This is a genomic window from Kribbella sp. NPDC020701, from assembly GCF_055562215.1.
The window spans coordinates 1-111,588 of the sequence record NZ_JBVHFT010000003.1 but is presented as its reverse complement, the minus strand read 5'-3'; the positions used below and the strand labels follow the sequence as shown (position 1 = coordinate 111,588).

Sequence of the window (111,588 nt, the reverse complement as noted above, 5' to 3'; positions counted from 1 at the left end):
ACCACCGGGATCGAGGTCGACGTCGCGTCGCCGTACGTCAGGTGCTCGTAGATCTCGTCGGTGATCACCCAGAGGTCGTGCTCGAGCGCCCAGCGACCGATCTCCGCGACCGTCTCCGGGCTGTCCACCGCACCGGTCGGGTTGGACGGCGAGCAGAACAGCAGAGCCTTGGTCTTGTCGGTCCGGGCCGCCTCGAGTTGCTCGACGGTGACGCAGTAGTTCTGCGACTCGTCGGCGAGCACCTCGACCGGCACACCGCCGGCCAGCCGGATGGTCTCCGGGTACGTCGTCCAGTACGGCGCCGGCAGCAGCACCTCGTCACCGGGGTCGAGGAGGGTCGCGAACGTGTTGTAGACAGCGTGCTTGCCGCCGTTCGTGACCAGGACCTGGGCGGCCTCGATCTCGTAGCCGGAGTCGCGCCTGGTCTTGTCGACGATCGCTTGCTTGAGCTCCGGCAGGCCGCCGGCCGGGCTGTAGCGGTGGTTCTTCGGGTCCCGGGCGGCCGCGACGGCCGCCTCGACGATGTAGTCCGGCGTCGGGAAGTCCGGCTCGCCGGCGCCGAACCCGATCACGGGGCGCCCGGCCGCCTTGAGCGCCTTGGCCTTGCTGTCCACCGCCAGCGTCGCCGATTCACTGATGGCGCCGATCCGCGCCGAGATCCTGGAACCCATGCGCCCATCCTGGCACCAGCCGGCCGCGCCCCGCAGCGCGGTATCACCAGGCGTACGCCGTACCGCGTCCGAAGATCCCGTGATCCCGGGAACACGCTGGGGGTGTGGTCCGTTGGGACCGAGTGAAGGCTGTATGGTTCTGGTCGCGGTACGGCGCCCGGCGAGGGGTCGTTCGGGTGGAGCCTCAGTTCGACCAGGTGGCTCGGACCCCGTACACTCTTCTAGTCCGGGCGTTGATGGCCCTGATCCGGCATGCCCGAGATCAGGTCCTGTGCGGCGTCCGGAGGATTGCAGAGGGCACTAGCTCAACTGGCAGAGCATCGGTCTCCAAAACCGAAGGTTGGGGGTTCAAGTCCCTCGTGCCCTGCAAATCCTGACCGGCGCAGGGCCGGTCAGGCCGCCGCTAGCGAAAGAGGTAGGTCGTGACGGAGACGCGCACCCCGGCACCGTCCGGCGCCGGCAAGCCTGCGGAAGGCAAGCAGGGCAGGGGCCTGCTGCGCTTCTACCGCCAGGTGGTTGCCGAGCTCCGCAAGGTCGTCTGGCCGACTCGCAAGCAGCTGTCCACCTACTTCGTGGTCGTCCTGACCTTCGTGGTGTTCGTCATCGCGATCGTCTCGGTGCTCGACCTCGCCTTCGGCTGGGCGATGTTCAAGATCTTCGGCTGAGGTTCGCAGCCGCCCGCTGAACAGCCTTGCCGCAGGTCCCCGACCCGAAGCCAGACAACACCCGATGCAGAGATGACGGAGTACAACGTGTCCGAGCGCGACGACGAGGTCCTCGAACTGGAGGACGAGTTCGACGTATCCGCTGACTCCGACGACGACGTCGACTTCGACGAGAACGCCACCGACGACGACCTGTTCGGTGACGACGACGATGACGACGACGACCCGTTCGCGGGCCTCGACGACGAGGCCGACGAGGTCGCTGCCGACGACGAGGACGAGGACGACGAGGAGTACTCCGCCGACGACGAGGCCGAAGAGCCTCCGGCCGACGAGGACGACTCCGACGACGAGCCGGTCGTGGTGGTCGCCGCCGCCGACGAGGCCGAGGCCCCCGAGGTGGTGACCGAGGCCGACATCGAGGACGCGGCCGAGGAGCTGGCCGAAGAGACCGCCGAGACCGCGCCGGAGAGCACCGAGGAGGTGCCGGCCGGCGACGACGAACTGGTCTTCTCCAGCGACGACGACGGTACGACGCCGGATGCTGAGGAGGAGGCCGACGACGACGCCGATGTGGACGCGCTCGCCGCGGCCTCCGCGGTGACCGAGGCCGACGACGAGGCTGTCGCCGAGGAGGACGCCGAGCCGGAGGAGCCGGGCGACCCGCTCGAGGAGCTGCGCAGCCGGCTGCGTTCGCAGATCGGTGACTGGTACGTGGTGCACACGTACTCAGGGATGGAGAACCGGGTCAAGGGCAACCTGGAGAACCGGATCAACTCCCTGAACATGGAGGACTACATCTTCGAGATCATCGTGCCGACCGAAGAGGTCGCCGAGATCAAGAACGGACAGCGCCGGATGGTCAAGCGCACCGTTCTCCCCGGCTACGTGCTGGTCCGGATGGATCTGACCGACGAGTCCTGGTCGACCGTGCGGCACACGCCGTCGGTGACCGGCTTCGTCGGGAACAGCCAGAAGCCGGTCCCGCTCAGCCTCGAAGAGGTGGAGAAGATGCTCGCTCCGGCCGTCGTGGCGGCGGCCGAGCAGGCGGCTGCCGAAGCCGGCGCCGCACCCGCCAAGACCGCGGCCAAGAAGAAGGTCGAGGTCGCCGACTTCGGTGTGGGCGACTCGGTCATGGTGGTCGACGGGCCGTTCGCGACCCTGCACGCCACAGTCACGGAGATCAATGCCGAGGCCCAGCGGATCAAGGCCCTGGTGGAGATCTTCGGCCGGGAGACCCCGGTGGAACTCAGCTTCAACCAGATCCAGAAAGTCTAAGGACCCGACAGAATGCCTCCCAAGAAGAAGATCGCTGCCCTGGTCAAGGTGCAGCTCCAGGCCGGTGCCGCGACGCCGGCACCGCCGGTCGGTACCGCGCTCGGTCCGCACGGCGTCAACATCATGGAGTTCTGCAAGGCGTACAACGCCCAGACAGAGTCCATGCGCGGCAACGTGATTCCGGTCGAGATCACCATTTACGAAGACCGTTCCTTCACCTTCGTCACCAAGACGCCGCCGGCGCCGGAGATGATCAAGAAGGCCGCCGGTCTGCAGAAGGGCTCGCCGGTCCCGCACAAGGAGAAGGTCGGCAAGATCACCAAGGACCAGGTCCGGGAGATCGCCACCACCAAGATGCCGGACCTGAACGCTCGCGACATCGACGCCGCGATGAAGATCATCGAGGGCACCGCGCGCTCGATGGGTGTCACCGTCGACGGCTGAGCCCGCTCATCGGTACGACGTGAGTCCGGCGGGCAGACCGCCGTACGAACGAGCAGTAGACGCACGCAGTTGTGGCAGGGCGAAGCGCCGCCCGGAGACCACACCCCAGAGAGGACATGCAATGGCACAGCGCAGTAAGGCTTACCGCGCGATCGCGGACAAGATCGACTTCGACCACTTGTACACGCCGCTCGAGGCGATCCGGTTGGCCAAGGAGGCCGCCGGCAGCAAGAAGTTCAACTCGACGATCGACGTCGCGATGCGCCTCGGGGTCGACCCCCGCAAGGCCGACCAGATGGTGCGCGGCACCGTCAACCTTCCGAACGGCACTGGCAAGACGGCACGGGTCCTCGTCTTCGCCACCGGTGAGAAGGCCGAGGCCGCGAAGGCCGCCGGCGCCGACTTCGTCGGCGACGACGACATGATCAAGAAGGTGACCGACGGCTGGCTCGACTTCGACGCCGTCGTCGCGACCCCTGATCTGATGGGCAAGGTCGGCCGGCTCGGCCGCGTCCTCGGCCCGCGTGGTCTGATGCCGAACCCGAAGACCGGCACGGTGACCCCGGACGTGGTCAAGGCAGTGACCGAGATCAAGGGCGGCAAGATCGAGTTCCGGGTCGACCGGCACGCGAACCTGCACTTCATCATCGGCAAGGCGTCGTTCGACGAGGCCCAGCTGGTGGAGAACTACAGCGCCGCGCTCGAGGAGATCCTCCGGCTGAAGCCGGCCAGCTCCAAGGGCCGCTACATCAAGAAGACGGTCGTCTCGACCACGATGGGACCGGGCGTCCAGGTTGACCCCAACCTGACGCGCAACCTGCTCGAGGAGCAGAGCGCGGACGCCTGAGCCACCTCAGCACCAGAAGGACCCCGGGATCTCCCGGGGTCCTTCTGTTTTGCGAGGGGTTTCAGCGGATCAGTCGGAGGGGCAGGTCGCCGGTCTGCACGGTCCAACCGTCCTCGTGTTCCTCGAGGATCGTGCCCGCGGCCGCGCTGGATGGTGCTGGTACGACGTCCGTCCTGGTGATGACGTGGGTCGTGCCGGCGAGCTGGACCTTGGCTTGGGGTGAGGTCACGTTGAGGGCCGCGGCCTTCCGCCGTACGACGTGAGACGGTTCAGTCAGGTCGAGGAGCGTCTCCTCCTCGGTGAAGAACGGCGTTTCGCTGGCCGCGGCGGGATCTTGCCGCTCGCCCGGATCGCCGGCCACGAGCCGCGGAACCGCCTCGTCCAGACACCGGCCGAGCAGGTCGCCCCAGACCTGCATGATCCCGGTGCCGTTCAGGTCCTCGGGGAGCGGTGCGATGCGCTGGGCGAGGATCGCACCGGTGTCGAACTCGGCGGCGGTCCGGTGCACAGTCGCGCCGATGCGCTCGTCGCCTTCGTAGATCAGCCGCTGTGGCGTCGGACCGCGCCCGGCCGGCAGCGGTGACGGGTGGCAGTTGATCGCGCCGTACTTCGGAATCTCCAGGATCTCCGCCGGAATCAGCCGGGGGAACGCGGCCGAGATGATTACATCCGGCCGCAGTGCGTCGATCACCGGCGCGGCCACGGTCCGCAGCTTGCGCGTGATCAGTACGTTCGTCTGGCCCGGCAGCTCTGTCACCATCGGCCGGCTCTCGCCGTACCGCCCGCTCTCCGGCAGCGTCACCACCAGCACGAGCTCATGCCCGTTCCGCTCCGCGAACTCGCGCACCAACCGGAACCCCGGCAGAAACGCATTCAACCCCACGATCCGCAGACTCACACCCTCTTGTACGTCCATCACACCCCCCACGGTTCCACGCCTCAGGTTCTTCCGCGCGAGCAAAACAAGCCATTGGCTGGCGTCATTTCTCTCTACGGTCGCCTCATGAGTGTTGTTAGGCGCGAACAGGCCGTGTCCTACCGGCTTCGGGTGAACCGGCTGGTCGAGCGGCTTTCGGCCGGGTCATACGAAGAGGCGGCGTACGTCGGTTTGCAGGACACGGCTCCGCGGGACGCGCTCCTGGGTCTGCACGCTCGAGTCACAGACTGCGAGCCTTCGGGGTGGGAGCACCCGAGTCTGATCCAGACCTACAGTCCACGCGATGCGGTGTACGTCCTGCCCCGGAAGGACTTCGGCGTCTTCACTCTCGGCAGACTTCCGCTGGCCGCAGAGGCTGTCCGTCGCATTGACGAGCTTGCGGACAACGTCTGCCGGCTACTGGACGGGCGCGAGTTGCGCGGCGGGCTCCCGGGGGTGCGGGCTGCCTGTCCGAGCGGCCGGATCGCATTGCGATGGACCACCAGGTCGTTGTGGGTGCGCGAAGTCCCGAGACCGGATGTCGATGTCGATGCGGCACGTCAAGAGTTGTGCCGGCGTCATGTTCACCGGTTCGGGCCGACCACTCCGAAAGCGTTTGCTTGGTGGGCGGGTTTGTCTCCTGCGGATGCTCGGCAGATCTGGGACAGGGTGTCGAGTGAACTGCTCGAGGTCGACTTCGACGGCACACCGGCCTGGATCCTGCGGACTGACGAGGCGGGCGTGCTGGAGGCGACGCGGCCGCGCGGAGTCCGGCTGCTCGTCGCTCCGGATCTGCGGCTGCTCGGGCGGGACCGCGATGGCCGCTTCATTGCCCCGGGCCTGCGGGTCCTGACCTCGGCAGCGGACTCGTTTCATCCCAACGGAGTTCTCGTCGACGGCAGGATCGTGGGTGCCTGGGGGCGGAAGGCTGGCAAGGTCGACGTCGTCCTGACCGAGCACCTCGAACCCCACCAGTACGACGAACTCGCCGCAGAGGTCTCGGCGTTCCCGATCCCCGGCGCCCACCTGGCTACGTGGTGATGAGGTCGGGGGTTAGGGCGGCGGGGGTGGTGTGGCCGGAGAGGCGGAGGGAGTGGTCTAGTTCGGTGGCCAGGTCGGTGAGGAGGCGGGTGACGCCGGCGGAGGAGTCGACGGTGAGGGCCCAGAGGGCAGGGCGGCCGACGAAGGCGGCGCGGGCGCCGAGGGCGAAGGCGGCGAGGATGTGTTCACCGCGGCGGATGCCGCCGTCGACGTACACCTCGGTGCCCGTACCGGCCAGGGCTTCGGCCACCTCGGGGAGTGCCTGGGCGGTCGGAATCGATCCGTCGAGCTGGCGGCCGCCATGGTTCGACACGATGACGCCGGCGGCGCCCGCGTCCGCACACCGCTTGGCGTCGTCGCCGCGCAGGACACCCTTCACCACCACTGGCAGACCGGTGCGCTCGGCGAGCCAGCCGATGACATCGGGAGTCAGGTCATCCGCCTTGTCCAGATCGTCGTCGGTCCACTTACCCTCGGGGAGGTTGGCCAGCCACTGACCCGGCTGCACGAGATCCCAGATGGTCGGTCCGTCGTCCTCCTTCCGGCCGACGACCGGCGTATCGACGGTCAGCACGACCGCCCGGGCGCCGCCCTCGACCGCGGCGTCCAGCATCCGCATGGTGATCTCGCGATTCCGTAGGACGTAGAGCTGCAGCCACCACGGCACTCCGGTCGCTCCGAAGTCGGCGAACGTCGTCCCGGCGTTGGTGGAGACGCCAAGCACCGAGTTTGCCGCGCCCACGCCACGCGCCATCGCGATCTCGCCGTCGGGGTCGACCATCCGCTGCAGGGTCGACGGTGCGACCAGGATCGGTGCGTCGACAGGCGTGCCGAGGACCGTCGTACTGAGGTCGATCGTCGAGACGTCGTTCAGCACGTGCGGACGGAAGCGGTACGCCGACCAAGCCGCGACAGCCTCACCGACGCTGATCCCGCCGGCTGAGCCCTGCCGGAAGTACCGATGCGCGGCTTCGGGCAGTTTCTCGGCGGCCGCGGCCTCAAGAGTGTCGATCCATCGCATGCGCTCCATCGTTGCACCGGTTTCGCCAGCATGGGGATAAACCGGGGGCGGTGGTTGAGGGTGGTCGGTAAAGTGGAGGTATGACGCGGTATGGGCGGCGATTTCCACGCCCCGGCCGGCACGACGGTGCCGACGGGGTGAGCTGCTGCTGCGCTCTCTCCTGAGGTGACCGCGGCCGGTCGGGGTGGATCGATCCCCCGTCGAGACCGTCATTTGGAGAGAAAGCCATGTCCGTCCTCACTTCGGCAGAACTGCACGCTGCCCTCGCCTTGCGCGACCTCACTGATCCCGCGCAGGGACTCCACGCCATTCAACTGATCGTCGACTCGTTACGTACGGCGCTCAGCACATCCTGGCCGTACACGGAGGTCTGGATCCGCCGCGACCATCCCGTGGTCCCACTGGCCGACAACTACGACAACCTCGGGTACGCCGGTGACGCGGTGACCAGGGACGCCCGCTACACGCGCTACGCCTCAGAGACCGAGGTACTGCGAAGTCACACCTCGGCGATGATCCCGCCGGCCCTGCGTGAGCTCGCGGCATCCGAGTCGTCCGACGTACTGATGATCTGTGCGGGTATCTGCTACCGCCGCGACTCGGTCGACTGGCAGCACACGGGTACGCCGCATCAGCTCGACCTGTGGCGGATCAGCCGCAACGTGACGCTCGGAGAGCCCGAACTGGAAGACATGATCGCCCGTCTGGTCGACACGATCCTGCCGGGTCAGACGTACCGGACCATTCCGGCGGTGCACCGGTACACGATCCATGGTCGGCAGATCGACGTCCTGCTGGGCGATGAGTGGATCGAGATCGGTGAATGCGGTGTCGCCGCACCCGATGTCCTCCGTCGGGCCGGTCTGGACGACAGCTGGACCGGACTGGCGTTGGGCTCGGGACTCGACCGGCTTCTGATGCTCCGCAAGGGCATTCGCGACATCCGGTTGCTCAGGTCAACGGATCCGCGGGTGGCGGGTCAGCTGCTGGACCTCTCGCCGTACAAGTCCGTGTCGTCGATGCCGCCCGTACGCCGTGACCTCTCGGTCGTGGTCGGCGCGTCAACCGACGTGTCGGCGGAGGTGCTCGGTGACAAGGTCCGCGACGCGCTCGGAGCGGACGCCGATGCCGCGGAGTCACTGGAGGTGCTGGGCGAGACGTCGTACGACGACCTCCCGACGGGTGCCCGTGAGCGCCTCCAACTGACCCCAGGTCAGCGAAACCTCCTGGTCCGACTGGTCCTCAGACCGGTGGATCGCACGCTCACCGACACCGAGGCCAATCTCCTACGGGACAAGGTCTACCAGGCACTGCACGAGGGTCCGGTCCTGGAACTGATCGGAGGCTAGCGTCTTCGCAGCTCCCGGGTGGCGACGACGAACGCGCACAAGGCGAGCGGGAGCTCCAGGAGGAGCGCCTCGGCCAGTGAAAGGCTGCGGTCGACCCCGGCCGCCGCGGTGCTGACGTCGAACCATGCGTCGGCGATCAGCAGCGTCCCGGCCGCCATCGCGGTCAAGGCGGCGTGCCTGTTGCGGGTATGCAGCAGGTACGCCGTCAGCCCGGCGGCGATCGCGGTCCCGCAGTCGAGGCCGATCCACGCGACCTTCCAATGGTCGGCCTGATAGGTGCTAGGCAGGGTGACCGCGAGGATCAGGCACCAGGGCAGCAGCACCGCCGCGACCCCCGCGGCAACCACGGTGGCCAAGCCGCCGGGGGAGCGGCGCGGGCGGATCCTGCCGTCCAGCCGTCCCTCGGCGATGTAGTCGTCCAGCGCGTCGGCCACGCGGTCGTCGATCGCGTCGCCGAACGTGCCGTCTATGGTTGTGGCCGGCCTGCCGTCGAATGTCGTCGTCATACCGTCGAGCATTCCGGCGCCGGCCGTCCGGCACAGTCCGGCCAGCCCACGAACCGGGGTGGGGTTAACCCCCGGTGAGAACCGTGGGATATCCCGATGTCGGGCCTGGCGACGGCGACGTAGGTTGTGTCGTGCGACCGGAGCCGAGACGGGGAGGTGGTCCGGGTGACGGATATCGCGAGTCCGGTTCCCCGGACGCCGTGGCGGCTGTGGCGCTCGCCGTACTTGTGGTTGGCAACGATCCACCTGCTCGGCGACGCGATCGTCGTGCTCACGTCCGGCGTGCTGGTGCTGGGCTCGGTGATCGTCGCCATCCTGGCCTGGCCGCTCGCGTACGTCGGCATCCCGCTGACCGTCGGCGCGAACCGGCTCGTCTACGCGGTGGCCGGGTGGGAGCGGGCGCGGGCGCGGATCACCCGGGGACAAGAGGTTCCGCCACTGATACCACCGCCGCCGGCCGGTTCGCGCGTGGCCGATGCCCGGGCGGCGCTGGCGGACCTGGGTCTGTGGCGGCAGTTCCTCTACTACGTGCTGCTGTTGCCGATGGCAATGGTGTGGATCGGGGCGATCTTCTTCGCCTGGTCGGTGCCACCGGTGCTGATCGGGTTGCCGCTGTACTACACGCGGTTCGCCGCGTCGCAGGCACAGCTCGGGCCGTTCGTGATCGACACGATGACGAAGGCCTCGGCGGCGGCAGTGATCGGTGGGGTCTTCCTACTGGTCGTTTCGCCGATGATGATGCGGACGGCGTCCGCCCTGGACGGCCGGTTGGCGAGGGAGTTGCTCGGCCGGTCCGAGACCGGTGCGCTGGCGGAGCGAGTGACCAAGCTGGTGGAGAGCCGGCAGCAGGTGGTCGACTCGGTCGAGGCCGAGCGGCGCCGGATGGAACGCGACCTGCACGACGGCGCTCAGCAGCGGCTGGTGTCGCTCGCGATGACGCTGGGGCGCGCGAAGAACCGGATGGGGGAAGGCGATCCGATCGTCCGTGGCCTGATCGAGGAGGCACACTCCGAGGCGATGCAGGCGATCGCCGAGATCCGCGATCTGACCCGAGGGCTGCATCCACCGGTGCTGACGGACCGTGGTCTCGATGCGGCGATCTCGGCGGTCGCTGCTCGGTCGCCGGTGCCGGTGCAGGTCCGGGTCGCCGTGGATCCGCGGCCGTCGCTGACCGTCGAGTCGATCGCGTACTTCGTCGTGACGGAAGCACTGACGAACGTCGCCAAGCACGCCGAGGCCGCGCAGGCCTGGGTCACCGTCGAACGCATCGCCAACTACCTCCGCATCGAGGTGCGCGACGACGGGAGGGGTGGTGCGAATGCGGAGACCGGCGGCGGGATCCGTGGATTGGGCGACCGGGTCGGGGGTGTCGATGGACTGATCACCCTCGTCAGCCCACGGGGTCGCGGGACCGTACTGATCGCCGAGGTGCCCTGTGGCTGAGGAGGCTGAAGGAATGCGGGTGGTGATCGCGGAGGACTCGGTGCTCCTGCGGGAGGGCATCGTGCGGTTGCTCGAGGAGGAGAACTGCACGGTGGTCGCGGCCGTCGGTGACGCGGACGCGTTGCTCAAAGCGGTGGACGAGCACCAGCCGGAGGTCTGCGTGGTCGACGTCCGGATGCCGCCGACGTTCACCGACGAGGGCTTGCGTGCGGCGCTCGTGATCCGCGAGCAGTTCCCGCAGATCGGCGTACTGGTGCTCTCGCAGTACGTCGAGGAGCGGTATGCCAGCGAACTGATCGGGGGCAACCCCGGCGGAGTCGGGTACCTGCTCAAGGACCGGGTCGCGGATGTGGATCAGTTCATCGACGGGCTGCGCCGGGTCGCCGGTGGTGGGGCCGCGCTCGACCCCGAGGTGATCTCACAACTGCTGGTGCGATCGCGGCACGTGGATCCGCTGGCCGTGCTGAGCCGGCGGGAACAGGACGTTCTCCGGGCGATGGCGGAGGGCAAGTCGAACGGCGGGATCGCGCAGGCTTTGGTGGTCGGCGAAGGGGCAGTGGAGAAGCACATCAGCAACATCTTCCTGAAGCTCGGACTCGCGCCGACGGACGGTGAGCACCGCCGGGTGCTCGCCGTACTCAAGTTCCTGGAGTCGTGATGACGACCGCGCAGCGGAGGATGCTGATCCTCGGCCTCGTGCCGTTGCTGGTGCTTGTCGTCACCGCGGCGGCGGTGACGGTGTCGTTGATTCGCGGGAAGTTGCCCTACAGCTACTCGGCATCGTTCGCTCCCGGGGCGCAGGGGGTGCGGGTCGTGTCCGAGGTGCCGGCGCAACTGCTGGCCAGTGTGGACGGGCAAGTGCATGTGACCGTCGACGGGTCGTATGCGGTGGCGAAGCCCGCGATCGACGTCTCGACGGTTGGAGGCGTACTGACCATCGACACCAGTTGCCCGGATGCCCATTGCCGGGTGGATCTGACCGTGGAGGTTCCGGCGGCGTCCGCGGTGCGGGCCAAGGTCGAGCAGGTCTCGCTCGATGTCGTCGGGGTCGCTTCACCGCTGACAGTGGATGCCAGCGACGGTTCGGTCGACATGACTCGGCTGCGGAGTACGCGGGTTTCGGTGGATGCGCGACGCGGCTCGATCAGCCTGATGTTCGACGTCCCGCCTGATCAGGTGGCAGCCACCGCGAGTGACGGGTCTCTCACTGTCCAGTTGCCCGGGACAGCGACGTACGCGGTCGATGCTGTCAGTGCCCAGGGCTCCAACCAACTCGATATCCCCAACGACCCGGCCTCGAGCCACCACCTCTATCTCCGGACGAGCTATGGCAGCATCACCGTGCAGTAGTCAGAGGCGGGAGATCTGCGTTGGGCCGAGTCCCTCGTGAAGGCGGACGCCGTGGCCCGGGGTAGTGGGGAGGACGATCTCGTCGGCGGTCAGCGACGGGTAGCCCTCGGCGAGGTCGGCGTACCAGGTGCGGATGAAGGAGCGGGCGGTCTCCTCCATCAGCCCGTTCGGCTGGCTGCAGACGAGGTGGGTGGCGACGGCCAGCGAGACCGGTCCGGTGCAATCGTGCGGCGCGATGGGGACGGAGTAGGCGTCGGCCAGCGAGGCGATCTTGACGGCCTCGGTGAGGCGAACTCGGACAGCGCCCGCGCGATCTTCGCCGCCGCGGTCCGGGTCCACAGGCCGTGCAACTCGATCATCAGATTCATGTCGAGGCCGACCTCCGACCGGATCGCCGCGACGCTCTCGAGACCGGCGGCCAACTCCCGCGGCGTGATGTCCGTGCCGTTGCTCGCCTCGGCCGCCTCGTCGAATGGCCAGATCTTCATCCCGCGAATGCCTTCGTCCCACAGTTCACGGGCGAGCCGTGCCGGGTGATGCAGGAACGCGTAGAGGTCCTCGTACTGGCCATCCTCAGCCAGCCCCCAGTTCGACGAGTTCTGCCGGGTCGTCGTACTGACGTAGCGCACGCCGGCGCACGTGTTGTACGTCCCGATCCGGTCCCGGACGGGCCCGCCGAGCAGCCGCGCCAACGGCAACCCGGTGGCCTGACCCATCAGATCCCACAAGGCGACGTCGACCGCGCCGTTCCCCCGCAACTCGGCCCCGCCGCCCTGATAGCCGACGTACGGCGTGAGCAGTTTGGACACGTGCTGCGGGGAGGGGTCGTCCATCCCGAGCAGCACGGGCGCGACCGTCTCGTGGATGTGGGCCTCGACGGTGCGAGCGCCGAAGAAGGACTCGCCCAGGCCGGTCAGTCCGGTGTCGGTGTGCACCCGGACGAAACACACGTTGGACTGGACCTGTGGGCGGACGGTCTCAACCGCAGTCACCTTCACGGGTCAGTCCAGGGCGGCGCAGAAGGTCTGGGCCTTGGTGGTGATGGCGTCCCAGTTGGCGGCGGCGACGTCAGCGGGGGAGACGACGTCGGTGCCGGCGCTGACGGCGAGGGCGCCGGCGGCGAGGTAGTCGCGGGCGTTGCCGGCGTTGATACCGCCGGAGGGGATGAGGGGTACGCCGGGGAACGGGCCGTTGAGGTCCTTGAAGTACTTCGGGCCTAGTTGGTGGGCGGGGAAGATCTTCACGGCGTCGGAGCCAAGGGCCAGCGCCGTCATCACCTCGGACGGGGTGAAGGCGCCGAGGACGACGGGAATCCCGGCGGTCCGCGCGGTCTCGGCGATGGCGGCGGCCTCCGGGCCTTGGCCGGGAGTGACGAGGAACTGCGCGCCCGCCTCGATCGCCTGCTTCGCCTGCGCGCCGGTCTGGACGGTGCCCGCACCGACGATCGCTCCGGTCTCGGCGGCTGTGGAAGCGGCGCGCTCGAGGTGCCGGGGGAGGTCGGGCGTGGTGTAGGTCAGCTCCACGACATGAATGCCGCCGGCAACCAAGGCCGCGCACAGTTCGCGGGCGTCGGAGATCTCCGGCGCCCGGACCACGGTCAGCACGCGATCCGCGCGCAGCAGATCCAGGGTGGTGCTCATGCAACTTCCTCTCGGACAGGAGTACGGCGTATGGCGCGGCCGGGCAACGCGTCGGTGCGATGGCCGTCGTCGATGACGGGGACGCCGTTGACGAGGACGTACGGGATGCCGGTGGCTTGCCGGCGGGGAGTGTCGAAGGTGGCGGTGTCCTGGACGGTATCCGGGTCGAACAGGACCAAGTCGGCCTGGTAGCCGACCCGGACCAGCCCGCGATCCGTGAGCCGGAGCCGTCGGGCCGGGCGGCCGGTGAGGTGATGGATGCAGTCGGCCAGCTCCAGTACGCCGAGCTCGCGGACGTACCGGGCCAGATAGCGTGGGAACGTCCCCCACGACCGCGGATGCGGTTTCCCGCCGACCAGGATCGCGTCCGACCCGCCGGTGTGGCTCGGGTGCCGCATGATCGTCCGCACGTTCTCCTCGTGGCCGACGTGCTGCAGGATCGAGGTGGCCAGGTCGTCGGCGATCAACAAGTCGAAGAACACATCCGCCGGCGGCCGGCCGGCCGAGGTGGCGAGCGCGGCGATGGTGTGGCCGACGGCGTCGTTCAGCGCCGGGTTCCGGACGCCACCGATCTCGATGGTGTTCCACTCGATCACGCAACCGTGGCAGCCGTCCGAGCCGACCTGCTCCATCTCGAAAGCGATCCGGTCCCGGGCGGCCGGGTCCCGGAGCCGGGCCAGCAAGGCGTCCGGGCCACCCTCGGCGGTCCAGCTGGGCAGCGTCGCCGCCAGAGTGGTTGCCCCAGGCAAATAAGGGTAGGTGTCGGTGGTGACGTCGACGCCCGCGGCGAGGGCCTTGTCGATCATCGCCACCAGCTCGGCGCCGCGGCCCCGGTTCGGTGCGAAGTTCATCACCGCGTGCGTCAGGTGCAGCGGGCACCCGGAACGCCGGGCGATCTCGACCATCTCGCCGTACGCGTCCAGTGCGCCCTCGCCGTACGAGCGTTGGTGCGGGCCGTAGTACCCGCCGTACTGCGCGACGATCTCGCAGAGCTCGACCAGTTCGTCGGTGGTCGCGAACATGCCGGGGGTGTAGGTGAGGCCGCTGCTCATCCCGACCGCGCCCTGCTGCAGCCCTTCGGCGAGCAGTCGCTTCATCTCGTCCAGTTCGGCGCGCGAGGCCGGGCGGTTCGAGGTTCCGACGACCATCATCCGCAGCGTGCCTTGCGGGACCAGGTACGCCGCGTTGCAGGCGATCCCCTGGTCGAGCCGCTCGAGGTATCCGCCGACCGTGGACCAGCTGAAGTCGAAGTCGTCGGGCTCGCCGTTCCAGCCGGCGATCTGGCGGCGTACCGCGGTCCGGGTCGGGTCGTCGATCGGCGCGAACGACAGGCCGTCCTGGCCGAGCACCTCCAGCGTGACGCCCTGGCTGACCTTCGCGGTGTGGTCCGGGTTCGCCAGGATCTGCAGGTCGGAGTGCGCGTGCATGTCGATGAACCCGGGCGCCAGTACCAGCCCGTCCGCGTCGATCGTCCGCCGCGCCGCCGGCAGGTCGTTGCCAATAGCCACAATCCGGCCGTCGTCGATCGCCACGTCGGCCCGTACGCCGGGAGCGCCGGAACCGTCCAGCACCAACGCACCGGTGATCAGCAGCTCGGCCATCTCAGAAGAACGTCCGGACCAGGTCGACGACGACAGGGTCGGCCGCGTCCGGGTCGTCCACGACCGGGATCAGTCCCCACTTGTCGAACGCCGTACAGGGATGGGACAGGCCGACCCGGAGCTCGTCGCCGATCACCACCGGGACGTCGCCGAAGTGCAGGAAGCCGTGCTGGTCGTTGAGGTTGGTGACCGTCATCCCGGTGGCCGCGAGGACCGGCGAACCCTCGTCCCGCGGCCGGATCAGCTGCGGCTCGGGCAGGTCCTGGTCGAACGGCAGGTCGCGTCGGCCCGCGTCGAAGATCGCCAGTCCGGGCTCGGGCTGGGAGGTGATCCGGACCCAGGCGTGCATCGCCGGGACCAGTTGCTCGCCGTCCGTCCGGGGGGTCTCGCCGAGCGGCGACACCCGGCGGTACATCCCGTCGTCGTGGGCGATGTACGCCCCGGACCGCAGCACCACCCGGGCGCCTTCGCCGGCGAGCGACGCGAGCACCTTCGCGACCTGCTCGAAGTACTGGCTTCCGCCCGCACTGACGATCGGTACGACGTCCTCGTCGTACAGGTCCCGCAGTCGATGGTGGACCTCTGCCAGGTCGCGCAGGTACGCGCGGACTTCCTCGAGGTCGGCCTCGTCCACGCCGTGCCCGATCGCGCCCTCGTACCCGGCGACGCCGGCCAGCCGCAGCGTGCTCGCGTCCGCGATCGCCGCGCCGACAGCTACCGCGGTCTCGGCGTCCCGCGCGCCGGTCCGGCCGCCGATGCCGCCGACCTCGACCAGTACGTCGAGCGGTCGCGCATCGGGACCGACGTGCGCCGATCGCGCCGCCTCCATGATCTCGACGGTCCGGACCGAGTCGGCCCAGACCAGCACCTCGAACTCGGGGTCGGCCGCGAGCTCGTCGCCGATCCAGCGCAGCTGGAGCGGGGAGATCACCGCGTTCGCGATCAGCACGCGGCGGACGCCGTACGCGCGGGCGACGCCGAGCTGGAAGACGTTGGCCAGGGTGATCGCCCAGGAACCGGCGTCGAGCTGCATGGCCCACAGCGCCGGCGCCATCGTCGTCTTGCCGTGCGGCGCGAGCTCGACGCCGTGGCGGGTGCACCAGCGCGCGAGAGTGTCCACGTTGTGCCGCAGGCCGGGGGCGGACAGCGTCATCAGCGGAGTGGGCAGCTGGGAGAGCTTGGGCTTGTCGGCCAGCACCTCCGCGACGGTCCGGCCCCAGAGCGCGGGCGGGAGCGCTTTGTCCTGCCAGCTCACCTGCTGGTCGGCGAGAGCGGCGACGGCGTCGGCATCGTAAGCAGGCATCTGTTCCCCTGGTAGCTGGAATTGCAGTATGTGCAACGCGCGTTGCGCACACTGACTTCACGGTTGTAGCATCGCGCCCAAAGTTGCGTCAATGACGGGTGTTTCACACCTATCCCATCACCTCGCACCCGTGGAGTGCCGATGCGCGAACCGCTCCCTGAGACGCCCGCCGCGATCTGCATCGGCGAGGCGATGGTCATGCTCGCCGGGGAGACCGGAGTGCCGCTGGCGGACGTGGAGACGTTCAGGCGGTCGGTCGGTGGCGCCGAGTGCAACGCGGCGGGCGGACTGGCCGCGCTGGGGATCGCGACCGGCTGGATCTCGCGGCTCGGTGACGACGGGTTCGGTGAGCACGTACTGCGTGATCTGCGGACGCGAGGTGTCGAGGTCGGTGGTGTTGAGCTGGACGCCACCCGGCCGACCGCGCTGTACGTGAAGGAGACGCAGGACGGGCGCTCCCGGATGCACTACTACCGGTCTGGTTCGGCTGCCTCGGCTATGGATCCGGAGTTCCTAGATCGGCCGGCGGTGCGCGATCGGCTGGCGAGTGCCGAGCTCGTGCACACCACCGGCATCACTGCGGCGATCTCCAGCACTGCGGCGGAGATGCTGGACCGGTTGGCCCAAGAGCCCCGCAGCTTCATCTTGAGTGTCGACCTGAACTGGCGGCCCGCACTCTGGCGGGACAAGGACTCGGAGCCACTCTGGCGGGTGCTCCGCGCGGCTGACGTCGTACTGATCGGTGCCGACGAGGCTATGGTCTTCGCGGGGACGAGTGACCCCGCTGAGCTGCACGAACGCCTCGGTCGGCGGTGCACGCTGGTGGTGAAGAACGATGCGCACACTGCGCTGGTCCTGGAGCCGGATGGGCGTCGGACCGAGGTTCCGGCACTCACAGTCGCGGTGGTCGAGCCGGTGGGTGCGGGAGACGCGTTCGCGGCCGGTTTCCTGGCTGGGACGTTGCAGGGGTTGCCAATGAAGCAGCGGCTGCGGCTCGGACACCTGAACGCGGCCGCGGTGCTTGTCGCGCCCGAGGATCACGCAGCGCCGTTGGAGCTCGCCGTCCGAGAGCGGTTGTTGACCTGCTCCGACGAGGAGTGGGCCACGACGAAGATCGGCGCGGCATGAGCCAGAGCCTCGGGAGAGCTCTGCAGATCCTCGTGAGCCTGGGGGAGGGCGAGCGATCGCTCGATCAGCTGGCGACCGAGCTGGATGTCCACAAGACCACAGTGCTCCGGCTGCTACGCACCATGGAGGCGGAGCGGTTCGTACGACGTGACGACGCGCATCGCTACCGGCTGGGCTCACGGCTGTTCGCCTTGGCCGATGTGGCTCGGGAGCAACACGTCGTACGGGACGTCGCGGCCCCGCATCTGCGGCAGCTGAACCAGAAGACCGGGCAGACAGTGCATCTGGCTGCCTGGGAGAACGGTGAGGTCGTCTACATCGACAAGCTCGACAGCGTGCGGTCGGTGCGGATGTACTCCCAGGTCGGCGTACCAGCGGCGCTGCACTGCACCGCGGTCGGGAAGGTGCTGCTGGCCGCGCAACCCAAGCGGCAGCGGGAGGCGTTGCTGGCGTCGATGGACTACCACGCGTACACGCCGAACACGATCACCGATGCAGACCACCTGCGGGACGAGCTGGCAATCACAACAGAGCGTGGATGGGCGCAGGACAAGGCCGAGCACGAGTCGTTCATCAACTGCATCGGCGCCCCGGTGAAGGACCACGACGGGCGGATCGTCGGGGCCGTGTCGGTGTCGGTGCCCGACGTACTGCTGAACTATGACCAGGTGCTCGAGCTGCTGCCCGACCTGCTCGCCACCACCAGGGCGATCACCGCCGACTACAACTGAGAGGTGTCAGACCTGATGTCCGACAAGACCGTCATCTCCACCAGCGACGCGCCCGCCCCGATGCCGGTGTTCTCGCAGGGGGTGCGCAAGGGCAACATCCTGCAGGTGTCCGGCCAGGGCTCGGTCGATCCGGCCAGCGGAGAGTTCGTCTTCACCGGCGACGTGAAGAGCCAGACCACCCGCGTCCTGCAGAACATCGAGGCGATCCTCAAGGCCGGCGGCGCGAGCATCGACGACGTGCTGATGCTGCGCGTCTACCTGACCACCCGCGACGACTTCGCCGCCATGAACGAGGCGTACGCCGGGTTCATGTCCACCCGCACCCCGAGCGGCGTCCTCCCGTCCCGCACAACCGTCTTCACCGGCCTCCCCCTTCCGGACATGCTGGTCGAGATCGACGCCCTCGCCGTCCTCGGCTGAGCCCTCGGATACACGAAGCCTGTTCCCGCATTGTGGGATACGATGCCGCAATGCAGGAACAGGCCGAGCGGCGCGGGTCGGTGCAGTCGATCGACCGGGCGGTAGCGATCCTGCGGTGCTTCGACGCCCGTACGTCCGACCTGGGGATCAGTGACCTGGCTCGAGCGACCGGTCTGTCCACAAGCACCGTGCATCGGCTGCTGCTGGCGATGCAGGAGAACGGACTGGTTCGGCAGACCGCCCACCGCAGGTATGCGATCGGGCCGCTGGTCGTTCAGCTGGCCCATAGCGGTGGGATCCCGGCCGGCCTGCGGGACGCCGCGATGCCCGTGCTGCGGGTACTCCGTGACGACACCGGAGAGACCGCGGCCGTGCACGAGCTGCTGCCGTCCGGGCAGCGCGTCGTCCACGACCAAGTCGAGAGCCATCACCAGTTGCGCCGTACGTACACGGAGTTCGGCATCCCGGTCGCCTTGCCGCTCGGAGCGCCCGGGAAGGCGCTGCTCGCCTTCTTGCCGCTGGAGCGGCAGCAAGAGGTCCTCGCCGGTCGCCTGGAGCAGGTGCTGCCGCGGACCATCACCGATCCGGTCGTTTTGGCTGCCCAGTTCGCAGAGATCCGTGCACGGGGCTTCTCCATGTCCATGGAGGAACGCACTCCGGGGATCCGCAGTGTGGCGGCGCCGGTCTTCGGCTACTCCGGTCAGGTGGCCGGCTGTCTGAGTGTTTCCGGTCCCGAGATGCGGATGGCGGTGGAGCGGATGGAGGAGTTCGGGATGAGGATCGTCGGCGCCGCGTGGTCGGTGTCCGAGCTGCTCGGTGCCACACCGGTTGCTCGGGATCGCAGTACGGCGCTGGCCGGCGGCCGGTGATGTCCCAGGCCAAAGATCTGTGGAAGATCGCCCCCGCGGTCTATCTGCCCGCATTGCTTTACGGCATCGGACAGGGCGCGATCGCACCGGTCGTCGCACTGTCGGCCACGCATCTCGGTGCCTCGGTCGCCGTGGCCGGACTGGTGGTCGCGGCCGCAGGACTCGGACAGGTGATCGGCGACATCCCGGCCGGTGCTCTGACCAACCGCATCGGTGAACGACGGGCGATGCTGGGCGCAACCGTCCTGGTCGCACTCGCGTTGGCCGCCTGTCTGGTGGTGCCGACAGCCTGGGGCCTGGCAATCGCGATCGGTTGCACCGGACTGGCCGGTGCGGTCTGGGGCCTGGCCCGCCAGGCCTACCTGAGTGAAGCGGTCCCGATCGAGCTACGGGCGCGCGCACTGTCCACTCTTGGTGGCGTCCAGCGCATCGGCTCGTTCATCGGCCCGTTCCTCGGTGCCGGCGCGATGAAGTTCCTGGGCACCGACGGCGCCTACTGGGTGCACCTCATCGCCGCGCTTCTCGCCTGCGTGGTCCTGCTGAGCCTGCCCGACGTCGAGTCAGTACGTCGTACGCGCGGAAGCCGGCCGGTCGCCGCCCAGTCGACCTGGGTCGTCATCCGCGACCACCTGCCCGTGTTGCGGACACTTGGCGTCGGTGCGCTGCTGGTCGGCGCGGTCCGGGCCTCGCGACAGGTGGTGATCCCGCTGTGGGCGCTGCACATCGGACTGGATGCGCAGACCACCAGCATCATCTTCGGTCTGTCCGGTGCGGTGGACATGCTGCTGTTCTATCCAGCCGGTTCGGTGATGGACCGCCTCGGTCGCAAGTGGGTCGCCGTACCGTCGATGTTCGTGCTGGGGTTCGCGCATCTGTTGCTGCCACTGACGCACTCCACCGTGTCGCTGACCGCGGTCGCGTTGCTGATGGGTGTTGGCAACGGGCTCGGCGCCGGCGTGATCATGACGCTGGGCGCCGACGCATCTCCACCGGTCGGCAGAGCCCAGTTCCTGGGGGCGTTCAGATTGTTCGCCGACACAGGGAACGGCGCCGGCCCACTGTTGCTCGCGGGTGCCACCGCCCTGCTCGGGCTGGGCCCCGCGATCGTGATCATGGCCGGGACCGGCTGGGCCGCCGCCACCGCGATGCATCGGTGGATCCCACCGCATCCGGTGAGCGAGCAACCAGGCTGACCGGAACCGATTTGGTTCCAGACTGTCGGTCAGGCACAATGAATGTTGCCGAAGACCGCTGGTTGTCACTTTCGAGTGACTGAAGGTCCCACTCAGGTGGGCGGCCCGCGTAGGTGACTTGGATAGTGTGACAGCTCGTATGTTCACGCCCTTGCGCCTGCGCAGGGGCGTTTCTCCTTTTCAGGGGTCCGAGGCGTGGAAGCCAAGAGAAGGAGACCCCATGGCGAGGCCGGACAAGGCAGCCGCTGTCGCAGAGCTCACGGACGAGTTCCGTAGCTCGAACGGCGCCGTGCTGACCGAGTACCGCGGACTCACCGTGGCGCAACTGCGGGAACTGCGCACTGCGCTCGGTGACAACGTGAACTACGCCGTGGTGAAGAACACGCTGACCAAGATCGCGGCCAAGGACGCGGGTGTCGAGTCGTTCGACTCGCTGCTCGAGGGTCCGTCGGCCATCGCCTTCATCAAGGGCGACCCGGTGGTTGCGGCCAAGAGCCTGCGTGACTTCGCCAAGGCGCATCCCCTGCTCGTCATCAAGGCTGGAGTGCTGGAAGGCAAGGCACTCGGTACTGACGAGATCAACAAACTCGCTGACCTGGAGTCGCGTGAGGTTCTCCTCGCGAAGCTCGCAGGTGCGATGAAGGCGGCTCCGCAGCAAGCGGTGTCGCTGTTCGCTGCTCCGCTGTCGCAGGCCGCGCGCCTGTTCGCGGCGCTGCAGGACAAGCTGCCGGCCGCGGACGCCACAGCCGTGGCGGACGAGGCACCGGCTGTGCAGGACACAGTCGAGGCACCTGCCGAGGCGAGCACCGAGGAGACCGCGCCGGCCGAGAGCTGACGCTTCCCCCTCACGCAACACCCCATCAGTGATCACCCAGCAACACGTTTACGGAAGGACCGCCACCATGGCGAAGCTCAGCACCGAAGAGCTCCTCGGCCAGTTCAAGGAACTGACCCTGCTGGAGCTGTCGGAGTTCGTTAAGGCGTTCGAGGAGGAGTTCGGCGTCACCGCCGCCGCCCCGGTCGCCGTGGCCGCCGCCCCGGGCGCCCCGGCCGCCGCTGCCGAAGAGGCCGCGGAGCAGGACGAGTTCGACGTCGTTCTCGAGAGCGCCGGCGACAAGAAGATCCAGGTCATCAAGGAGGTGCGCGGTCTCACCAGCCTTGGTCTGAAGGAGGCCAAGGACCTGGTCGAGTCGGCCCCGAAGGCCATCCTGGAGAAGGTCGACAAGGCTGCCGCGGAGAAGGCCAAGGAGGCCCTCGAGGGCGCCGGCGCCACCGTCACCCTGAAGTGACCCGTGCGGCGCGAGCCGCACATCCAGCAGTACGAAGGGCGGTCCTACCCAGGGCCGCCCTTCGTCATGTTGTGCACGAAGCCGATCCAGGCGAAGGCCCACAGCCAACCGGCCACCAGGTCGGACGGATAGTGCAGTCCGAGCACCAACTGGGACAGCCCGACGATCACGAGTATGACGGCGCCGACTGCCAGCCAGATCACCTGCCGGCGCCGGACGCGCAGAAGCAGCACCACGATGGCGACCACGGCCGCGGTGTTGGCGGCATGACCGGCCGGGAAGCCGTACTGCGAGACCGTCTCCGGCAGTGGCCACAGGTCGGGCCGCGACCGGCCGACGATCTCCTTCAGCAGCGGGTTGACCGCCCAGACGACACCGACTCCCACCACGAAGACCGCGGCATCCACCCACCGGCGCAGGGCGAGCACGACAGTAAGCAACACGCCCGTGAGCGCTGCGAGCGGAGCCAGATCGGTGATGTCGTTCGTGAGCTGGGCGAGCCGTTCGACTGTCGTGCCGCCGGCGTCGTGGAACCAGATCAGCACCCGCTGCTCGCCGGGTACCGACCCCACTTCGACAATCCAGACCGCGAGCACCGCGACGATGCCGGCCGACAACGTCGCGAGGCTCAATCCGGACGATCTGCGCACCTCTGCGCCGAGACGGTCAGACGCCGATCTGGTGCCAGGGACCCCAGATCGCGAACGTCATGCCGCGACTCGCCTGGATGTTGACGAACAGCGTGTGCCCGTCCGGGCTGAAGGTCGAGCCGGCGAACTCGTCGCCGAACCGCGGAGCTCCGTTGCTGCCGACGAGCCGGTTCAGAGCGATGTCCCACAGTTGACCGCCGCGGGACAGGCCGCGTAGGTAGTTGTCCTCGGTGTTGTCCTCGCAGAGCACCAAGGTTCCCCGCGGGCTGCTGGTGACGTTGTCCGGGAAGTCGAGCGTCGCCCGGTTCGGCGACTGGTAGATCAGCTGCAGCTTCTGCGCCCGGGTGTGATACGCCCAGATCTGGCCGAAACCGTTGCCGTAGCCACCGACCGGATCCGGACCGGTCTCGGCCACGCCACCACCCTGCGTCGAGCAGAAGTACACGACGTTGTCGTCGTACACCTGTCCTTCCAGCCGGGAGAAGTACGCCGCACCTCGCGCACGACCCTGGTCACCGACGTACACGAGTGCCTGGTCGTTCGTGGTCGGCGCGGTCTGACCCGGTGTGTACGGGAACGTCGGGGCCGGGTCGTCGATGTCGACCCACTGCACGTCGTACGTCGCCCGCCGCGGCTGCTCGGCGGCCAGGTTCAGGTTCGGGCGGCCCTTGACGGCCAGCATCTGCAACCGGCCACCGTCCTCCAGCCGCCCACGGGTCACCGGATTCCGGCGCGGGAGATAGCGGTAGAAGCCGGACGGGAACGCGAAGTTGTCCTCGGTCAGGTAGAGAATCCCCGTCCCGGGGTCGAACGAGACGGCCTCGTGCGCGAACCGGCCGGCGTGGGTGATCGGCTGCCGGTCCGCCTGCCCGCCGGCCGGGACCTCGAAGACGAAGCCGTGCGGCTTGGTCAGCGGCACGTTCGACGCCCCGGTGAAATCCGGTCCGACGTCCGGCCCGTTCACCGCTTCCTCGCAGGTGATCCAGCTGCCCCACGGCATGATCCCGCCGCTGCAGTTCATCATCGTGCCGTTCAGGCTGGTGTAGGCGTCGACCACGGCACCGAAGCGCGTCACCTCGACGGTCGTCGTGCCACCTTGCGCCATGGTGTCGTACGGCGTACCCGGTCCGAACGGTGCGCCCGGATTGTTCAGCTCGTGGTTGCGGACCAGCAGCACGTTGCCGTTGCGGCGCTGGAACGCACCCATGCCGTCGTGCCGTCCGGGCAGGTTCGTGCCGTCACCCAGCACGACCGGGAACTCGGTGTCGTGGAACGACCGGTAGGCGAATCCTTCCGGCAGATGCAGCCGGACAGTGCCGTCGCGCTGGTCCGGAATCGCACGCAGCGTCCGGAACGACGGGTTGCCCGTTTCGTCGGCGACTGCCTCCCGGGCCACGAATCCCTGGAACGGCCCGCCCGCGAGCACACCGCCCGCCAGGGCCGCGCTTCCCCTCAGGAATGTTCGTCGTTCGATGCTCATCCGTGGTTTCCCCTCCTCGGTCGTGCCAAACCCTTGCGTCGAAGCTAGCTTTCGGCCGGAATCCCCGACAGATCTCGGACCCGTGATCGCGGTGTATGTCGACCCGATTGCGCTGCGATACCAGTTTCACCAGTGGTCTCGGTGGGGTCCGGCGTAGCGGGACCTCGGCAGTCGCTAGGATCACCCGCAGCCGCGTGTCACGTGCTATGAGCGCAGCGTGATCGACGTGACCAGAGCGTGACGCTGGTCAATCGCTTGACATGCGGGGGTTACGCAAAACCGTACTCGCGCGTAACCTAGGCGACCGTGCCTCGTTGGACCGGGCAGAAACTCGTCGGTTCGGGGCCAGACAGACTTTCCCGTGAGGAGGACCGGTGGGCGTAGAAGTCCGCGTCGAAGGTCTCACCAAGTCCTTCGGAAGCCAGCTGATCTGGGGCGACGTGTCCCTTACTCTGCCGGCCGGTGAGATCTGCGTGATGCTCGGCCCGTCCGGCACCGGCAAGTCCGTCTTCCTCAAGACGCTGATCGGTCTGCTCAAGCCCGACAAGGGCCATGTGTTCATCGAGGGCACCGATATCGCCACCTGCTCCGAGCGCGAGCTCTACGAGATCCGGCGGCTGTTCGGCGTGCTGTTCCAGGACGGCGCGATGTTCGGCTCGATGAACCTCTACGACAACGTCGCCTTCCCGCTCCGCGAGCACACCAAGAAGTCCGAGTCCGACATCCGCTCCATCGTGATGGAGAAGATGGAGATGGTCGGACTCGTCGGCGCGGAGAAGAAGCTGCCGGGCGAGATCTCCGGCGGGATGCGCAAGCGGGCCGGACTGGCCCGGGCACTCGTGCTCGACCCCGAGATCCTGCTCGTCGACGAACCCGACTCCGGTCTGGACCCCGTGCGTACGTCGTTCCTGAACCAGGTCATGATCGACCTCAACGAGGCGTTCGGCCCGACCTTCCTGATCGTCACCCACGACGTGAACACCGCGCGGACGGTGCCGGACAACATCGGAATGCTGTACCACAAGCACCTGGCGATGTTCGGTCCGCGCGAGATGCTGCTGTCCAGCGAGGAGCCGGTGGTCCGGCAGTTCCTCAACGCCCAGATGATCGGCCCGATCGGCATGTCCGAGGAGAAGGACGCCGACGAGCTCGCCGCCGAGGCCGGCCAGGAACTGCCCCCGCTGCCGCCGATCCCGATCCAGCAGTTGCCCAGCAGCGGCATGCTCCGGCCGACCCAGCGCCCGCCGGGCGAGTGGTGCCGCGAGAACGGCGTCACCCCACCCCCGGGGTCCTTCGCGGACACGACGGTGGGAGTCACGTGACAGTCTCTGCCACCGCCCCGCTGAAGCATGCCGGCAATCTGTTCGCTTTCGCTCTCGACACCGCCCGGGCCTCGGTCCGGCGGCCGTTCCAGCTGCGGGAGTTCCTGCAGCAGGCCTGGTTCGTCGCCAGCGTGACGATCATCCCGACCGCGCTGGTCGCCATCCCGTTCGGCGCGGTGATCGCGCTGCAGGTCGGCGGCCTGATCAAGCAGTTCGGCGCCCAGGCGTTCACCGGCTCGGCCGCGGTCCTGGCCGTTGTCCGGGAGGCGTCGCCGATCGCGACCGCACTGCTGATCGCCGGCGCCGGCGGCTCCGCGATCTGCGCCGACCTGGGCTCGCGCAAGATCCGCGAGGAGCTCGACGCGATGATGGTGCTCGGCATCGACCCGATCCAGCGGCTGGTGGTCCCGCGGGTGCTGGCGACGATGCTGGTCGCCTTCTTCCTGAACGGCTTCGTCAGCGTGGTCGGCGTGATGGGCGGCTACGTCTTCAACGTCGTCCTGCAGGACGGCACGCCCGGCAGCTACATCGCCTCGTTCACCGCGCTCGCGCACCTGCCCGACCTGTGGCAGGGACAGGCGAAGGCCCTGGTGTTCGGGTTCATCGCGGCGGTGGTCGCGTCGTACAAGGGTGTCAACGCGGGCGGCGGCCCGAAGGGTGTCGGCGACGCGGTGAACCAGTCCGTCGTCATCACCTTCATGCTGCTGTTCGTCGCGAACTTCTCGATGACGGCGATCTACTTCCAGCTCGTCCCGCCGAAGGGGGCCTGACATGTCGGCCCTGGTGGACACGCTGGTGAAGAAACCGCTCAACTCGCTCGACCGGCTCGGCGAGCAGCTCGCCTTCTACATCAAGGCTCTGGCCTGGTCCGGCAAGTCGATCACCCGGTACCGCAAGGAGATCTTCCGGCTGCTGGCCGAGGTCACGCTGGGCACCGGAGCGCTCGCGGTGATCGGCGGCACGGTCGGCGTGATCACGTTCCTGGCCTTCTTCACCGGCACCGAGGTCGGCCTGCAGGGCTACTCGGCGCTGAACCAGATCGGTACGTCGGCCTTCGCCGGCTTCGTCAGCGCGTACATCAACACCCGCGAGATCGGTCCGCTGATCGCCGGGATCGCGCTGGCGGCGACGGTCGGCTGCGGGTTCACCGCGCAGCTCGGCGCGATGCGGATCAGCGAGGAGATCGACGCCCTCGAGGTGATGGCGATCCCGTCACTGCCGTTCCTGGTCACCACCCGGATCATCGCCGGCCTGATCGCGGTCATCCCGCTGTACGTCGTCGGCCTGCTGTCGTCGTACTTCGCCACCAGACTCACCGTGACCACGTTCTACGGGCAGAGCACCGGCACGTACGACCACTACTTCCATCTGTTCCTGCCACCCGGTGACGTGCTCTGGTCGTTCGGGAAGGTGCTCGTCTTCTCCGTGCTGGTGATCCTGGTGCACTGCTACCACGGCTACCACGCGACCGGCGGTCCGGCCGGAGTGGGCGTCGCCGTCGGCCGCGCCGTACGGACGTCCATCGTCGTCATCAACGTCGTCGACCTGCTGCTGTCGATGGCGATCTGGGGTACGACGACCACCGTCAGGCTGGCCGGGTGACGCCATGACCAAATTGATCTCCCACAAGATCCTGGGCGTCGCCTTCATCGGCGTGGTCTGCTTCCTGCTCTGGCTGACCTACGCCTTCTACGCCAAGGTGTTCACCCAGACCGTCGACGTCGAACTGAAGACCAGCCACATCGGTCTGCAACTCAACGAGCACGCCGATGTGAAGCTGCGCGGCATCATCGTCGGCGAGGTCCGCGGGGTCTCCACCGACGGCGACGAGGCGACCGTGCAGTTGGCGCTCAAGCCCGATCAGGTGAGCGAGATCTCCAGCGCGGTCAGCGCCCGGATCCTGCCCAAGACGCTGTTCGGCGAGAAGTACGTCGCCCTGGTCCCGCCGAGCGGACCGGAAGGACAGCACATCAAGGCCGGCGACGTGATCTCCCGGGACAAGACCGCGGTCGGCATCGAGATCGAGAAGGTGCTGAACGACGCGCTCCCGCTGCTGCAGGCGGTCGACCCGGCGGACCTGAACGCCACCCTGAACACCCTGGCCACCGCGCTGGAAGGCCGCGGCGCCGAGATCGCGGGCACGCTGACCCAGCTCGATGCGTACCTGAAGAAGCTGAACCCGAACGTCCCGAAGCTGATGGACGCCTTGACCAAGCTCACCCAGGTCGCCCAGTTGTACGGCGACGCCACACCGGACCTCGTCCGCGCGCTGCGCAACCTGACCATCACCGGCAACACCGTGGTGGAGAAGCAGGTGCAGTTGCAGAAGTTCTTCGTCGACGTGCAGACGCTGTCCACGACCGGCAACACGTTCCTGAAGGCGAACGAGGACCGGGTGATCCGGCTCGGCGAGGTCAGCCGGCCGGTGCTGGACCTGCTGGAGAAGTACTCACCCGAGGTGCCGTGCTTCCTCAAGGTGATGACCGACACCGCCCCGATCCTGAACGACACGTTCCGGAACGGCCGGCTGAACATCAACCTCGAGCTGATCACCAACCAGCCGACGCCGTACGAGCCGAACGAGCTTCCGGCGTACAAGGACCACCGTGGACCGACCTGCGTCGGGAAGAACTACAGCCACCCCGGCTCGAAGCCCGGCCCGTACACGCAGGAGAACCCGGCGCCGTACATCACCGGTGACGACGGCGTGATCGGCGACCACAACAAGAACCAGCGCTTCCCGCTGAACCTGCAGCTGAACCGCGCGATGCCGGGCTTCGACCTGGACACCCAAGGCGTCGGTACGCCGGCCGAGCAGAAGGTGATCGACTCGGTCGTCGCCCCGGAGATGGGGATCCCGGCGACCGACGTACCCGATCTGACCACCCTGATGGTCGGGCCCCTCCTCCGCGGAGGGCAGGTGAATCTGAAGTGAAGATCCTCGACAAGAAGACCTCGCTCGACACCGTCAGGCTGGCGATCTTCGTGGTTGTCACCACGGTCGCGACCGCGCTGCTCGCGGTGACGATCGGGAACATCAGCTTCAACCCGACGACGAAGTACCGGGCCGTGTTCACGGATGCGGTCGGCCTGAACAAGGGTGACGACATCCGGATCGCCGGCGTGAAGGTCGGCCAGGTCGACAAGATCGCCCTCTACCAGGACACCCTCGCGATGGTGACGTTCAGCGTCGACTCCGACCAGGTCCTCGACGCCTCCACGCACGCCACGCTGCGGTACCGGAACCTGGTCGGCAACCGGTACGTCGCGCTCACCGACGGCGTCGGCGGTGGCGATCGGCTGAAGAAGAACGCCGTCATCCCGAAGGAACGTACGTCGCCGGCGCTCGACCTCTCGGTGTTGTTCAACGGGTTCAAGCCGCTGTTCACGGCACTCACCCCGGCGGACGTGAACCAGTTCGCCTTCGAGGTGATCAAGGTGCTGCAGGGTGAGGGCGGCACGATCGAGTCGCTGCTGGCCAAGACCGCGTCGCTGACCACCACGCTGGCCGACGCGGACCAGGTGATCGGCGACCTGATCACGAACCTGACCGCCACCTTGCAGATCGTCTCCCAGCGACAGCAGAACTTCTCGCAGTTGCTGGTGAACCTGCAGCAGTTCATCACCGGGCTCAGTCAGGACATCAACCCGATCCTGAACAGCCTCGGTTCGATCAACTCGCTGAACACCAAGACGGCCGGCCTGCTGCAGCAGACCCGGGTGCCGATCAAGGCGGACCTGGACCGGCTCCGCACGGTCGCGACCACGCTGGACGACACCCAGGGGATCTGGGTGAAGACGCTGCAGAACATGCCGGAGAAGCTGAACACGATGACCCGGACCGCGTCGTACGGCTCCTGGTTCAACTTCTACCTGTGCAACTTCGACGGCAACGTCACGCTGCCCATCGGCACCCGCATCCCGGTCGCCTACGACAACAACTCGGCGAGGTGCAAGAAGCCGTGAAGCCCTTCCGCGAACAGAACCAGGTGACGATCGGCGTCGTTGGGCTGACCGTGATCGGACTCATCATGCTGGCCGCGTTCAAGGCGCAGGACCTGCCGTTGATCGGTGGCGGGACGAAGTACTCGGCGCAGTTCTCCGAGGCCGGTGGCCTGAAGCCGAACGACGAGATCCGGGTGGCCGGCGTACGCGTCGGGCAGGTCCGCAAGGTCGAGCTCGAAGGCACGCACGTCCGGGTCGACTTCGTGGTGGACAAGGGCGTGAAGCTCGGCGACCAGACCGGCGCCGAGATGAAGATCAAGACGCTGCTCGGCCAGAAGTACCTGAAGCTGAATCCGGCCGGCGGTGGTTCGCTCAAGCCGGGGTCCGAGATCCCGCTGGCCCGGACGGTCTCGGCGTACGACGTGGTGGACGCGTTCTCGGATCTCGCCAGCACGACCGAGCGGATCGACACCGCGCAGCTGGCCAAGGCGCTGGACACGCTGTCGGCGACGTTCAAGAACACCCCGGAAGAGGTGCAGGCGTCGCTGACCGGCCTGTCCCGGCTGTCCCGGAACGTGGCCAAGCGTGACGAGCAGCTCAAGCTGCTGCTGCAGCACTCGAACGTGGTCACCAAGGTGCTTGCCGACCGCAACCAGCAGCTGATCAAGCTGATGAAGGACGGCAACACCGTCTTCCAGGCCGTGCAGGCGCGCCGGGCGCTGATCCACCAGTTGCTGGTGTCGACGCAGAAGCTGTCCGCGCAGATCACCGCGCTGGTCCGGGAGAACCGCAAGGACCTGGGCCCGACTCTGACGAAGGTGAACGCCGTACTCGCGGTCCTGCTGAAGAACCAGAACGACCTGGACGCGAGCATCCGCGGGCTGGCGCCGTTCGTCCGGCTCTTCACCAACACCCTCGGCACCGGCCCGTGGTTCGACACCTACGTGCAGAACCTGGTCCCGGTCCCGGAGATCCCGGCGCCGAGCATCCCGATTCCCGGCCTGCCTCCGGTCCTGGGAGGTGGTGGCTGATGCGGATCGCTTCCCTGTCCCGGCTGATCGCGATCGCGGTGGTCCTGGTGATCCTCGCGGTCAGCGTGGTGACGCTTTGGCCGCATCCCGATCGCGTCACGGCGACGGCGTACTTCCCGCGCGCGGTCTCGGTCTACCCGGGCTCCGACGTCCGTATCCTCGGGATCAAGGTCGGCGAGGTGGAGAGCGTCACCCCGGCCGGGCGGACCGTCCGGGTGAAGTTCTGGTGGGAGGCCAAGCACAAGGTGCCGGCCACCGCGAAGGCAGTCATCGCGGCGCCGTCCATCGTGGCCGACCGGTACGTGCAGCTGACGCCGGCGTACTCCAAGGGCGACGTGATGGCTGACGGTGCCGAGATCCCGCTCGCGCGGACCGCCGTACCGCTGGAGCTGGACCAGATCTACCAGAGCCTGAACGACCTGTCCGTCGCCCTCGGCCCGAAGGGGGCGAACGACCAGGGCGCGCTGTCGCGGCTGCTGGACGTCTCGGCGAAGAACCTGAACGGTCAGGGCGCGAAGCTGAACCAGACCATCACCGACGTCTCCAAGCTGACTGGCACGCTCGCGGGCAACTCGCAGAGCCTGTTCAGCACGATCCGGCAGTTGCAGACGTTCGTGTCCGCGCTGGCCGCGAACGATCAGCTGGTCCGGCAGTTCAACAACAACTTCGCCGCCACCTCGACCACGCTGGCCGGCGAACGCAAGGACCTCTCGGCCGCGCTGTCGCTGCTGGCGACCGCGCTCGGCGAGGTCGCGACGTTCGTCAAGGACAACCGGACGCTGGTGAAGACCACGGTCTCCAGCGCCGCCGACCTGTCGGCGATCCTGGTCAAGGAGAAGGCCGCGATCGCCGAGGTGCTCGACACGGCGCCGCTCGGCCTGGGCAACCTGGCCCGCATCTACAACCCGCAGTACGGGACGCTGGACCAGCGGATCAACCTGGCTCAGCTGGATGATCCGGCGAACTTCATCTGCTTCCTGCTCCGGCAGGCGAACCAGCCACTGTCGACCTGCTCGGCGCTGAAGCCGGTCCTGGACGCCCTGCCGAAGCTGCCGCTGCTGAGCCAGCTGACCGGCAGCGCTCCCGCCAGCGGCGGCCCCGCCGGTACGCCGTGGGCCCCGCTGCCCAAGGCGCCGTTGAACAGCCCGGACCCCGTTGACCCGACGCTCGGGGGGCTGGTCAAGTGAAACGCCGTACGTCGATAGTCGCCGGAGTGCTCGGGTTGGCGCTGTTGCTGACCGGATGTGATTTCAGCGTGTACTCGCTGCCGCTACCCGGTGGCGCGAAGATCAAAGGACCGTCGTACACGGTCACGGTCGAGTTCGCCGACGTCCTGGACCTGGTGCCGAAGTCGTCGGTGAAGGTCGATGACGTCACCGTCGGCACGGTCCAGAAGGTCTGGCTGGACGGGTACGTCGCCAAGGTCCGGATCAAGCTGCCGAAGAGCCTCGACCTGCCGGACAACACGCACGCGACGATCCGCCAGACCAGCCTGCTGGGCGAGAAGTTCGTGTCGCTCGCGCGGCCGGCCGGGTCGGAGCAGCCGCGCGGCAAGCTCGACAACGGCGAGGTCATCCCGCTGTCCCGGACGACCAGCAACGTCGAGGTCGAGGAAGTCCTGTCGGCGCTCTCGCTGCTGCTGAACGGCGGCGGCGTGGCCCAGCTGCAGATCATCACCCAGGAGCTGAACAAGGCGCTGACCGGCAACGAGCCGGCCATCCGCAGCGTGCTGACCCAGCTGAACACGTTCGTCGGCACCCTGGACCAGAACAAGCAGCGGATCGTCACCGCGATCACCGCGGTCGACGCGCTGGCAAAGAAGCTGAACGCGCAGAAGGCGACGCTGGCGACCGCGATCGACTCGCTGCCGAAGTCGATCGCCACCCTGGACAAGCAGCGCGCGGCTCTGGTCAGCACGCTGCAGGCGCTGGCGACGCTGGGCAACACCGCGACCCGGGTGATCACGTCGGCCCAGAAGGACCTGGTCGCGAACCTGCAGTCGCTCTACCCGATCCTGACCAAACTGGCCGAGGCGGGGGAGAACCTGCCGAAGTCGCTCGAGCTGCTGCTCACCTACCCGTTCCCGGACCAGGCCGCGAAGGCGGTCGGCGGTGACTTCACCAACCTGGGCATCACGCTCGACGTGAACACCCAGAAGGCCCTGCAGGGCATCCTCGGGCTCAAGCTGCCCACGGCCGGCCCGTCGTCCATCCCGGTTCCGCGGCTGAGCATCCCGCTGCACAATCCGACGAGCGGCGGCCTGCCGTCGCTGCCGGTGCCGACGAGTACGGCGACGACCTGCATCACCCTGCTCGGGCTGCCGGTCTGTACGCAGAAGCTCAACCGGTCCGGGTTCGATCCCGACCTGGCCCGGGCCTTGATGCCGGGGGTGGCCAAGTGATCACCAGAGCGGTCCGGATCCAGCTGATGGTGTTCCTGCTGATCACCGTCGTCGGCGTCGCCTTCGTGGGCGCGAAGTACGCCCAGGTGGACAAGCTGTTCTTCGACGAGGACTACACGGTCAGCGCGAGCTTCGCCGAGTCCGGCGGAATCTTCACCGGTGCCGAGGTGACGTACCGCGGCCAGCCGGTCGGCCGGGTCGGCGAGCTCAAGCTGCTGCCCGACGGCGTCGAGGTGAACCTCGACATCGACAAGAAGACGAAGATCCCGAACGACCTGCTCGCGGTGGTCGCGAACCGGTCCGCGATCGGCGAGCAGTACGTCGACCTGCAGCCCCGCCGGAACGACGGTCCGTACCTGCAGAACAACTCGAAGATCGCCCGCCAGGACACCGCGATCCCGATCGACACCACCGAGCTGCTGCTGAACCTCGACCAGCTGGTCAACTCCGTCGACAAGCAGAGCCTGCAGACCACGGTGCGCGAGCTCGGCGCCGCGCTGAAGGGCCGGGGCACCGACCTGCAGCGGATCATCGACAGCTCCGGCACGCTGATCGACGACGCCGACGCGAACGTCCTGCAGACGATCAAGCTGATCAACGACGGCGACACCGTGCTCGCCACCCAGGTGGCCGGCGGCGACGCGATCAAGACCTGGGCGAAGAACCTCGCGCTGCTGTCCGACACCCTGGTCAGCTCGGACGCGAACCTGCGCCAGGTGATCGACCAGGGCTCGGCCGCCTCGGAGCAGGTGACCGGCCTGATCACGGACAACCGTGCGGACATCGCGGTGCTGCTGGGTAACCTGCTGACGGTGAACGAGATCACCGCGGTCCGGCTGGACGCCGTCGAGCAGCTGTTCGTGGTGTATCCGGCGGTCGCGATGGGCGGGTACGTCGTCCCCGCGAAGAACGCCGACGGGCACTACGACGCGCACTTCGGCCTGGTGCTCGGCTTCACTCCGCCCGCCTGCCGGCCCGGGTACGGCGGGACCGACAAGCGATTCCCGCAGGACCTGTCGAACACGGCGGCCAACAACAAGGCGAGCTGTACCGCGAGCCCGACCACCGGCGTGAACGTCCGCGGCGCGCAGAACAAGCCGAGCCCGTCGTCGCGCGACCTGAATCGGACCGGATACGGCCTCGGCTACGACCCGGCCACCGGTGACGCAGGCGGGTCCGCCGGGACGCCGGACATGGTTCTCGGCTCGACCGGCGGTCAGGCCGACCTGCTCGGCAGCGACTCCTGGAAAGCCCTCATCCTCGGACCGGTGACGAGCAAGTGACCTCCAAGCGTGGCCCACTGATTCTGGCCTGGGCGCTCAGCGTCCTGCTCGTCATCGCACTGGCCGGAGCGACGATCGCTGTCGTCGCCCTGCGCAAGCAGAGTGCGCAGGACTCCCAGCGTGAGGGCGCGATGAAGGCGGGGCGGCAGCTGGCGCTCGACTTCACGACGTACGACTACAACACCTGGGACGCTGACTCGAAGCGGGTGATCGACGATTCCACCGGGCAGTTCAAGCAGGAGTTCCAGGCCGGCATCGACTCGGTGAAGGCCGACGTACTCGCGAACAAGGCGACCTCTAAGGGTGACGTGAAGGAGGCCGCGGTGGTCTCGAACGACAAGGACTCCGCCGAGGTGCTGGTGATCGTGAACGCGGTGGTGACGAACACGGCCTCGGCCGACGGGGTCGAGCGCCGCTACCGGATCAAGCTGGACATGGTCCGGGAGAAGGACCGCTGGCTGACCGCCGACCTCCAGGTGGTGGGCTGATGCCGGATCGCTCCCGCAACCGCCCCCGCATCGCCGGCCAGCGCCGTACGGCGGTCGATGTGACAACGAATGACATCGAAACGGCACCGGAGGTATCCGAAGCGATTCCGGAGACCCCTGCGGAGGATGTGACCCCAGCCACACCGGAGGCTCCTGAGGCTCCCGGCGAGGAGGTTCCGGGGGCGCCGGCGGTTACGCACGGTGACGCGAAACCCGGTCTGGGGCGGCTGCTGACCGCTGCGCTCGGCGTCGCCGTGGTCCTGGTGCTGACCGTCGCGGTGGTGCTCGGGGTCAAGGCGTGGCAGGGCAAGCAGGCCGAGGACGCCCGTGACCAGGCCGCCGCGGCCGGGCGGAAGGCGGCCGAGACCGCGCTCAGCTACGACTACCGCACCCTCGGCAAGAGCTTCGCCGCGGCGCGGGCGACGATGACCCCGGAGTTCGCCGGCAAGTTCGACGAGACCGCGAAGGTGGCCGGCGAGCTGGCCACCAAGACCAAGGCGACGGTGAAGGCCGACGTCCGCGAGGTCGGGGTCCGCGACGGCGACGCCGACCGGGTCACGCTGATCATCTTCGTGAACCAGACCACCACCAGCACGATCACGCAGGGTAAACCCCGCGTGGATCTCAACCGGACCCGGTTCACGATGGTCCGAAAGGACGGCCAATGGCTGGTCCAGGAGATCGCCGGACTGTAGTCTCTTTGTGACTCCGCACCAGGAGGGCGCCGGGAGGCTCGCGGGTGATCTACTCGCTGGAGACACCGGGTCGGTCCTTGACGGAGAGGGTGGTCCGAAGGCAAACTATCGGACCCCATTGGACAGGCTTGCCTGTATCGGGTAGCCTATTGCTTTGCGCTGCCTTTACTCCCACCTCGGCTTGAGTCTCGACTTGACTGGGGTGGTTTGGCCTGCGCTCCCAGCACCGAAGTGATTCTTTGCGAGCCCGTGGAAGGACGCCCCTTGGTCGCCTCGCGCAACCCCCAGTCCGACAGCATTTCCGACGTTTCCGGCTCCCGCCGCATCTCCTTCGCCAAGATTTCCGAGCCTCTCGAGGTTCCGGATCTGCTTGCGCTGCAGGTGGACAGTTTCGACTGGCTGGTCGGCAACGAAACGTGGCAGGCCCGTGTGGCCGCCGCCGAGGCCGAGGGGCGGACCGAACTGTCCGGCCCGTCCGGCCTGGAAGAGATTTTCGAGGAGATCTCCCCGATCGAGGACTTCAGCGGCACCATGTCGCTGTCGTTCCGCGACCACCGCTTCGAGCCTCCGAAGAACACGGTCGACGAGTGCAAGGAGCGGGACGTCACCTACTCCGCGCCGCTGTTCGTCACGGCCGAGTTCATGAACAACGAGACCGGCGAGATCAAGAGCCAGACCGTCTTCATGGGTGACTTCCCGCTGATGACGCGCAAGGGCACCTTCGTCATCAACGGCACCGAGCGCGTCGTGGTGTCCCAGCTCGTCCGCTCGCCCGGTGTGTACTTCGAGCGCACCCCGGACAAGACGTCGGACAAGGACATCTTCACCGCCAAGATCATCCCGTCGCGCGGCGCGTGGCTGGAGTTCGAGGTGGACAAGCGCGACATGGTCGGCGTCCGCCTCGACCGCAAGCGCAAGCAGAACGTCACCGTGCTGCTGAAGGCGCTCGGCTGGACCGACGCGCAGATCCTGGAGGAGTTCGGCGACTACGAGTCGATCCGGCTGACCCTGGAGAAGGACCACACCTCCGGGCAGGACGACGCGCTGCTGGACATCTACCGCAAGCTGCGCCCGGGCGAACCGCCGACGCGCGAGGCCGCGCAGGCGCTGCTGGACAACTACTACTTCAACGGCAAGCGCTACGACCTGGCCAAGGTCGGCCGCTACAAGATCAACAAGAAGCTCGGCCGCGACGAGGCGCACGACACCGCGGTGCTGACGATCGACGACATCGTCGCCACGATCAAGTACCTGGTGGCCCTGCACGAAGGCAAGACCGAGCTGCCCGCACCGACCGGTGAGGTCGTGGTCGAGGAAGACGACATCGACCACTTCGGCAACCGCCGGCTGCGGACCGTCGGCGAGCTGATCCAGAACCAGCTGCGCACCGGCCTGGCCCGGATGGAGCGTGTGGTCCGGGAGCGGATGACGACCCAGGACGTCGAGGCGATCACGCCGCAGACCCTGATCAACATCCGTCCGGTGGTGGCGGCGCTGAAGGAGTTCTTCGGCACCTCCCAGCTGTCGCAGTTCATGGACCAGACCAACCCGATCGCGGGTCTGACCCACAAGCGCCGCCTGTCGGCTCTCGGCCCGGGTGGTCTGTCCCGGGAGCGGGCCGGCTTCGAGGTCCGCGACGTGCACCCGTCCCACTACGGCCGGATGTGCCCGATCGAGACCCCGGAAGGCCCGAACATCGGCCTGATCGGCTCGCTCGCGACGTACGGCCGGGTGAACCCGTTCGGCTTCGTCGAGACGCCGTATCGCAAGGTCGTCGACGGCCAGGTCACCGACCAGGTGGACTACCTGACCGCGGACGAGGAGGACCGGTTCGTCATCGCGCAGGCCAACGCGGCGCTGACCGACGACGACAAGTTCGCCGAGGACCGGGTGCTGGTTCGCCGGCGCCACGGTGAGGTCGAGCTCGTGCTGGTCGACGACGTGGACTACATGGACGTCTCGCCGCGCCAGATGGTGTCGGTCGCGACGGCGATGATCCCGTTCCTCGAGCACGACGACGCCAACCGCGCCCTGATGGGCTCCAACATGCAGCGCCAGGCCGTTCCGCTGATCACCGCGGACGCCCCCCTGGTCGGTACCGGCATGGAGTTCCGCGGTGCGGTCGACGCCGGTGACGTGGTGGTGGCCGACAAGGCCGGCGTCATCAAGGAGGTGTCGGCCGACCTGATCGAGGTCGCCGCCGACGACGGCACGTACCAGACCTACCGGCTGGCGAAGTTCCGCCGCTCGAACCAGGGCACCTGCATCAACCAGCGTCCGCTGGTCGACGCCGGTCAGCGGGTCGAGATCGGATCGCCGCTGGCCGACGGTCCGTGCACCGACGAGGGCGAGATGGCGCTCGGCCGCAACATGCTGGTCGCCTTCATGCCGTGGGAAGGCCACAACTACGAGGACGCGATCATCCTCTCCCAGCGCGTCGTGCAGCAGGACCTGCTGACCTCGATCCACATCGAGGAGCACGAGGTCGACGCTCGCGACACCAAGCTGGGTCCGGAGGAGATCACCCGGGACATCCCGAACGTCTCCGACGAGATGCTGGCCGACCTCGACGAGCGGGGCATCATCCGGATCGGCGCCGAGGTCACCACCGGTGACATCCTGGTCGGCAAGGTCACCCCCAAGGGCGAGACCGAGCTGACCCCGGAGGAGCGGCTGCTGCGCGCGATCTTCGGTGAGAAGGCCCGTGAGGTCCGCGACACCTCGCTGAAGGTGCCGCACGGCGAGGAGGGCACCGTCATCGGTGTCCGCGTCTTCGACCGCGACAACGGCGACGAACTGCCGCCGGGCGTGAACCAGCTGGTCCGCGTGTACGTCGCCCAGAAGCGCAAGATCTCGGTCGGCGACAAGCTGGCCGGACGCCACGGCAACAAGGGCGTCATCTCGAAGATCCTGCCGGTCGAGGACATGCCGTTCCTCGAGGACGGCACCCAGGTCGACATCATCCTGAACCCGCTGGGCGTGCCCGGCCGGATGAACGTCGGCCAGGTGCTGGAGACGCACCTCGGGTGGATCGCCAGCCGCGGCTGGAAGGTCGACCCGGACAACACCGAAGAGTGGGCCCAGCGACTCATCAAGATCGGCGCCGGCGAGGCCGAGCCGTTCACGAACGTCGCCACCCCGGTCTTCGACGGCGCCAAGGAGGAGGAGGTCACCGGCCTGCTCTCCTCGACGCTGCCGAACCGCGACGGTGTCCGGATGGTCGACGGCTCGGGCAAGGCCCGGCTGTTCGACGGCCGTTCGGGTGAGCCGTTCCCGGAGCCGGTCGGTGTCGGCTACATGTACATGCTGAAGCTGCACCACCTGGTCGACGACAAGATCCACGCACGCTCGACCGGTCCGTACTCGATGATCACGCAGCAGCCGCTGGGCGGTAAGGCCCAGTTCGGCGGCCAGCGGTTCGGAGAGATGGAGGTGTGGGCCCTCGAGGCCTACGGTGCCGCCTTCGCGCTGCAGGAGCTGCTGACCATCAAGTCCGACGATGTCGTCGGGCGGGTCAAGGTGTACGAGGCGATCGTCAAGGGCGAGAACATTCCGGAGCCGGGTATCCCGGAGTCCTTCAAGGTTCTGGTCAAGGAAATGCAGTCCCTGTGTCTGAACGTGGAAGTGCTCTCGTCCGACGGAAGCCGGGTCGAGATGCGCGACAGCGAGGAGGACGTCTTCCGTGCAGCGGAGGAACTGGGCATCGATCTGTCCCGGCGTGAGCCGAACAGCGTCGAGGAGGTCTGAGCGGGTTGCCGCTTGAGATCAACAACCAACTCACTCAGACCATTTTTAGCAACGGGAGATAACACATCGTGCTCGACGTGAACTTCTTCGACGAGCTTCGGATCGGCCTGGCGACCGCGGATGAGATCCGCCAGTGGTCGCACGGCGAGGTCAAGAAGCCCGAGACGATCAACTACCGGACGCTCAAGCCCGAGCGTGACGGTCTCTTCTGCGAGAAGATCTTCGGTCCCACCCGGGACTGGGAGTGCTACTGCGGTAAGTACAAGCGCGTTCGCTTCAAGGGCATCATCTGCGAGCGGTGTGGCGTCGAGGTCACCCGCTCCAAGGTGCGCCGCGAGCGGATGGGCCACATCGAGCTGGCCGCGCCGGTCACCCACATCTGGTACTTCAAGGGTGTCCCGTCGCGACTCGGCTACCTGCTCGACCTCGCCCCGAAGGACCTGGAGAAGGTCATCTACTTCGCGGCGTACATGATCACCGACGTCGACGACGAGGCGCGGCACCGCGACCTCTCGTCGTTGGAGGGCCGGACCGACGTCGAGCGCAAGCAGCTCGAGAACCGGCGCGACAACGACATCGAGACCCGGATGAAGAAGCTCGAGGAGGACCTGGCGCAGCTCGAGGCCGAGGGCGCCAAGGCCGACGTTCGCCGCAAGGTGAAGGAAGGCGCCGAGCGTGAGGTCAAGCAGCTGCGCGACCGTGCGCAGCGCGAGATCGACCGCCTCGACGAGGTCTGGACCCGGTTCAAGAACCTGAAGGTCCAGGACCTCGAGGGCGACGAGATCCTCTACCGCGCCATGAAGGAGCGGTTCGGCAAGTACTTCGAGGGCGCCATGGGTGCCGCCGCGATCCAGCGCCGGCTGGAGACCTTCGACCTGAAGGCCGAGGCGGACAATCTGCGCGAGACGATCAAGACCGGTAAGGGCCAGCGCAAGACCCGCGCCCTGAAGCGGCTCAAGGTCGTCACCGCGTTCCTGGCGACCAACAACAGCCCGATGGGCATGGTGCTCGACTGCGTCCCGGTGATCCCGCCGGACCTGCGGCCGATGGTCCAGCTCGACGGTGGCCGGTTCGCCACCTCGGACCTGAACGACCTGTACCGCCGGGTGATCAACCGGAACAACCGGCTCAAGCGACTGCTCGACCTGGGCGCGCCGGAGATCATCGTCAACAACGAGAAGCGGATGCTGCAGGAGGCCGTCGACGCGCTGTTCGACAACGGCCGTCGTGGCCGTCCGGTCACCGGCCCGGGTAACCGGCCGCTGAAGTCGCTGTCCGACATGCTCAAGGGCAAGCAGGGCCGGTTCCGTCAGAACCTGCTCGGCAAGCGCGTCGACTACTCCGGTCGTTCGGTGATCGTGGTCGGCCCGCAGCTGAAGCTGCACCAGTGCGGTCTGCCGAAGGCGATGGCGCTGGAGCTGTTCAAGCCGTTCGTGATGAAGCGGCTGGTCGACCTCAACCACGCGCAGAACATCAAGTCCGCCAAGCGGATGGTCGAGCGTCAGCGCGCCCAGGTCTGGGACGTGCTGGAAGAGGTCATCACCGAGCACCCGGTCCTGCTCAACCGTGCACCAACCCTGCACCGGCTGGGCATCCAGGCGTTCGAGCCGCAGCTGATCGAGGGCAAGGCGATCCAGATCCACCCGCTCGTCTGCTCCGCGTTCAACGCGGACTTCGACGGTGACCAGATGGCGGTGCACCTGCCGCTGTCGGCCGAGGCGCAGGCCGAGGCCCGGATCCTGATGCTGTCGACCAACAACATCCTGAAGCCGGCCGACGGCCGTCCGGTCACGATGCCGACGCAGGACATGATCATCGGCATCTACTTCCTGACCATGCTGAAGGAAGGCGTGCTGGGCGAGGGCCGGGCCTTCAGCTCGGTGGCCGAGGCGCTGATGGCCTTCGACCGCAAGGAACTGTCGCTGCAGGCCAAGATCACGCTGCGTCTGGACGAGTCCGGCGTACCGGCTGGTGCCACCGAGCTGGCCGCCGGCGGGTTCTCGCTGGAGACCACGCTGGGCCGGGCGCTGTTCAACGAGGCGCTGCCGACGGACTACCCGTTCGTCGACGTCGAGGTCGGCAAGAAGCAGCTGGGCGGGATCGTCAACGACCTGGCCGAGCGGTACTCCAAGGTCGAGGTCGCCAACGCCCTCGACGCGCTGAAGGACCTCGGTTTCCGCTGGGCCACCCGGTCCGGTGTGACCGTGTCGATCGACGACTTCAGCACGCCGCCGTCCAAGCCGGAGATCATGGCCCGGTACGAGTCGCAGGCCGAGAAGGTCCAGAAGCAGTTCGAGCGAGGTCTGATCACCTCGTCCGAGCGGCGCCAGGAGCTGATCGAGATCTGGACCGGCGCCAACGCCGAGGTCGGCAAGGCAATGGAGGAGAACTTCGAGAAGGCCAACCCGATCTGGATGATGGTCCACTCGGGTGCCCGAGGCAACATGATGCAGATCCGGCAGATCGCCGGTATGCGTGGGCTGGTGGCCAACCCGAAGGGTGAGATCATCGCCCGGCCGATCAAGTCCAACTTCCGTGAGGGTCTGTCGGTGGTCGAGTACTTCATCGCCACCCACGGTGCCCGGAAGGGTCTGGCCGACACCGCGCTGCGGACCGCCGACTCGGGGTACCTGACCCGTCGTCTGGTGGACGTCTCGCAGGACGTGATCATCCGCGAGGAGGATTGCGGCACCGAGCGGGGCCTGCCGAAGAAGATCGGCGAGCCCGGTCCGGACGGCAAGGTCGTGCACGCCGAGAACGTCGAGACCAGCGCGTACGCACGGACGCTGGCCACCGACGTGACCGGTGCCGACGGCACCGTCGTCCTGACGGCCGGCAGCGACCTGGGCGACGTCTCGATCGCGAAGCTGGTCGAGGCCGGGGTCGAGGAGGTCAAGGTCCGCTCCGTGCTGACCTGTGACGCCAAGACCGGGACCTGCGCGAAGTGCTATGGCCGTTCGCTGGCGACCGGCAAGCCGGTCGACATCGGCGAGGCGGTCGGCATCATCGCGGCCCAGTCCATCGGTGAGCCGGGAACGCAGCTGACGATGCGGACCTTCCACACCGGTGGTGTCGCGGGTGATGACATCACCCACGGTCTGCCGCGTGTGGTCGAGCTCTTCGAGGCCCGCCAGCCCAAGGGCAAGGCGCCGATCTCGGAGGCCGCGGGCCGGATCTCGATCGAGGACACCGACAAGACCCGGAAGCTGGTGCTCACCCCGGACGACGGTTCCGAGGAGGTCGCCTACCCGGTGTCCAAGCGTGGCCGCCTGCTGATCGAAGAGGGTCAGCACGTCGAGGTCGGTCAGCAGCTGACGCAGGGTACGCCGGACCCGCAGGAGGTACTGCGGATCCTCGGCGTACGCAAGGCGCAGGAGCACCTGGTGGACGAGGTCCAGGAGGTGTACCGGTCGCAGGGTGTGGCCATCCACGACAAGCACATCGAGATCATCGTCCGGCAGATGCTGCGCCGGGTCACGGTGATCGAGTCGGGCGACGCCCAGCTGCTGCCCGGTGAGCTCGCGGACCGGATCATGTTCGAGGCGGAGAATCGTCGAGTCGTGGCCGAGAGCGGTACGCCGGCCTCGGGTCGTCCGGTGCTGATGGGCATCACCAAGGCCTCGCTGGCCACCGAGTCGTGGCTGTCGGCCGCCTCCTTCCAGGAGACGACCCGCGTCCTCACCGAGGCCGCGATCCACGGCAAGTCCGACTCGCTGGTCGGTCTGAAGGAGAACGTCATCATCGGCAAGCTGATCCCGGCCGGTACGGGCATGGACCGGTACCGCAACATCCGGGTGGAGCCCACCGAGGAGGCGAAGGCCGCGATGTACTCGATGGTCGGCTACGAGTCGTACGACTACGACTTCGGCCCGTCCACCGGTCAGTCGGTCCCGCTCGACGACTTCGACCTCGGTTCCTACCAGAACTGAGCCGAGTCACCCGCCGAGGGCGGCACTCCCCATCAAAGGGGGGTGCCGCCCTCGCGGTATTTGCGGGTGGCTCAAACGCTTGGCAGAGATGGAAATCCGGCGTTTCGGATCCGTTCCGGATGCCGTCCGGGCACGACACTCGGGGTGGCGGCTGAAAGTGTCCGGCTGATGCGCCAAGATTGGCCCATGACGGATCTCCCGGCCTACCTGCGGCCCTTCGTCCTGGGAGTTTTGGACGGCCCCGACGTGCGGGTGGACCGGCTCGGGGAGATCGACTTCTATCGCCCGGCCGGGACTGCCCGGACCGGTGCGGTGCTGTTCGTGCACGGGGGTCCAGGGCCGGCCGGCCTCGAGGTGATGCCTCGGGAGTGGCCGGTGTACCGGGGCTACGCGACGGCTGCCGCCAGGCGGGGCCTGGTGGCAGCCGTCGTCGACCACAGCCTGATCCACGGCTTCGACCACCTGGTCACCGCCGCGGACGAGGTGGAGGCCGCTGTCGGCGTACTGCGGTCCGATCCACGTGTCGACCCCGATCGGGTCGGCCTGTGGTTCTTCTCCGGCGCAGGCCTGCTGGCGGGGGAGTGGCTGGACAGCCGCCCCGACTGGCTGCGCTGGGTCGCCCTGACCTACCCCCTGCTCGCCACCCCGCCCGGTGTCGACGATTTGGTCAACGCTGCCGAAGTGATCGGCAAACACAAGGACCTGCCGGTGCTGCTGACCCGGGCCGGGCTCGAGCACGAGGAGCTCGCCGGCCCGGTTGCGGAGTTCGTCTCCGCCGGTGGCGCCGCGCTGGACATCATCGACGTACCGAAAGGGCACCACGGGTTCGACATGCTCGACCACACCGAAGAATCACGCGCCGCCGTCACCAAGGCCCTGGACTGGGCGATCGCCCACCTGGGCGAGGACCCGGACGGCCAGGAACAACTCCTCGTCCCCCCACCCAAAGCCAAAACCACCAGGCGCACGCCCGCCGCCGCGAAGCCGGCCGTAGCCGTCAAGCAGCCCAAGGCACCCGCTGAACCCGCCGGTCGGCCGGCGCCAGCCACCCCGGCCCCGACTCCCACCCTGCCGACTCCCACCCTGCCGACTCCCAGCCTTCCGACCCCCGCCCCTGCCGTGACGCCGACGCCGCCGGCCGACCTGGGAGCCGCCACGGTGGCCGCTGTCACGGCGGACACCCCGGCCGCGCGGGTGATCGGCCGGGAGCACGCCGCCTACGCCGCGCACGACCTGGAGGCGTTCCTGGCGATGTACTCGCCGACCGCGCGGATCCTGCTCGCGGACGGCACCGAAGGGAAGGGGCGCCGGTTCCTGCGGGAGTACTACCGGCCGCGGTTCGACGCCGGGCGTTGCAAGACCGAGGTGGTGCAGAAGCTGATGCTCGGCGAGTGGGTGGTCGAGCACGTGCTCGCCTACGACACCGGTGAGCCGGCTGCGCTGCTCGCGCTGTACCGGGCCGCCGACGGGCTGATCACCGAGGTCGAGTTCCGGGCCTGATCCGGCCGGGTTCGAGCGCACGGCCGCGGCCAAGTGGTCTTACCGTCGTACCTGCACAGGGTGACTCCTCCGACCCTGTAGACTGGAACAGCGGAGAGGCCTCAGCCGCGGTCGGTTAGTCATTTTGACCGTGCTTGAGCCAGCCGCTAGTCTTAACGATCGTGCCCGGGTCATCCTGGGCCGTCATGCGTGCCCCTCGACATTCCGGGTCTGCGCGCGTGGCATGGGACTCCTGCCGACAGTCTGGAAGATTACGGCTCGGTACTCCCGTGCGCACGCGACACACCCGACCGCGGGGGTCAGGCAAGCAACAGCAGAGAGATAGCCGGACGACAGAAAGAGACCTACGCGGTGCCCACCATTCAGCAGCTGGTCCGCAAGGGCCGCCAGGACAAGGTGTCCAAGAACAAGACGCCCGCCCTGAAGGGTTCCCCTCAGCGTCGCGGTGTGTGCACGCGCGTTTACACGACCACGCCGAAGAAGCCGAACTCGGCCCTTCGCAAGGTCGCGCGTGTCCGCCTGACCAGCGGCATCGAGGTCACCGCGTACATTCCCGGCGTCGGCCACAACCTGCAGGAGCACTCGATCGTGCTCGTGCGTGGCGGTCGTGTGAAGGACCTCCCGGGTGTCCGCTACAAGATCATCCGCGGTTCGCTCGACACCCAGGGTGTGAAGAACCGCAAGCAGGCCCGCAGCCACTACGGCGCGAAGAAGGAGAAGAGCTAATGCCGCGCAAGGGCCCGGCCCCGAAGCGCCCGGTCATCATCGACCCGGTCTACAGTTCGCCGCTCGTCACCCAGTTGATCTCCAAGATCCTGGTCGACGGCAAGAAGCAGATCGCGCAGAGCATCGTCTACAACGCGCTCGAGGGCACTCGCACCAAGACCGGCACCGACCCGGTGATCACGCTGAAGCGTGCGCTGGACAACGTGAAGCCGAGCATCGAGGTGAAGAGCCGCCGCGTCGGTGGTGCCACCTACCAGGTGCCGATCGAGGTCAAGCCCGGTCGCTCGACCACGCTGGCCCTGCGCTGGCTCACGTCGTACTCCCGTGCGCGTCGCGAGAAGACCATGTCCGAGCGCCTGATGAACGAGATCCTGGACGCGTCCAACGGTCTCGGTGCGTCGGTGAAGCGCCGCGAGGACACGCACAAGATGGCCGAAGCCAACAAGGCTTTCGCCCACTACCGCTGGTGATCCGGGGTCCGATCCGGACCCCAGCACTCACCCCTTTGACGCAGTACAGAATCGAGAGGTAGACCACCGAGGTGGCCGTACAAATCACCACCGACCTGGCAATGGTCCGCAACATCGGGATCATGGCCCACATCGACGCCGGTAAGACGACGACGACCGAGCGGATCCTCTTCTACACCGGTATCACGTACAAGATCGGTGAGGTCCACGACGGCGCCGCCACGATGGACTGGATGGAGCAGGAGCAGGAGCGCGGCATCACCATCACGTCCGCCGCGACGACCTGCACCTGGAAAGACCACACCATCAACATCATCGACACCCCGGGCCACGTCGACTTCACCGTCGAGGTGGAGCGCTCGCTGCGCGTCCTCGACGGTGCCGTCGCGGTGTTCGACGGTGTCGCCGGCGTGGAGCCGCAGTCGGAGACCGTATGGCGCCAGGCGGACCGGTACGGCGTACCGCGGATCTGCTTCGTGAACAAGCTGGACCGGACCGGCGCGGAGTTCATGCGCTGCGTCGACATGATCGTCGACCGGCTGGCCGCGGTGCCGCTGGTGCTGCAGCTGCCGATCGGCTCCGAGTCCGACTTCATCGGCGTCGTCGACCTGGTCGGGATGCGTGCGCTGACCTGGCGCGGCGAGACCACGATGGGTGAGGACTACACCGTCGAGGAGATCCCGGCCACCCACACCGAGATCGCCGCCGAGTGGCGCGACAAGCTGATCGAGACGCTGGCCGAGGCCGACGACGAGATCATGGAGATGTACCTGGAGGGCGACGAGCCCACCCAGGAGCAGATCGTCGCGGCCATCCGCCGGGCGACCATCGCCAGCAAGCTCACCCCGGTGCTGACCGGTACGGCGTTCAAGAACAAGGGCGTCCAGCCGCTGCTCGACGCGATCAACGCCTTCCTGCCGAGCCCGCTCGACGTGCCCGACATCGAGGGCCACGACGTCAAGGACAGCGACAAGGTCGTCCTGCGCAAGCCCGACGACAGCGAGCCGTTCTCGGCACTGGCGTTCAAGATCGCGGCCGACCCCCACCTGGGCAAGCTGACCTTCATCCGGGTGTACTCCGGCAAGCTGGAGACCGGCACCCAGGTCCTGAACCCCACCAAGGGGCGCAAGGAGCGGATCGGCAAAATCTACCGGATGCACGCGAACAAGCGTGAGGAGATCGCGTCGATCGGCGCCGGCCACATCGTCGCCGTGATGGGTCTGAAGGACACCACCACCGGCGAGACCCTGTCCGACCCGTCGAACCCGGTCGTGCTGGAGTCGATGCAGTTCCCGGCCCCGGTCATCTCGGTCGCCATCGAGCCCAAGTCGAAGGGCGACCAGGAGAAGCTGGGCGTCGCGATCCAGCGGCTGGCCGAGGAGGACCCGACCTTCCAGGTCCGGACCGACGAGGACACCGGCCAGACGATCATCGCCGGCATGGGGGAGCTGCACCTCGAGGTGCTGGTCGACCGGATGAAGCGCGAGTTCCGCGTCGAGGCGAACGTCGGCAAGCCGCAGGTCGCCTACCGCGAGACCATCAAGAAGAAGGTCGAGAAGGTCGACTACACGCACAAGAAGCAGACCGGTGGTTCGGGTCAGTTCGCGCGTGTGATCATCAACATCGAGCCGACTTCGGTCGAGGCCGGTGGCGAGGGCGGCTACGAGTTCGTCAACGCCGTGACCGGTGGCCGCATCCCCCGGGAGTACATCCCGTCGGTGGACGAGGGCGCCCAGGAGGCGATGGAGTTCGGCGTACTGGCCGGCTACCCGATGGTCGACGTCAAGGTGACGCTGACCGACGGTGCCTACCACGATGTCGACTCCTCCGAGCTCGCCTTCAAGATCGCCGGTTCGATGGCCTTCAAGGACGCCGCCCGCCGGGCGACCCCGGTCATCCTGGAGCCGATGTTCGCGGTCGAGGTCATCACGCCCGAGGACTACATGGGTGAAGTGATCGGCGACCTCAACTCACGCCGCGGCCAGATCCAGTCGATGGACGAGGGCCCTGGTGGCAGCCGGGCGATCAAGGCTCTGGTGCCGTTGTCCGAGATGTTCGGGTATGTCGGTGACCTGCGTTCCAAGACGCAGGGCCGCGCGTCCTACTCGATGCAGTTCGATTCCTACGCCGAGGTTCCGAAGAACGTGGCGGAAGAGATCATCAAGAAGGCCCGGGGCGAGTAGTTTCTCGTTCTGGACCAACCAACCCACAGCGCGTCGGCGTACGGCGTAGTCAACATTTACTAGGAGGGCCCCAGTGGCGAAGGCGAAGTTCGAGCGGACTAAGCCGCACGTCAACATCGGCACCATCGGTCACATCGACCACGGTAAGACCACTCTTACCGCGGCGATCACCAAGGTGCTGCACGACAAGTACCCGACGCTCAACGAGGCATCGGCCTTCGATCAGATCGACAAGGCGCCGGAAGAGCGTCAGCGCGGTATCACCATCTCCATCGCGCACGTCGAGTACCAGACCGAGGCCCGGCACTACGCCCACGTCGACTGCCCGGGTCACGCGGACTACATCAAGAACATGATCACCGGTGCGGCCCAGATGGACGGTGCGATCCTGGTCGTCGCCGCCACCGACGGCCCGATGCCGCAGACGCGTGAGCACGTGCTGCTCGCCCGCCAGGTCGGCGTGCCGGCCATGGTGGTCGCGCTGAACAAGTGCGACATGGTCGACGACGAGGAGATCCTGGAGCTCGTCGAGCTCGAGGTCCGCGAGCTGCTCTCCGAGCAGGAGTTCGACGGTGACAACGCCCCGGTCATCAAGGTCGCGGCGCACCCGGCTCTGCAGGGTGACGCCAAGTGGGGCGAGTCGATCATCGAGCTGATGGACGCGGTCGACGCCTACATCCCGCAGCCGGTCCGCGAGATCGACAAGCCGTTCCTGATGCCGGTGGAGGATGTCTTCACCATCACGGGTCGCGGCACGGTCATCACCGGCCGGATCGAGCGCGGTGTCGTCAAGATCAACGAGACCGTCGACATCGTCGGCATCCGTCCGGAGAAGCAGACCACCACGGTCACCGGTATCGAGATGTTCCGCAAGCTGCTCGACGAGGGCCAGGCCGGTGAGAACGTCGGTCTGCTGCTGCGTGGCACCAAGCGCGAGGACGTCGAGCGCGGCATGGTCGTCATCAAGCCGGGCACCACGACCCCGCACACCAACTTCGACGCTTCGGTCTACATCCTGTCGAAGGAGGAGGGCGGCCGGCACACGCCGTTCTTCCAGAACTACCGGCCCCAGTTCTACTTCCGCACCACGGACGTCACCGGCGTCGTCACGCTGCCCGAGGGCACCGAGATGGTCATGCCGGGCGACAACACCGACATGTCGGTCGAGCTGATCCAGCCGATCGCCATGGAAGAGGGCCTGAAGTTCGCGATCCGTGAAGGTGGCCGCACCGTCGGCGCCGGCCGGGTCACCAAGATCCTCAAGTGATCTCACGAGGTCCGCGAGGGCTCGACATCTGAGCCCCGCGGACCTCTGCTTTGTGCCCGATCCGGGGCCAGGTGGGTCCGGATCGGGCGTGAAGCCACCCGATTGGCGTTTCGGCGCCGATCTCTGGCACAATATTCAGGTTGCTCAGGCGAGGCCGCCGGGGCGCGCCCCAGACCAATTTTCGGTCTGGCTGGTGCGCCGGACCGGAGACCATGCCGAGGTTCCGGTCCGAGACCGGGCCCCGATCGCCAATCCAGGTCGATGAAGCGGTGAGTCACGCGCGTTTCCAAGTGCGCGACACACCCGACCTCGGGGGTCGGAGCAACGAAGGCGAAGACGATAGAGAAGGACGAAGCGAAGCGATGGCGGGACAAAAGATCCGCATCCGGCTGAAGGCCTACGACCACGAGGTCATCGACAGCTCGGCGCGCAAGATTGTCGACACGGTGACGCGTACTGGTGCGAAGGTTGCTGGCCCGGTGCCGTTGCCGACGGAAAAGAACGTGTTCTGCGTCATCCGCTCGCCGCACAAGTACAAGGACAGCCGCGAGCACTTCGAGATGCGCACCCACAAGCGGCTCATCGACATCATCGACCCCACGCCGAAGACCGTCGACTCGCTGATGCGGCTCGACCTGCCGGCCGGTGTCGACATCGAGATCAAGCTCTGAGGGACGCGAACAACCAATGAGCCCCGTAATGAAGACTTCCAAGAACACGCGCGGTCTGCTGGGCACCAAGCTCGGCATGACCCAGACCTGGGACGAGAACAATCGCGTCGTCCCCGTCACCGTGATCCAGGCCGGCCCGTGCGTCGTGACCGAGGTGCGTACCTCGGACAGCCACGGGTACGACGGTGTCCAGATCGCCTTCGGGGACATCGACCCCCGCAAGGTGACCAAGCCGATGCGCGGACACTTCGACAAGGCCGGCGTGACGCCGCGGCGCCACCTGGTGGAGCTGCGCACCGCCGACGCCAGCGAGTACACCCTGGGCCAGGAGATCAAGGCCGAGGCCTTCGAGGCCGGTGAGCGGGTCGACGTTTCCGCCACCAGCAAGGGCAAGGGTTTCGCCGGTGTGATGAAGCGGCACGGCTTCCACGGCCTGCGCGCCACCCACGGTGTCCACAAGAAGCACCGCTCGCCGGGTTCCATCGGCGGCTGCGCCACCCCGGGCCGGGTCTTCAAGGGCCTGCGGATGGCGGGCCGGATGGGCGCCGAGCAGATCACCACGCAGAACATCAGCGTGCACGCGATCGACACCGAGCGTGGCCTGATCCTGCTCAAGGGTGCCGTTCCCGGTCCGAAGGGCGGCCTCGTGCTGATCCGCAACGCCGCGAAGGGAGCTGCGAAGTGAGCACCGTCGACGTCGTCGTCGTGAAGGGCGACAAGGTCAGCAAGAAGGGTTCCGCCGAGCTTCCGGCCGAGCTGTTCGACGTCCAGGTCAACATCCCGCTGATCCACCAGGTCGTGGTGGCCCAGCTGGCGGCCGCCCGGCAGGGCACGGCCAAGGCGAAGACCCGGGGCGAGGTCTCCGGTGGTGGCGCCAAGCCGTACCGCCAGAAGGGCACCGGTCGCGCCCGTCAGGGCTCGACCCGCGCGCCGCAGTTCACCGGTGGTGGCGTCGTCCACGGCCCGGTGCCGCGCGACTACAGCCAGCGGACCCCGAAGAAGATGATCGCCGCCGCGCTCCGCGGTGCGCTGTCGGACCGGGCCCGCGACGGCCGTGTGCACGTCGTGGAGAAGTTCGTCGACGGCGACACGCCGTCCACCAAGGCCGCGCTGAACGTGCTGGCCGAGGCCGCCGAGCCGGGCAAGGTCCTGGTCGTCCTCGAGCGTGCCGACGACCTCACCTGGCTGAGCCTGCGCAACGTGCAGCACGTCCACCTGATCGCCGCCGACCAGCTGAACGCGTACGACGTTCTGGTCAGTGACGCGGTCGTGTTCACCAAGGGCGCCCTCGACAGCTTCGTCACCGGCGCGCCCAAGGGTAAGTCCGTGAAGGCTGTCGCGACGTCGACCGAAGCCGAGGAGGTAGAAGCATGAGCCACGGAGTCAACAAGGACCCGCGCGACGTGCTGCTGCGGCCGGTCGTGAGCGAGAAGAGCTACGGCCTGCTGGACGAGCAGAAGTACACGTTCGAGGTCGCCCCGGGATCCAACAAGACCGAGATCAAGCTCGCGGTCGAGAAGGTCTTCAAGGTCAAGGTCAGCGACGTCAACACCATCAACCGCAAGGGCAAGCGCCGCCGGACGCGTACCGGCTGGGGCAAGCGCCCGGACACCAAGCGGGCGATCGTGACCCTCAAGGGTGACGACCGCATCGACATCTTCGGAGGCCAGTCGTAATGGGAATCCGCAAGTACAAGCCGACGACGCCGGGCCGCCGTGGCTCGAGCGTGGCCGACTTCGTCGAGCTCACCCGTTCGACCCCCGAGAAGTCGCTGCTGCGCCCGCTGCCGAAGAAGGGTGGCCGGAACAACTCCGGCAAGATCACCACTCGGCACCAGGGCGGCGGTCACAAGCGCGCGTACCGGCTGATCGACTTCAAGCGGTACGACAAGGACGGCGTGCCGGCCAAGGTCGCCGAGATCGAGTACGACCCGAACCGCACCGCGCGGATCGCGCTGCTGCACTACATCGACGGCGAGAAGCGCTACATCCTCGCCCCGTCGAACCTGAAGCAGGGCACGATCGTCGAGAACGGCCCGGCCGCCGACATCAAGGTGGGCAACAACCTGCCGCTGCGCAACATCCCGGTCGGCTCCACGGTGCACGCCGTCGAGCTGCGCCCGGGTGGCGGCGCGAAGATGGGCCGCTCGGCCGGTGCCAGCATCCAGCTGGTCGCGAAGGAGGGCCGGATGGCCACCCTGCGGATGCCGTCCGGCGAGGTCCGGATGGTCGACGTGCGCTGCCGCGCCACCCTCGGTGAGGTCGGCAACGGCGAGCAGTCGAACATCAACTGGGGCAAGGCGGGCCGGATGCGCTGGAAGGGCAAGCGCCCGACCGTCCGCGGTGTCGCGATGAACCCGGTCGACCACCCGCACGGTGGTGGTGAGGGTAAGACCTCGGGTGGTCGCCACCCGGTGTCCCCGTGGGGCCAGCCCGAGGGCCGTACCCGTACCCGCAAGGAAAGCGACCGCATGATCGTCCGGCGCCGCAAGGCCGGCAAGAAGCGCTGATAGGAGCCGGCCAGATGCCACGCAGTTTGAAGAAGGGCCCGTTCGTCGACCACCACCTGATGAAGAAGGTGGAGGTGCAGAACGAGAAGGGCACCAAGAACGTCATCAAGACCTGGTCCCGCCGATCGATGATCGTGCCGGACATGATCGGCCACACGCTCGCGGTGCACGACGGCCGCAAGCACGTGCCGGTGTTCGTGACGGACGCGATGGTCGGGCACAAGCTCGGCGAGTTCGCTCCGACCCGGACGTTCAAGGGTCACGAGAAGGACGACCGGAAGTCACGGCGTCGCTGACCCGTGGTCAGTGACGAAGCGAAAGCAACCTACGGAGAGATTCGAACATCATGAGCGTTCAAGAGCGTAGGGCGGTCAGCGCCCGTCGCGAGAGCCTGCTGGGCGACGAGCCCGGGGCCTTCGCGGTCGCGCGCTTCGTCCGCGTGACGCCGATGAAGGCGCGCCGCGTGGGTGACCTGGTGCGCGGTCTGGGCGTCGACGACGCACTCGCCACTCTGAAGTTCGCCCCGCAGGCCGCTGCCGCGACCGTGTACAAGGTCGTCGACAGCGCTGCGGCGAACGCCGAGGGCACCGAGCACCTGAGCCGGACCGAGCTGGTCGTGGCGAAGGTCCTCGTGGACGAGGGCCCGACGCTGAAGCGTCACCGCCCGCGCGCCCAGGGCCGGGCCACCCGGATCGACAAGCGGACCAGCCACATCACCGTCGTGGTGACGCCGCGGGTCCAGGACGAGCCGGTCGAGAAGGCCCCCGCCAAGAAGTCGGCCAAGAAGGCCGATGCGGCCAAGAAGGCGCCGGCGAAGAAGGCCGCGGCCGACCAGGCCGAGACCGCCGAGAAGCCGGCCAAGAAGGCGACCGCGAAGAAGGCGGCTGCCAAGAAGACCGCTGAGAAGAAGGAGTCCTGACGTGGGCCAGAAGGTAAACCCGCACGGGTTCCGTCTCGGCATCAGCACCGATCACAAGAGCCGTTGGTACGCCGACAAGCTGTACAAGGACTACGTGGGCGAGGACGTCAAGATCCGTCGCCTGCTGAGCAAGGGCATGGAGCGCGCCGGCATCTCCCGTGTGGAGATCGAGCGCACCCGTGACCGGGTCCGGGTCGACATCCACACCGCTCGTCCGGGCATCGTCATCGGTCGCCGTGGCGCCGAGGCGGACCGGATCCGGGGCAGCCTGGAGGAGCTCACCGGCAAGCAGGTGCAGCTGAACATCCTCGAGGTGAAGAACGCCGAGGTCGACGCTCAGCTGGTCGCCCAGGGTGTGGCCGAGCAACTGTCCGGCCGCGTGGCGTTCCGCCGCGCGATGCGCAAGGCGATGCAGACCACCATGCGTGGCGGCGCCCTGGGCATCCGGATCCAGTGCTCCGGTCGTCTGGGTGGCGCGGAGATGTCGCGGTCGGAGTTCTACCGTGAGGGCCGGGTACCGCTGCACACGCTCCGCGCGGACATCGACTACGGCTTCTACGAGGCCCGCACGACCTTCGGCCGGATCGGCGTGAAGGTCTGGATCTACAAGGGTGACGTGGCCGGCTCCCGGGCCGAGCGCGAAGCGCAGGCCGCGGCCCGCGCCGCGACTCAGCAGCGCCGGCCGGCCCGTCGCGACGACCGCGGTGGCCGAGGTGGCGACCGTGACCGTGGTGACCGCGGTGGCCGTCGTGACGACCGTCGGGACAACGCCCGCTCCGCGGCTCCGGCCGCCGAGGCGAGCGCGCCGGCGGCCGACAAGCCCGCCGAGACGACCGGAACGGAGAGCTGACCGATGCTCATCCCCCGCAAGGTCAAGCACCGCAAGCAGCACCACCCGGGGCGCTCCGGCGCTGCCAAGGGTGGTACGACGCTGGCCTTCGGTGACTTCGGCATCCAGGCGCTGGAGAACCACTACGTCACCAACCGGCAGATCGAGGCCGCGCGTATCGCGATGACGCGGCACATCAAGCGTGGCGGCAAGGTGTGGATCAACATCTACCCCGACCGCCCGCTGACCAAGAAGCCTGCTGAGACCCGGATGGGTTCCGGTAAGGGTTCGCCGGAGTGGTGGATCGCCAACGTCAAGGCCGGCCGGGTGCTGTTCGAGCTGTCCGGCGTGCCGGAGGACATCGCTCGCGAGGCCCTGCGCCGCGCGATCCACAAGTTGCCGATGAAGTGCCGCTTCATCTCCCGAGAGGCAGGTGAGAACTGATGGCTACCACCGCGACCGCCGCCGAACTGCGCAACCTCGGCAAGGACGAGCTGATGAGCAAGCTCGGTGAGGCCAAGGAGGAGCTGTTCAACCTCCGGTTCCAGGCTGCTACGGGTCAGCTGGAGTCCCACGGCCGGCTGCGCGCCGTCCGCAAGGACATCGCCCGCATCTACACGGTGCTGACCGAGCGGGCGCTCGGCATAACCGATGAGGTCGAGGAGCCGGCCGCGACCGAGGAGGTCGTCTCGGTGTCTGATGCCGAGCCCGCAGACGACAGCCAGGACAAGGCCGGGAGCAAGGCATGACCGAGAACGTGAAGGACGAGACCGTGAGCACGACCACGCAGGCGCGAGGCCGCCGGAAGACCCGTGAGGGCCTGGTGCTGAGCGACAAGATGGACAAGACCGTCACCGTCGAGGTCGAGGACCGGGTCAAGCACAAGCTCTACGGCAAGGTCATCCGGCGCACCAGCAAGCTCAAGGCGCACGACGAGCAGAACGCCGCCGGTATCGGCGACCGTGTCCTCCTGATGGAGACCCGGCCGCTGTCGGCGACCAAGCGCTGGCGCGTCGTCGAGATCCTCGAGAAGGCCAAGTAGTTACCGGTGCTGCCGGCAACCAATCGAATTTATTCGTTCCGCAAGGCTCACGGACGTGAGAACCAGCGAGACAACCAGGAGATCAACAGATGATCCAGCAGGAGTCGCGACTGAAGGTCGCCGACAACACGGGTGCCAAGGAGATCTTGTGCATCCGCGTTCTCGGTGGCTCCGGTCGGCGCTACGCCGGTGTCGGTGACACGATCGTCGCCACCGTCAAGGATGCGATCCCGGGCGGCGGTGTGAAGAAGGGTGACGTCGTCAAGGCGGTCGTCGTGCGGACCGTGAAGGAGCGCCGGCGTCCGGACGGCTCCTACATCCGCTTCGACGAGAACGCCGCGGTGATCCTGAAGGCCGACGGCGAGCCCCGTGGCACCCGTATCTTCGGGCCGGTCGGCCGGGAGTTGCGCGAGAAGCGCTTCATGAAGATCATCTCGCTCGCCCCGGAGGTGCTCTGATATGTCGCAGCGGAAATTGCACGTGAAGAAGGGCGATCAGGTCCGCGTGATCGCCGGTAAGTCCAAGGGCCTCGAGGGCAAGATCATCCAGGTCATGCCCGACGCCGAGAAGGTCATCGTCGAGGGCGTGAACCGGGTCAAGAAGCACACCAAGGTGCAGCAGGCCCAGCGCGGCGGCACCACCGGTGGCATCGTCACCCAGGAAGCCCCGATCCACGTCTCGAACGTGATGCTTCTGGTCGAGGTCGACAAGGACGGCAAGAAGCAGAAGGTGACCACCCGCGTCGGTTACAACCGCGTCGAGGTGCAGAAGCGGCGCCCCGACGGCTCGACGTACACCGGTTTCCGGAGCGTCCGGATCGCGCGGCGTACCGGCGAGGAGATCTGATGACTGCGACGGCTACCGAGAACACCAAGGTTCAGCCGCGGCTGAAGACGAAGTACCGCGAAGAGATCGTCGGCAAGCTGCAGGAGCAGTTCCAGTTCGACAACGTCATGCAGGTGCCCGGCCTCACCAAGATCGTGGTGAACATGGGCGTCGGCGAGGCGGCTCGCGACTCCAAGCTGATCGACGGCGCGGTGAAGGACCTGGCCGCGATCACCGGCCAGAAGCCGCAGGTGACCAAGGCACGCAAGTCGATCGCGCAGTTCAAGCTGCGCGAGGGCATGCCGATCGGCGCCCACGTGACGCTGCGCGGCGACCGGATGTGGGAGTTCCTGGACCGGCTGCTGGCGCTCGCGCTGCCCCGGATCCGCGACTTCCGCGGCTTGTCCCCGAAGCAGTTCGACGGCACCGGGAACTACACCTTCGGTCTGACCGAGCAGGTGATGTTCCACGAGATCAACCAGGACCGCATCGACCGGGTCCGGGGTATGGACATCACCGTGGTGACCACCGCGAAGAACGACGACGAGGGCCGGGCCCTGCTGCGGCAGCTCGGTTTCCCGTTCAAGGAGAACTGACGTGGCGAAGACAGCACTCAAGGTCAAGCAGGCCCGGAAGCCGAAGTTCGCGGTGCGCGGTTACACCCGCTGCCAGCGCTGCGGCCGGCCGAAGGCGGTCTTCCGCAAGTTCGGCCTGTGCCGGATCTGCCTGCGGGAGATGGCACACCGGGGCGAGCTGCCCGGCGTGACCAAGTCCAGCTGGTGACCGTCTCCACCCTTGATCTTTTCTCCATTCACCATCTAGTCACCGTAGGTCGCCGGCCGGCGAAACCACGGCGGGAAAGAGGCCCCAGGCCATGACGATGACCGACCCGATCGCAGACATGCTGACGCGTCTGCGCAACGCCAACCAGGCGTACCACGAGTCGACCTCAATGCCGTACAGCAAGATCAAGCAGGGCATCGCCGACATCCTCCAGCAGGAGGGCTACATCTCCTCCTACCAGGTGGAGGAGCCCAAGGAGGGCGCCGTCGGCAAGACCCTGGTCGTCGACCTCAAGTTCGGCCCGAGCCGGGAGCGCTCCATCGCGGGCGTGCGCCGGATCAGCAAGCCGGGCCTGCGGGTCTACGCGAAGTCGACCAACCTGCCCAAGGTCCTCGGTGGCCTGGGCGTCGCGATCATCTCGACGTCCCAGGGACTGCTGACCGACCGTCAGGCCAAGAACAAGGGCGTCGGCGGGGAAGTCCTCGCCTACGTCTGGTGACGAAGAACCGGAAGGAGGACCACTCTCATGTCTCGCATCGGTAAACTCCCGGTCACGGTCCCGTCCGGCGTCGACGTCACGATCGACGGCCAGACGGTCACCGTGAAGGGTCCGAAGGGTCAGCTGTCGCACGTCGTGGCTGAGCCCATCGCGGTCAATCGGGACGAGGACGGCACGATCGCCGTGACCCGCCCCGACGACCAGCGCAGGAGCAAGGAACTGCACGGCCTGTCCCGCACCCTGATCGCCAACCTGGTGACCGGAGTGACGGAGGGCTACGAGAAGAAGCTCGAGATCGTCGGCGTCGGGTACCGCGTCCTGGCCAAGGGACCGACCCAGCTGGAGTTCTCGCTCGGGTACAGCCACACCATCACCGTCGATGCCCCCGAGGGCATCAGCTTCGTGGTGGAGGCGCCGACCCGCTTCTCGGTGCAGGGCATCGACAAGCAGTCGGTCGGCGAGGTCGCCGCCAACATCCGCAAGCTGCGCAAGCCCGAGCCGTACAAGGGCAAGGGTGTGCGGTACGCCGGCGAGCAGGTGCGCCGCAAGGTCGGAAAGGCTGGTAAGTAACCATGGCGATCGGACTGCGTCCGCACAAGCACTCCGCCAAGAAGACGGCGTCGCGGCTGCGTCGCCAGATTCGGGTCCGGAAGAAGATCAACGGCACGGCCGACCGGCCGCGACTGGTGGTCACCAAGTCCTCGAAGCACCTGTTCGTACAGGTCATCGACGACGTGGCCGGCACGACGCTGGTCTCCGCCTCCACCATGGAGGCCGACCTGCGTGGCGCGGACACGAACAAGACCGACAAGGCCAAGACCGTCGGCGGCCTGATCGCCGACCGGGCCAAGGCTGCCGGCATCGACTCGGTCGTCTTCGACCGGGCCGGGAACAAGTACCACGGCCGCATCGCGGCACTGGCCGACGCCGCCCGTGAGGGCGGCCTCGGCTTCTGACGGCGACACAACACAGGAAGAGGTAGTTCGACATGAGCGGAGGCCAGCAGCGTCGCGGAGGCGGCGCCGGTGGTGAGCGCCGTAACCGCGACGGTGGTCGTGGTGCGGCAGCCGACAAGACCGCCTACATCGAGCGCGTGGTAGCCATCAACCGTGTCGCCAAGGTCGTGAAGGGTGGTCGTCGCTTCAGCTTCACCGCCCTCGTGGTCGTCGGCGACGGTGAAGGCACCGTCGGTGTGGGTTACGGCAAGGCCAAGGAGGTGCCCGCGGCGATCGCCAAGGGTGTCGAGGAGGCCAAGAAGTCTTTCTTCAAGGTGCCGAGGATCCAGGGCACCATCCCGCACCCGGTCCAGGGCGAGAAGGCCGCAGGCGTTGTCATGCTGCGTCCGGCGGCTCCCGGTACCGGTGTGATCGCGGGTGGCTCGGCGCGCGCCGTACTGGAGTGCGCCGGGATCCACGACATCCTCAGCAAGTCGCTGGGTTCGTCCAACGCCATCAACGTGGTGCACGCCACCGTCGAGGCGCTGCGCAGCCTGGAGACCCCGGAGGCCGTGGCCGCGCGTCGTGGCCTGCCGGTCGAGCACGTCGCCCCGGCGGCGCTGCTGAAGGCGCGGGCGGAGGTGTCCTCCTGATGGCACGCCTGAAGGTGACCCAGATCCGTTCCGGCATCGGTGGCAAGCAGAACCAGCGCGACACGCTGCGCACCCTGGGCGTCAAGCGGATCGGCGACGTCGCCGTCCACGACGACCGTCCCGAGGTCCGCGGCATGGTGCGTACGGTTCGCCACCTCATCACCGTCGAGGAGGTCGACTGACATGGCGCTGAAGGTTCACCACCTGCGTCCGGCGCCCGGTGCCAAGACCGCCAAGACCCGCGTGGGTCGCGGTGAGGGCAGCAAGGGCAAGACGGCCGGCCGCGGTACGAAGGGCAGCAAGGCCCGCAACAACATCCCCGAGTGGTTCGAGGGTGGCCAGATGCCGCTGCACATGCGGCTTCCGAAGCTGAAGGGCTTCAAGAGCAGGAACCGGGTGGAGTTCCAGGTCGTTAACCTGGACAAGCTCGGACAACTGTTCCCCGAAGGTGGCGAGGTCGGCGTGGCCGAACTGGTCGCCAAGGGTGCGGTTCGTAGCGGTCAGCCGGTGAAGGTGCTGGGTGACGGCGAACTGACCGTGGCACTGCAGGTTTCGGTGCACAAGTTCTCCAAGTCCGCCCAGGAGAAGATCCAGGCGGCCGGGGGAACCTTCACCGAGGTGTGACGAGGTCCAGGGCTCGACCGGTACGGCGCTTGATATCCTGCGCCGGTCGGACGAGCCCTGGTTCGTCTCTTGCCCAGCAGCTTTGCTTGGCCCCTGCCCTGCCCGGGGCAGAGGAAACATGTGGGAGGACAGGGTGTTAGGCGCCTTTGCCAACGCGTTCAAGACTCCGGACCTGCGCCGGAAGATCTTGTTCGTGCTCTTCATCGTCGTGATCTTCCGGATCGGCTCGGTCGTGCCGGCCCCGGGCGTGAACGTTCAGTCGCTGCACACCTGTATCAAGATCTCGCAGGGCGGCGCGAACGCGAACCTCTACAACCTGATCAACCTGTTCTCCGGCGGTGCACTGCTGCAGCTCGCGATCTTCGCGCTCGGCATCATGCCGTACATCACCGCCAGCATCATCCTGCAGCTACTCACCGTGGTGATCCCGCGGCTGGAGTCGCTGAAGAAGGAGGGCCAGGCGGGACAGGCCAAGATCACCCAGTACACCCGGTTCCTGACCGTCGGGCTGGCGATCCTGCAGTCCACCGCGTTCGTCGCACTGGCCCGGACACCGGGCCGCCTGTTCCAGGGCTGCCAGGAGCCCCTGCTGTACAAGGACGACTGGTTCACGATCAGCGTGATCGTGCTCACCATGACCGCCGGCACCGGCGTGATCATGTGGCTGGGCGAGCTGATCACCGACCGTGGCGTCGGTAACGGCATGTCGATCCTGATCTTCACCCAGATCGTGGCGACGTTCCCGACCCAGCTGTGGAACATCCGCAAGGAGAAGGGCATCCCCACCTTCGTGGTGGTGGTCGCGATCGGTTTGGTGATCATGGCCGCGGTCATCTTCATCGAGCAGGCGCAGCGCCGGATCCCGGTGCAGTACGCCAAGCGGATGGTCGGCCGCAAGATGTTCGGCGGCACCTCGACGTACATCCCGCTGAAGGTCAACCAGGCCGGTGTGATCCCGGTCATCTTCGCCTCCAGCCTGCTCTACCTGCCCGTGCTGATCAGTCAGTTCCAGCAGGGCAAGCCATGGGCGAACTGGATCCAGGGCAACCTGGTCAAGGGTGACCACCCGATCTACATGGTGACGTACGTCGCCCTGATCATCTTCTTCACCTACTTCTACGTCTCGATTACCTTCAATCCGAAGGAAGTTGCAGACAACATGAAGAAGTACGGCGGCTTCATCCCCGGGATCCGGGCGGGACGGCCGACCGAGGAGTACCTGGGCTACGTGCTGTCCCGCATCACGCTGCCAGGCGCGATCTACCTCGCGGCGATCTCGATGATCCCGCTGGTCGCGCTCGTCCTGCTGAACGCGAACCAGAACTTCCCGTTCGGTGGTACGTCGATCCTGATCATGGTCGGCGTCGGACTGGACACGGTGAAGCAGATCGAGAGTCAGCTGCAGCAGCGAAACTACGAAGGGTTCCTGCGCTGATGAGAATGTTGCTGATGGGTCCGCCCGGGGCGGGCAAGGGCACGCAGGCAAAGGTGCTTGCGGAACGCCTGAATATCCCGGCCGTGTCCACCGGTGACATCTTCCGTGCGAACGTCAAGGACGAGACGCCGCTCGGGCTCGAAGCGAAGCGCTACATGGACGCCGGTGACTACGTCCCGGACGAGGTCACCAACGCAATGGTGCGGGACCGGCTGTCCGAGGCCGACGCGGGCGAGGGTTTCCTCCTCGACGGCTACCCCCGGACGGTCGCCCAGGTGGGCACGCTGGACGCCATCGTGGCTGACCACGGCCACCAGCTGGACGCGGTGGTGGCGCTGGTCGCCGACACCGACGTGCTGGTCGGCCGGATGCTCAAGCGGGCCCAGACCGACGGCCGGACGGACGACTCCGAAGAGGTCATCCGGCACCGGCAGGACGTCTATACCGCCGAGACCAAGCCGCTGCTGCGGGTGTACGCCCAGCGCGGCCTGCTGGTCGAGGTGGACGGTGTCGGCGAGATCGACGAGGTGAGCGAGCGCGTTCTCGCCGCCTTGAAGACCATCACGGAGTGACGTCAGCGGATGATGTGCAGTGATCTTTAAGGACCGCGGGATCGAGATCAAGACCCGCGAACAGATCCTTTCCATGCGTGCGGCCGGCCTGGTCGTCGGCCGCACGCTGGAGCTGCTCCGCGGCGAGGTCCGGGCCGGCATCACGACCGGTGAGCTGGACGCGATCGCCGAGGACAACATCCGTTCCTGCGGCGCGACGCCGTCGTTCAAGGGCTACCACGGCTTCACCGGCTCGATCTGCGCGTCGGTGAACGACGAGATCGTGCACGGCATCCCCGGTGACCGGGTGCTGGCCGACGGCGACCTGATCTCGATCGACTGCGGTGCGATCGTGGACGGCTGGCACGGCGACGCCGCGATCACGGTGCCGGTCGGCGAGGTCGGTGCCGAGCTGCTCGAGCTGGCTCGGGTCTGTGAAGAGTCGATGTGGCGTGGGTTCGCCGCCGCGAGGCTCGGTGGCCGGCTCACCGACATCTCCGCCGCCGTCGAGGCACACGTTCGTACGACGTCGTCGTACGGGATCGTCGAGGACTTCGTCGGGCATGGGATCGGATCGGCGATGCACCAGCCGCCGAACGTGCCGAACTTCGGCCGCCCGGGCCGCGGACCCAAGCTCGTCGAGGGGCTGGCGCTGGCGGTCGAGCCGATGCTCACGCTCGGCAAGCAGGACAACCACACGCTCGAGGACGACTGGACGGTCGTCACCGACGACGGCCAGGTCGCCGCGCACACCGAGCACACCTTCACGCTCACCCCGCAGGGGCCGTGGGTGCTCACCGCCCTCGACGGCGGCGAGGCCAAGCTGGCCGAGCTCGGCGTCAAGTTCGGGGCCCTGGCCGATTGACGGACCCGGTGGGTCAACCCATCGGGGGACGCCATGCGAACCGGGGCTGAGGCACACTTGAGCCATGCCTCAGTACCAGCCGCACCAGCGTTTCACCGAAGCCGACCGGGACAAGATCGCCGGGCGGCTGCGGGACGCGTTCGCGGACGGCCGGCTGGATCAGCCCGAGTTCTCCTCCCGCCTGGACCAGCTCTACACCGTCCAGACCTACGGCGAGCTCGAGCCGCTGGTGCGTGACCTGCCACCGGTACGGACGTACCAGACACCTGAGGTGGTCCAGGACACCAAGCCGGCGCCTGCGCCGGGCGACTTCCCGGAGCGCAAGAAGCACAGCGGTCGGCACGGGCTGGCTGCGCTGGGCGGCGGGTTCACCGGGGTCGTCGTCATCAACGTGGTGATCTGGTTCGTGATCGGCCTCGGCAACGGTGGGCACTGGCCGCACTTCTGGCCGGTCTGGCTGCTGATCCCGTGGGCGTTCATCGCCCTGGGCAACCTCGGGAAGCGCCGTTGACAGCGGCCCCGGTCAGTCGCCGCGTGGTCGGTCCGCGTCTGCGGCCGGATTTGGCGTGGCAGCTGCGTCAGGGGTCCGCCCTGGTCTACCTGATCTGGTTCGCCATCGCCGTACCGCTGGTGCTCGTGGGTCTGCTGCTGGAGCCGCGCTGGGTGGGCTGGTTCGTACTGGGCTGGTTCCTGGTGCTGGTGATCTTCACGCTCGCGATGCGGATGGCCGACGGCCGGCAGCGCAAGTCCTGGGCTGACGCGGCCGGACAACTGGGCTGGCGGACCAACGCCTCCGGCTCGGAGTTGCTGGAGCGCTGGCCGTTCCCGCCGTTCAACACCGACCCGGGCGCGACGGTGGTCGACGTGACCACCGGGCGGCATCGGGGCCGGGAGTTCTGGACCGGGCGCTTCCGGCACAAGGTACGGCGTCGTGAGCTCGGCTTCGACTTCCTCGATCTGCAGGTGGACCGGCCGCTGCCGCCCTTGCAGGTGCTGCCCGCATCGCTGGCCCCGCTGGCTGCCGCGAGCCTGCTGCCGATCCCGATGGAGGTCGACGGGCTGCCGGCGCACTACCGGCTGTTCAACGGCCGCGAGGACCACGCTCAGGCGGTGCTGCACCCGCGGGCGGTCGAGGCGCTGGCGCAGGTGCCGCCGTTCGGCTTCAGCTGCGAGGGACGGCGGTTCGTCGCGATCCTCCCGGCGTACCGCGATTCCACTACAGCGCTCGCTCAGTTGGATGCGGTCTGTGATCTCGTGGACCTGATGCCGCAGCAGATCTGGCGCGAAGGGGAGCAGTGGGCTGCCACCAATTCGTGACGCGGGGGCTCGATTGGGTTTCGGGTAGGTGAGTGGCGTACACTCTTTCCTTGGCTCTTTGTAGCCTCTGTCTCGTTGTGCCCGCGGCTGCCTGACCTCGTGTCAGGAGGGCATCAGAGCCTGGGCCGAGCCAGTAGTACCCACCTTTTCAGTACGTCTACAGAAGTGCGAGGACATGCCCAAAAAAGAGGGAGTCATCGAACTCGAGGGCACCATCGTTGAGGCCCTGCCGAACGCGATGTTCCGTGTTGAGCTGTCCAACGGGCACAAGGTGCTCGCGCACATCAGCGGCAAGATGAGGCAGCACTACATCCGGATCCTCCCCGAGGACCGGGTCGTCGTGGAGCTGTCGCCGTACGACCTCACCCGGGGTCGCATCGTCTATCGGTACAAGTAGGACCACACCAACACCTGTCGAAGAAAGAAGCTCGATGAAGGTCAATCCGAGCGTCAAGAAGATCTGCGACAAGTGCAAGGTGATCCGCCGTCACGGCCGGGTCATGGTGATCTGCGAGAACCCGCGGCACAAGCAGCGGCAGGGCTGACCAAGCTCTTCGAGCAGTACACGGCACTTTCGCACCACAGCGCGCACGCTCAGCCGGCACTTTCGCAGTGCCGGCTGTCGCCCCCGGAACAGAGGCCGGGGCCTTGCCGGTGATCAGCAAACTCACCGAGGCGGGCAAGGACGCGGCGCGCCACCACACCTCTGCCGACGAAAGGAACACCGCCACATGGCACGCCTCGTAGGAGTCGACCTGCCGCGCGACAAGCGCATCGAGGTCGCTCTGACCTACATCTTCGGTGTAGGCCGTACTCGCGCCCTGAAGACGCTCGAGGCCACCGGCATCTCCGGTGACAAGCGCGTCCACGAACTGGGCGACGAGGAGCTGGTGAAGCTCCGGGACTGGATCGAAGGCAACTACAAGATCGAAGGTGACCTCCGTCGCGAGGTGACCGCGGACATCCGCCGCAAGATCGAGATCGGGTCGTACCAGGGTCGCCGGCACCGCAGCGGTCTGCCGGTACGTGGTCAGCGCACGCGGACCAACGCCCGCAGCCGCAAGGGTCGTCGTAAGGCGATCGCCGGCAAGAAGAAGAAGTGATGACCCGGATGACCGTCGACCACCCCAGGAGCAACTGACCTATGCCTCCCAAGAGCCGCACCGCGGCCGGCGCGAAGAAGGTGCGCCGCAAGGAGAAGAAGAACGTGGCCGCCGGCCACGCGCACATCAAGAGCACGTTCAACAACACGATCGTGACGATCACCGACCCGACCGGCGCGGTCATCTCGTGGGCTTCCGCGGGCACCGTCGGCTTCAAGGGTTCGCGCAAGTCCACCCCGTTCGCCGCGCAGATGGCCGCCGAGGCCGCCGGACGCCGGGCGATGGAGCACGGCATGCGCAAGATCGACGTGTTCGTGAAGGGTCCCGGCTCCGGCCGGGAGACCGCGATCCGTTCGCTGGGTGCCGTCGGCCTCGAGGTCGGCACCATCCAGGACGTCACCCCGACCGCCCACAACGGCTGCCGCCCTCCCAAGCGGCGCCGGGTCTGACCCAGGAAAGGTAGGCAGCGAAAGTGGCCCGTTACACCGGACCCATGACCAAGAAGTCGCGCCGTCTCGGGGTCGACCTCGTCGGTGGCGACAAGGCGTTCGAGCGTCGTCCGTACCCGCCGGGTATGCACGGCCGCGGCCGCCCGAAGGAGAGCGAGTACCTGCTCCAGCTCCGTGAGAAGCAGAAGGCCCGCTTCTCGTACGGCGTGCTGGAGAAGCAGTTCCGCCGGTACTACGAGGAGGCCTCGCGGCGCTCCGGCAAGACCGGTGACAACCTGCTGATCATCCTGGAGTCCCGGCTGGACAACGTGGTTTACCGCGCCGGCCTGGCCCGGACCCGTCGGCAGGCCCGTCAGCTCGTCGTGCACGGTCACTTCACCGTGAACGGCGTCAAGGTGAACATCCCGTCGTACCGGGTGGCCGCCCACGACATCATCGATGTCAAGGCGAAGTCGGTCGAGACGACCCCGTTCATCATCGCCCGGGAGACGCACTCCGAGCGCGTCGTCCCGGCCTGGCTCGAGGTGATGCCCGAGCGGCTTCGCATCCTCGTCCACCAGCTGCCGACCCGGCAGCAGATCGACACCCAGGTCGCCGAGCACCTGATCGTCGAGCTCTACTCGAAGAACTGATCCTGCTCCGGCCGGTGGCCTTCGGGCCGCCGGCCGGACTGGTCGGTCCTTCAGCCCTCGCGACCTCAAATAGTGGTCGTCGCGACAGAGAAGGAACACGAAGTTGCTAATCGCACAGCGCCCCACCCTGACCGAAGAGGTCGTCGACGAGCACCGCTCGCGGTTCGTGATCGAGCCGCTCGAGCCGGGCTTCGGCTACACCCTCGGCAACTCGATCCGCCGGACCCTGCTGTCCTCCATCCCCGGTGCCGCCGTGACCAGCATCAAGGTCGACGGCGTCCTGCACGAGTTCTCGACCGTTGCCGGGGTCAAGGAAGACGCCACCCAGCTGATCCTGAACCTGAAGGACCTGGTCGTCTCCTCCGAGCACGACGAGCCGGTCACCATGTACCTGCGCAAGCAGGGCCCAGGTGACGTCACCGCCGCCGACATCGCGCCGCCGGCCGGTGTCGAGGTGCACAACCCGGACCTGAAGATCGCCACCCTGAACGAGAAGGGCCGGCTCGAGATGGAGCTGGTCGTCGAGCGGGGCCGTGGTTACGTGTCCGCGATCCAGAACAAGTCCGCGGACGCCGAGATCGGCCGGATGCCGGTCGACTCGATCTACTCCCCGGTCCTCAAGGTCACCTACAAGGTCGAGGCGACCCGTGTCGAGCAGCGCACCGACTTCGACCGCCTCGTGGTCGACGTCGAGACCAAGCCGTCGATGCTGCCCCGCGACGCCGTCGCGTCGGCCGGTAAGACGCTGGTCGAGCTGTTCGGCCTGGCCCGCGAGCTGAACGTCGAGGCCGAGGGCATCGACATCGGCCCGTCGCCGGTCGACGAGCAGATGGCGGCCGACCTGGCGCTGCCGGTCGAGGACCTGCAGCTGACCGTCCGGTCGTACAACTGCCTCAAGCGCGAGGGCATCCACACCGTGGGTGAGCTCATCTCGCGCAGCGAGCAGGACCTGCTGGACATCCGCAACTTCGGCTCCAAGTCGATCGACGAGGTCAAGCTGAAGCTGGCCGAGATGGGCCTGTCGCTGAAGGACTCGCCCCCCGGCTTCGACCTGCGCGCGGCCGCCGAGGCCTACGGCACCGAGTCCGAGGACGACGACGAGAGCTTCGCCGAGACCGAGCAGTACTGAACCCCCGGGCCGCTGGCCTGAAATCCTTTCTGGAGTAAGAGATGCCTACCCCCACCAAGGGTGCCCGGCTGGGCGGCAGCCCGGCGCACGAGAAGCTGATCCTCAGCAACCTCGCGACGTCGCTGTTCGAGCACGGCGCCATCACCACCACCGCGGCCAAGGCCAAGCGCCTGCAGCCGCTGGCGGAGTCGATGATCACCAAGGCGAAGCGTGGTGACCTGAACTCCCGCCGCCAGGTGATGAAGCGGATCAAGGACAAGAGCGTCGTGCACGTGCTCTTCACCGAGATCGGCGAGCGGTACGCCGACCGTCCGGGCGGCTACACCCGGATCACCAAGCTCGGCCCGCGCAAGGGCGACAACGCCCCGATGGTGAAGATCGAGCTGGTCGAGGCGCTGGCGGACTCGCCGAAGGCCAAGAAGACCGCGGCGAAGAAGGCTCCGGCCAAGAAGGCTGCCGCGGAGAAGCCGGTTGCCGAGGACGAGGCCAAGGTCGAGGACGCCAAGGTCGAGGACGAGGCCAAGGTCGAGGACGTCGTGACCGAGGACGTCCAGGACGTCGTCGAGGACGCCAAGACCGAAGACAAGTAAACGAGCTGTTCGGCAGCGCCCCCTCACTTCACGGTGCGGGGGCGCTGTTGCGTTAGATTGCCGTGTGCGCTGGCGGATCGACCTGAGGTACGACGGAACGGGCTTCCACGGCTGGGCTCGTCAGGAGGGCCTCCGGACCGTGCAGGGCGTCCTCGAGGAGACCCTCCGCGTCGTACTGCGGCTGCCCGAGCCGCTGACCGTCACATGCGCCGGCCGGACCGACACCGGCGTACATGCCCGCGGCCAGGTCACCCATGTGGACGTCGAAGGCGCTGTAGAGCCACTCAGGCTGCTCAGAAGCCTGAACGGCGTCCTACCAGCGGATGTGGCTGTCACGGCCGTCAGCGCGGCTCCAGAGGGTTTTGACGCCCGTTTCTCCGCCCTGGCCCGTCGGTACGTCTACCGCTTATGTGACGATGCGATCGGTTGGGACCCGCTCACCCGCGGTTACGTACTGCGAGTGGGCCGCCCTCTGGATGTGGATCGGATGAATGCTGCCGCTGCCGGACTGCTGGGTGAACACGACTTCGCGGCGTTCTGCAAGAAACGAGAGGGCGCCAGCACTGTGCGCGCACTGCTGGAGTACTCCTGGCAGCGGACGGCTCCCGGGCAGCTGGAAGGCACGGTGGTCGCGGATGCCTTCTGTCACTCGATGGTCCGGGCTCTGGTGGGCTCGATGATCCCTGTGGGTGACGGACGGCGTGACGTCGACTGGCCGGCCGCCGTACTGGCTGGGAAGGTGCGGGACTCTGCTGTGTCGGTGCTGCCCGCGCACGGCCTCACACTGGAGGAAGTGCGCTACCCGGCCGATGACGAGCTGGCCGCTCGGGCTCTCCAGGCCCGTCAGGTCAGGGGAGAGGTGCACCAGCGTGGCTGACCACTACTTCTCGGCGGAGCCCGGCTCCGCGGATGTACGCCGTACCGTCGAGGCCCGGATCTGGGGACGCGAGTACACGTTCACCACTGCGACCGGAGTGTTCTCCCGGGACCGGTTGGACATCGGTACGGCGGTGTTGCTGCGCGAGGTGGATCCGCCGACAGGCTCCGGCACGTTCCTCGACCTGGGGACGGGCTACGGGCCGATCGCCTGCGCATTGGCCGTGGAGGCTCCGCAGGCGACCGTTTGGGCGGTCGACGTGAACACCCGGGCACTGGAGCTCACCGGGGAGAATGCGCGGACCGCCGGGGTGGCTGACCGCGTGCACCCGGTGCTGCCGGACGGCGTACCGGCGGAGGTGGTGTTCGACCAGATCTGGTCGAATCCGGCGATCCACATCGGCAAGCCCGAGCTGCACAAGATGCTGCTGCACTGGCTGGCTCGCCTTGCCCCCGGTGGCGTGGCATGGTTCGTCGTCGGCAAGAACCTCGGCGGTGACTCGCTGCAGCGCTGGATGACCGAGCAGGGCTACCCCTGCGTGCGGGTCGGCAGCGCGAAGGGGTTCCGGGTCCTGCGTGCAACGAACGCGGGGCCAGCGCCGTCCTGAGGGTATGGAGGCAGCCTTGGCGGCAGCAGAGGCACGGACTGGCTCGCTCGACTTCGAGCTGTGGGTGACCGCGAAGGCGGACGCCCTGCTGCGGTTCGCCTATGTCCTCACGGGCGATGCGAACCTGGCCGAAGACGCCGTCCAGGATGCCCTGACGACGGCCTGCGCCCGCTGGAGCCGGGTGAGCCGCGCCGACGACCCCGAGGCGTACGTGAAACGGATGGTGGTGAACGCGCACATCTCCTGGTGGCGGCGGTTCCGCCGGCGCGAGGCGCCGTCGGACGATCCCGTCAGGACAGCCCTGGCCGCTCCGGACGGGGCAGCCTCACGGGCGGAGTCGGACGCCGTCTGGGCGCTGTGCGCGACGTTGCCGGACAAACAGCGGGCAGCCGTCGTACTGCGCTTCTACGAGGAGCTCTCGTACGCCGAGATCGGTGAGCTGCTGCACTGCGCGGAGGCGACCGCCCGGTCGCACGTCCATCGAGCACTCGCGGCGCTGAAGACCACGCTGAGCAAGGAAGGAGCCGAGGATGCCTGAGCACGACCCTGAGCAGGAGCTCGGCCCCAAGATCACCTCGGCGTTCCAGAGCCAGGCCGATGCCGCTGGTGACCTGCGGGGCCGGGGGATGGCGTCAGAGGCGCGCCGGCGCGTCCGCAAGCGGCGGCAGACGCTGAGCATGGCCGCGGCGGCTTTCGTGGTGGCGGTCGCCATCGGCGGCGTGTGGAACCTGGCGAGTGGTGAGTCACCGGTCGCCTCGAACGCCAGTGACAGCAGCGGCCAGAGCGAGGGGGCGGCGTCCAGCGGTGACAAGTCGTCGCAAGGGTTGGTTCCTCCGAAGGCTGCGGTGAGCTGCCCGGCCGATCACCCGATTCTCAAGGCCGAGGGGCCGCACGACGTACCGGCAGGGCTCGACCTGAACACCCCGGTGCTCGGGCTCCAGGCCTGCCGCTACCAGCTCAGCACGGGTGCGCTGCTCGGACAGCAGGGCTTCACTGCGGAGGTCGCACAGCAGGTGGTCGACGCGATCAAGGTGCTGCCGGAACGCAACCCGGCTCTCCCCGTGTTCAAGTGCGCGCCACAGACCGCGCAGCCGTCGGAAGCGATCGTGCTGCGGTTCGACACGGCGGCCGGCATCCGTGAGATCTGGGTCGAGTACGACGGCTGTGACTCGGCCGGTTTCTTCACCGGCACCCACACCTACGGTCTGTACGCCGCCCCGCTCAAACTCTTCATGACCGGGACGGTCCGTCCGCCGGGCGGAACCTATCTAAACGCCTTGAAAGACTGGTGAACGGCGCAGCGGCCGCGGCCCCTCCAGCGGCCGCGCCCGCACCTGCCGCGCCGGCACCTGCCGCAGCGCCTCCTGGGCTTTGCAGGAACTTCTGCAGATGTGCGGATTCCGGATCCACTGCGCGACGGTAGTCGGACTCGATCCACTCCAGCTCCCGCCCGACGTTCCGGATTGCCCGGGCCGAGAACTCCCGGCCGAGACCGTCGAGTTTCTTCGGGTCGCCGTTCGGAGCCTCGTACCTGGTCAGCGCCCCAAGTTCATACCGCAGCGGCCCGGCCAGCTTGGCACGCACCTCCGAGCGGTGCTCCGGTGGCATCAGACCGTCCAGCCGGCTGTCGATGAGCAGATCGGCCATCTTGTTGTAGCGCTGCAGCCGGGGCGTGCGCTCGATCGCCACTCTGACCTCGTCCGGCGGCAGACCGGTGAGCTTGTGCAGGCCGTGGATCACGCCGTTGACGCCGGCGTTGTAGCCCGGGTACGTCGCAGCCACCTGTACGTCGAGGACTCCGGGCACCGCGTGGTCCATGCCGATGTCCTGGATGAGTGCGTCGGCGTTGCGGAACGCTCTGGTGTCCGCGAGGCCCTCGGCCATGGCGACTTCCTCCGATGACGGGAACGGGATCGCGTCGGGTGCGGCCTCGTCTCCGAGGTCGGCCATGTGGTGTTCGGCCTCGTGCGCGACGATGATCGCGCCGCGCCGGGCCAGCACCTTCTCCAGGTCGGTGAGGGGCCGCTGGGCGTCGTACGCGCGCAGGACGGGGTCGGTGATGTTCGGCCGGCTGACCGTCATCGCTCCGTCGCCACGTGCGGTGGCGAGGAGCATGGTGTGCGGCTCCTCGTACAGCCGCCGGTTCCACCGGGACGGTACGCCGCTGCGTTGCTCGGCCGCCTCCACGACGCTCGCCACCCAGGCGTACTCGCGGGTGCCGCGGGGGATCTCGGGGCCGAGGGGGAAGGGATCGATCACTCGACGCCGCGGCCCGGAGTGCGCCGTGTGTCGAGCTTGTGCACGTTGTCGGAGGTTTCGGCGGCAGTTGCGGGGCGGGCCTGAGCGGTCGATCCGGTGTGGGACCACAGGAATCGCTGCAGGTCCTTGATCTCCTGCTGCTGCGCGGACGGGTACGACTGCTCGGGGAGCTTCGCGTTGTCCTCGTACCCCTGCACCGGCTCCTGCGCCGGCCAGCCCCGGTCGGCCCAGACCTGCCGCACCTCTTCCTGCCGGTCGCGGAAGGTGTCGTGCAGTTCCGCCGGCATCCTGGGCGGCTCGGTGCCGGGATGCTGGTCGTCCCAGCCGCGGTAGTGCGACTCGATGTCCTCGAGATTCGCGCTGAGCTCGGTCATCGCCCACTCGGCGGACTCATGGCCCCAGGAGAGTTTGGTGCCCGGATGAGCGTGCTGGCTGAGCTCCGTCATCGTCAGCCCGCGAAGCTCGCGCCGTACCGGCCCGGAGAGCGCCTCGCGGACCTCTGCGCGGTGCTCGTCCGGTACGAGGTCGCCCAGTTTGTTGTCGATCATCTGGTCGGCGATCGCGGTGAAACGCTGCGCGCGACCGGTCTTCTCGATCGTCGCCCGCAGTTCGCTCACCGGCACGCCGCTCTGGCCGGACAGCGTGTACATCATCGTGTCGGTGGCGGTGGTGTAGGCAGGTGAGCTCGCGCTCATGGTGGTGGTGTTCACTCCCTGATCCCAGCCAATGCCGATGTCCTCGAGCAGCGCCTCGTCGGAGTGGTGGTGCGCCCACCGGTCGGCGAACCCCTGCTCGAGTGCCATCTCCTCGAGTGAGCCCAGCTTGGTGGCACCGGGGAGGCTCTCGTCACCAGGTGTCGACAGGGAGAGCCGGGCCAGCTGCAACCCGTGTACGGCGGCCCTGCCAGCGGCGTACCCGTCGTCGGGTGCGAGCCGTTGGTCGGTGGTGTCGGCGACTCGGGCCGGATCCAGTACGGCGGCTCGATTGACCGTGATGCTGCCATCGCTGTCCACCCGGCCAGCGACCGGCAACGGCTCCTCGTACAGCCTTCCGTTCCAGTTCGACGACCGACCGGCGCGCTGTTCGACCGCACGGACCACGCGTGCCATCCACTCGTACTCCCACGTGCCAGGGAGGATCTCCGGTCCGCGCTGCAGATCGTTCACCGCGGCTCCTCCGACAGCACGCCGATCAGCTCGACGAGCGTGCTGTTCAGCATCAGTACGGCGCCTGCCTCGGCGGGAGGCGCTTGCGCGGCCAGACCGCCAATGCGCTCCACAGTGCGCTGCAGTGCGGGGATGCGGTCGCTGGGTGACGCCGTTGACATGACTGCCTCGGCGTACAAGCGCTGTGCTTCCAGATAGGGCGCACTGGTGCCTGGTGGCGGACCTGCCAGCAGCCTGGGTAGGTGCTCCGCTCTGGCGATGGCGCGCCGCCGCCACTCCGCGTTCTCCACCTGCTCGGCCATCGCACGCAGCCGGCTCCGCTCCGCGTCGACGGTCACCGAGTCCGCGCCATACAGCAGGTCCAACTGCCGCTGGAGCTCTGCCTCGACGGCCTCGTACTGAGCGTCGGTCCGCATCCGCACCCTCTCCTCACCTCAGGACAGCGCAGATCATTCCGGCCCAGAGGGTCTCTTCCCCGCGATAACTGTTCGCCTGGTGGGGGCCGGGCCGTCAGACTGGTGGGATGGGTCACGTGGATGTCGCCGGGGTTGGCTACGAGCTGCCGGACGGGCGGGTGTTGCTGGACGACATCACGTTCCGGGTCGGGGACGGGGCCAAGGTCGCGCTGGTCGGGGCGAACGGGTCCGGCAAGACCACGCTGACCAGGATCATCGCGGGCGACCTGAAACCGCACAGTGGCAGCATCTCGCGCTCCGGCGGACTCGGCGTGATGCGCCAGTTCGTCGGCTCGGTCCGGGACTCGTCGACAGTGCGCGACCTGCTGCTCGGGGTCGCGCCGGACGCCATCCGGGAGGCCGCGGCCAAGCTGGACAAGGCCGAGCTGGCGATGATGGAGGCCGAGGACGAGAAGACCCAGCTCAAGTACGCCCAGGCGGTGGCGGACTGGGGCGAGGTCGGCGGGTACGACGCCGAGGTCCTCTGGGACGTGTGTACGACGGCCGCCCTCGGCGTACCGTTCGACCGCTGTCGCTGGCGCGAGGTGAAGACGCTGTCCGGCGGTGAGCAGAAGCGCCTGGTGCTGGAGGCCCTGCTGCGTGGCCCGGACGAGGTCCTGATGCTCGACGAGCCGGACAACTACCTCGACGTACCCGCGAAGCGGTGGCTGGAGGACCAGCTGCGTAGCACCGACAAGACCGTGCTCTACATCAGCCACGACCGGGAGCTGCTGGCCAACACCGCCACCCGGATCGTCACCGTGGAACTAGGTGCTGCAGGCAACAATGCGTGGACGCACGGCGGTGGCTTCACGACGTACCACGAGGCGCGGCAGCACCGGTTCGAGCGGTTCGAGGAGCTGCGGAAACGCTGGGACGAGGAGCACGCGAAGCTCCGGGCCCAGATGCTGATGTACAAGCAGAAGGCGGCGTACAACTCCGACATGGCGTCGCGCTACCGGGCCTCGCAGACCCGGCTGCGCAAGTTCGAGGAGGCCGGCCCGCCGCAGGCGCTGCCGCGCGAGCAGAAGGTCAGCATGCGGCTGACCGGCGGCCGCACCGGCAAGCGGGCGGTCGTTTGCACGCGCCTGGAGCTGACCGGCCTGATGAAGCCCTTCGACCTGGAGGTCTGGTACGGCGAACGCGTCGCCGTACTCGGCTCGAACGGCTCGGGGAAGTCGCACTTCCTGAGGCTGCTCGCCAACGGTGGGTCGGATCCGGACGTGGAGCACCAGCCGGTCGGCGACGTGGAGATCGCGCCGGTCGCGCACACCGGCAAAGCCAAGCTGGGAGCGCGCGTCCGGCCGGGCTGGTTCGCGCAGACCCACGAGCACCCGGAGTTGGTCGGCCGAACGCTGCTGGAGATCCTGCACCGGGGCGACGACCATCGGGAGGGCATGGGCCGCGAGCTGGCGTCGCGGAAGCTGGACCGCTACGAGCTGGCCCACGCGGCCGAGCAGAGCTTCGACAGTCTGTCCGGCGGGCAGCAGGCCCGGTTCCAGATCCTCCTGCTCGAGTTGTCCGGCGCCACGCTGCTCCTGCTCGACGAGCCCACCGACAACCTCGACGTCGAGTCGGCCGAGGCCCTGGAGGAAGGCCTCGACTCCTTCGACGGCACCGTCCTGGCTGTCACCCACGACCGCTGGTTCGCCCGCGGCTTCGACCGTCACCTGGTATTCGGGGCCGATGGCTCCGTCTACGAATCCAACGAACCAGTCTGGGACGAAGGCCGCGTCGAGCGGGCACGCTGACCCGTTCTAGGGGGCGACGCACCAGCCGTCGCGGTACGCCGCCCAGTGGTCCGGGGTGGCCGTGAAGTCGACGTACATGGCCAGACCGAAGTTCTGCCGGCTCGAGGTGCCCAGTCCCAGGCGAGCGCCCCTTACCGCGGCCTGGACGGTTTCCGCGTGGCCCCAGTGGGACGGCTTGCTCTCCCAGTACGCCGGGAGACCCATCAGGAGGTCTGTGGATGGGGGAGTGACCTCGAGTGCGAGCTTGGTCTGCTTGGCGACATAGCCGCCGTACAAGGACTCCAGAGGCATGGCGGTGTCGTAGGACATCACGGCGATCTGCTCGACGCGCCGGGCGACCTCACCGAAGTAGTCCTGTGACCACCACTTGCCCAAGGTATTCAAATGCCAGAGTGGGTCGATCTGGGCCGCTGCAACCGACAGGGGTACGCCGCGGGCAGCCGTGAGCACATGTGTTTCGTCCAGCACGGCGAGGAAGCCCTTCGACCCGGAGTGCACCGGCTCGAAGTCGAAGTGGATGCCTTGGAAGCCCTGGTCGAGTGCGGCGGCCGACGACGCCACCACTCGTTTCCGGACGGCCGGGTCGTCCAGATCCATGCCAGGGTTCTTCACCGGCTGAACGACGTCACCCAACCACGCCTGCACGCGGACGTCGGGAGCCGCAGCGCGCACAGCTGCCACGAACCACGCGGCCCGCGGCGAAACCTCTGCCAAGGGCAACGACCCGTCGTGCTCCAGCGGACCCGTGTGCACGTACAGGTCCCGGATCCCCGTGCCGTCCAGTTGCTTGGCCAGCGCAGTGACGTCAGCCGTCGTCTTCCGTCCATCTACCCACGCATGCCCCAGCCACAGCGCGTCGTGGTTCCGCGTCCGTGCCTCCGCCGAGGGCTCACCGGCGTACGCCACCCGCAGGGAGATCGGGTACGCCGAGACCAGGAGGACGAAGGTGAGCGCGACCACCAGCACGACCCGGCGCCGGCGAGACCAGCGCCGCCTCACGAACGCGGCTTCAGGCCGTCGTAGATCAGCGCCAGCATCCGGTCCCGGACGTCCGGCTCGAGCCCGGTCGCGGTCGCGCCCCGCGAGGCGCCGATCAGCAGGGCGTACACCTCGGGGAACTCGGCATCCTTCCGTACGGCGCCCGCCCGCTGAGCCCGCGTGAGCAGCCCGTCGAACGCCTCCCGCAGACCGCTGCCCGCCTGCCGTGCGTCCGCTCCGGCCACCGAGCCGGCCGCGCCGAGCGCCTCGGCGATTGCCAGCTTCGACGCGGATTCCGCCACGACCTGCGTGAAGAATCCGAAGAACGCCGGACCCGGATCGTCGCTGTCCGCCAGCTCCAGCGCCCGGTCGCGCAGCCGTTCCAGCCGCAGCGTGAGCACGGCCTCGAGCAGTTCGGTCTTGGTCGGGAAGTGCCGGAACACGGTCGCGATCCCCACCCCGGCCAGTCGCGCCACGTCGTCGGTGGACGCACTCGGCGACCGCCCGAAGACCTCGTCCGCCGCGGTCATGATCCGGGCCCGGTTGTCCCGCGCGTCTGCTCGCACCCTGCTCCCCTTCGCCGCCCTCAGCCTAGGAGACGCGCCAGACCGCGCCCGGGTTGTAAACGAAGTCGCCACTCCGTATATTCGGAGTCGTCACTCCATTTAACCCTGTGAGGAACCCCGATGACTCCCGAAGAGGTCTTCCTGAAGCTGGTCCACGGCGTCGCCGACCGCGAGTTCGCGGTGCTCCCCGAGTTGTACGCCGAACAGACCGACGTACGGCATCCGATGAATCCGTACGGCGACCACCCGCTGCTGTCCCGTGCAGCGCTCCGGGAGCACTTCGGTGCGAACGGTCCGCGGGTCTCCGAGGTGGTGCGGTTCCAGCCGGAGAACATCCGGGTCCACCAGTCCACCGACCCCGAGGTGGTCGTCGCCGAGTTCGAGTACGCCGGGACCGTGATCGCGACCGGTGAGCCGTTCACCGTGCCGGCCATTTTCGTCCTGCGGGTCCGCGACGGCCTGATCGTCGAGTCCCGCGACTACATCGACCACCTGGCGATGATCCGGGCCCGTGGCCAGGTCGACCAGCTCGTCGCGAAACTCCGGGAACCGGCCGGCGCCACCGCCGCGTCGTAGTCGGCAGAGGCGCCGGATGGCCCCGGACCGAGTCACCAAGCCCGCCCGGGGCCATCTCCAATCACTGCACATCACCCAGGGTCGGTGAAGGCGTACTCCTCGGCGAGCCCGGCGGTACGGACGACCTGGCCGGTGTGGCGGGTGACGTCAGGGTCGGCGGCGAGGGCTGCTACTGCTCGGCCGACGAACAACGGGGACTCCGAGTCGGACAGGTCGATGTACTCGCTCGCCCCGGACCCACCCGTCGAGTCGTGGTCGAAGGCGGGAGTACCAACCACCGAGTCGTGAGATTCGGCCCAAGACACGCCGCTGCACAAAACCCGAACCCACGACTCGGCAGGCCACGTCAAACCCAGTTGGTGTCCTTTGTTGGGTGTGCTTCAAACACAAAACGGCCCCTCCGTGAGGGAGGGGCCGTTCTACGGGCGTGGGGTCAGCGGTCGCCCATGGGGACGTACTGGACGCCTCGGGCGCCGGTGTAGATCTGCTTGGGGCGGGCGATCTTCTGGTCGCCGTCGCCGAGCATCTCCAGCCACTGGGCCAGCCAGCCCGAGGTGCGCGGGATGGCGAACAGCACGGTGAACATCTCCGGCGGGAAGGACAGGGCCTCGTAGATCAGGCCGGAGTAGAAGTCGACGTTCGGGTAGAGCTTGCGGGAGACGAAGTACTCGTCCTCCAGCGCGATCTTCTCCAGCTCGACGGCGATCTTCAGCAACGGGTTGATCCCGGTCACCTCGAACACGTCGTCGGCGGCCTTCTTGATGATCTTGGCCCGCGGGTCGTAGTTCTTGTAGACCCGGTGGCCGAAGCCCATCAGCCGCTCCTCGCCGGCCTTCACGCCGTCGATGAACGACGGCACGTGGTCGACCGAGCCGATCCGGCGGAGCATCTTCAGCACCGCCTCGTTGGCGCCACCGTGCAGCGGGCCGTAGAGCGCGCCGATGCCGCCGGCAACCGCCGTGTACGGGTCGACCTGGGTGGAGCCGATCGCCCGGACCGCGTTGGTGGAGGCGTTCTGCTCGTGGTCGGCGTGCAGGATGAACAGGATCTCCAGCGCCCGCACCAGGCGATCGTCGGAGGCGTACTTGGGCTCGCTCATCTTGAACAGCATCGACAGGAAGTTCGCCGTGTAGCTGAGCTCGTTGTCCGGGTACACGTACGGCTTGCCCTGGGCGTGCCGGAACGCGAACGCTCCGAGCGTCGGCATCTTCGCGATCAGCCGCCGGATCTGCAGTGCCCGGGACTCCTCGTCGAAGACGTTGCGCGACTCGGGGTAGAACGTGGACAGTGCCCCGACCGACGCGAGCAGCATCCCCATCGGGTGCGCGTCGTAGCGGAAGCCCTGCATGAACGTCTTCAGGTTCTCGTGCACGAACGTGTGATACGTCACGTCGTGCGCCCAGGCCTCGTACTCCGCCTTGTTCGGCAGGGTGCCGTTGACCAGCAGGTAGGCCACTTCGAGGTAGTTCGACTGCTCGGCGAGCTGCTCGATCGGGTAACCGCGGTACTCCAGGATGCCCTTGTCGCCGTCGATGAAGGTGACGGAGGAACGGCACGAGGCCGTGTTGACGAAGCCGGGGTCGTAGGTGGCGAGCCCGCCGTCGTCGTCGGATGCGCTGATCTGCTTGAGGTCGGCGGCACGGATGGTGCCATCGGTGATGGCAAGGTCGAAGTCCTTGCCGGTCCGGTTGTCCCGGACGGTGAGCGACTGTTCGGTCACAATGCCCTCTTCGGAAGCTGGCGTCATCGCCTGGATGAATGAGGGTAAGTCAGCCGGCGGGACGCGGGTTCGGACTGCAATCTTCACCGCTAAACTAGTGCTGTCCTCAGCTGCTTCCAAGCCGGGGGCTCCTGAGCGCCTGGGCTCGCTTTGACCCCGGGGCGCCGTCGCCGGTATTCTGGGCTGCTGTTGTGCGTTCCAGGTCCGTTACCTGCACACAGCCGCGTCGGCGGACCGCTCGCCGACGTACCAGTTTTGTCAACCTCTGAGAAACGAAGGTCAACGACCGTGCGCACGTACAGCCCGAAGCCTGCTGACGTCACCCGTGAGTGGCACGTGATCGACGCCACCGACGTCACGCTCGGTCGGCTTGCCGTCCAGATCGCCACCCTGCTGCGTGGCAAGCACAAGCCGACGTTCGCGCCGCACGTGGACGGCGGTGACTTCGTCGTCGTCATCAACGCCTCCAAGATCGCCCTGTCCGGCACCAAGCGGACGGACAAGCTGGCGTACCGCCACTCGGGTCACCCGGGTGGTCTGACGGCCACGCCGATCGGCGAGATCCTCGACAAGGACCCGCGTAAGGCCGTCGAGAAGGCTGTCTGGGGCATGCTGCCGAAGAACCGCCTGAGCCGGAAGCTGCTCACCAAGCTGAAGGTGTACGCCGGTCCGGAGCACCCGCACTCGGCCCAGCAGCCGAAGCCGTTCGAGATCACCCAGATCGCCCAGTAGAGCGATCGACGAGCCAGGTAAACGAGGATTCACAGCGTGAGCGACATCACCACCGATACCGCAGAACTCGACCCCGAGGTCCCCATCGACAGCGAGGGCCCGGTCGCCTACACCTCCGAGACGAACCCGACTCCGGAGCAGCGCGCCGAGACGGGTCGGGTCGCGGTGATCAACCCGGCCGGCGCCACCGGTCGCCGCAAGGAGGCCGTGGCGCGTGTGCGTCTCGTCCCCGGCACGGGTAACTGGACCGTCAACGGCAAGCCGCTGGACGTCTACTTCCCGAACAAGGTGCACCAGCAGCACGTGAACGAGCCGTTCGTCGTCGCGGGCCTCGAGGGTTCGTACGACGTGATCGCCCGGATCAACGGCGGTGGCATCACCGGCCAGGCCGGTGCGCTGCAGCTCGGTGTGGCCCGCTGCCTGAACGCCGCCGACGAGGAGGCGAACCGCCCGGGTCTGAAGAAGGCCGGTCTGCTCACCCGCGACGCGCGGATCAAGGAGCGGAAGAAGGCTGGTCTCAAGAAGGCCCGCAAGGCGCCGCAGTACAGCAAGCGCTGATTATCTGATGGGTCGTTTGTTCGGCACGGACGGAGTCCGTGGCCTGGCGAACGTGGACCTGACCGCGGAGCTGGCGCTCGACCTCTCGGTCGCGGCAGCTCACGTACTCGGCGAGGCCGGTGCCTTCGAAGGGCACCGGCCACGCGCCGTTGTGGGGCGGGATCCGCGTGCCAGTGGTGAGTTCCTGGAAGCCGCCGTGGTGGCCGGTCTGGCCAGCGCAGGCGTCGATGTCGTCCGGCTCGGCGTGCTGCCGACGCCGGCCGTGGCGTACCTGACCGGCTCGACCGGTTCCGATCTCGGTGTGATGCTGTCGGCCAGCCACAACCCGATGCCGGACAACGGCATCAAGTTCCTGGCGCGCGGCGGTATCAAGCTGGACGACCTGATCGAGGACGCGATCGAGGCCCGGATGGGCGAGGAGTGGCAGCGCCCGACCGGCGCGGCCGTGGGTCGCGTGTTCGACGACGGGCAGGGCTTCGAGACTTATGTCTCGCACCTGGTCCGCTCCGCGCCGAACCGGTTCGACGGCCTGAAGGTCGTGATCGACTGCGCCAACGGCGCCGCGTCCCAGACCGCGCCCGAGGCCCTGCGCCGGCTGGGTGCCGAGGTGATCACGTACGCCGCCGCACCCGACGGACTGAACATCAACCTGAACTGCGGCTCCACGCACCTGGAGGGCCTGCAGCGCGAGGTGATCGGCCACCGGGCGGACCTCGGGATCGCCCTCGACGGTGACGCCGACCGCTGCCTGGCCGTGGATGCGAACGGCGAGCTCGTGGACGGCGACCAGATCCTCGCGATCCTGGCGCTGGCCATGCGCGACAGCGGCCGGCTGTCCAACGACACCGTGGTCGCCACCGTGATGAGCAACCTGGGCTTCGTCCAGGCGATGGTCCGGGAGCGGATCGCGGTCGAGCAGACCAAGGTCGGCGACCGGTACGTGCTCGAGGCAATGAAGGCCGGCGGCCACAAGCTCGGCGGTGAGCAGTCCGGGCACGTGATCCTGTCCGACCACGCCACCACCGGCGACGGCACCCTGACCGCGGTCATGCTGCTCGCCAGGCTCGCCCAGACCGGCAAGAGCCTGAGCGATCTGGCCGGTGCGATGACTCGCCTGCCGCAGGTCCTGGTCAACGTGAAGAACGTCGACAAGTCCCGCGCCGGCGACGACCCGGCGGTCCAGTCCGCGGTTGCCGAAGCCACCATCCGGCTCGGCGACACCGGCCGCGTCCTGCTTCGTCCCTCCGGCACCGAGCCGCTGGTCCGGGTCATGGTCGAAGCCGAGTCCTCGGACACCGCGCACGAGATCGCCCACTCCCTCGCCGACGTGGTCGCCACTGCACTGAAGCTGTAAACACCCGTGGAGCATCGTGAGCTGGAGCTGTTCCTGCATCTGGCTCGCACGCTCAACTACGGACGCACCAGCCTGGAGTGTCATGTCAGCGCAGCCACGCTGACGAGGACGATCCAACGACTCGAAACCCGCGCGGGCACCCGGTTACTCGACCGGGGCCCGCGCGGCGTCGTACTGACCGCGGATGGTCAGCGGTTCACGGCGTACGCCGAGCGCGCGCTGGAGCTGTGGGACGACTATCGCGCCGGCGGCGGTGAGCCCGCCGAACTGGCTGGTGAGCTGAAGATCTTCGCGACCGTCACCGCCTGCCAGGCACTGTTGCCCGATCTGCTCGCGCCGCTGCGGGAAGCGCATCCGCAGATCCGGCTGGACATCCGCACCGGCGATGCGGCCGCCGCCCTGGCGCGGTTGGACGAGGGCGAGGTGGATGCGGCGGTTGCCGGCATTCCGAAGCGGCTGCCGCAGAGCATGGTGACTCGGACGCTGGCCGTCACTGATCTGGTGCTCGTCAGCGCCGCCAACAGCGAGCCGGATGGTCCGTTCGTCGTACCAGCTCGTGGGTTGGTGCGAGAAGCGGCGTTCCGTTGGTTTCGCAAGACCGGAGTGAAGCCGGTGATCGCGGCCGAGCCGGATGGACATGAAGCGTTGCTTGCGCTGGTGGCGCTCGGGTGCGGGACGGGCGTGGTGCCGAGGCTCGTGCTGGAGTCTTCGGCGGTGCGCGAGCGCGTGGTGGAACTGCCCGCGGATCTGGAACCTCTTACGATCGGGCTTTGCGCGCGGCGGGCCGACCTCCACCGCCCTTTGATCGCCGCCCTTTGGGGCCTGCGACCGTAGCGCCGGGGTAGAGCTTCGCCGGAACCAGCTGCGGTGGCAGGGGATCGGCGCCTTCCAGCTGGCGGATGAGAGCGTCCGTGCCGAGCTGACCGAGCTCCGGACCGGGCGTCCGCATGATCGTGAGCTCGGGGTTCGTGAGTGCCGCCATTTCCGGTGCCATCAGCAACGGAAGGACCGAGATGTCCGCGGGGACCTTCCGGCCGAGGCGGTTCAGGCCGGCCACGGCGCCGAGCGCGGCGAACTCGTTGACGATCAGGACGGCAGTGGTGTCCGGGTGGTCGCGGATCAGGGCGGCCATCGCTTCCTGACCCGCCATGGTCGATCCGGCAGACTCCATCACGACGGTCTCCAGGCCGTACTCCGCGGCGACCCGGCGATAGGCGGCTTCGGAACGGACGTACGGGCCGTAGGTGCTGAACAGGGGATCGTTGAGGTTGCCCGAGATCAGCACCAGCTTGCGATGGCCGAGTTCGTACAGGTGCTCGACCGCGTCCTCGACCGTCCGGTCGAAATCGATGTCGACATGCGACAGGCCCTCCAGCGAGCTCGTTCGCCCGATCATCGCGAACGGCGTACCCGTGTCCTGCAGGATCGTGACGCGAGGGTCGTCCAGCTGGACCTCCATCAGTACGACGCCGTCGACCAGGCCCTGGCCGACGAGCTCGGTCAGTTCGGTGCCGTCGTTGCCGACCGGCCAGAGCACCAGGTGGTAGTCCTGTTTGCGGGCCGCCTCGGCGGCGCTGGTGAAGAACTCCGCGGCGGAGAAGCCGAACTTGTGGTCGAGCGCCGGGTAGGCCATCGCGATGATGTGCGTACGCCGGCTGGCCAGCGCGCGGGCCACCACGTTGCGGCGGTACCCGAGCTCGGTCATCGCCAGCTCGATCTTCGCCCGGGTGGCGGCCGTCACCGGCTTCTTGTCGTTCAGCAGGAAGGACACGGTCGCGATCGACACGCCAGCACGGTCAGCAACGTCGCGCATCGTCACCATCGGATCCGTCCCCTCTGAACTCTTGACAGCAGTGTGACCCAAGGAACATAGTCCTTGGACACCTCAGTTAAGCGGTTTACCGCCCCTCAGAGCAAGTGCCAGGCAATCTTCCACAGCACGTGGTTAAGCGCTTTGATCGAAGGAGACCGAAGTCATGATCAGCAAGCGGATCGCCGCTGCGCTGGCGGGTGCGACGACGCTGTCGCTCGTGCTGGCCGCCTGCGGCGGCAACGGTGGCGGCGGCTCGGCGTCGTCCTCGTCAGGTGACACCGTCAAGAGCCTCACGATCCTGGACTACTACAACAACGACCCGGACAAGTCGCTGGTGCAGAAGGGCCTGGATTCGTGCGCGAGTCAGCTCGGCATCACCATTCAGCGGGAGACGGTGCCTGGTGACACCTTGATCCAGAAGGTGCTGCAGCAAGCCTCGTCGAAGACGCTGCCGGACGTCCTGATGCTCGACAACCCCGACGTACAGCAGATCGCCGCGACCGGCGCGCTGGCGCCCTTGAACGACATGGGCCTGACCGGGGACGGAGTCATTCAGGGCATGGTCGACGCGACGTCGTACCAGGGCAAGCTCTACGGACTGGCGCCGGTGACGAACACGATCGCGTTGTTCTACAACACCCAGATGCTGCAGGAGGCCGGCGTCCAGCCGCCGAAGACGTGGGACGAGCTGAAGGCGGCGGCGAAGAAGCTGACCAAGCCCGGCCGCTACGGCATCGCGTTCAACGCCAACGCGACGTACGAAGGTTCGTGGCAGTTCCTGCCGGCGATGTGGACCAACGGCGGCGACGAGACCGATCTGACCAGCCCGCAGGTGGCGGAAGCCCTGCAGTTGTGGGTGGATCTGGTGCAGTCGGGTTCGGCGTCGAAGAGCGTGATCAACTGGACCCAGGGTGACGCGAAGGACCAGTTCGTGGCCGGCAAGGCCGCGATGATGGTGAACGGCCCGTGGCAGATCCCGGCGCTGGAGAAGGCCCCGAACGTCAAGTGGGACGTGGTCAAGTTCCCGCTGAACAAGCCGGATCAGACACCGGTCGCGCCGCTGGGTGGTGAGGCCTGGACGGTCCCGCTGAACAAGGACCAGGCCAAGCAGCAGAAGGCCGCCGACTTCGTGAAATGCCTGAACTCGGACGAGAACGAGTTGGCGTGGGCGAAGGCCCGGTTCACCATACCGACCAAGACCGCGCTGCTCGACCAGTACGTCAAGGAAGTGCCCTCGATGAAGGCCTTCACCGAGCAGGTCAAGACCGCCCGCTCGCGGACCGGCAAGCTGGGCGACAAGTGGCCGGACGCCGCGAAGGTGATCTACCAGGCGATCCAGCTGGCGCTGACCGGTAAGGCCTCGGCCCAGGACGCCTTCAAGCAGGCTTCCGGCGGCTGATCTCATGGCCCACGCGACGCTCACCCGCACGTCGGAGATGACCGGGCCGGGACCTGCACGCAGGTCCCGGCGCCACCGGGGTGAGGATCTGACCAAGGTCCTGTTCGTCCTGCCGGCCGCCCTGGCGATGCTCGCGCTGTTCGGGTACCCCGTGGTGAAGAACCTGGTGATGAGCCTGCAGGACTACAGCCTGCGGACCTTCTTCACCGGCGACGCACCGTGGGTCGGGCTGAAGAACTACAGCGCGGTCGTGACGGACAACCTGTTCTCGCAGGCGATGGTGAACACCGCGTTGTTCACCATCGGCTCGATCATCTTCCAGTTCGCCATCGGGCTGGCGCTGGCGCTGTTCTTCCACCGGCGCTTCCCGCTCAGCGGCGTCCTGCGATCCCTCCTGCTGCTGCCGTGGTTGCTGCCGTTGATCGTCTCGAGTGCGACCTGGCGGTCGATCCTCGAGCAGGACAGCGGCATCCTCAACCGGACCTTGACCGGGCTGCACCTGATCAGCGAGCCGGTGCCGTGGCTGAACTCGCCGTCGGTCGCGCTGATCGCGGTGATCGGGGTGAACATCTGGATCGGCATCCCGTTCAACGTGACCCTGCTGTACTCCGGTCTCGCCGAGATCCCCGACGAGCTCTACGAGGCCGGGCAGCTGGACGGTGCCACGGGCCGGCGCGCGTTCTGGTACATCACCTGGCCGAACCTGCGGGCGGTCGCGAGTGTGCTGCTGATGCTCGGTGTCGTCTACACGATCAAGGTGCTGGACATCATCCTGGGCCTGACCGGTGGCGGTCCGGCCAATGCCACCCAGACGCTGGCGACGCAGTCGTACGAGCGGTCGTTCATCGACTTCAGGTTCGGCGAGGGAGCGGCCCTGAGCAACATCCTGATCGCGATCTCGTTCCTGTTCGCGATCTTCTACCTGCGCAGCACCCGCCGCGCGATCGACGAATAGGAGTACGACGATGACAGATTCCACCGTCCGTCGTGCGGTCTACACCGTGATCGGCGTACTGATCCTGGCCGTGATGCTGTTCCCGGTCTACTGGATGCTGAACGCCTCGCTGCAGCCGTCCGGGAACACGCTGACCGCCGGTTTCCTCCCGTTGCATCCGACGTTCAGCGGCTACAAGCGGGCCCTCGACGAGCAGGGCGGGAACCTCGTCACCAGCATGATCATCGCGGCCGGGACCGTCGTACTCAGCCTGGCGATCGCGACCCCGTGCGCCTACGCGCTCTCGCAGTTCCGGTCGCGCTGGGTCTCGGTCGGGCTGCTGGCGATCCTGATCTCGCAGATGATTCCGGGCATCGTGATCGCGAACGCGCTGTACACGGCGTACGAACGCATCGGTCTGCTGAACTCGATCCCGGGCCTGATCGTGGCGAACTGCAGTAGCGGCATCCCGTTCGCGATCCTGATCCTGCGCTCGTTCATGATGTCGCTGCCGCCGTCGCTGGTGGAGGCCGCGCGGGTGGACGGTGCCGGGCTGTTCCGTGCGTTCGTCGCGATCGTGCTGCCGATCAGCAAGAACTCCCTCATCACCGCCGGGTTGTTCAGTTTCCTGTTCTCCTGGAGCGATTTCCTGTTCGCGCTGACGCTGACCACCAAGGGCGGCGTGCGGCCGGTGACGCTCGGGATCTACCAGTACCTCGGCACCCAGGTGCAGAACTGGAACGCGGTGATGGCGACCGCGGTGCTCTCGGCGATCCCGGCCATCGTGCTGCTGGTCGCCGCACAGAAGTACATCGCCGCCGGTGCCATCGGCGGAGCCGTCAAATAACTCTCTAAGGATTGACTATGACGATTCGTGTACTCGTCTGGGGCGAGAACCGGCACGAGCAGGTCGAGCCGCACGTCGCCGAGATCTACCCCGACGGCATGCACAGCACCATCGCCGCCGGCATCAGCGAGAACCTGGGCGACGAGGCCAAGGTCGGTACGACGACCCTCGACGAGCCGGAGCACGGACTGACCGAGGAGGTGCTGGCCGAGACCGACGTACTGGTGTGGTGGGGTCACGCCGCGCACGGTGAGGTCGAGGACAAGGTGGTCGAACGCGTGTACCAGCACGTGTTGTCGGGTATGGGCCTGGTCGTGCTGCACTCCGGTCACTGGTCGAAGATCTTCGGCAAGCTGATGGGTACGTCGTGCACCCTGCGCTGGCGTAGTGAGCGCGATCGCGAGCTGGTCTGGACGGTGAACCCGACGCACCCGATCGCGCAGGGCGTGCCGCACCCGATCGAGATCGAGCAGCAGGAGATGTACGGCGAGTTCTTCGACATCCCGGTCCCGGACGAACTGATCTTCGTGTCGTCGTTCTCCGGCGGCGAGGTGTTCCGGTCCGGCTGCACGTTCCGCCGCGGGCACGGGAAGATCTTCTACTTCTCACCCGGCGACCAGGACTACCCGGTGTACCACCACAAGGATGTCCGCAAGGTGATCGCGAACGGGGTCGCGTGGGCGATGTCGGACCGGCCGGAGCGCGCCGTTCCGACGCTGCTGCGGTACGAGAGCGGCGACTTCTTCAACGGTCACGGGTACACCGGACCGATCGAGGAGCCGGCGGATGCCTGACCCCTTGCGCCTTCTCCAGGTCGGCGCGGGCGGGATGGGCCGCGCCTGGCTTCGGACGATCGCCGACAATCCGGAGGTCGAGCTCGTCGGATTGATCGACCTCGACGTGGACGTGGCCCGGGCGGCCGCCGACGAGCACGGATTCGGCGACGTCCCGGTGGCGACGTCGATCGACGAGCTCGCCGGCGGCGCTGACGCGGTCATCGACGTCACGGTGCCGGTCGCGCATCCCAAGGTCAGCGTGGATGCCTTGTTGCGTGGGCTTCCCGTGCTGTGCGAGAAGCCGCTGGCCGAGACGGTCCGGGAGTGCCTGGCGATGGTCGCGGCGTCGGAGGTGAGCGGGAAGCTGTTGATGGTCTCGCAGTCCCGTCGCTACTTCCGGGCCGGGGCCGCCTTCGGCCGGCAGCTCGCCGAGCTCGGCACGATCGGGTCGCTGTCGTGCGAGTTCTTCAAAGCCCCGCATTTCAGTGGATTCCGGGAGCGGATGGCCGAACCGCTGCTGGTCGACATGGCGATTCACCAGTTCGACCTGTCCCGCAAGCTGATCGGCTCCGAGCCGGTGTCGGTCTACTGCGAGTCGTACAACCCCGACTGGAGCTGGTTCGACGGCAACGCGGCGGCTTCCGCCATCTTCCAGTTCGCCGATGGCACCCGTTTCGCCTTCACCGGCAGCTGGTGCGCGCCGGGGCTGGAGACATCCTGGAACGGCAGTTGGCGGGCGAGTGCCTCAGGCGGTACGGCGACCTGGGACGGAGACAACCCGCCCGTCGCGGAACTCGCGACCGGTGAAGCCTTGCCGGCTGTCCTCGTCGACGATCCCGAACAGATCGCCGGTTCGCTGGTCGAGTTCGTCGCCGCGGTCCGCGAGTCGACCGTTCCGCAGTCCGAGGTGCACTCCAACGTCATCAGCGTCGCCATGGTCGAGGCCGCCGTACGCTCGGCTTCGCTTGGTACGCCGGTGCGGATCGCGGACGTCATCACCGACGCCCACACCGAGGCCCTGGCCACCGTCCAGGACCCCACCCTGCACGCGGCCCTCAAGGCGTGGCCCAGCCCGCTCAAGGCAGTCGGCCTGGAACCCTAGCGTTTCAGCTCCTGCAACGGGGCGGTGCGGAGGTTGCGCTTGCTGCAACGTCCGCACCGCCCGTTGACTGGAGGCATGAGTACCTTCACCTCGTCGGTCTTCACGACCGAGACCATGACCGTGCCGGGCGGGACCGAAACCATCGTGCGTGGTGGGCGGGATCTGTTCCCGTTGCTGCCGCAGGCGTTCCACGGCGTACGGCGGATCGGTGTGCTGGGCTGGGGGCCGCAGGGGAGCGCCCAAGCCCAGAACCTGCGTGACTCGCTGGCCGGGACCGACGTGACCGTGTCGGTCGGACTGCGGCCGGGATCCTCGTCGGCTGACGATGCGCGCGAGCACGGGTTCACCGAGGCGAACGGCACGCTGGGGGACTGGCTCGAGGTGGCGGCGGCCTCCGACCTGGTGATCCTGCTGATCGCCGACGCGGCGCTGGCGGCCGAGCACGCGAAGATCTTCGAAGTACTCAAGCCCGGAGCCGCGATCGGGCTGTCGCACGGCTTCCTGCTGGGGCACCTGACGGCGATCGGCAGCGACTTCCCCGCCGGGCATCCGGTGATCGCCGTCTGCCCGAAGGGGATGGGCGACTCGGTCCGGCGACTGTACCAGCAGGGCGCGACGGTCAACGGTGCCGGCATCAACGCGAGCATCGCGGTCCACGCCGACCCCGACGGTCGTGCCACGGATCGCGCGCTCGCCTGGTCGATCGGGCTCGGATCGCCGTACACGTTCGCCACCACGCTGCGGGACGAGTACCTGTCCGACATCGTTGGTGAGCGGGCGATCCTGCTCGGCGCGGTGCACGGGCTGGTCGAGGCACTCTACCGTCACTTCCGCCTCGATGGGGCCGACCCAGTGACGGCGTACGAGCGTTCCACCGAGGCGATCACCGGTCCGATCGCGCGCACCATCTCGCAGTCCGGCCTGGCCGCCGTCCGTGCGGCGACCACCGACCAGGACCTGTTCGATCGCGCCTACAGCACCGCCTACGGGCCGGCCCGGGACCTGGTCGCCGAGATCTACGACGAGGTTGCCGACGGCACCGAGCTGCGCAGCGTGATCCTGGCAGACCGGCGGCTCGCGTCCCGGCCGATGACCGAGATCGGCGGAAGCCCGATGTGGGCGTACGGCGCGGAGGTTCGTGCCCGCCGCGACTCGGCGCCGGCCACCATCGATCCACTGACCGCGGGGCTGTTCGTGGCGACGATGATGGCGCAGGTCGACGAGTTCGCCGAGCGCGGCCACGCCTGGTCGGAGATCGTCAACGAGTCGGTGATCGAGGCGGTCGACTCGCTGCTGCCGTACATGCACGCCCGCGACGTCGCCTACATGGTCGACAACTGCTCCCGCACCGCCCGCCTGGGGACCCGTCGCTGGGGCCCGCGCTTCCAGGCGGCGTACGAGCAGATTGCCCTCCCCGGCCTGGACCACCCGGCCGACCCGACCCTGGTCAAAGCTTTCCTGGACAACCCGACTCACGAAGCTCTCGCCGCGGCCGCGGTCCTGCGTCCCTCGGTCGACATCTCGGTGTAGTTGGCCCTTGACCCACCGTGGGCGTGGTGGGTAACTTTCGGGTGGCGGGGGAGTGCCTGTAATTCAATTACTGATGGGGGATCCGCCCATGCCTGCCCCGCTGCCCCTTCGACTCACCCGACGCCAATCCCTCGGACTCGCGGCGGCCGCCGTTGCCGGTTCTGTTGCTGGTACCTCGATCGCCGGGACGACGACCGCCCACGCCGGCACCGACCGCTGGGTCCGCGAGACCCTGCGCCGGATGTCGCTGGAGCAGAAGGTCGGCCAGCTGTTCGTCTGCTACGCCTACGGGCCGACGGCGGACACGGCCGACGCGCGCAACACCAGCCTGTACGGCGTCGCGACGCCGGCCGACGTGGTGCGCAAGTTCCACCTCGGCGGGGTGATCTACTTCGCCTGGACCGACTCGGTGAAGGACCCCCAGCAGATCGCCCGGCTGTCCAACGGCCTCCAGAGCGCGTCGCTGACCGACAGTGGGATCCCGCTGCAGATCAGCACCGACCAGGAGTACGGCGTCGTGTTCCGGGTCGGCCCACCCGCGACCCAGTTCCCCGGCGCGATGGCGCTCGGCGCGACCCGGTCGGCGCAGTACGCCCGGCTGGCGGCAGGGCTCGGCGGCCGGGAACTGAAGGCCGTCGGGGTCACCACCGATTTCGCGCCGGTAGCCGACGTCAACGTCAACCCGCTGAACCCGGTGATCGGCGTCCGCTCGTTCTCGTCCGATCCCGCTCTGGTCGCGGAGCTGACCGCGGCGCAGGTCAAGGGGTACCAGCGGGACGGGCGGATCGTCTCGACCGCCAAGCACTTCCCCGGGCACGGCGACACCGCGACCGACAGCCATACCGGCATCCCGGTGATCGATCACTCCCTGGAGGAGTGGACGCGGATCGACCGGCCGCCGTTCGAGGCCGCGATCCGGGCCGGCATCGACTCGATCATGACCGCGCACATCGTGGTCCCTGCGCTCGACCCGTCCGGTGATCCGGCGACACTGAGCCGGCCGATCCTGACCGGGATCCTGCGCGAGCAGCTGCGCTTCGACGGAGTCGTGATCACCGATTCCCTGGGGATGAAGGGCGTCCGGGACAAGTACGGCGACGCCGAGATCCCGCTCCGGGCGATCGAGGCCGGCGTCGACCAGCTCCTGATGCCCGTCGACCCCGGGCTGGCCTACAACTCGGTGCTGTCCGCGGTCCGCGGCGGCCGGATCAGCGAGGCCCGGATCGATCAGAGCGTCGAGCGAATCCTGAAGCTGAAGCTCGCGACCGGCATCGTCGACCACCCGTACGTCGACCTGACCCGCGTCGCCAAGGTCGTCGGCACGGCGGCGAACTACGCCGATGCCCAGCGCATCGCCGACCTCAGTACGACCCTGCTGAAGAACGACGCCGGACTGCTGCCGTTGTCCCCGGCCCCGCGAAAGATCCTGGTCGCCGGGTACAGCCCGGCCGGTCTCGGTACGGCGTTGCAGGACCGGGGCGCGACCGCGGTGGTCAAGGACACCGGTACGACGCCGACCGACGCGAAGATCGACGACGCTCTGGCGGCGGCCGGGGACGCTGATCTGACCGTCGTCCTGACGAACAAGGCCTGGGACACCGAGGTCACCGACAAGCAGGCCAAGCAACAGAAGCTCGTCAACGGCCTGCTCGCGACCGGCCGTCCGGTGATCGTGGTCGCCGTCCGCGATCCGTACGACGTCGCGTACTTCGCGTCGGCGCAGACCACGCTGGCCACGTACGGCACCGCGGCCGTGTCGATGGCGGCGCTCGCCAAGGTGCTGTACGGCGAGATCGCGCCGGCCGGCAAGCTGCCGGTGGCGATCCCCGCGCACCCCGATCCGTCGGAGACCCTGCACCCGTTGGGGCACGGGCTCACCTTCGACCCACGGCAGACCCGGCTGACTGTTGCCTCGTACAACATTCATGCCGGTGCCGGCGAGGACAACGTCTTCGATCTGGACCGGACCGCGCAGGCTCTGAAGGCCCTGGATGCCGACGTGATCGGGCTGCAGGAGGTCGACGTCCACTGGGACGCCCGCAGCCAGTGGCGCGACACCATCGCGGAGCTGGCCGCGAAACTCGGGATGTACGCCGGGTTCGCGCCGATCTACGATCTCGACCCGCCGTCGGCCGGGCAACCGCGCCGGCAGTACGGCGTCGGCGTACTGTCCCGGTTCCCGCTGGTCCGGACCGAGAACCATCCGATCACCCGGCTGTCCACCCAGGACCCGAACCCGGTGCCCGCACTCGCGCCGGGGTTCCTCGAGGCCGAGATCGACGTCCGCGGCCGCCGGGTGCACGTGTACTGCACGCACCTGGACTACCGCGCGGACCCGTCGGTCCGGGCGCTCCAGGTCGGCGACACGACGAAGATCCTGGCCCAGGACCGGCGCAAGGATCTGCAGATCCTGGTCGGCGACTTCAACGCCGACCCGGCCGCCCCGGAGCTCGCCGGGCTGTGGACCCGGCTCACCGATGCCTGGACCGTTGCCGGCTCCACTTCCGGCGGTCCGAACACGTATCCGGCGGTCGACCCGGTCAAACGGATCGACGTCGTCGCCGTCGGCACGGGCCTGCGGGTCCGGCAGGCCGCCGTACCTGCGGAGCTTGCCGCCAGCGACCATCGTCCCGTGGTCGCCGACCTGTCCTTCCACCTCTGACGCCTGCAACGAGGAGAGATCTGATGAAGCGCCGCAGTTTGCTCGCGGGTGCCGGTGTGCTCGCCGCCGCCCCGCTGGTCGACCTCCAGACCGCCCAAGCAAGCCCGTCCCACGGCAAGGTGATGACCGGCGCGATGGCGCTGGCCGCCGACGACTGGCGGGCGCTGGCCGGTCAGAAGGTCGGCGTGATCAGCAACCCGACCGGGATCCTGCCCGACCTGAACCACATCGTCGACACCATGCACGCGTCCGGGAAGGTCAACGTGGTCGCGGTCTTCGGACCCGAGCACGGCTTCCGCGGCAGCGCCCAGGCCGGCGGTTCCGAAGGCGACCACGTCGATCCGCGCACCGGAATCATGGTCTACGACGCGTACGGCGCCACCGCGACGAAGTTGGCCGACCTCTACACCAAGTCCGGCGTCGAGACCGTCGTCTTCGACATCCAGGACGTCGGTGCGCGGTTCTACACCTACATCTGGACGATGTACGAGGCGATGCTGGCCGCGGTCCGCACCGGCGCGCGCTTCGTCGTACTCGACCGTCCGAACCCGGTCGGCGGGTACGCGCGGGGCCCGATGCTGAAGGCCGGTTACACCTCCGGGGTCGGCAAGGAGGAGATCATCCAGCAGCACGGCATGACCGTGGGTGAGCTGGCCCGGCTGTTCAACGCCGAGTACCTGCCGCTCGACTCCGGTGGCCCGCGGCTGACGGAGCTCAAGGTCATCCAGGTGCAGAACTGGAAGCGCGACCAGCTGTACGACGACACCGGTCTGACCTGGGTGATGCCGAGCCCGAACATGCCGACGCCCGACACCGCGCTGCTGTATCCGGGGCTGTGCCTGTTCGAGGCGACCAACATGTCCGAGGGTCGCGGTACGACGCGGCCGTTCGAGCTGATCGGGGCGCCGTACGTCGACTACAAGTGGGCGCAGGCGCTGCAGACGAAGAAGATCCCGGGCGTCGCGTTCCGGGAGGCGTACTTCACGCCGAGCATCAGCAAGAACGCGAACGTGCTCTGCGGCGGCGTCCAGGTGCAGATCACCGATCCGCACAAGGTCGAGGCGATCACCGCGGCGACGCACATGATCGTCGAGGCCCGCAAGCTGTACCCGGAGTTCGCCTGGCGCGCCGAGAACCCGCCCGGCCGGTGGATCGACCTGCTCACCGGGTCGGACCGTTTCCGCACCATGCTGACCGCGGACGCGACCGCCGAGGAGATCGTGGCGGCCTGGAAGTCCGAGACCGATGCGTGGACGGCCCGCCGCGCGAAGTACCTTCTCTACAAGGGAGCACACCGGTGAAACGACTCGCCGCGCTCACGATAGCCTCTGCGGTGATGGTGACGATGGCAAGTCCTGCAGTTGCTCAGGGCAACAACTCTGGCCGGTTCGACCGCCCGTACGCCGGGTACGCACCGAAGGGCACGCTCTTGCGTGACACGACCCCCGTCAAGGCCGGTCTCGACCCGGCACCGATCGACGCGGCGCTGGCCCAGGTGGACGCCTGGACCCGTCCCGCCGGTACGGCGAAACCCCTGTACGCCGGCGCCGTCACGCTGCTCGGTCACGACGGGAAGATCGTCACCCGGACGGCGACCGGTCTGGCCCTCAAGTACGCCGACGGGAACGGGACCGAGCTGCCCGCCGCCGAGCAGATCCCGATGCGCACCGACACGATCTTCGACCTGGCGTCGGTGTCGAAGCTGTTCACCTCGATCGTGGTGCTGCAGCTGGTCGAGAAGGGCAAGGTCGGCCTGGACACACCGATCGCCACCTACGTGCCGGAGTTCGCGGCGAACGGCAAAGAGGCGATCACGGTCCGGCAGGCGCTCACCCACACCACCGGGTTCCCGGCCTGGCTGCCGCTGTGGAGCACCGGCAAGACGCCGGAGGAACGGCTGCAGCTGGCGCTCACCGCGAAGCTGCTGAACCCGCCCGGCAGCACCTACCTGTACAGCGACCTGAACCTGATCTCCCTCGGCGAGGTCGCGCACCGGGTGACCGGCAAGACGCTCGACAAGCTGGTCGCCGACGGCATCACGAAACCGCTGCGGATGCGCGACACCGGCTACAACCCCGACCCGAAGAAGAAGCCGCGGATCGCGGCGACCGAGTTCCAGTCCTCGCCGCCACGCGGCATGGTGTGGGGCTCGGTGCACGACGAGAACGCCTGGTCACTGGATGGAGTCGCCGGACATGCCGGCGTCTTCAGCACCGCGGACGACCTGGCGGTGCTGGCCCAGACCTTCCTGAACGGCGGCAGCTACGGCGGTGCCCGGATCCTCAAGGAATCCTCGGTGACCGCGATGATCACCAACTTCAACCAGGCCTTCCCGGGTAACGACCACGGTCTAGGCTTCGAGCTGAACCAGCGTTGGTACATGGGTGGCCTGTCCGGTCCGCGCACGGCCGGCCACACCGGTTACACCGGCACGTCGATCGTGATCGACTTCGACTCCCGCTCGTTCGCGATCCTGCTGACCAACCGGGTGCACCCGAGCCGCAACTGGGGCAGCAACAACCCGGCCCGCCGGGCCGTCGTCCAGGGGCTCGCGCTGTCGCTCGGCGTCGGTCCGCGCCACGGCAAGGACGCCTGGTTCTCCGGTACGACGGACAACGCGACCACGACCCTGTCGACGCAGGTCGCCGTACCCGCCGGTGGGGCGAAACTGGCGTTTGATTTGTTCGTCGACACCGAGGACTCGGACCTGCTGTACCTGGAGAGTTCCGCGGACGGGACGACCTGGACGAAGGTGCCGTTCACCGTGCGGGATCGCGGCTCCGTGATCGACACCGACGGGTCGATCAGCGGATCCGGCGACCGGCACTGGCACCAGGTGAGCGCCGACCTCGGGGCCGGCGATCACACGCTCAGATGGCGATACACCACGGATCCGCTGTATCAAGGCCGCGGTGTCTACCTCGATGGTGTGAAGATCACGACGGATGATGGTGTTCTTCTCGATGGAGAACGCACGCCTGAATCATTTACCGCAACAGGTTGGAGACTTTCGCGTCGGTGACCCCATCTCGTGGATAGGCGCCGTACCGTGCTGTCATGAACTCTGTTTCCTCTCCAGAACCCACGGGGCCGCTGCTGGTCCGGGTCCGCGCGGTGATGCCCGCGCTGGCGCCGGCCGAGCAGCGGGTGGCGAACGCGGTCCTCGCGGACCCGGGCGGAGTGGCGGCGATGACGATCTCCGAACTGGCCGAGGTGGCGTCCACCTCGGAGACCACGGTCATCCGGTTCTGCAAGCAGATCGGCGTCCCCGGCTATCCGCAGCTCCGCCTGCAGTTGGCGGCCCAGTCGGCGCAGGAGAGTATCCGGCCGGAGGTGGGCGGTGACATCGAGCCCGGCGACTCACTGGCCGATGTGGTCAACAAGGTTGCCTTCGCCGACGAACGGGCGGTCCGCGAGACCGCGCAGCAGGTCGACGTCGACGCGCTGGCCAAGGTGGTCGACGCGGTCGTCAATGCTCCCCGGGTGGACCTCTACGGGTTCGCCGCGAGCGCCTTCGTCGCGTTGGACCTGCAGCAGAAGCTGCACCGGATCCGCCGGGTGGCGTTCGCCTGGTCGGACGTGCACATCGCGCTGACCAGTGCCGCTCTGCTCGGTGAGGGCGATGTGGCGATCGGTATCTCCCACACCGGTACGACGGTCGAGGTCGTCGAGGCCCTCGAGGAGGCGGCCAAGCACGGCGCCACCACGGTCGCGGTGACAAACTTCCCGCGCTCGCCACTGGCCAAGATGGCCGATCTGGTGCTGACCACGGCCGCGCGGGAGACGACGTACCGGTCCGGTGCGATGGCTTCGCGGATCGCGCAGCTGACGGTGATCGACTGCCTGTTCATCGGAGTGGCCCAGCAGGTGCTTCCGGACGCCCGCAAGGCGCTCGAGGAGACCGCCAGCGCGGTCCGTGGTCACCGGCTCAAGGGCTCGGAGTGAGGTCACCCCTCCCCCTCCCCTTTCTCTGTCAACGATGAACAGAATTGAAAATCCTTCAGTAGGAAACTAACATCGGACCTGTGACCACGCCGACGGAGCAGCGCAACCCCAGGACGCTCGCCATCGATGCGGTGGGCACGAGTGAGATCCTCCGGATGGTGAACGCCGAGGACGCCCGGGTCGCCGGTGCCGTCGAGGTCGTCATCCCCGAGCTGGCCCGCGCCGTGGATGCCGGTGTAGCGGCGATCCGCGGCGGTGGCCGGGTGCATTACTTCGGCGCCGGGACGTCGGGCCGGCTGGCGGTGCTGGATGCCGCGGAGCTGCTGCCCACGTTTCACGTGCCGGACGGGCTGGTGGTCGCCCACCACGCCGGTGGCACGGAGGCGCTGCTCCGCGCGGTCGAGAACGTCGAGGACTCCGAGGAGGGCGGCGCCGCCGACGCGGTCGCTGTCACCGGTCAGGACCTCGTGATCGGCCTGGCGGCTTCCGGGAGTACGCCGTACGTCGCCGGGGCACTGAAGGCCGCTCGCGCGGCCGGAGCGACCACTGTGCTGGTCACGTCGAACCCGTCCGCCCCGCTGGCTCCGCTGGCCGACATCGTGATCGCCGCGGACACCGGTCCTGAGGTGATCGCCGGGTCGACGCGGCTGAAGGCCGGCACCGCGCAGAAGCTGATCCTGAACGCGTTCTCCACCACGCTGATGATCAAGCTCGGCCGCACGTGGTCGAACCTGATGGTCGACCTGGTCGCCACCAACAAGAAGCTCCGCGGCCGGATGCTCCGGATCCTGGCCGAGGCCACCGGCGCCGACGCCGACGCCTGCGAGGCCGCCCTGGCCGAGGCCGACGGCGAGCTCAAGCCGGCCCTGGTCCACCTCCTCACCGGCACCCCCATCCCCGCCGCCCGAGCCGCCCTGGAAGCCGCCCACGGCCGCGTAGCCACCGCCTTGACGGCCCTAGGCGCCCCCGCCTAACCAAGGACACCGCCTACCGCCGCCAAAAGGACACCGCCTCCGGCGGCGGCTGCCACTCGGCGGGCGCACCTGGCAACGGACATCGGCGCGAGAAGCGGACCTGCGGCACTCACCAACCCGACCGGCAGGGCGCCGCCCACTTACTGAGTGGCACACGTCCGGTTGGCGTGTCGCCCGGAAAGTTTTCGGAGGCGGGTCTTTTGGGGCGAGGGTTTCTGAGGGGAAACCTTTGGTGGGTCGGATATGTATACCAATTACTAACCTGTAGATGGCTTTCCGTGGGTGTGGTTCAGGGGTGGTTATAGCTGATTGCAGGATGATTGCTGGGGGTAATGGCCTCATTACTGCTGGTTTGTAGCGCGTTTGTGTGATCGTGTCGTATCGTCGCGTCATCGCCAGGCCTTGGTGGAGGTTCTGGTCTTCGAATCCTTTGTGTGCAACGAACTTTGGAGCTCGGATGACCATGGACGGTGCCGTTGTGGTGCCCGGAACCACCCAGGGAGCTGAGTGGGTCGACGAGGTCCTGCTGGCCGGCCCGGCCGCGGACATTTGCTTTCGATTGCCTGAACCGGTCGAGCGAGAGAAGTTACGCCGATTGGTCCGGGATCGCCAATCCGATCTGGCGCGGTCCGGTTTTAGGCCAGGTGGTGCGGTGGCCTTGCGACTGCCGCCGTCGATGGCTTTTGTGACGCATTTGCTGGCGATCTGGCGCAGCGGCGGGCAGGCGATCCTGCTGGATCACCGGTTGACCGACTACGAGGTCCGCCGGGCGATCGAGCGGCTGGTTCCGCAGGTGGTCGTGTCACCCGCGCGCCCGGTGCCGGCCGGGCTGAGGACGTTCGTCGAGGTCGAGACCGACCTGGCCAGCTACTCCGGTCATCCGGCCGGTACGACGCATGCCGTCGTACAGCTGAGTTCCGGATCGACCGGACCGTCGAAGGTGATCGGCCGGACCGCGGAGGATCTGGTCGAGGAGGTACTGCGGTACACGCAGATCGACGGCGTACCGGAGCGTGGTGAGCGGCTGATCCTGCTGCCGTCGATGGTGCATGTGCTCGGATTGGTCGGAGGTCTGCTCTACGGACTGCATGCGGGCATCGAGCTGGTTCCGCCGGCCCGGCTGACGGGGGATGCGATCGTCCAGGCGATCGGGTCAGCCACGACTCCGGCGACGGTGCTCGGGGTGCCGTTCCACATCGGGCTGCTCGCGTCCGTACAGGATCCGCCGCGGTTGCCGCAGTTCAAGCGGATGACGACCGGCGGTGAGCTGGTGTCGGCCGCGGTCTGGCAGTCCTTCGAGGCGAAGTACGGCGTACCGCTCGGGAACATGTACGGGATGACCGAGGTCGGGGTGATCGGGACGGACCTGTACTGCGAACACCGGCCGGCGATCCGGCCCGCACCCGGCATCGAGGTCCGCGAGGTCGACGGCGAACTGCAGATCGGTCGCCCGGAATCGCCGTACCTGGGGCTGTCCGACCCGACCCGCTGGTCCACCGGGTGGCTGCACACCCGCGATGCCGGCGTCGTCGACCCGGACACCGGACTGGTCAGCATCAAGGGCCGGCTCGATTCGCAGGTCTCCATCGGCGGGCTCAAGGTCGACCTCACCGAGGTCGAAGCCACGCTGGCGTCCCTGCGCGGCGTGGACTCCGCGGTCGTCGTCTTCGACGGCGCGATCACCGCCTACCTGCAGCTCAACACGCCCCGCACGGCCTCCGAACTCGAAATCGACCTAGCCCAACTCCTCGCCCCCTACAAACGCCCCCGAACCCTGCACCTCCTGGCTCAGTTGCCCCGAACCACCACCGGGAAACTCGTCCGAGACCTCCCCACCCTCCGCAAAGCAGCCTCGTGATGCAGGCTCAAAACAACCTCCCCGACTCCCGGGGACAACGCCACCGCCACCACCCCAAGCTCGACAGGCACATGCAGCACCGCGAGCCCGGCGTGGTCGGGGACCAAGGCGGCGCGGAGCGCCTGGCTTTCGGCGGGGGAGCTGGGAAGCGGCATCGCCCGGCGGAGGCCGGAGTTTCTGAGGCCTTGGCCGAGCGCTTTGCCGACTGCTTCCTTCGCGGTCCAGAGATGGAGGAAAGCGGCCAGCTCGTCCGGTTGGGCAGCCATCCACTCCAGCTCGGCCGGGTCGAACCAGCGGTCTGCCAGGCCGCGGACCTCACGCGGGTACACCTCCTCGACGTCCACGCCAAGGGGACCGTCGTACGACGCTGCGACGGCGATCAGGTGGTGGGTATGGCTGATGCTCACCGCGAGCCCGGGGATGTGCGGACGACCGTCGGCGTCGTGGTGCAGGGCCGGTGCGGGGATCAGCGTGCCGGCGAGAAGCAGCAGCAGGTTGTGGGCCGCGGTTCGTGGCTCGGCGCCGGCGGGCGCCATCCAGACATGTACGGAATCTCCCACGGAAAGAAGGTATCCCGATGAAGGACGACGTACGCGCTTTCGTGATCGCGCAACTGCAGGACATGAACTACGACACCGAGGGCATCGACGACGACACCACGCTCGGCCCGGCCGGCGTGGACCTGGAGTCGCTCGCGCTCGCGGATCTGTCGGTGCGGGTCGAGGACCGCTTCGGAGTGCGGTTCTCCGACGACGAGTCCGAGCAGCTCGCGCTGATGACGGTCGGCGAGTTCACCACCGAGGTGGCCGGCCGGGCAGCCCAGCAGGTCTGATGAACTCGACCCCACCCCCGCCCGGGCGGGCCGAGATCCTCAGCTGGCTGACCGGCCTCGGCGAGCGACCACCCGGTGCCGAGCGGCTCGACTCGATGGAACTGGCCTGGCTGGTCCATCAGGTCGAGCAGCGGTACGGCGTCGAGCTCGACGACGACCAGCTGACGCGCATGACCACCGTCGACGACGCCGTCAGCGTGATCGCCGAGGTGCTGACCAGCCATGTCTGACCCCAGACCGGTCGCCGTCACCGGCCTCTCGATCCTGACTGCGCTCGGCCGCGGCCCGGAGGCGCAGCTCACCAGTACGCCGGCCTTCACCGAGATCACCCGCTTCGACACCAGCGCGCGCCGCGTGCACCACGCCGCGACGGCCGCCGAAACCGGCACGCTGGACGAAGAACTGGACCTGGCGATCACCACCGCGTGCGCACAGGCCGGCGTCGATCGTCGTACGACGCCGCTCCTGCTCGCACTTCACACGGCCCCGGCCCGCGACTTCGGCCAACGCCGCGTGTACACGAGCGCCTGCGTGTCAGCCAGTACGGCGCTCGCCGACGCCGCGACCCTGATCCGCACCGGCCGAGCCGACCGCATCGTCGTAGCCGCGGCCTACCTGGTCGAGCCCCACCAACACGCCCTCTTCGACGCCGGCCGAGCGCTGTCCACCGACGGAGCCGTCCGCCCTTTCAGCCTCCACCGCCGAGGAACGCTTCTTGGTGACGGGGTCGCCGCGGTGGTCCTCGAAGCAGGCGAAGGCCTGGCCGAGCTGGTGGGCTGGGCCCGAGCAGGCGACGCGTACCACCCGTGCCAACCAGCCCCGGACGGCCGAGGCTTGGCCGCCGCAATCCAAGCAGCCCTGTCCAAAGCCGACGTCGTCCCCGAAGAGGTCGGCTACCTCAATGCCAACGCCACCGGCACAGTCTTCAGCGACGCCGCCGAGGCCGCCGCCCTCAACCAGGTCTTCAGGCCGGCTGTGAGTTCGACGAAGAGCCTGCATGGGCACGCTTTGGAGGCTTCTGGGTTGGTGGAGTTTGTGGTGCTGGTGCAGGCCTTGCGGGAGGGGAAGTTGCCGGTGAACGCCGGCTATCTGGACGTGGATCCCGCGTGTGGGGTGGATCTGATTCTGGAGGTGCCGCGGCCGGCGGGTTCGCCGTACGGGATGTCGGTGAACTCGGCGTTCGGGGGAGCCAATTCCGCGCTGGTGGTGCGGGCGGGATGACCGGGCTGCTGGAAGTTCATGAGTTGGTGGTGCTGGCCGAGGCGTGGTGGCCGGAGGCGGGGGATGACGGCGAGCCGCCGGGAGTGCCGGGGTTCGTGTTGTCGGCCTTCAACCCGATGGCCGTGGTGGTGGCGAATCGATGTCTTGGTCAGCTGCCGACCAGGTCACAGCGGACCGGCGTCGTGCTGGTGAGTGGCGGCGACCGGGTCAGCGCTCGGCACGTCGAGCAGTTAGTTGCTGAGGGCAAGCGGATCGGACCGCTGTTCTTCTTTCAGTCGGTGCCCAACAGTGTGGCCGGGTGGATCGCGGCCAGGTGGGACCTGCGTGGCCCGGTGGTGTGTGTGACGGACGGCGGGCTCGACGAGGCCGCGTTGCTGATCGGTGACGGGGACGCCGACCAGGTGCTGATCGTGCAGGTGGGTGCCGACCAGGCGTCCGCCGTGATCGTGAGTGGGGGAGACCCGACATGAAGAGCTTGAGAGCCCAGTTGGCCCAAGACGCGGCGATCGGCGCCGGCAACGTCCTCGCCCGGGTGATCGCCCTCGGCGCCGACCCGGACGGCCCCGGCCTGACCTTCGACACACCCGTCGACCACCACCCCGCCGAACACCCGCTGACCCTCGGCGAACTGGACCACCGCGTCCAAGCCCGTACGGCGTGGCTCGCCGAACGCGGCATCGGCCGACGCGACGTGGTCGCGATCTGGGCCACCGAGGCGCAGGACATCGTCCTCAGCTTCCTCGCCCTCACCCGGATCGGCGCGATCCCCGCCTTGCTCAACGGCAAGATGGCACCCGCCATCGCGGACGAGTACATCAAGCGCCTGCGTGTCACAGCGGTCCTCGCCGACGCCACCCACCGGCCGCTCCTGCAGACCGACGTCCTCGCCGAACCAAGAGACCTCGGCACCGGCGATCCCGCGAAGGCGCCGGAGCACTACCGCCACCACCGCGACGATCCCATCGTGATCACCCACACCAGCGGCACAACCGGCGTACCCAAGGCTGTTCTGCACACGCACACCACCTTGTACGCCGCGCTGAAACACCTCCTGACCATGCCGCAAGCGCAAGGCACGGACAGAATCCTCAACGCCCTCCCGATCCCGCACACCGCGACGATCCTGATGGTCAACCAGGTCCTCGGCAACCGCGCGGAGATGCTGCTGCTCTCCAGCCAGGACGCGCCGACCGTCCTGCATCACATCGAGACGTGGAAACCCCGCGCCGTCTACGGATTCGCGGTCACGTGGGCCGGTCTGGCCCGTGCCGATCTGAGCAAGCACGACCTCGACTCGGTCCGGATGTGGTTCAACACCGGGGATTGCGCGCACGAGCCACACATTCGCAAACTCGTTGCCGTCGGCACCCGGGAGACGGTCACGCGCGAGGGTCGTCGTACGGTCAAGGGCAGCCACTTCGTCGACGGCCTCGGCTCCAGCGAGATGGGACACAACGGGTTCCACGTCACGCACACGATCGACAGTGACCACTACGGGCGCTGCATCGGCAAGCCGTACGGGTTCGCCGAGGCCGCGGTTCTCAGCTCGGCCGGTGACGAACTCCCGCCCGGCAAGGTCGGCCTGCTCGGCTTCCGCTCGCCGTCGGTGTCACCCGGCTACTGGAACGACTCGGTCAACACGTACCGCTTCCGCCTGAACGGCTGGTTCCTCACCGGCGACCTGGTCTACCGCGACGACACCGGCCACTACTTCCACCTCGACCGGGTCCCGGACGCGGTCGCCGGATTCGAAGGCCCGCAGCTCTTCACCTCGATGTCCGAGGAACGCATCCTCGCCGCCCTCGCCGAGGTCGCCGACTGCACAGTGATCATCGTGCAGGACAACGGCAAGTACGTCGCCGACGTACTGCTCGAGCTGTCAGCGGACGCGGACGACGTGGACCGCACCACCAAGGTGAAGGAGGCCGTCGGCGAGGAGGTCGCCGCGATCATCCGCAAGGTCACCGTGGTCGGGGAAGCGGACGTACCCGTCACCGTGACCGGCAAGGTCCGCAAGGTCGCCCTTCGCGAGGCTCGCTCGTGAACGCCGTGACGATCACCGGAATGGGGCTGATCACCCCGGTCGGGCGCGGGATCGGCGACGTGTACGGCGCCTTGCTGCATGGGCGATCCGGCATCGTGAAGCCGCCCGCCGATCACCCGATCGCCGGCTCCATCGAGCTCGCCGGCGTACTGCCGCCGTTCGACGCGGGCAAGATCGCGAGTGGTCCCGACGGCAAGGTGATGGACCGCACCGTGATCCTCGCTCAGCTCGCTGCCGAGGATGCACTGGCAGATGCCGGACTGCGGGTTGGAGAGAACGTCGACCCCGACCGCATCGGGGTGATCATCGGTGGCGTCGGTGGCATGGCGACCCTCGAGCAACAGGTGCTCGCTCGCGCCGAACGCGGCCGCGCCGCCGTCAGCCCGTACCTGCTGACCGGCATCCTGCCCAACATGCCGGCGGCCCGCGTCGCGATCCGGTTCGGCCTCCGCGGCTACACCTCGGCAGTCGGTACGGCGTGCGCCTCCGGAGCTCAGGCGATCGCCGACGCGGCCCGGCTGATTCGATCGGGTGAGGTCGATGTCGTGCTGTGCGGCGCGAGTGAGGCACCTCTGTTCCCGACGTTCGCCGAGACGTTCGCCAATGCGCGAGCCCTGGCCCGAGGCTGGGAGGACCCCGCGGAGGCGAGCCGTCCGTTCGACCTGCGCCGCAACGGCTTCGTACTGAGTGAAGGCGCCGCGCTCCTCGTCCTGGAGAGCACCGCGCACGCGTCAGCGCGAGGAGCCGGCGGATACGCGGACGTCGCCGGCTACGGGGTCAACTCGGACGCCCATCACCCAACGGCTCCGAGGCCCGACGGCACCGGCGCCGCCGAGTGCATGCGGCGAGCGCTGGCGAGCGGTGGAATCCGCCCGGAACAAGTCGGCTACGTCAACGCCCACGGCACCAGCACCAAGCTCGGGGACGTCGCCGAGTCGGTCGCGATCGGACGAGCGTTCGGCGATCACCATCCGGCGGTCAGCTCGACCAAAGCACTGACCGGTCACATGCTCGGCACCTCCGGTGTCGTCGAGGCCGCGGCCGCCGCGGGTGCGATCACGACCGGACTGGTGCCACCGACGTATCACCTGGACGATCCGGATCCGGCCTGCCCGCTGGACCACGTCCGCAAGGAACCACGTGAAGTCCGGCTCGAGTACGCGCTGTCGAACTCGTTCGGGTTCGGCGGCCAGAACGTCAGCCTGCTCCTCGGCGCCGCCAGTACGCCGGAGCGGAGAGCGATCAACAGTGAGGAGAAAGGCTAAATGGAGATCTTCGGGATCGACCACGTGGAACTGTACGTGGGCGACGCTCGGCAGGCGGCGTTCTACCTGGGACACGCGTTCGGCCTGCAGATACACGGTCAAGGTGGTCCGGAGACCGGCCTGCCGGACCAGCGATCGCTGCTGCTGCGCGAGGACGCGGTACAGATCGTGCTGACGTCCGGCCTCGCCGCCGGCCATCCGGCGGCCGAGTATGTGCAGCGCCACGGTGACGGGGTCGCGATCGTCGGACTCGAGGTCGACGACGCGACTGCGGCGTACGACGAACTGGTTGCCCGAGGCGCCCAACCGATGGCCGGTCCGCAGACCTACCACGTCGACGAGACGACGGTGGTCATCGCCGAGGTGGCCGGGTTCGGGGACGTGATCCACCGGTTGGTCGAACGGCACGGACCGCGGCACGAGTTCCTGCCTGGCCGGATGCACGTCAGCGTGCCCAGCGCCGGACCGGACGAGAAGCTGTTCAGCGAGATCGACCACCTGGCGATCTGTGTCCCGTCCGGTGAGCTCGAGCCGATCGCGAAGTTCTACGAGGACGTGTTCGGTTTCGCCCGGATCTTCGAGGAGTACATCGAGGTCGCGGGCCAGGGGATGGACTCGAAGGTCGTGCAGAGTCCGTCGAAGCACGTCACGTTCACCCTGATCGAGCCGGACCCGAACCGCCGGCCCGGCCAGATCAACGACTTCCTCAGCTGGCACGCGGGCGCCGGTGTACAGCACATCGCCTTGCGCACCAGCAACATCGTCGAGGCGGTCAGCACGCTGGCGAGCCGCGGCGTGAACTTCCTCGGCACGCCGTCCACGTACTACCGGGCGCTGACCGGCCGGGTCGGTGAGGTCGAGACGCCGATCGAGGACCTGGAGAAGCTCGGCATCCTGGTCGACCGGGACCACTGGGGACAGCTGCTGCAGATCTTCACCGAGTCGATGCACGTCCGGCGGACGCTGTTCCTGGAGATCATCGAGCGGCGCGGCGCGATGACGTTCGGCAGCGGCAACATCAAGGCCCTCTACGAGGCGAAGGAACGCGAGCTGGCGGGAGCCTCATGACAGAGCGAAGCGAGGTCATCAGAAGGCACAGGACCTTCAAGCTGTCGGAAGAAGAGATCCAGCTCCTCCCGAGCGACGAGGACGTTGCCTTCTACAACCAGCACGGCTGGTACCTGTCCAAGAAGCTCCTCACCGACGACGAGACCGAAGAGCTCGTCAACGCCAGCGAGCGCTACTACGCCGGCGAACGCGACCGAACGTTGCCGACGGCACCGCCGAAGCTCGCGTACTGGGACCCGTCCAAGGGCGACGTACAGCGGCACAACGACTACGTGCACTACGAACACGACGGCCTGGCGAAGATCCTCCGCAAGCCCTTGATCGGCGCGGTCGCGGCCCGGCTCGCGCAGACCGACGAGATCCGGATCTTCCAGTCCACGTTGATCTACAAGCCGCCGATCTCCGGCGAACCGTCGAACATCGTGCCCTGGCACTTCGACAAGCACTACTGGTCGTCGTCGGCGTCGGACCGGATGCTGACCGCGTTCATTCCGTTCCACGACTGCCCGCCGGACATGGGCACGATCACGATGGTCGACGGCAGTCACCGCTGGCAGGAGATCGGCTCCGACGACACCGTCGTACGGCATTTCGCCGAGCGGGACCGGTCCCAGCTCGACCAGATGCTGGCCGAGAACGCGGCGTACAACGACGCCGAGGTGACCAGGATCCCGGTCACCATCCCGCGCGGCCACATGAACTTCCACCACTGCCGCACGTACCACGGCAGCGGTGCCAACGTCAGCGACCGTCCGCGCCGGGCGATCTCGCTGCACCTGCAGGACGGGGACAACCGCTACCGCGAGTTCCCGCTGTCCGACGGCACCTTGGCGGCCTACAACCACGACGTCCTGGTACGCCGGACGCCCGCCGGCCACCCCGATTACGCCGACCCCGACTACTGCCCGACCCTCTGGGCCGATCGCTAGGAGATCAGGACATGTCACGTTACGACTGGGGTCAGACCCACCCCGGCATCGAGCAGCTGGAGAAGGCCGTCAGCGAGGCCCGCGACAAGGTCGTCCAGCACCCGCTCTACGCCAACCTGGACACGCACGAAGCGCTGGTCACCTTCATGGAGCACCACGTGTTCGCGGTCTGGGACTTCATGTCCCTGCTGAAGTCGCTGCAGCGCGAGCTCACTTGTGTGACCGTGCCGTGGATCCCCACCGCGCACACGGGGAGCCGTCGGCTGATCAACGACATCGTGATGGTCGAGGAGAGCGACGAGCTCGGTGACGGGTTCATCAGCCACTTCGAGCTGTACGTCAACGGGATGGACGAGGCGGGCGCCGACACGAGTGCCATCTCGCAGCTGATCGACCTGCTCCGGGGTGGTGCACCGGTGGTGGAGTCGCTGCGGGAGGCCGGCGTACCGCAGGCGTCGATCGACTTCGCCGGGACGACCTGGGACATCATCGAGAACGCGCCGGTGCACTGCCAGGCGGCCGCGTTCGCGTTCGGCCGGGAGGACCTGATCCCGGACATGTTCACCCAGGTGGTCGCGGTGAACGAGCGGTCGAACAAGCTCAACACCTTCGTCGACTACCTGGAGCGGCACATCGAGGTCGATGGCGAGCAGCACACCCCGATGGCGATGCAGATGGTCACCGACCTCTGCGGCGACGATGACGCGAAGTGGCAGGCGTGCGCGGACACCATCAACACCGCGCTCGCCGCCCGAGCCCGGCTCTGGGACGCCATCCTGGCCGAGGTCAAGGGCTGACCATGACGAGTGCCGATCTCTACCGGACCGTGCGGCTGATCCGCCGGTTCGAGGAACGGGCGATCGAGTTCGTGCGGTCCGGGGAGATTGTCGGAGGGATTCACCCGTACGTCGGTCAGGAGGCGATCGCCACCGGAGTCTGTGCCGCGCTGACAGACGCCGACGTGATCACCAGCACGCACCGAGGACACGGGCACGTGCTCGCCCGCGGGGTGAACCCAGCCCGGTTGTTCGCCGAGCTGATGGGCCGCGAGAGCGGTCTGAACAAGGGGCGCGGCGGGTCCATGCACGCGGCCGATTTCGGTCTCGGCATCCTCGGTGCCAACGCGATCGTCGGCGCGGCCGGTTCGATCGCGACCGGAGCCGCGTGGGCCTTGCGGCAGCGTGGTCGTGACTCGGTCGCCGTCACGTTCTTCGGCGACGGGGCGATGAACGAGGGGATGCTGCTGGAGGCCTTCAACCTGGCCGCACTCTGGCGGGTGCCGGTGATCTTCGTCTGCGAGAACAACGGTTATGCGACCACGATGCCGGTTTCGTCTGCGGTCGCCGGCAGTATCACCGGCCGGGCTCAGGCTTTCGGTATCCCAGCCTTCACGGTCGACGGCCAGGATCCGGAAAAGGTGCTGGCGGCAACCTCATCGGCGGTCGCGCGCGCCCGGTCCGGCAAAGGTCCGACGTTCCTGGAGTGCATCACCTATCGCTTCGACGCGCACCACACCTTCGAGCATCGCGCTCGTCTCGACTACCGCTCGGCGGATGAGCTGTCTGCCGGACGGTCGCGGGATCCCGTGCAGATCCAGGGCGCGCGGCTGACCCCTGTCGACCAGGCTGCCGTTGATGCGGAGATTGAGGCTCTGCTCGACACCGCGGCTGGGATCGCGTTGGGCAGCGCTCACCCGGATCCGGCCGAGGCGCTCAAGTACTTGTACGCCTCGCCGGAGGTGCTGCGCTGATGCCGAAACTCTCGTATTTGAAGGCGCTCAACCGCGCGCTGGGTGATGCGCTGGCCGATGATCCAGCTGTGTTCCTCCTAGGTGAGGACATCCGGGTCGCCGCGTCCAATCTGACCGCAGGCCTGTTCGCCCGGTTCGGCCCGGACCGCGTGCTCGACACCCCGCTGTCGGAGCAGGCGTTCACCAACTTCGCGACCGGTGCCGCGCTGGCCGGGATGCGTCCGGTGATCGAGTTCCAGATCCCCTCGTTGCTGTTCCTGGTCTTCGAGCAGATCGCCAACCAGGCCCACAAGTTCTCGCTGATGACCGGCGGGCAGTGCAAGGTCCCCGTCACGTACGTCGTACCCGGGTCGGGCTCGCGGACCGGCTGGGCCGGTCAGCACTCCGACCACCCCTACAGCCTGTTCGCGCACGTCGGCGTGAAGACCGTCGTACCCGCTACTCCCTCCGATGCCTACGGACTGCTGATGTCGGCGATCCGCGACGACGATCCGGTCGTCGTGTTCGCGCCGTCCGGTGCGCTCGGTGTCCGCGACGACGTCGACTTCAGCACGCTGACGCCAGTACCGCTCGGAGTCGGCCGAGTCGCGCGAGCCGGTAGCGACGTGACAGTCGTGGCTCTCGGCCACCTGGTCCAGGACGCGCTGGTGGCCGCCGACGAGCTGGCCGGCCTCGGCATCTCGATCGAGGTCTTCGATCCGCGTACGGTCTATCCGCTCGACGTCCGTGGCTTGGCCGCCTCGGTTGCCAAGACCCGCCGGCTGGTGGTGATCGACGACTCCAACCGGACCAGCGGGTTCGCCGCGGAAGTCCTCGCGGTCGCCGCCGAACGCTTCTCTTTGGATGCTCCGCCCCGCAGGGTCACGAGGCCCGACGGTGCGGTCCTTCCCTTCGCCCTCGCCCTGGACCGAGCCGTCCAGCCCAGTCGCGACCAGCTCGTCTCCGCGATTCACGCCGTACTGGAGGAACGATGACCGACCTGTGGCACCAGTTGCCCAAGGCAACACGTACGGCGCTCCTCGCCCGTGGGACCGAGTCATGGCAGCAGGTGTACGACGGTGTTGCCACCCACAACAAGCAGTGGCGCCCACTCCGGCCGCCGATCATGTCGGTCGCCACCTACCAGTTGCTGACCGACATCTCGGCGGCCGTCGCTCGGCTGATCCTGGCCGCGTGCTTGCGCCGGGCAGCGACCGCGGGGGAGTTGCGGCGCGCGCTCGGTATGCCGGTCGGTGCCATCGACCTGCTCGACGAGGACCTACCGTTGACCGACGAGTTGCTCGGTGGCGTCCGCGCGGACATCCTGCTCGCGAGCGGGACGCCGTACGTGGTCGAGGCCAACATCGACAGTGCACTCGGCGGCGCCCACGACTCCGACGGCGTCGCCCGGCGCTTCCTGTTGGCGTACTCCGGTGACCCGGTGTTGGATCGCGTCGGTCTGGCGGCGCCACCGTCGGCCGTCGATGCGCGGTACGAGGCGGTGCGTACTGCGTTGCAATTGAGTGGGGAGGACCGGCTGGCGATGGTCTTCACCACCGGCGGGACCTATCCGGGGTCGCAGGACGGGCTGGCGATGATCAAGCTGCTCGAGCCGTTCAGCGAACGTGGTCGTGAGCTTGGGCTCGATATGCGTGTCTATCCGGTCGAGTGGCTGACCCTGGACGATGCCGGCCGGTTATGCGTCGACGATGGGCCGATCGACGCCGTACTGCGGATGTTCGTCCCGCAAGGCACAACCGCTAGCGATGGCCTGCAGGCGTTACACACTGCCGTCCAGACGGGTGCGGTGCGAATGTTCACGCAGACGGCTAGTTGGCTGCTGGCCAGCAAGGCGATCTTCGCGTGGCTCTGGGATGACCTGCCTTCGCTGTCACCTGAGGAGGCCGAGATCATCCGCCGGCACGTGCCCCGCACTGAGGTGCTGTCCGTGAACCGCCGCGGCCGTGCGATCGCCAACCAGAACCTGCTTGTACTGAAGCCGTCCGGCTCCTACGGCGGTGTCGGCGTCGTCGTCGGCCCCGAGGTTCCCGCGCACACTTGGGCAGCTGCCCTAGACGCGGCGATCGCCGAAGGCGGCTACATCCTCCAGTCGTACGTCGCCGTCGACCGCCTGACCATGCAGTTCGTCGAGATCACCACCGGGGAGACCCAGGAAGCTGCAGTACCTTTCTGCATCGCGCCGTACCTCTTCGCCGGCACCCCCGCCGGTGCCTACCTCCGCTTCACCGTCCCCGGCGCCGGTCCTGTAGTCAACGTGGGTCAAGGCGCGCTGACAAGCGGTCTGCTACTGCTCCCGTAGGGCGTATATCAGCTCTTCGGCTTCCTGCGGTGTGACGTTTCCCCTTGTGGATAAGGGCTTTGCGGCTGCCGGCCGGTTTGCATCCGGCTGAGTTGGGCGCGTAAGATCGAACACATGTTCGAAGGAGATCTGACGACGCTGTCGACGGCCGACCTGCTGGACTCGGCCGCCGAGCACCGCGCCGAGGCCAACCGCCGCGACGCCCGCCTCCTCGAACACGCCCTCGTCTACGCCGACCGCCACCACCCCGACGCCCGCCCCGACCGCGCCGTCCGTCCTGGCCGCCGCTCCAGCGACGGCCGTGAGCGCGCGGTCGTCCTGGGTGGCGAGGGATGCCCACCGATCTTGGAGTTCGCGATCGCCGAATTCGGTGTCCTCCTCGGCATCTCCCCAGGCGTGGCCGCCGACTACATCGGCACCGCGCTGGCGCTCCGGCACCGCTTCCCCTTCACCTGGGCCCGGATCCAGTCCGGCGACGCCACCGCCTGGAAGGCCCGCCGGATCGCCGCCGAATGCTCCAAACTCACCGAAGACGCCGCCGCCTACGTCGACAGGCGCATCGCGCCGCTGATCGACTCCCTGACCCCGTACCGCCTGACCAAGATCGTCACCGCCGCCAAACTGCACGCCGACCCGGCCGCCGCCCGCGCCGAGGCCGCCGAGAAGGCCCGCGAACGCGGCGTCTTCCTCGGCCGCTCCAACGACCACGGCACCAAAACCATGTACATCAAAGCCGCCGCCGGCGCGATCGCCCGCAACAACGCCACCCTCACCGCCATCGCCGACGCCCTCAAAACCTTCGGCGACACCCGCACTGTGCAATCCCGCCGCGCCGAAGCCGTCGGCATCATCGCCGACCCCCACTACACCCAAGAACTCCTCACCCAAGCCCGCCACCACCACCCCAACACCCCCACCACCCCGGGCACGGCCACTGCGGGCACCGCGACTGCTGCCACCCGGGACGCCGCTCCCGACCCCACCGGCGCCCCGGCCATCACCGGCGCTCGGGCTACGACGGGTGTTCCGGATCCCGCCGTCCCCACCACGACCGCTCCTGGTGCGACCACTCGGGGCGCCACCGCCGCTCCCGACACCACGACTCCAAACGCCACGGCGGCCGAACGCATCGTGCGGGAACGGGTTGCTGCGGACCTCGGTGCGGGGCCGGGTTCCTGGTGGTCTGATGACGGCTTGCTCGACGACCGGACCAGTGGCCGCCACGAACCCGGCCTGGACGACGAGGCCGACCGCGACGCACCTCACCCGAGTGTCAGCGACCTCGCAGATCCGCTCGACGCGCCATCCAAGGATCCGGTCGAACCCTTCGACCCGCTCGAGCCCAACGTCGGTGTCGATCCCGACGACGGCCAGCCCATGGACGCCGCAGCCCGACGTGCCCTGCACGCGCGCCTAGCCCAAATCAAGCACGACGCCTACGCCAACCTCACCCGACGCAGCGCCGACCGCGCCGACCGCGGCGACCGCGGCGACCGCGGCCGCGGCGAATGCGCCGACCGCACCGAGCCTGCCGCCGGCACCGGCACCGGCACCGGCAC

Annotated in this window: 120 protein-coding genes, 1 tRNA gene and 2 pseudogenes (1 of these 123 only partly in view); 103 read left to right on the top strand and 20 right to left on the bottom strand. The window is 67.8% G+C overall.

Features of this window, described 5'->3' with window-relative positions; translation table 11 throughout:
• On the bottom strand, positions 1-671 hold the 5' portion of the coding sequence (locus tag ACZ3HV_RS07560) for a pyridoxal phosphate-dependent aminotransferase (RefSeq protein ID WP_465681885.1). It extends 523 nt beyond the left edge of the window; only the first 671 of its 1,194 coding nucleotides appear in the window; the start codon lies at positions 669-671; its stop codon lies off the left edge, out of view.
• Positions 672-965: 294 nt separating this feature from the next.
• On the opposite strand from ACZ3HV_RS07560, the gene ACZ3HV_RS07555 reads away from it, so the two are divergent.
• From ACZ3HV_RS07555 to rplA, 5 genes are all read left to right on the top strand, one after another.
• Positions 966-1,038 (top strand) — tRNA-Trp (locus tag ACZ3HV_RS07555).
• Between the two features lie 55 nt (positions 1,039-1,093).
• Positions 1,094-1,336: a preprotein translocase subunit SecE gene (secE, locus tag ACZ3HV_RS07550; protein WP_130384685.1), complete on the top strand. Its 243-nt coding sequence runs from the start codon at positions 1,094-1,096 to the stop codon at positions 1,334-1,336.
• 360 nt (positions 1,337-1,696) lie between these two features.
• Entirely contained in the window at positions 1,697-2,614 is a 918-nt protein-coding gene (gene nusG, locus ACZ3HV_RS07545; RefSeq protein WP_465682804.1) for a transcription termination/antitermination protein NusG, read from the top strand.
• A 12-nt stretch (positions 2,615-2,626) separates the two neighbouring features.
• On the top strand, positions 2,627-3,058 hold the full coding sequence (rplK, locus tag ACZ3HV_RS07540) for a 50S ribosomal protein L11 (RefSeq protein WP_360364196.1): 432 nt from the start codon (positions 2,627-2,629) through the stop codon (positions 3,056-3,058).
• Between the two features lie 121 nt (positions 3,059-3,179).
• A complete protein-coding gene (gene rplA, locus ACZ3HV_RS07535; protein ID WP_360364194.1) occupies positions 3,180-3,905 on the top strand; it encodes a 50S ribosomal protein L1 in 726 nt (241 codons plus the stop codon).
• A 61-nt stretch (positions 3,906-3,966) separates the two neighbouring features.
• Here rplA and ACZ3HV_RS07530 read toward each other — a convergent pair whose 3' ends face one another.
• Entirely contained in the window at positions 3,967-4,821 is an 855-nt protein-coding gene (locus ACZ3HV_RS07530) for a methionyl-tRNA formyltransferase (RefSeq protein ID WP_465681883.1), read from the bottom strand.
• A gap of 87 nt (positions 4,822-4,908) precedes the next feature.
• On the opposite strand from ACZ3HV_RS07530, the gene ACZ3HV_RS07525 reads away from it, so the two are divergent.
• Entirely contained in the window at positions 4,909-5,862 is a 954-nt protein-coding gene (locus ACZ3HV_RS07525; protein ID WP_465681881.1) for a DNA glycosylase AlkZ-like family protein, read from the top strand.
• Here the strand turns inward: ACZ3HV_RS07525 and ACZ3HV_RS07520 are convergent.
• Positions 5,852-6,883, bottom strand: coding sequence for an alpha-hydroxy acid oxidase (locus ACZ3HV_RS07520; RefSeq protein ID WP_465681879.1), 1,032 nt, complete (start codon positions 6,881-6,883; stop codon positions 5,852-5,854). The genes ACZ3HV_RS07525 and ACZ3HV_RS07520 overlap by 11 nt on opposite strands.
• Before the next feature lie 227 nt (positions 6,884-7,110).
• Between ACZ3HV_RS07520 and srmL the strand changes: the two genes are divergently transcribed.
• On the top strand, positions 7,111-8,232 hold the full coding sequence (gene srmL / locus ACZ3HV_RS07515; protein ID WP_465681877.1) for a PheS-related mystery ligase SrmL: 1,122 nt from the start codon (positions 7,111-7,113) through the stop codon (positions 8,230-8,232).
• On the opposite strand, the gene ACZ3HV_RS07510 is transcribed toward srmL, so the two are convergent.
• A complete protein-coding gene (locus ACZ3HV_RS07510; protein WP_465681875.1) occupies positions 8,229-8,738 on the bottom strand; it encodes a hypothetical protein in 510 nt (169 codons plus the stop codon). The two genes, srmL and ACZ3HV_RS07510, sit on opposite strands and share 4 nt — an antisense overlap.
• A 165-nt stretch (positions 8,739-8,903) precedes the next feature.
• Here ACZ3HV_RS07510 and ACZ3HV_RS07505 point away from each other — a divergent pair, with 165 nt between their 5' ends.
• The 3 genes from ACZ3HV_RS07505 to ACZ3HV_RS07495 are packed head-to-tail and all read left to right on the top strand — an operon-like array spanning position 8,904 to position 11,531.
• Positions 8,904-10,181 carry a sensor histidine kinase gene (locus tag ACZ3HV_RS07505; RefSeq protein ID WP_465681873.1) on the top strand — a complete coding sequence of 426 codons (1,278 nt, stop codon included), beginning with the start codon at positions 8,904-8,906 and terminating at the stop codon, positions 10,179-10,181.
• 13 nt (positions 10,182-10,194) lie between these two features.
• Positions 10,195-10,839: a response regulator transcription factor gene (locus ACZ3HV_RS07500; RefSeq protein ID WP_360364181.1), complete on the top strand. Its 645-nt coding sequence runs from the start codon at positions 10,195-10,197 to the stop codon at positions 10,837-10,839.
• Entirely contained in the window at positions 10,839-11,531 is a 693-nt protein-coding gene (locus ACZ3HV_RS07495) for a DUF4097 family beta strand repeat-containing protein (RefSeq protein ID WP_465681872.1), read from the top strand. Before ACZ3HV_RS07500 ends, ACZ3HV_RS07495 begins: the two co-directional genes overlap by 1 nt.
• On the opposite strand, the gene ACZ3HV_RS07490 is transcribed toward ACZ3HV_RS07495, so the two are convergent.
• From ACZ3HV_RS07490 to ACZ3HV_RS07470, 5 genes are read right to left on the bottom strand one after another with little or no spacing between them, the layout of a single operon-like run.
• Positions 11,532-11,768 carry an enolase C-terminal domain-like protein gene (locus ACZ3HV_RS07490; protein WP_465682802.1) on the bottom strand — a complete coding sequence of 79 codons (237 nt, stop codon included), beginning with the start codon at positions 11,766-11,768 and terminating at the stop codon, positions 11,532-11,534. It abuts the gene before it with no gap.
• Positions 11,690-12,529 carry an enolase C-terminal domain-like protein gene (locus ACZ3HV_RS07485; protein WP_465681870.1) on the bottom strand — a complete coding sequence of 280 codons (840 nt, stop codon included), beginning with the start codon at positions 12,527-12,529 and terminating at the stop codon, positions 11,690-11,692. The genes ACZ3HV_RS07490 and ACZ3HV_RS07485 overlap by 79 nt, the downstream gene beginning before the upstream one ends.
• Before the next feature lie 3 nt (positions 12,530-12,532).
• A complete protein-coding gene (locus ACZ3HV_RS07480; protein ID WP_465681868.1) occupies positions 12,533-13,171 on the bottom strand; it encodes a bifunctional 4-hydroxy-2-oxoglutarate aldolase/2-dehydro-3-deoxy-phosphogluconate aldolase in 639 nt (212 codons plus the stop codon).
• Positions 13,168-14,772, bottom strand: a complete 1,605-nt coding sequence (locus ACZ3HV_RS07475; protein WP_465681866.1) for an N-acyl-D-amino-acid deacylase family protein — start codon at positions 14,770-14,772, stop codon at positions 13,168-13,170. Before ACZ3HV_RS07475 ends, ACZ3HV_RS07480 begins: the two co-directional genes overlap by 4 nt.
• Before the next feature lies 1 nt (position 14,773).
• Positions 14,774-16,075 carry a type III PLP-dependent enzyme domain-containing protein gene (locus ACZ3HV_RS07470; RefSeq protein WP_465681864.1) on the bottom strand — a complete coding sequence of 434 codons (1,302 nt, stop codon included), beginning with the start codon at positions 16,073-16,075 and terminating at the stop codon, positions 14,774-14,776.
• Positions 16,076-16,216: 141 nt separating this feature from the next.
• On the opposite strand from ACZ3HV_RS07470, the gene ACZ3HV_RS07465 reads away from it, so the two are divergent.
• The 7 genes from ACZ3HV_RS07465 (at position 16,217) to rplL (ending at position 21,705) form a co-directional block, all read left to right on the top strand.
• Positions 16,217-17,203 carry a sugar kinase gene (locus ACZ3HV_RS07465; protein ID WP_465681862.1) on the top strand — a complete coding sequence of 329 codons (987 nt, stop codon included), beginning with the start codon at positions 16,217-16,219 and terminating at the stop codon, positions 17,201-17,203.
• Entirely contained in the window at positions 17,200-17,934 is a 735-nt protein-coding gene (locus ACZ3HV_RS07460; protein ID WP_465681860.1) for an IclR family transcriptional regulator, read from the top strand. Before ACZ3HV_RS07465 ends, ACZ3HV_RS07460 begins: the two co-directional genes overlap by 4 nt.
• Before the next feature lie 15 nt (positions 17,935-17,949).
• Complete coding sequence (locus ACZ3HV_RS07455) at positions 17,950-18,354, top strand: RidA family protein (protein WP_465681858.1); 405 nt, start codon at positions 17,950-17,952, stop codon at positions 18,352-18,354.
• Positions 18,355-18,404: 50 nt separating this feature from the next.
• Positions 18,405-19,223: an IclR family transcriptional regulator gene (locus tag ACZ3HV_RS07450; RefSeq protein WP_465681856.1), complete on the top strand. Its 819-nt coding sequence runs from the start codon at positions 18,405-18,407 to the stop codon at positions 19,221-19,223.
• On the top strand, positions 19,223-20,416 hold the full coding sequence (locus ACZ3HV_RS07445) for an MFS transporter (RefSeq protein ID WP_465681854.1): 1,194 nt from the start codon (positions 19,223-19,225) through the stop codon (positions 20,414-20,416). The genes ACZ3HV_RS07450 and ACZ3HV_RS07445 overlap by 1 nt, the downstream gene beginning before the upstream one ends.
• 220 nt (positions 20,417-20,636) lie before the next feature.
• Positions 20,637-21,251, top strand: coding sequence for a 50S ribosomal protein L10 (gene rplJ / locus ACZ3HV_RS07440; protein WP_360364159.1), 615 nt, complete (start codon positions 20,637-20,639; stop codon positions 21,249-21,251).
• Positions 21,252-21,318: 67 nt separating this feature from the next.
• A complete protein-coding gene (rplL, locus tag ACZ3HV_RS07435) occupies positions 21,319-21,705 on the top strand; it encodes a 50S ribosomal protein L7/L12 (protein ID WP_133789427.1) in 387 nt (128 codons plus the stop codon).
• A 44-nt stretch (positions 21,706-21,749) separates the two neighbouring features.
• Here rplL and ACZ3HV_RS07430 read toward each other — a convergent pair whose 3' ends face one another.
• Together ACZ3HV_RS07430 and ACZ3HV_RS07425 are read right to left on the bottom strand one after the other, a co-directional pair.
• Complete coding sequence (locus tag ACZ3HV_RS07430; protein ID WP_465681852.1) at positions 21,750-22,355, bottom strand: phosphatase PAP2 family protein; 606 nt, start codon at positions 22,353-22,355, stop codon at positions 21,750-21,752.
• Positions 22,356-22,371: 16 nt separating this feature from the next.
• Positions 22,372-23,835 carry a PhoX family protein gene (locus tag ACZ3HV_RS07425; RefSeq protein WP_465681850.1) on the bottom strand — a complete coding sequence of 488 codons (1,464 nt, stop codon included), beginning with the start codon at positions 23,833-23,835 and terminating at the stop codon, positions 22,372-22,374.
• A gap of 374 nt (positions 23,836-24,209) precedes the next feature.
• Between ACZ3HV_RS07425 and ACZ3HV_RS07420 the strand changes: the two genes are divergently transcribed.
• The 55 genes and pseudogenes from ACZ3HV_RS07420 to ACZ3HV_RS07150 all read left to right on the top strand — a co-directional run bounded on the left by ACZ3HV_RS07420 (position 24,210) and on the right by ACZ3HV_RS07150 (position 69,958).
• Complete coding sequence (locus ACZ3HV_RS07420) at positions 24,210-25,157, top strand: ABC transporter ATP-binding protein (RefSeq protein WP_465681848.1); 948 nt, start codon at positions 24,210-24,212, stop codon at positions 25,155-25,157.
• Positions 25,154-25,927 carry an MlaE family ABC transporter permease gene (locus ACZ3HV_RS07415; protein ID WP_360364151.1) on the top strand — a complete coding sequence of 258 codons (774 nt, stop codon included), beginning with the start codon at positions 25,154-25,156 and terminating at the stop codon, positions 25,925-25,927. The genes ACZ3HV_RS07420 and ACZ3HV_RS07415 overlap by 4 nt, the downstream gene beginning before the upstream one ends.
• A 1-nt stretch (position 25,928) precedes the next feature.
• Positions 25,929-26,759 (top strand): MlaE family ABC transporter permease, encoded by an 831-nt coding sequence (locus ACZ3HV_RS07410; protein ID WP_360364149.1) that lies wholly within the window; start codon positions 25,929-25,931, stop codon positions 26,757-26,759.
• Positions 26,760-26,763: 4 nt separating this feature from the next.
• Positions 26,764-28,092 carry an MCE family protein gene (locus ACZ3HV_RS07405; RefSeq protein WP_465681845.1) on the top strand — a complete coding sequence of 443 codons (1,329 nt, stop codon included), beginning with the start codon at positions 26,764-26,766 and terminating at the stop codon, positions 28,090-28,092.
• Positions 28,089-29,123, top strand: coding sequence for an MCE family protein (locus tag ACZ3HV_RS07400; RefSeq protein ID WP_360364145.1), 1,035 nt, complete (start codon positions 28,089-28,091; stop codon positions 29,121-29,123). Before ACZ3HV_RS07405 ends, ACZ3HV_RS07400 begins: the two co-directional genes overlap by 4 nt.
• Positions 29,120-30,133: an MCE family protein gene (locus ACZ3HV_RS07395; protein ID WP_465681843.1), complete on the top strand. Its 1,014-nt coding sequence runs from the start codon at positions 29,120-29,122 to the stop codon at positions 30,131-30,133. The genes ACZ3HV_RS07400 and ACZ3HV_RS07395 overlap by 4 nt, the downstream gene beginning before the upstream one ends.
• Positions 30,133-31,320, top strand: a complete 1,188-nt coding sequence (locus ACZ3HV_RS07390; RefSeq protein ID WP_465681841.1) for an MCE family protein — start codon at positions 30,133-30,135, stop codon at positions 31,318-31,320. Before ACZ3HV_RS07395 ends, ACZ3HV_RS07390 begins: the two co-directional genes overlap by 1 nt.
• Positions 31,317-32,534 (top strand): MCE family protein, encoded by a 1,218-nt coding sequence (locus ACZ3HV_RS07385; RefSeq protein ID WP_465681839.1) that lies wholly within the window; start codon positions 31,317-31,319, stop codon positions 32,532-32,534. The genes ACZ3HV_RS07390 and ACZ3HV_RS07385 overlap by 4 nt, the downstream gene beginning before the upstream one ends.
• The gene (locus ACZ3HV_RS07380) at positions 32,531-33,817 is read left to right on the top strand and encodes an MCE family protein (RefSeq protein ID WP_465681838.1); all 1,287 of its coding nucleotides are present in this window, start codon (positions 32,531-32,533) and stop codon (positions 33,815-33,817) included. Before ACZ3HV_RS07385 ends, ACZ3HV_RS07380 begins: the two co-directional genes overlap by 4 nt.
• The gene (locus tag ACZ3HV_RS07375) at positions 33,814-34,305 is read left to right on the top strand and encodes a hypothetical protein (protein WP_360364137.1); all 492 of its coding nucleotides are present in this window, start codon (positions 33,814-33,816) and stop codon (positions 34,303-34,305) included. The genes ACZ3HV_RS07380 and ACZ3HV_RS07375 overlap by 4 nt, the downstream gene beginning before the upstream one ends.
• Positions 34,305-35,000, top strand: coding sequence for a hypothetical protein (locus ACZ3HV_RS07370; protein ID WP_465681836.1), 696 nt, complete (start codon positions 34,305-34,307; stop codon positions 34,998-35,000). Before ACZ3HV_RS07375 ends, ACZ3HV_RS07370 begins: the two co-directional genes overlap by 1 nt.
• 264 nt (positions 35,001-35,264) lie before the next feature.
• On the top strand, positions 35,265-38,747 hold the full coding sequence (rpoB, locus tag ACZ3HV_RS07365) for a DNA-directed RNA polymerase subunit beta (RefSeq protein ID WP_360364133.1): 3,483 nt from the start codon (positions 35,265-35,267) through the stop codon (positions 38,745-38,747).
• Positions 38,748-38,815: 68 nt separating this feature from the next.
• On the top strand, positions 38,816-42,676 hold the full coding sequence (locus tag ACZ3HV_RS07360; RefSeq protein WP_465681834.1) for a DNA-directed RNA polymerase subunit beta': 3,861 nt from the start codon (positions 38,816-38,818) through the stop codon (positions 42,674-42,676).
• Positions 42,677-42,862: 186 nt separating this feature from the next.
• Positions 42,863-44,176 (top strand): nuclear transport factor 2 family protein, encoded by a 1,314-nt coding sequence (locus tag ACZ3HV_RS07355; protein ID WP_465681832.1) that lies wholly within the window; start codon positions 42,863-42,865, stop codon positions 44,174-44,176.
• A gap of 351 nt (positions 44,177-44,527) precedes the next feature.
• Positions 44,528-44,902 carry a 30S ribosomal protein S12 gene (rpsL, locus tag ACZ3HV_RS07350; RefSeq protein ID WP_328526112.1) on the top strand — a complete coding sequence of 125 codons (375 nt, stop codon included), beginning with the start codon at positions 44,528-44,530 and terminating at the stop codon, positions 44,900-44,902.
• The gene (gene rpsG, locus ACZ3HV_RS07345; protein WP_130384648.1) at positions 44,902-45,372 is read left to right on the top strand and encodes a 30S ribosomal protein S7; all 471 of its coding nucleotides are present in this window, start codon (positions 44,902-44,904) and stop codon (positions 45,370-45,372) included. Before rpsL ends, rpsG begins: the two co-directional genes overlap by 1 nt.
• Positions 45,373-45,473: 101 nt before the next feature.
• Positions 45,474-47,555, top strand: a complete 2,082-nt coding sequence (gene fusA, locus ACZ3HV_RS07340; RefSeq protein ID WP_465682800.1) for an elongation factor G — start codon at positions 45,474-45,476, stop codon at positions 47,553-47,555.
• A 73-nt stretch (positions 47,556-47,628) separates the two neighbouring features.
• Positions 47,629-48,822 carry an elongation factor Tu gene (gene tuf / locus ACZ3HV_RS07335; RefSeq protein ID WP_465681829.1) on the top strand — a complete coding sequence of 398 codons (1,194 nt, stop codon included), beginning with the start codon at positions 47,629-47,631 and terminating at the stop codon, positions 48,820-48,822.
• A gap of 362 nt (positions 48,823-49,184) precedes the next feature.
• Complete coding sequence (rpsJ, locus tag ACZ3HV_RS07330; RefSeq protein WP_012923688.1) at positions 49,185-49,493, top strand: 30S ribosomal protein S10; 309 nt, start codon at positions 49,185-49,187, stop codon at positions 49,491-49,493.
• A gap of 28 nt (positions 49,494-49,521) precedes the next feature.
• The gene (gene rplC / locus ACZ3HV_RS07325; RefSeq protein ID WP_360364124.1) at positions 49,522-50,178 is read left to right on the top strand and encodes a 50S ribosomal protein L3; all 657 of its coding nucleotides are present in this window, start codon (positions 49,522-49,524) and stop codon (positions 50,176-50,178) included.
• On the top strand, positions 50,175-50,867 hold the full coding sequence (rplD, locus tag ACZ3HV_RS07320; RefSeq protein ID WP_465681827.1) for a 50S ribosomal protein L4: 693 nt from the start codon (positions 50,175-50,177) through the stop codon (positions 50,865-50,867). The genes rplC and rplD overlap by 4 nt, the downstream gene beginning before the upstream one ends.
• Entirely contained in the window at positions 50,864-51,169 is a 306-nt protein-coding gene (rplW, locus tag ACZ3HV_RS07315) for a 50S ribosomal protein L23 (RefSeq protein ID WP_465681826.1), read from the top strand. The genes rplD and rplW overlap by 4 nt, the downstream gene beginning before the upstream one ends.
• Complete coding sequence (rplB, locus tag ACZ3HV_RS07310) at positions 51,169-52,002, top strand: 50S ribosomal protein L2 (protein WP_465681824.1); 834 nt, start codon at positions 51,169-51,171, stop codon at positions 52,000-52,002. Before rplW ends, rplB begins: the two co-directional genes overlap by 1 nt.
• A gap of 14 nt (positions 52,003-52,016) precedes the next feature.
• On the top strand, positions 52,017-52,298 hold the full coding sequence (gene rpsS / locus ACZ3HV_RS07305; protein WP_131361012.1) for a 30S ribosomal protein S19: 282 nt from the start codon (positions 52,017-52,019) through the stop codon (positions 52,296-52,298).
• A gap of 50 nt (positions 52,299-52,348) precedes the next feature.
• Positions 52,349-52,825, top strand: a pseudogene (gene rplV, locus ACZ3HV_RS07300) (50S ribosomal protein L22); the annotation flags it as partial.
• Between the two features lie 97 nt (positions 52,826-52,922).
• Entirely contained in the window at positions 52,923-53,771 is an 849-nt protein-coding gene (gene rpsC, locus ACZ3HV_RS07295) for a 30S ribosomal protein S3 (protein WP_360364116.1), read from the top strand.
• A 3-nt stretch (positions 53,772-53,774) separates the two neighbouring features.
• Positions 53,775-54,194 (top strand): 50S ribosomal protein L16, encoded by a 420-nt coding sequence (gene rplP / locus ACZ3HV_RS07290; protein ID WP_360364114.1) that lies wholly within the window; start codon positions 53,775-53,777, stop codon positions 54,192-54,194.
• Positions 54,194-54,499: a 50S ribosomal protein L29 gene (gene rpmC, locus ACZ3HV_RS07285; RefSeq protein WP_465681821.1), complete on the top strand. Its 306-nt coding sequence runs from the start codon at positions 54,194-54,196 to the stop codon at positions 54,497-54,499. The genes rplP and rpmC overlap by 1 nt, the downstream gene beginning before the upstream one ends.
• The gene (rpsQ, locus tag ACZ3HV_RS07280) at positions 54,496-54,792 is read left to right on the top strand and encodes a 30S ribosomal protein S17 (protein WP_465681819.1); all 297 of its coding nucleotides are present in this window, start codon (positions 54,496-54,498) and stop codon (positions 54,790-54,792) included. Before rpmC ends, rpsQ begins: the two co-directional genes overlap by 4 nt.
• A gap of 89 nt (positions 54,793-54,881) precedes the next feature.
• Complete coding sequence (gene rplN, locus ACZ3HV_RS07275; protein WP_012923677.1) at positions 54,882-55,250, top strand: 50S ribosomal protein L14; 369 nt, start codon at positions 54,882-54,884, stop codon at positions 55,248-55,250.
• Between the two features lies 1 nt (position 55,251).
• On the top strand, positions 55,252-55,638 hold the full coding sequence (rplX, locus tag ACZ3HV_RS07270) for a 50S ribosomal protein L24 (RefSeq protein ID WP_360364109.1): 387 nt from the start codon (positions 55,252-55,254) through the stop codon (positions 55,636-55,638).
• Positions 55,638-56,213, top strand: a complete 576-nt coding sequence (gene rplE, locus ACZ3HV_RS07265) for a 50S ribosomal protein L5 (protein ID WP_360364107.1) — start codon at positions 55,638-55,640, stop codon at positions 56,211-56,213. Before rplX ends, rplE begins: the two co-directional genes overlap by 1 nt.
• A gap of 1 nt (position 56,214) precedes the next feature.
• Complete coding sequence (locus ACZ3HV_RS07260; protein WP_012923674.1) at positions 56,215-56,400, top strand: type Z 30S ribosomal protein S14; 186 nt, start codon at positions 56,215-56,217, stop codon at positions 56,398-56,400.
• Between the two features lie 91 nt (positions 56,401-56,491).
• The gene (rpsH, locus tag ACZ3HV_RS07255; RefSeq protein WP_360364105.1) at positions 56,492-56,899 is read left to right on the top strand and encodes a 30S ribosomal protein S8; all 408 of its coding nucleotides are present in this window, start codon (positions 56,492-56,494) and stop codon (positions 56,897-56,899) included.
• A gap of 27 nt (positions 56,900-56,926) precedes the next feature.
• Positions 56,927-57,469 (top strand): 50S ribosomal protein L6, encoded by a 543-nt coding sequence (gene rplF / locus ACZ3HV_RS07250; protein ID WP_360364103.1) that lies wholly within the window; start codon positions 56,927-56,929, stop codon positions 57,467-57,469.
• Positions 57,470-57,471: 2 nt separating this feature from the next.
• Positions 57,472-57,855, top strand: a complete 384-nt coding sequence (rplR, locus tag ACZ3HV_RS07245) for a 50S ribosomal protein L18 (protein WP_360364101.1) — start codon at positions 57,472-57,474, stop codon at positions 57,853-57,855.
• A 32-nt stretch (positions 57,856-57,887) separates the two neighbouring features.
• Positions 57,888-58,487 carry a 30S ribosomal protein S5 gene (rpsE, locus tag ACZ3HV_RS07240; RefSeq protein ID WP_465681815.1) on the top strand — a complete coding sequence of 200 codons (600 nt, stop codon included), beginning with the start codon at positions 57,888-57,890 and terminating at the stop codon, positions 58,485-58,487.
• On the top strand, positions 58,487-58,669 hold the full coding sequence (gene rpmD / locus ACZ3HV_RS07235) for a 50S ribosomal protein L30 (RefSeq protein WP_465681813.1): 183 nt from the start codon (positions 58,487-58,489) through the stop codon (positions 58,667-58,669). Before rpsE ends, rpmD begins: the two co-directional genes overlap by 1 nt.
• A gap of 1 nt (position 58,670) precedes the next feature.
• Complete coding sequence (gene rplO, locus ACZ3HV_RS07230; RefSeq protein WP_360364095.1) at positions 58,671-59,111, top strand: 50S ribosomal protein L15; 441 nt, start codon at positions 58,671-58,673, stop codon at positions 59,109-59,111.
• Between the two features lie 133 nt (positions 59,112-59,244).
• Complete coding sequence (gene secY, locus ACZ3HV_RS07225) at positions 59,245-60,546, top strand: preprotein translocase subunit SecY (RefSeq protein ID WP_360364093.1); 1,302 nt, start codon at positions 59,245-59,247, stop codon at positions 60,544-60,546.
• Positions 60,546-61,118 (top strand): adenylate kinase, encoded by a 573-nt coding sequence (locus ACZ3HV_RS07220; RefSeq protein WP_465681811.1) that lies wholly within the window; start codon positions 60,546-60,548, stop codon positions 61,116-61,118. The genes secY and ACZ3HV_RS07220 overlap by 1 nt, the downstream gene beginning before the upstream one ends.
• Positions 61,119-61,137: 19 nt before the next feature.
• The gene (map, locus tag ACZ3HV_RS07215) at positions 61,138-61,962 is read left to right on the top strand and encodes a type I methionyl aminopeptidase (RefSeq protein WP_465681809.1); all 825 of its coding nucleotides are present in this window, start codon (positions 61,138-61,140) and stop codon (positions 61,960-61,962) included.
• Between the two features lie 64 nt (positions 61,963-62,026).
• On the top strand, positions 62,027-62,473 hold the full coding sequence (locus ACZ3HV_RS07210) for a DUF1707 SHOCT-like domain-containing protein (RefSeq protein ID WP_360364087.1): 447 nt from the start codon (positions 62,027-62,029) through the stop codon (positions 62,471-62,473).
• A gap of 23 nt (positions 62,474-62,496) precedes the next feature.
• Positions 62,497-63,279 carry a hypothetical protein gene (locus ACZ3HV_RS07205; RefSeq protein WP_465681807.1) on the top strand — a complete coding sequence of 261 codons (783 nt, stop codon included), beginning with the start codon at positions 62,497-62,499 and terminating at the stop codon, positions 63,277-63,279.
• Positions 63,280-63,454: 175 nt separating this feature from the next.
• Positions 63,455-63,676: a translation initiation factor IF-1 gene (gene infA, locus ACZ3HV_RS07200; RefSeq protein WP_012923661.1), complete on the top strand. Its 222-nt coding sequence runs from the start codon at positions 63,455-63,457 to the stop codon at positions 63,674-63,676.
• 34 nt (positions 63,677-63,710) lie between these two features.
• Positions 63,711-63,824, top strand: coding sequence for a 50S ribosomal protein L36 (gene rpmJ / locus ACZ3HV_RS07195; RefSeq protein ID WP_008361054.1), 114 nt, complete (start codon positions 63,711-63,713; stop codon positions 63,822-63,824).
• A 186-nt stretch (positions 63,825-64,010) separates the two neighbouring features.
• A complete protein-coding gene (gene rpsM / locus ACZ3HV_RS07190) occupies positions 64,011-64,382 on the top strand; it encodes a 30S ribosomal protein S13 (protein WP_012923660.1) in 372 nt (123 codons plus the stop codon).
• A 41-nt stretch (positions 64,383-64,423) separates the two neighbouring features.
• Positions 64,424-64,831 (top strand): 30S ribosomal protein S11, encoded by a 408-nt coding sequence (gene rpsK / locus ACZ3HV_RS07185; protein ID WP_012923659.1) that lies wholly within the window; start codon positions 64,424-64,426, stop codon positions 64,829-64,831.
• 23 nt (positions 64,832-64,854) lie between these two features.
• Positions 64,855-65,463: a 30S ribosomal protein S4 gene (gene rpsD, locus ACZ3HV_RS07180; protein WP_360364083.1), complete on the top strand. Its 609-nt coding sequence runs from the start codon at positions 64,855-64,857 to the stop codon at positions 65,461-65,463.
• Between the two features lie 103 nt (positions 65,464-65,566).
• Positions 65,567-66,592: a DNA-directed RNA polymerase subunit alpha gene (locus ACZ3HV_RS07175; RefSeq protein ID WP_132402598.1), complete on the top strand. Its 1,026-nt coding sequence runs from the start codon at positions 65,567-65,569 to the stop codon at positions 66,590-66,592.
• A gap of 41 nt (positions 66,593-66,633) precedes the next feature.
• Entirely contained in the window at positions 66,634-67,182 is a 549-nt protein-coding gene (gene rplQ, locus ACZ3HV_RS07170) for a 50S ribosomal protein L17 (protein ID WP_465681804.1), read from the top strand.
• 64 nt (positions 67,183-67,246) lie between these two features.
• Positions 67,247-68,059, top strand: a complete 813-nt coding sequence (gene truA / locus ACZ3HV_RS07165) for a tRNA pseudouridine(38-40) synthase TruA (protein WP_465681802.1) — start codon at positions 67,247-67,249, stop codon at positions 68,057-68,059.
• Complete coding sequence (locus tag ACZ3HV_RS07160; protein ID WP_465681800.1) at positions 68,052-68,666, top strand: class I SAM-dependent methyltransferase; 615 nt, start codon at positions 68,052-68,054, stop codon at positions 68,664-68,666. Before truA ends, ACZ3HV_RS07160 begins: the two co-directional genes overlap by 8 nt.
• A 16-nt stretch (positions 68,667-68,682) precedes the next feature.
• Positions 68,683-69,204: a SigE family RNA polymerase sigma factor gene (locus tag ACZ3HV_RS07155; protein ID WP_465681798.1), complete on the top strand. Its 522-nt coding sequence runs from the start codon at positions 68,683-68,685 to the stop codon at positions 69,202-69,204.
• A complete protein-coding gene (locus ACZ3HV_RS07150) occupies positions 69,197-69,958 on the top strand; it encodes a hypothetical protein (RefSeq protein WP_465681797.1) in 762 nt (253 codons plus the stop codon). The genes ACZ3HV_RS07155 and ACZ3HV_RS07150 overlap by 8 nt, the downstream gene beginning before the upstream one ends.
• Here the strand turns inward: ACZ3HV_RS07150 and ACZ3HV_RS07145 are convergent.
• From ACZ3HV_RS07145 to ACZ3HV_RS07135, 3 genes are read right to left on the bottom strand one after another with little or no spacing between them, the layout of a single operon-like run.
• Complete coding sequence (locus ACZ3HV_RS07145) at positions 69,897-70,925, bottom strand: hypothetical protein (RefSeq protein WP_465681795.1); 1,029 nt, start codon at positions 70,923-70,925, stop codon at positions 69,897-69,899. The genes ACZ3HV_RS07150 and ACZ3HV_RS07145 overlap by 62 nt on opposite strands.
• A complete protein-coding gene (locus ACZ3HV_RS07140) occupies positions 70,922-72,091 on the bottom strand; it encodes a hypothetical protein (protein ID WP_465681793.1) in 1,170 nt (389 codons plus the stop codon). The genes ACZ3HV_RS07145 and ACZ3HV_RS07140 overlap by 4 nt, the downstream gene beginning before the upstream one ends.
• A complete protein-coding gene (locus ACZ3HV_RS07135) occupies positions 72,088-72,507 on the bottom strand; it encodes a hypothetical protein (RefSeq protein WP_465681791.1) in 420 nt (139 codons plus the stop codon). The genes ACZ3HV_RS07140 and ACZ3HV_RS07135 overlap by 4 nt, the downstream gene beginning before the upstream one ends.
• 107 nt (positions 72,508-72,614) lie before the next feature.
• Between ACZ3HV_RS07135 and ACZ3HV_RS07130 the strand changes: the two genes are divergently transcribed.
• Positions 72,615-74,297, top strand: a complete 1,683-nt coding sequence (locus tag ACZ3HV_RS07130) for an ABC-F family ATP-binding cassette domain-containing protein (protein WP_465681789.1) — start codon at positions 72,615-72,617, stop codon at positions 74,295-74,297.
• A gap of 6 nt (positions 74,298-74,303) precedes the next feature.
• Here ACZ3HV_RS07130 and ACZ3HV_RS07125 read toward each other — a convergent pair whose 3' ends face one another.
• On the bottom strand, positions 74,304-75,296 hold the full coding sequence (locus tag ACZ3HV_RS07125; protein ID WP_465681787.1) for a glycoside hydrolase family 18 protein: 993 nt from the start codon (positions 75,294-75,296) through the stop codon (positions 74,304-74,306).
• Positions 75,293-75,841 (bottom strand): TetR/AcrR family transcriptional regulator, encoded by a 549-nt coding sequence (locus ACZ3HV_RS07120; protein WP_465681785.1) that lies wholly within the window; start codon positions 75,839-75,841, stop codon positions 75,293-75,295. Before ACZ3HV_RS07120 ends, ACZ3HV_RS07125 begins: the two co-directional genes overlap by 4 nt.
• 120 nt (positions 75,842-75,961) lie before the next feature.
• Here ACZ3HV_RS07120 and ACZ3HV_RS07115 point away from each other — a divergent pair, with 120 nt between their 5' ends.
• The gene (locus tag ACZ3HV_RS07115; RefSeq protein ID WP_465681783.1) at positions 75,962-76,417 is read left to right on the top strand and encodes a nuclear transport factor 2 family protein; all 456 of its coding nucleotides are present in this window, start codon (positions 75,962-75,964) and stop codon (positions 76,415-76,417) included.
• Positions 76,418-76,488: 71 nt separating this feature from the next.
• On the opposite strand, the gene ACZ3HV_RS07110 is transcribed toward ACZ3HV_RS07115, so the two are convergent.
• Positions 76,489-76,695 carry a hypothetical protein gene (locus ACZ3HV_RS07110; RefSeq protein ID WP_465681781.1) on the bottom strand — a complete coding sequence of 69 codons (207 nt, stop codon included), beginning with the start codon at positions 76,693-76,695 and terminating at the stop codon, positions 76,489-76,491.
• A 155-nt stretch (positions 76,696-76,850) separates the two neighbouring features.
• The gene (locus ACZ3HV_RS07105; RefSeq protein WP_465681779.1) at positions 76,851-78,137 is read right to left on the bottom strand and encodes a citrate synthase; all 1,287 of its coding nucleotides are present in this window, start codon (positions 78,135-78,137) and stop codon (positions 76,851-76,853) included.
• A gap of 288 nt (positions 78,138-78,425) precedes the next feature.
• Here ACZ3HV_RS07105 and rplM point away from each other — a divergent pair, with 288 nt between their 5' ends.
• From rplM to ilvY, 4 genes are read left to right on the top strand one after another with little or no spacing between them, the layout of a single operon-like run.
• Positions 78,426-78,869, top strand: a complete 444-nt coding sequence (gene rplM, locus ACZ3HV_RS07100) for a 50S ribosomal protein L13 (RefSeq protein WP_360364053.1) — start codon at positions 78,426-78,428, stop codon at positions 78,867-78,869.
• A 36-nt stretch (positions 78,870-78,905) separates the two neighbouring features.
• On the top strand, positions 78,906-79,427 hold the full coding sequence (gene rpsI / locus ACZ3HV_RS07095) for a 30S ribosomal protein S9 (RefSeq protein ID WP_465681776.1): 522 nt from the start codon (positions 78,906-78,908) through the stop codon (positions 79,425-79,427).
• A 7-nt stretch (positions 79,428-79,434) separates the two neighbouring features.
• Positions 79,435-80,781 carry a phosphoglucosamine mutase gene (gene glmM / locus ACZ3HV_RS07090; protein ID WP_465681774.1) on the top strand — a complete coding sequence of 449 codons (1,347 nt, stop codon included), beginning with the start codon at positions 79,435-79,437 and terminating at the stop codon, positions 80,779-80,781.
• Between the two features lie 6 nt (positions 80,782-80,787).
• Positions 80,788-81,615 (top strand): HTH-type transcriptional activator IlvY, encoded by an 828-nt coding sequence (gene ilvY / locus ACZ3HV_RS07085; protein ID WP_465681772.1) that lies wholly within the window; start codon positions 80,788-80,790, stop codon positions 81,613-81,615.
• On the opposite strand, the gene ACZ3HV_RS07080 is transcribed toward ilvY, so the two are convergent.
• Complete coding sequence (locus ACZ3HV_RS07080; RefSeq protein WP_465681770.1) at positions 81,539-82,594, bottom strand: LacI family DNA-binding transcriptional regulator; 1,056 nt, start codon at positions 82,592-82,594, stop codon at positions 81,539-81,541. The genes ilvY and ACZ3HV_RS07080 overlap by 77 nt on opposite strands.
• A gap of 163 nt (positions 82,595-82,757) precedes the next feature.
• Between ACZ3HV_RS07080 and ACZ3HV_RS07075 the strand changes: the two genes are divergently transcribed.
• From ACZ3HV_RS07075 to ACZ3HV_RS07020, 12 genes are all read left to right on the top strand, one after another.
• Positions 82,758-83,993 (top strand): ABC transporter substrate-binding protein, encoded by a 1,236-nt coding sequence (locus tag ACZ3HV_RS07075; protein WP_465681768.1) that lies wholly within the window; start codon positions 82,758-82,760, stop codon positions 83,991-83,993.
• Positions 83,994-83,997: 4 nt separating this feature from the next.
• Entirely contained in the window at positions 83,998-84,948 is a 951-nt protein-coding gene (locus ACZ3HV_RS07070) for a carbohydrate ABC transporter permease (protein WP_465681766.1), read from the top strand.
• 10 nt (positions 84,949-84,958) lie between these two features.
• Positions 84,959-85,774 (top strand): carbohydrate ABC transporter permease, encoded by an 816-nt coding sequence (locus ACZ3HV_RS07065; RefSeq protein WP_465681764.1) that lies wholly within the window; start codon positions 84,959-84,961, stop codon positions 85,772-85,774.
• Between the two features lie 17 nt (positions 85,775-85,791).
• Positions 85,792-86,568: a ThuA domain-containing protein gene (locus ACZ3HV_RS07060; protein WP_465681762.1), complete on the top strand. Its 777-nt coding sequence runs from the start codon at positions 85,792-85,794 to the stop codon at positions 86,566-86,568.
• Entirely contained in the window at positions 86,561-87,652 is a 1,092-nt protein-coding gene (locus ACZ3HV_RS07055; protein ID WP_465681760.1) for a Gfo/Idh/MocA family protein, read from the top strand. Before ACZ3HV_RS07060 ends, ACZ3HV_RS07055 begins: the two co-directional genes overlap by 8 nt.
• Positions 87,653-87,727: 75 nt before the next feature.
• On the top strand, positions 87,728-89,182 hold the full coding sequence (locus tag ACZ3HV_RS07050) for a ketol-acid reductoisomerase (protein WP_465681758.1): 1,455 nt from the start codon (positions 87,728-87,730) through the stop codon (positions 89,180-89,182).
• Positions 89,183-89,270: 88 nt separating this feature from the next.
• Positions 89,271-91,844, top strand: a complete 2,574-nt coding sequence (locus ACZ3HV_RS07045) for a glycoside hydrolase family 3 N-terminal domain-containing protein (protein WP_465681756.1) — start codon at positions 89,271-89,273, stop codon at positions 91,842-91,844.
• Positions 91,845-91,867: 23 nt separating this feature from the next.
• Entirely contained in the window at positions 91,868-93,145 is a 1,278-nt protein-coding gene (locus tag ACZ3HV_RS07040) for an exo-beta-N-acetylmuramidase NamZ family protein (protein ID WP_465681754.1), read from the top strand.
• On the top strand, positions 93,142-94,866 hold the full coding sequence (locus ACZ3HV_RS07035) for a serine hydrolase domain-containing protein (protein ID WP_465681752.1): 1,725 nt from the start codon (positions 93,142-93,144) through the stop codon (positions 94,864-94,866). Before ACZ3HV_RS07040 ends, ACZ3HV_RS07035 begins: the two co-directional genes overlap by 4 nt.
• A gap of 35 nt (positions 94,867-94,901) precedes the next feature.
• The gene (locus ACZ3HV_RS07030) at positions 94,902-95,789 is read left to right on the top strand and encodes a MurR/RpiR family transcriptional regulator (RefSeq protein ID WP_360364021.1); all 888 of its coding nucleotides are present in this window, start codon (positions 94,902-94,904) and stop codon (positions 95,787-95,789) included.
• Positions 95,790-95,869: 80 nt separating this feature from the next.
• Positions 95,870-96,763 (top strand): N-acetylmuramic acid 6-phosphate etherase, encoded by an 894-nt coding sequence (gene murQ / locus ACZ3HV_RS07025; protein WP_465681750.1) that lies wholly within the window; start codon positions 95,870-95,872, stop codon positions 96,761-96,763.
• Between the two features lie 457 nt (positions 96,764-97,220).
• Positions 97,221-98,621, top strand: coding sequence for a class I adenylate-forming enzyme family protein (locus ACZ3HV_RS07020; protein WP_465681748.1), 1,401 nt, complete (start codon positions 97,221-97,223; stop codon positions 98,619-98,621).
• Here ACZ3HV_RS07020 and ACZ3HV_RS07015 read toward each other — a convergent pair.
• Positions 98,552-99,181 carry a 4'-phosphopantetheinyl transferase family protein gene (locus ACZ3HV_RS07015; RefSeq protein WP_465681746.1) on the bottom strand — a complete coding sequence of 210 codons (630 nt, stop codon included), beginning with the start codon at positions 99,179-99,181 and terminating at the stop codon, positions 98,552-98,554. The two genes, ACZ3HV_RS07020 and ACZ3HV_RS07015, sit on opposite strands and share 70 nt — an antisense overlap.
• A 17-nt stretch (positions 99,182-99,198) precedes the next feature.
• Between ACZ3HV_RS07015 and ACZ3HV_RS07010 the strand changes: the two genes are divergently transcribed.
• The 13 genes and pseudogenes from ACZ3HV_RS07010 to ACZ3HV_RS06950 form a co-directional block, all read left to right on the top strand.
• On the top strand, positions 99,199-99,453 hold the full coding sequence (locus tag ACZ3HV_RS07010; protein ID WP_360364013.1) for an acyl carrier protein: 255 nt from the start codon (positions 99,199-99,201) through the stop codon (positions 99,451-99,453).
• The gene (locus tag ACZ3HV_RS07005) at positions 99,453-99,683 is read left to right on the top strand and encodes an acyl carrier protein (RefSeq protein ID WP_360364011.1); all 231 of its coding nucleotides are present in this window, start codon (positions 99,453-99,455) and stop codon (positions 99,681-99,683) included. The genes ACZ3HV_RS07010 and ACZ3HV_RS07005 overlap by 1 nt, the downstream gene beginning before the upstream one ends.
• Positions 99,676-100,674, top strand: coding sequence for a beta-ketoacyl-[acyl-carrier-protein] synthase family protein (locus tag ACZ3HV_RS07000; RefSeq protein ID WP_465681743.1), 999 nt, complete (start codon positions 99,676-99,678; stop codon positions 100,672-100,674). The genes ACZ3HV_RS07005 and ACZ3HV_RS07000 overlap by 8 nt, the downstream gene beginning before the upstream one ends.
• The gene (locus ACZ3HV_RS06995; protein ID WP_465681741.1) at positions 100,671-101,144 is read left to right on the top strand and encodes a beta-ketoacyl synthase chain length factor; all 474 of its coding nucleotides are present in this window, start codon (positions 100,671-100,673) and stop codon (positions 101,142-101,144) included. The genes ACZ3HV_RS07000 and ACZ3HV_RS06995 overlap by 4 nt, the downstream gene beginning before the upstream one ends.
• Positions 101,141-102,718, top strand: coding sequence for a class I adenylate-forming enzyme family protein (locus ACZ3HV_RS06990; RefSeq protein WP_465681739.1), 1,578 nt, complete (start codon positions 101,141-101,143; stop codon positions 102,716-102,718). Before ACZ3HV_RS06995 ends, ACZ3HV_RS06990 begins: the two co-directional genes overlap by 4 nt.
• Positions 102,715-103,983, top strand: a complete 1,269-nt coding sequence (locus tag ACZ3HV_RS06985; RefSeq protein ID WP_465681737.1) for a beta-ketoacyl-[acyl-carrier-protein] synthase family protein — start codon at positions 102,715-102,717, stop codon at positions 103,981-103,983. The genes ACZ3HV_RS06990 and ACZ3HV_RS06985 overlap by 4 nt, the downstream gene beginning before the upstream one ends.
• Positions 103,984-105,051: a 4-hydroxyphenylpyruvate dioxygenase gene (hppD, locus tag ACZ3HV_RS06980; protein ID WP_465681735.1), complete on the top strand. Its 1,068-nt coding sequence runs from the start codon at positions 103,984-103,986 to the stop codon at positions 105,049-105,051. It begins immediately after the preceding gene.
• On the top strand, positions 105,048-105,980 hold the full coding sequence (locus tag ACZ3HV_RS06975; protein ID WP_465681733.1) for a phytanoyl-CoA dioxygenase family protein: 933 nt from the start codon (positions 105,048-105,050) through the stop codon (positions 105,978-105,980). Before hppD ends, ACZ3HV_RS06975 begins: the two co-directional genes overlap by 4 nt.
• An 11-nt stretch (positions 105,981-105,991) precedes the next feature.
• A complete protein-coding gene (locus ACZ3HV_RS06970) occupies positions 105,992-106,777 on the top strand; it encodes a DUF3050 domain-containing protein (protein ID WP_465681731.1) in 786 nt (261 codons plus the stop codon).
• Between the two features lie 2 nt (positions 106,778-106,779).
• A complete protein-coding gene (locus ACZ3HV_RS06965; RefSeq protein WP_465681729.1) occupies positions 106,780-107,730 on the top strand; it encodes a thiamine pyrophosphate-dependent dehydrogenase E1 component subunit alpha in 951 nt (316 codons plus the stop codon).
• Positions 107,730-108,704 carry an alpha-ketoacid dehydrogenase subunit beta gene (locus ACZ3HV_RS06960; RefSeq protein WP_465681727.1) on the top strand — a complete coding sequence of 325 codons (975 nt, stop codon included), beginning with the start codon at positions 107,730-107,732 and terminating at the stop codon, positions 108,702-108,704. Before ACZ3HV_RS06965 ends, ACZ3HV_RS06960 begins: the two co-directional genes overlap by 1 nt.
• Complete coding sequence (locus ACZ3HV_RS06955) at positions 108,701-110,029, top strand: hypothetical protein (protein ID WP_465681725.1); 1,329 nt, start codon at positions 108,701-108,703, stop codon at positions 110,027-110,029. Before ACZ3HV_RS06960 ends, ACZ3HV_RS06955 begins: the two co-directional genes overlap by 4 nt.
• Positions 110,030-110,143: 114 nt before the next feature.
• A pseudogene (locus ACZ3HV_RS06950) lies at positions 110,144-111,588 on the top strand (hypothetical protein); the annotation flags it as partial.

Coding starts and splice junctions, on each gene's coding strand:
- ACZ3HV_RS07510 (WP_465681875.1), bottom strand. CDS start 8,738: ATGACGACGACATTCGACGGCAGGCCGGCCACAACCATAGACGGCACG.
- ACZ3HV_RS07470 (WP_465681864.1), bottom strand. CDS start 16,075: ATGCCTGCTTACGATGCCGACGCCGTCGCCGCTCTCGCCGACCAGCAG.
- ACZ3HV_RS07020 (WP_465681748.1), top strand. CDS start 97,221: ATGACCATGGACGGTGCCGTTGTGGTGCCCGGAACCACCCAGGGAGCT.
- ACZ3HV_RS07050 (WP_465681758.1), top strand. CDS start 87,728: ATGAGTACCTTCACCTCGTCGGTCTTCACGACCGAGACCATGACCGTG.
- ACZ3HV_RS07355 (WP_465681832.1), top strand. CDS start 42,863: ATGACGGATCTCCCGGCCTACCTGCGGCCCTTCGTCCTGGGAGTTTTG.
- ACZ3HV_RS06960 (WP_465681727.1), top strand. CDS start 107,730: ATGCCGAAACTCTCGTATTTGAAGGCGCTCAACCGCGCGCTGGGTGAT.
- ACZ3HV_RS07405 (WP_465681845.1), top strand. CDS start 26,764: ATGACCAAATTGATCTCCCACAAGATCCTGGGCGTCGCCTTCATCGGC.
- ACZ3HV_RS07455 (WP_465681858.1), top strand. CDS start 17,950: ATGTCCGACAAGACCGTCATCTCCACCAGCGACGCGCCCGCCCCGATG.
- ACZ3HV_RS07045 (WP_465681756.1), top strand. CDS start 89,271: ATGCCTGCCCCGCTGCCCCTTCGACTCACCCGACGCCAATCCCTCGGA.
- srmL (WP_465681877.1), top strand. CDS start 7,111: ATGTCCGTCCTCACTTCGGCAGAACTGCACGCTGCCCTCGCCTTGCGC.
- ACZ3HV_RS07030 (WP_360364021.1), top strand. CDS start 94,902: ATGAACTCTGTTTCCTCTCCAGAACCCACGGGGCCGCTGCTGGTCCGG.
- ACZ3HV_RS07210 (WP_360364087.1), top strand. CDS start 62,027: ATGCCTCAGTACCAGCCGCACCAGCGTTTCACCGAAGCCGACCGGGAC.
- ACZ3HV_RS06975 (WP_465681733.1), top strand. CDS start 105,048: ATGACAGAGCGAAGCGAGGTCATCAGAAGGCACAGGACCTTCAAGCTG.
- rplA (WP_360364194.1), top strand. CDS start 3,180: ATGGCACAGCGCAGTAAGGCTTACCGCGCGATCGCGGACAAGATCGAC.
- rpsJ (WP_012923688.1), top strand. CDS start 49,185: ATGGCGGGACAAAAGATCCGCATCCGGCTGAAGGCCTACGACCACGAG.
- ACZ3HV_RS07390 (WP_465681841.1), top strand. CDS start 30,133: ATGCGGATCGCTTCCCTGTCCCGGCTGATCGCGATCGCGGTGGTCCTG.
- rpsG (WP_130384648.1), top strand. CDS start 44,902: ATGCCGCGCAAGGGCCCGGCCCCGAAGCGCCCGGTCATCATCGACCCG.
- rplW (WP_465681826.1), top strand. CDS start 50,864: ATGAGCCACGGAGTCAACAAGGACCCGCGCGACGTGCTGCTGCGGCCG.
- rplB (WP_465681824.1), top strand. CDS start 51,169: ATGGGAATCCGCAAGTACAAGCCGACGACGCCGGGCCGCCGTGGCTCG.
- rplN (WP_012923677.1), top strand. CDS start 54,882: ATGATCCAGCAGGAGTCGCGACTGAAGGTCGCCGACAACACGGGTGCC.
- hppD (WP_465681735.1), top strand. CDS start 103,984: ATGGAGATCTTCGGGATCGACCACGTGGAACTGTACGTGGGCGACGCT.
- rplL (WP_133789427.1), top strand. CDS start 21,319: ATGGCGAAGCTCAGCACCGAAGAGCTCCTCGGCCAGTTCAAGGAACTG.
- rplE (WP_360364107.1), top strand. CDS start 55,638: ATGACTGCGACGGCTACCGAGAACACCAAGGTTCAGCCGCGGCTGAAG.
- ACZ3HV_RS07530 (WP_465681883.1), bottom strand. CDS start 4,821: ATGGACGTACAAGAGGGTGTGAGTCTGCGGATCGTGGGGTTGAATGCG.
- ACZ3HV_RS07060 (WP_465681762.1), top strand. CDS start 85,792: ATGACGATTCGTGTACTCGTCTGGGGCGAGAACCGGCACGAGCAGGTC.
- ACZ3HV_RS07495 (WP_465681872.1), top strand. CDS start 10,839: ATGACGACCGCGCAGCGGAGGATGCTGATCCTCGGCCTCGTGCCGTTG.
- ACZ3HV_RS07480 (WP_465681868.1), bottom strand. CDS start 13,171: ATGAGCACCACCCTGGATCTGCTGCGCGCGGATCGCGTGCTGACCGTG.
- rplX (WP_360364109.1), top strand. CDS start 55,252: ATGTCGCAGCGGAAATTGCACGTGAAGAAGGGCGATCAGGTCCGCGTG.
- infA (WP_012923661.1), top strand. CDS start 63,455: ATGCCCAAAAAAGAGGGAGTCATCGAACTCGAGGGCACCATCGTTGAG.
- rplC (WP_360364124.1), top strand. CDS start 49,522: ATGAAGACTTCCAAGAACACGCGCGGTCTGCTGGGCACCAAGCTCGGC.
- ACZ3HV_RS07520 (WP_465681879.1), bottom strand. CDS start 6,883: ATGCGATGGATCGACACTCTTGAGGCCGCGGCCGCCGAGAAACTGCCC.
- rplR (WP_360364101.1), top strand. CDS start 57,472: ATGGCGATCGGACTGCGTCCGCACAAGCACTCCGCCAAGAAGACGGCG.
- ACZ3HV_RS07220 (WP_465681811.1), top strand. CDS start 60,546: ATGAGAATGTTGCTGATGGGTCCGCCCGGGGCGGGCAAGGGCACGCAG.
- ACZ3HV_RS07130 (WP_465681789.1), top strand. CDS start 72,615: ATGGGTCACGTGGATGTCGCCGGGGTTGGCTACGAGCTGCCGGACGGG.
- ACZ3HV_RS07135 (WP_465681791.1), bottom strand. CDS start 72,507: ATGCGGACCGACGCTCAGTACGAGGCCGTCGAGGCAGAGCTCCAGCGG.
- fusA (WP_465682800.1), top strand. CDS start 45,474: ATGGTCCGCAACATCGGGATCATGGCCCACATCGACGCCGGTAAGACG.
- ACZ3HV_RS07475 (WP_465681866.1), bottom strand. CDS start 14,772: ATGGCCGAGCTGCTGATCACCGGTGCGTTGGTGCTGGACGGTTCCGGC.
- ACZ3HV_RS07000 (WP_465681743.1), top strand. CDS start 99,676: ATGTCTGACCCCAGACCGGTCGCCGTCACCGGCCTCTCGATCCTGACT.
- ACZ3HV_RS07410 (WP_360364149.1), top strand. CDS start 25,929: ATGTCGGCCCTGGTGGACACGCTGGTGAAGAAACCGCTCAACTCGCTC.
- rpsM (WP_012923660.1), top strand. CDS start 64,011: ATGGCACGCCTCGTAGGAGTCGACCTGCCGCGCGACAAGCGCATCGAG.
- ACZ3HV_RS07040 (WP_465681754.1), top strand. CDS start 91,868: ATGAAGCGCCGCAGTTTGCTCGCGGGTGCCGGTGTGCTCGCCGCCGCC.
- ACZ3HV_RS07525 (WP_465681881.1), top strand. CDS start 4,909: ATGAGTGTTGTTAGGCGCGAACAGGCCGTGTCCTACCGGCTTCGGGTG.
- ACZ3HV_RS07055 (WP_465681760.1), top strand. CDS start 86,561: ATGCCTGACCCCTTGCGCCTTCTCCAGGTCGGCGCGGGCGGGATGGGC.
- rpsS (WP_131361012.1), top strand. CDS start 52,017: ATGCCACGCAGTTTGAAGAAGGGCCCGTTCGTCGACCACCACCTGATG.
- rpmD (WP_465681813.1), top strand. CDS start 58,487: ATGGCACGCCTGAAGGTGACCCAGATCCGTTCCGGCATCGGTGGCAAG.
- rpmC (WP_465681821.1), top strand. CDS start 54,194: ATGGCTACCACCGCGACCGCCGCCGAACTGCGCAACCTCGGCAAGGAC.
- rplJ (WP_360364159.1), top strand. CDS start 20,637: ATGGCGAGGCCGGACAAGGCAGCCGCTGTCGCAGAGCTCACGGACGAG.
- rplK (WP_360364196.1), top strand. CDS start 2,627: ATGCCTCCCAAGAAGAAGATCGCTGCCCTGGTCAAGGTGCAGCTCCAG.
- ACZ3HV_RS06970 (WP_465681731.1), top strand. CDS start 105,992: ATGTCACGTTACGACTGGGGTCAGACCCACCCCGGCATCGAGCAGCTG.
- rpsQ (WP_465681819.1), top strand. CDS start 54,496: ATGACCGAGAACGTGAAGGACGAGACCGTGAGCACGACCACGCAGGCG.
- ACZ3HV_RS07425 (WP_465681850.1), bottom strand. CDS start 23,835: ATGAGCATCGAACGACGAACATTCCTGAGGGGAAGCGCGGCCCTGGCG.
- rpmJ (WP_008361054.1), top strand. CDS start 63,711: ATGAAGGTCAATCCGAGCGTCAAGAAGATCTGCGACAAGTGCAAGGTG.
- ACZ3HV_RS07445 (WP_465681854.1), top strand. CDS start 19,223: ATGTCCCAGGCCAAAGATCTGTGGAAGATCGCCCCCGCGGTCTATCTG.
- ACZ3HV_RS07115 (WP_465681783.1), top strand. CDS start 75,962: ATGACTCCCGAAGAGGTCTTCCTGAAGCTGGTCCACGGCGTCGCCGAC.
- ACZ3HV_RS07370 (WP_465681836.1), top strand. CDS start 34,305: ATGCCGGATCGCTCCCGCAACCGCCCCCGCATCGCCGGCCAGCGCCGT.
- ACZ3HV_RS07005 (WP_360364011.1), top strand. CDS start 99,453: ATGAACTCGACCCCACCCCCGCCCGGGCGGGCCGAGATCCTCAGCTGG.
- rpsH (WP_360364105.1), top strand. CDS start 56,492: ATGACGATGACCGACCCGATCGCAGACATGCTGACGCGTCTGCGCAAC.
- rplP (WP_360364114.1), top strand. CDS start 53,775: ATGCTCATCCCCCGCAAGGTCAAGCACCGCAAGCAGCACCACCCGGGG.
- ACZ3HV_RS07070 (WP_465681766.1), top strand. CDS start 83,998: ATGGCCCACGCGACGCTCACCCGCACGTCGGAGATGACCGGGCCGGGA.
- ACZ3HV_RS07460 (WP_465681860.1), top strand. CDS start 17,200: ATGAGCCAGAGCCTCGGGAGAGCTCTGCAGATCCTCGTGAGCCTGGGG.
- ACZ3HV_RS07010 (WP_360364013.1), top strand. CDS start 99,199: ATGAAGGACGACGTACGCGCTTTCGTGATCGCGCAACTGCAGGACATG.
- ACZ3HV_RS06995 (WP_465681741.1), top strand. CDS start 100,671: ATGACCGGGCTGCTGGAAGTTCATGAGTTGGTGGTGCTGGCCGAGGCG.
- rpsE (WP_465681815.1), top strand. CDS start 57,888: ATGAGCGGAGGCCAGCAGCGTCGCGGAGGCGGCGCCGGTGGTGAGCGC.
- glmM (WP_465681774.1), top strand. CDS start 79,435: ATGGGTCGTTTGTTCGGCACGGACGGAGTCCGTGGCCTGGCGAACGTG.
- rplO (WP_360364095.1), top strand. CDS start 58,671: ATGGCGCTGAAGGTTCACCACCTGCGTCCGGCGCCCGGTGCCAAGACC.
- ACZ3HV_RS07150 (WP_465681797.1), top strand. CDS start 69,197: ATGCCTGAGCACGACCCTGAGCAGGAGCTCGGCCCCAAGATCACCTCG.
- ACZ3HV_RS07075 (WP_465681768.1), top strand. CDS start 82,758: ATGATCAGCAAGCGGATCGCCGCTGCGCTGGCGGGTGCGACGACGCTG.
- ACZ3HV_RS06955 (WP_465681725.1), top strand. CDS start 108,701: ATGACCGACCTGTGGCACCAGTTGCCCAAGGCAACACGTACGGCGCTC.
- rplQ (WP_465681804.1), top strand. CDS start 66,634: ATGCCTACCCCCACCAAGGGTGCCCGGCTGGGCGGCAGCCCGGCGCAC.
- rplF (WP_360364103.1), top strand. CDS start 56,927: ATGTCTCGCATCGGTAAACTCCCGGTCACGGTCCCGTCCGGCGTCGAC.
- rpsK (WP_012923659.1), top strand. CDS start 64,424: ATGCCTCCCAAGAGCCGCACCGCGGCCGGCGCGAAGAAGGTGCGCCGC.
- ACZ3HV_RS07065 (WP_465681764.1), top strand. CDS start 84,959: ATGACAGATTCCACCGTCCGTCGTGCGGTCTACACCGTGATCGGCGTA.
- ACZ3HV_RS07080 (WP_465681770.1), bottom strand. CDS start 82,594: ATGCGCGACGTTGCTGACCGTGCTGGCGTGTCGATCGCGACCGTGTCC.
- ACZ3HV_RS07465 (WP_465681862.1), top strand. CDS start 16,217: ATGCGCGAACCGCTCCCTGAGACGCCCGCCGCGATCTGCATCGGCGAG.
- ACZ3HV_RS06965 (WP_465681729.1), top strand. CDS start 106,780: ATGACGAGTGCCGATCTCTACCGGACCGTGCGGCTGATCCGCCGGTTC.
- ACZ3HV_RS07450 (WP_465681856.1), top strand. CDS start 18,405: ATGCAGGAACAGGCCGAGCGGCGCGGGTCGGTGCAGTCGATCGACCGG.
- ACZ3HV_RS07500 (WP_360364181.1), top strand. CDS start 10,195: ATGCGGGTGGTGATCGCGGAGGACTCGGTGCTCCTGCGGGAGGGCATC.
- ACZ3HV_RS06990 (WP_465681739.1), top strand. CDS start 101,141: ATGAAGAGCTTGAGAGCCCAGTTGGCCCAAGACGCGGCGATCGGCGCC.